We start from the raw sequence: 115,343 nt of genomic DNA on the forward strand, positions 1-115,343 counted from the left end.
TTGGTGAGAGATCCAAGTACAGAAGCGAGTGTATGAATTACAAATGTAGTGGCATATTAGTTGTACTCATTTTTTTGAGTAGTTGTGAATTACTTCCCAAATTGACTCAAGTGGCACCAGAGAGCGACGTTAATGTTATTAATGAGTGGCAATCTTGTGTATGGAAAAAAGTAGACGTAGTAAAAACTCAAGAGTGTGATATTAGGTTTTGGCTTGAATATTGGACTAGCCTAGAGGCCATGGATTGGTCCCAACGCAAGTCAATATTGGCAAGTTTATCTAACCAAAATGTCGATGTACTGCGAAAAATCATTCTTAGCCAAGGTCAAGATACGCCTTATCAAGACCGCTTAAGAGCGCAAATCTGGGCAGAGTCTCTTATGCCCAAGTTATCTAAGGTTATGCACAAGTTTATGTTGGTTGCTATATATCGACCAAGTTTAGAGCGTTTAGAAATGGAGTCAGCTTTAGTGACTATGAGTAAAACCAATAGCCGGTATGTTGCAGACATAGAACAACAAAAACAACTCCTATCTGAACAAGCCGAAAAAATACAACAATTATTAAATATAGAGGCGTCACTCATTCAAGGTGAGCAGGGAGCTAGTCAATGAATCTTATGTCTAAATCTGATCCAAGTATATTGTTAGTCGATGATGATGAAAGTCTATTACGTTTAATGGCGATTCGATTAACTGGAGAAGGTTATCAAGTACAAAGTGCCTCAGGTGGTAAAGATGCACTTAAATTATTAGCCACAAAAAATTATGACGTGGTGTTAAGCGACTTACGTATGCCTGGTTTAGATGGCTTAAGTTTGTTTGAAGAAATCATGTCCCTTAAAAAGGATGTGCCAGTTATCTTAATGACGGCCCACGGTACTATTCAAGATGCGGTAGAAGCGACACAAAGAGGGGTATTTGGTTTTTTAACTAAGCCAATAGATCACGCTGAATTAAGGCAATTATTAGCTAAAGCTGCTGAACAAAATCAAGGTGCACAACAAGCCAAGTGGTGTGAAAACATTATCACCCGTTCGAACCAAATGGAGCAATTGCTAGACCAAGCTTACCGGGTTGCACAGCGCAATGTCAGTGTGCTGATTAGCGGTGCAAGTGGTACGGGTAAAGAACTGTTAGCCAATGGTATTCATAAAGCCAGTAAAAGAGCGGATAAGTCCTTTGTGGCAATTAATTGTGGTGCACTACCCGAAAACCTACTCGAATCAGAACTATTTGGACACAGTAAAGGTGCCTTTACCGGTGCGATCAATGAACACCAGGGGTTATTTAGAGAAGCAGACGGCGGTACCCTATTTTTGGATGAAATAGGTGATATGCCAGTGTCGCTGCAAGTTAAATTGTTGCGGGCGTTGCAAGAGCAAATGATAAGGCCAGTTGGTAGCAGTAAACAAGTGCCAATCGATGTGCGGATTATTTCAGCCACCCATAAAGATCTAACCAAAGAAATGCAGGACGGCAATTTTAGAGAAGATTTATATTATCGCTTAAATGTAGTGAACATCACCTTGCCATCACTACGGGAGCGATCTGAAGATATCCCGCTATTAGCTAGGCATTTACTGAAAAGTAGCGCCAAGAAACATGAAGTAAAAGTCAGTCGTTTTTCGGATGATGCCATGCAGTTATTAACTACCTGTGTATGGCCTGGCAACGTTCGTCAACTGGTCAATGTGGTAGAGCAATGTGTGGCACTCACGCAAACACCAGTGATCGCCTCTCATTTAGTTGAACAAGCATTATCTGCATCTGAACAAAAATGGCCAACCTTAACCGAAGCAAGAGATGCATTTGAACATCAATATTTATTAAAACTGTTAAAAATGACAGACGGAAATGTAACACGAGCAGCTGAGATGGCAGGCAGAAACCGTACAGATATGCATAAATTAATGAAAAAACATGCAGTGTACTCAGCTGATTTTAAATAGTTTTTTAGAAGGATTGATATTACAATAGCGCCAAATTTTGGCAGGGTGTAAGTGTTTTAATGCGATTGGCTTTAGGAATTGAGTATGACGGTGCAAGTTATCATGGATGGCAGCGTCAACAAACGGTAGTTAGTGTTCAACAGCATGTTGAAGAAGCTCTTTCTGAAATAGCCAATGAATCTATTAAAGTAGTATGTGCCGGTAGAACCGATGCCGGCGTACATGCTACCTGCCAAGTGGTGCATTTTGATACCCAAAGCCAAAGGCCTGACAAAGCCTGGACTATTGGTATCAATCGTTATTTACCTGATAGCATAGCCGCCAAGTGGGTGACAAACTTGGGTGAAGATTTTCATGCTCGATTCTCAGCAACGGCTAGACGTTATCGCTATGTGATTTATAATAATCGCATGCGTAACAGCATATTAGCTAAAGGTGTGACGCATGTTCATGATCAAGTCGATCATGAATTAATGCACCAGGGGGCTCAATTTTTAGTTGGTCGCCATGACTTTAGCGCATTTCGGGCGGTAAATTGCCAGGCCAATACCCCTACCCGAGATTTACAACATATTAGAGTTGAACGGTATGGCGATTACATTGTCATTGATGTCAAAGCGAACGCCTTTTTACACCATATGGTGCGTAACATTGTCGGCTCGTTACTAGTCATAGGTAAAAAAGAACAAACACCTGATTGGATGGATACTTTACTGGTGGGAAAAGATCGTACCAAGGCAGCTGCCACGGCTAAACCCCATGGTTTATATTTAGTTGATGTGACTTATCCAGATGAGTTTGCATTGCCTGAACATCCAATAGGACCGTTGTTTTTGCCAGATTAGTGGTTTTATTGCTTGAATATGACTTCTAAGACCAGTTTTACTTTCGTGAAACAAAGGGTATGTGCTTTAATAGCGCTTCTTTTAACCATTAGGTTATGGGCACACTTGAATAATTGTATTAAGTGACAAGTTGCCATTGAAATTGTCAGTTTGGAATGAATTTTTTAGTTTGTATGAAATTTGATAACAAACTGCAGAACAGGATTTTGAAATGAGTTGGATAGAAAAAATACTGCCGCGTACTAAGTCATCAACAAAAAGTAATGTACCGGAAGGCATTTGGACTAAGTGCCCTGAATGCACCTCAGTCTTATATAAAACAGAACTAGAAAAGCAGTTAGGTGTGTGTCCTAAGTGTGATCATCATATGCGTATTAGTGCACGCGTTCGAGTGAATCACTTTTTAGATCAAGGTGATCGTAAAGAGTTAGGCGCAAATCTAGAGCCTCAAGATTTACTTAAATTTAAAGATTCGAAAAAGTACAAAGATAGACTTAGCGCCGCGCAAAAAGCCACCAACGAAAAAGATGCGTTAGTTGTAGTGCAAGGTAAATTAAGAGGTATGCCTGTAGCTGTAGCAGCATTTGAATTTGCCTTTATGGGTGGGTCAATGGCGTCTGTCGTAGGGGCTCGGTTTGTTAAAGCTGTTGAGGCTTGTTTAGAGCATAATATGCCACTTATTTGTTTTTCTACTAGTGGTGGAGCCAGGATGCAAGAGGCGCTTATGTCTTTGATGCAAATGGCTAAAACCAGTGCTGCTTTGGCAAAAATGAGTGAGAAAGGCCTACCTTACATTTCAGTTTTGACCGATCCAACTATGGGTGGAGTGTCAGCCAGTTTAGCTATGTTAGGTGACGTAAACGTAGCTGAACCCAAAGCACTAATTGGTTTTGCTGGACCAAGAGTGATAGAACAAACTGTACGTGAAACCTTACCAGAGGGATTTCAGCGCAGTGAGTTTTTATTAGAAAAAGGCGCAATTGATTTAATTGTTGATCGTCGAGAAATGCGCGACAAGATCTATAGTCTATTGTCAAAGCTACATCATCAACATCATTAATTGATGGCAGAATCAGCTATTAACCAAGTCTCGAATAAAGAGGCTTGGTCACTTCAACAATGGTTATCTTATCTTAACGACATTCACCCTAGTAATATTGAGCTAGGTTTGGATCGTGTTGCTAAAGTATATCAAAATTTAGATATTTCATTTACCAATAAAACAGTCATTACTGTTGCCGGAACCAATGGTAAAGGCACCACTTGCGCCTTGGTCGAACAAATTTTATTAGCTCAAGATAAAACGGTTGGAGTATTTAGCTCACCCCATTTAATCGACTATCGTGAGCGAGTACGAGTGGCTGGTAGTATGTTAACGACCGAGGCACATTGCCAAGCTTTTCTTAAAGTGGATAGTGCACGTAGCGATACCTCCTTAACTTATTTTGAGTTTGGCACACTAGCTGCGTTAGTGCTGTTACATGAAGCTAACGCGGATTATGTGTTACTAGAAGTCGGGTTAGGCGGACGACTCGACGCTGTGAATATCCTTGACCCAAATATCGCTGTGATCACAGGAATTGATTTAGATCATCAAGATTGGTTAGGGGATACTAAAGAACAAATTGCTAAGGAAAAGGCAGGGATATTTAGAGCGGGTATACCAGCTATTATTGGTGATCCAAATCCACCGCTATCCCTAAAAAAAGCGGCAATAGATTATAAAGTTAAGCCCAAATGGCAAGATGTTGATTTTGGTTATCAAGTTAATGAAGATGGTTTTAGTTGGCATAGCCAAACTTGTCAATACCAAGGGTTGCCAGTACCTAATATTCCAGCACAAAATGCATCCACAGCATTACAAGTTATTGAAACCTTAGGGCTAGAGGTGCCAGAACTATTATTAACTCAAGTGTTTGCTTCAGTTCATTTGCCAGGTAGAAGGCAAGTATTACAAACCCAGCCAACTGTAATGTTGGATGTGGCTCACAATCCTCAAGCAACGGGGTTATTGGCATCAGACTTAAAACAACTAGGTTCGAACAAAATTTTTGGTGTTATCGCTATGTTGCAAGATAAAGATGTAGCAGCGAGTTTGGCACCAATGCTTGATATAGTGGATACTTGGCATTGTGCAACGTTGCACATGCCAAGAGGTGGACAGGCGCAGAAATTGGTTTCAGTTATTAATTCGACTAACTCAGCCGGATTAGTTAAAAAAGTGATAGAATTTGAACAAGTAACACAGGCCTACGAAGCAGCATTAGAGCAAGCTGAAGAAAATGATTGTATTATTGTGTTTGGCTCTTTTTTTACTATTGCTGAAGTTTTAAATTTACATAATGAAAATTCAATAGCTGAGGATATTTAGTTTGTCTCCTGCATTAAAAAACCGCCTAGTTGGAACCGTTATTATTGTGGCTATTGCCGTGATATTTCTGCCTGACTTGTTAGATGGTAAAAAAGAAACCAAACGTAACTTGTTTGTAGATTTGCCAGAAAAGCCACAAATGAAGCAAGTTAAAGCGCCCAGTGAATTTAATACCGATAAAATTAAGCAAGCGAGCACACGTAAAATTGAAGTCTTAACTGAACAGGCAGTGGATGAAGAACCTAAAGCAGTTTCTGAAGGGGATACTGAAACTGTGCTTGATGTTAAAATTCCGGATAACGTTGAGCAAGATCGCCAGATTGAAGACCCATCTAGTCAACTTTCCCTTGATGAAACAGTTACAGAGTCAGGTGCTAAAACAGCGACTAAATCAACTAGCTTAGCGGCCCAAACCGTTGTACACCATGATCAAGACAAGTTATTAGCTGGCGCGGGTTGGGTGGTACAATTAGGTAGCTTTCGCCACCAAAAAAACGTCAAAGAGTTATTGGCTAAGTTAGAAAAAGCCGGATATCGCGCTTTTAGTCGCCCAGTAAAAACCAGCTCAGGTAACTTAACCAAAGTATTTGTTGGTCCAGATTTAGATAAACAAAAACTAACCACAGCACTTTCTCATTTAAAACAACTGACAAACCTACAGGGACGAGTCACGCCCTTTACTGTGCAATAATTTATATCAGTTAATAATCTTAGCTAAAAATTGTAGGATTTTCTGTAGGTGTTTTGATAGAATGCGCGCGATTTTAATTGTTTGCCAATTTCTTTTGTCAAACCTTTTGAGTAGTTTGAAACATATCTTATGAATTGGATAGACTACGCCATAATTGGTGTGATTTTGTTTTCCGCTGTGATCAGCTTAATCCGAGGATTTGTTAAAGAAGCTATTTCTTTAACTATTTGGATCAGTGCCTTTTTTATCGCCAGCCAATTCTATTCAGAGCTCGCCGCTCATTTTACCCAAATAGAAGATTTAATGATCCGTAATGGTGTGGCCATTGCTATTTTATTTGTGTGTACGTTGATTTTAGGCGGCTTAGTTAATTATTTAATTGCTCAGTTAGTTCAATTTACCGGACTAACCGGTACTGATAGGGCGCTAGGTTTAATTTTTGGTGCTTTGCGTGGCGTGTTAATCGTTAGTGCACTATTGTTTTTCTTAGATACATTTACACCCTTTTCAAATTCAAATTTATGGGAAACATCGATTTTGGTTCCCGAATTCAGTTTAGTAATTGAGTGGTTTTTCGAGTATTTGCAAAACAACTCTAGTTTTATACAGCCCGTTTAAAAAGGTAAATCGCATGTGTGGTATTGTTGGAATTGTGGGGAAAGTCCCAGTTAATCAAGCTTTGTATGATGCTTTAACTGTTCTCCAACATAGAGGTCAAGATGCCGCTGGTATAGTGACAGTTGACAAAGGTGTGTTTAATCTTAGAAAAGATAACGGCTTAGTCAGAGATGTGTTTCATACTCGCCATATGAAAAAGCTAACTGGCCAATTAGGCATAGGTCATGCCCGTTATCCTACAGCAGGGAGTTCTAGTTCAGCAGAAGCGCAACCGTTTTATGTAAATTCACCCTACGGTATTGCATTTGCTCATAATGGAAACTTAACTAATGCCCATGAGCTTAAAGATGAAGTATCTAAAGTGGCTCGTCGTCATATCAATACCACTTCAGACTCCGAATTGTTATTAAATATTATTGCCCACGAATTACAAACCTTTGAAGGCTTAGAGTTAACCCCAGCTGAGGTGTTTCAAGCCGTTTCAAATGTGCATAAAAAAATTCGTGGCGCCTATGCCGTAGTGGCCGCTATTATTGGTCATGGCATGTTGGCCTTTAGAGACCCATTTGGTATTCGCCCTTTAGCTTTAGGTAAACGTAAAACTGAGTTTGGCGACGAATACATGGTTGCCTCTGAAAGTGTTGCTTTAGATGCCGTTGGTTTTACTTTTGTGCGTGATGTTGCGCCAGGTGAAGCTATATATGTAACAGAAGCAGGCGTATTACACACACAGCAATGTGCAGAAAAGCCTATTAACGCTCCTTGTATTTTTGAATTTGTGTATTTTGCCCGTCCTGATTCGTTTATTGATGGAATTTCTGTTTACGCGTCTCGAGTTAATATGGGTCGTAAGTTGGGCCAAAAAATTGCGAGGGAATGGGCTGATTTAGATATTGATGTCGTTATCCCTATCCCAGAAACCTCTTCAGATGTGGCATTGCAAATTGCGATTGAACTAGATAAGCCTTATAGACAAGGGTTTGTTAAAAACCGTTATATTGGTCGTACGTTTATTATGCCAGGGCAAACTATGAGGCGTAAGTCAGTTCGTCGTAAGTTGAATGCCATACCTTCAGAGTTCAAAGGTAAAAATGTATTACTGGTTGATGACTCAATTGTGCGTGGTACGACTTCAGAGCAGATTATTGAAATGGCCCGTGAGTCTGGAGCAAATAAAGTATATTTTGCTTCTGCAGCACCAGAGATTCGTTTTCCTAATGTATATGGTATCGATATGCCATCAGCCAACGAGCTCATTGCCTATGGCCGTGAAATTGAGCAAATTAGTGAATTGATTCGAGCTGACGGGTTAATTTTTCAAGATATCCAGGATTTAGTCGATGCTGTGCGCGAGCTTAATCCAGAAATCAGTCGATTTGAAACCTCAGTGTTCGACGGTAATTATATAACCGGAGACGTTGATCATTCTTATTTAGAAAGAATTGATAACATGCGTAACGAAGGGGCAAAAAACGACGGTATTCAAACAGAGTTGAGTAATCTCGAAATGCATAACATGAGTCAAGGCTCCAACCAGTAACAAACTTTGTAAAAACTACAAACATAAAAAAGCCGCTGAGGATAATTCCGCAGCGGCTTTTTTGTATGTCTTTTTAAGGACTAATACAAAGGGTTAGGCGGTATAAACCGGTCCCATTCCCATACTCCATAAAATGATTGATGAAGCCATTAATATCGCTAGTAAAACTAAACCACATGTCACTACTGAACTTGCGTAAATAAATCCTTTTTCTTCAGGTATATGCATCAAAATTGGTGTACCTGAATAAAGTAAGTAAATTGAATATGCTAACCCTACTAAACCAATTGCCATGACAAACCAAAGTACTGGATAAAATGCAGCAAACCCGACCATAAATAAAGGAGTGGCTGTGTAGGCGGCAAGCTCTAAAGATTGGGTATAACTAGGTGAAGCATCAAATGCTTTAGCTAATTCGTGAATTAGAATAGCTAAGGCAACTACGCCCGTCATTAAACCAAAATACATGCCAATACTCATCATGAGCGCGCTACTTTCTGTCAGTTTAATCACATCACCAACACCAATGCTCCATCCTAAGTGTGCAGCTGAGTAATAACTCATAATACAAGGGATCAAGGAAATAATTGCGATGTGACTCAAACTATAAAAATAACTTTCGTGACGCACGTCTATGGTATGCCATTCTTCTTTAGGGTGAGTGTAAAGACCAAATAAGTGATTTAATATCATGATACTACTCCGCTGAAGCTTATTTTTAGTTACATTGAGTTAACATTTATTTAACCTAAGTGTCTTTGAATGTACAAATTTCGTCAACTGTTTTTGTTGATTACTTGTAATTAAATTATAGAATTTTGTTTATTTGAATGATTGCTACCGGTGGCATTGTTTTGTAGGATAGGTTGGAAAATGAACTTTTTAGTACGTTTAAAAATTAAGATTTCAAACACAAGCCTGTAAAAGAAGTGTTAGGGATCAACTGTGTTAGCTAAAATTACAATAGGAAAGTATATGAACCATAGACATTTAAGTCAGTTTGACCAAGTTAGACGATTACAGCTTTTTGTTCCGGTCTCACTATTGCTTATTTTAATTTTGCTAGGTGGTTTCATCTCTGACGTTAAAGCCGCTGATTGGTCTGATGTTGAAAAGATTGTTGCAACTATTGAGTTGCCAAAAATCCCTACAGGTGAAGCTGATATCCGCAACTTTGGTGCCTCACCAGGTGCAGCCAAGAATATATTACCTGCAATTAATAAGGCGATTGCGCATTTAGTGAAAAGCGGCGGAGGTAAAGTTGTTATTCCAGCGGGGCTTTGGCACGTTAAAGGACCCATTCATCTAAAAAGTAAAATTAATTTACATTTGCAAGACGGAGCCCGAATACTGTTTGTAGGTGAAGTATCTGATTATTTGCCTGTGGTGAAACAGCGATGGGAGGGTACTGAAGTGTATAGTTATTCTCCAATGATTTATGCATCCAATGTTGAAGATGTTGCCATTACTGGAAAAGGCGAAATAGATGGTAATGTGAATAGTCCTTTTCATGCTTGGCATAAACTCCAAAATGAAGATATTAGTAAACTTCGAAAAATGGGCTTTTCAGGTGTACCGGTAGCTCAAAGAGTGTTTGCAGAAGGGACATATTTACGCCCTGGGTTAATCCAAATATTTGGCGGAAAACGTATTTTATTAGAGGGTTTTACTGCTTTAAACTCGCCATTTTGGGTTAATCATGTCGTTGCGGCTTCTCATGTTACAGTACGTAACATACTAGTGGACAGCCACTTTCCAAATAATGATGGTATTGATATTGAGTCTAGTGAATATGTATTAGTTGAAAATAACGTATTTAAAACTGGTGATGATTCGGTAGTAATTAAATCCGGCCGAGACCTCGATGGTCGGACAATTGGTTTGCCTAGTCGTAAGATAGTTGTGCGAAATAACGAAATGGGCGGAGAAGATGGTATTGGTATGGGTAGTGAAATGTCTGGAGGCATTAGTGATGTATTTATCACCGATAACATTATGCATAGTGGAGATTCAGCCTTTCGTTTTAAAGCGAATCTTGATAGGGGAGGCACAGTTGAACGTATCTATGTGAGAAACTTTGTCATTGATCGCTTTAAACATCTATTTTGGTTTCAGCTTAACTATCCAAGCGAACATGGTGGAGAGTTTGAAACAATATATAAGAATATTGAGTTTTCAAATATTGCGGCTAAAAAAGTTGAGACAGCCTTTTTTATTCGAGGAACTCATCAGTTTCCATTGAAGAATGTACTTTTTAAAAATATTAATATTTCAGAAACTGAAAACACATTTGATATCCAAAATGCGTTAGATCTTGAGTTTGAAGACGTCACAATTGAAGGCCAGCGGATAAAGGGGATTATGAGTTGGTTGGATGAAAGTGCAAGTCATTAGGGGCTGTCAATCTTTGGTGTATGAATACCACACAGGCCGCAGCAAAAAAACATATAGCAAAGATCAACAGACCCTAATACACCTATGATAAAATGTGGGTTAAATATTGACGTTTGTAATTAAGAATTAGCATCCATGCCACATAAAGCGTTATTAGTACCCATACAGTCATTTCTTATATGTGAAACTCCGCAAAGTTGGCTTGAGCATGCCACTAAACCTGAAAACTTGCCAAACTTATTAGTCGATCACGCTAACTGTGAGCTCAAAGCCGCGCAAACTGCTATGTTATTGCTGCGCCGCTATGCAGTCGATAAAGATAGTGGTGAGGCGCTTTTAGCCTGGCTTAAACCTTTTGAAGATTTTGTGTACCGTAAAGTAGGCGATGGTAACTTTAGCCAGCATGTAAATTTGTCTAAGAAGTTGATCAGTAAATCTAATTTTGAGCATGGTGACGAACTCATTGCCAAAATGGTGTTGTTAATCAAGGAAGAGTTACATCACTTCCAACAAGTATTAGAAATAATGCAATCTCGCAACATAGAATACGGGAATCTGACCGCCTCTCGATATGCTAGGGGATTGATGAAACATGTTAGAACTCACGACCCTGCTAAACTACCAGACACGCTAATTTGTGGTGCATATATTGAAGCCCGCAGTTGTGAGCGTTTTGCTAAATTAGCCCCGTATTTAGACGACGAATTAAATAAGTTTTATGTGTCCTTACTTCGCTCAGAAGCACGGCATTTTGAAGACTATTTATCGTTAGCTCAGACAATTTCTAAGCAAGATATCAGTGACAGAATTCAGCTGATTGGTGAAAAAGAAGCAGAGTTAATACAAAGTCCTGACGTTGAGTTTAGGTTTCATAGTGGGGTACCTAATTGTTGAAAACTTAGTAGGCTGATTATGCCTAATAATTATATGGAAACGATTTGTATGTTATTATTTTGTTAATTTAAATTGGTCGTGAGTGTTAACCTTTGTCTACATTAGGAATAAAAGATATTGCGAAATTAGCTGGCGTGTCTCCAGCAACCGTTTCTAGAGTTTTAAACACCCCTGAGTTAATTTCTGCTAAAACTTTAGTTCGTGTGCAAAACATTATTGACGAACATGGCTACATCCCTAATCGTTTAGGTACCAGTTTACGTACAAAAAAAAGTGGCAACATAGTTGCTATCATTCCCCATATTACTAAACCTGTAAATGCCGGTATCATCAAATCAATCGAACAAGAAGCGCAAAAATTTGGGTACTCAGTTTTATTAGGTGATACCCAAGGATTAAGAGAGCGAGAGTTACATTACGGCAGTATGGTACGTAATGGTCAAGCCGATGGCATTTTATTGTTTGGTAGTCATTTACCCTTTGCTATTAAGACAGATATTCCTTTAGAAAAGCAGTTACCTCCGATAGTGAATGCTAATGAAATGGTGCCCGAAGTTAATATCAATAAAATATTTATTGATAATGAAGCGGCCGCCATGGAGGCAATGCAGCATTTATTTGATTTAGGCCATACTAGAATCGCTGCTGTTGCCGGCCCTAGTGATATACCTAGCTCTGATGAACGAATTTCCGGTTACAAAAAAGCCTTAGTAAGACAAGGGATTGAACTTGATGAAAACCTTATTGTACAAGGTGACTACACTTTGCATTCAGGTGTAGATATGGCTTATTATTTATTGTCGTTAGAGAGTAAACCTACTGCTATTTTTGCATTTAGTGATGATATGGCAATCGGTATTATGCAAGTGCTGCATAAAAATGGGGTGGTAGTGCCTGATGATATTTCTGTGATGGGATTTGATGATATTAATTATGCAGAGTTTGTTCGCCCCTCGTTAACTACTGTACATCAACCTTTAGAAGAAATTGGTCAAGCCTGTGCAAATCTATTGATCAGAAAGATAAAAAACCCTGACTTACCTGCTGAAAAAATTCAACTCGACTATACCTTAAGAATTCGTGAAAGTACTGGGCCTGCTGCAAAATAACCCTGCAAATTGGCTGATGTTAAAATGAAAGGCTTTCATTCGGGTAGAATAACCACTCTTAAATTTGCCTAACTCTCTAATTTAGTGGCTTTAGATGATATGAAAACGTTTCATTTATGTTAATCTAATTTAAGAATTATTGTATTAGGAATTTAAATTTGGCTAACTTAGGTATTAAAGACATTGCTGCTTTGGCAAAGGTGTCGCCAGCAACTGTATCTAGGGTGTTTAGTTCGCCTGATCTAGTGTCTAAAAAAACCTTAGACAAAGTTAAAAAAGTGGTAGATGAAGTGGGTTACCGTCCTAATAGAATGGGCGCTAGTTTACGTACCCGCAAAAGCGGAAATATAGTCGCCATTATTCCTGATATCACTAAGCCCGTAAACGCGGGGATAATTCGAGCTATTGAGCAAGGGGCGCAAAGTGCCGGTTATTCAGTTTTGCTTGGAGATACTCAAGGTTTAGAAGAGCGGGAACAACATTACGCAGATTTAGTTAGTCATGGCCAGGCAGATGGTGTGTTGTTGTTTGGTTCACGAATTCCTTTTAAAGTTGATGAAAGCTTACCTTTAGGTCCACAGTTACCCCCTTTGGTTAATGGCAACGAAGGTATTGAGTCTGATGAAATTGTCAAAGTCGCAGTCGATAATGAAGCTGCTGCGAAAGCTGCGGTAAACTATTTAATTTCAATTGGTCACAAACGCATAGCGGCGATTACCGGTCCTAGTGATGTTCCCAGTTCTCGTAAACGGACAAAAGGTTATAAAAGTGCGCTTATCGAAGCTGGAATTGAAGTCGAAGACGTTTTACAGATTGAAGGTGAATACGACGTTAAATCTGGGGTAGATTGCGCTCAAAAGTTATTATTGTTACGCCAAAGACCAACCGCTATTTTTTGTTTTAACGATGATATGGCGATTGGTGCCATGCAATTTTTACAGCAGCAAGGATTTAAAATCCCGGAAGATATTTCAGTGATGGGATTTGATGATATTAACTACGCAGAATATGTCACCCCGTCATTATCAACCGTGCATCAACCGTTGCAAGAAATTGGTACAGCTTGCATCAATTTATTGTTGAAGCAGTTAAATGGTGAAAAGGTTGAGCCTGGGTCGCAATACCTGCCATTCAGTCTAAAAATCCGCAATAGTACTGGTGTAGCGCCGAAGTAATACCATATATGGTTTGAGTTTTAGCTACGAGTAGCGAGTTAAAGTTAATAAAACGGCGTCATTTTAGCAAATGACGCCGTTTCTGTAGGTTAGGATATTTTATACCCGAAAATATTTACGAAACTGCGAAACTCGCAGTTATTCATGCTTCAACATTTCTTTCTTGAAAAACGCCCCTTGTTGGGTAGGAGTAAAGTTCCAATCGCTGATCATGGTTGGTGACCAATCTGGATCAAATACCCATGCTACCCAAGATATGCCTCTTTGTTGCATAAACTCTATAATTTGAGGGCCGTAAGAGCCGTCATTAATTACCGGAATATGTGCGCCTTTTCCATCTGCTTTTACCCAGCCTAACTCTGTAGCTATGACGGGGTAGTCTTTGGCCGCAAACCCCCATACTTCTTCCCATAATTTAAAGAAGTTTTCTTTAGATTTAACGGTTGGTTTAGCTTTTTGTGGATAGGGGTGGGCTGCGTAGGCGATACCTTTACGATCTACTGGATTCTGCTGAATAGGGCGCAAATCATAAGCCCAGTTAAAACCGGCAACTAAAGGCACTACTTTTTTATCATGGGCATAAATGATATCGATCAATTCTTCGTTAAAGGCTTTCCATTCAAGCCAGTTTGCTTTTCCAGCTCGGCCACCTTGATCAGTTGGCTCGTTAAATAACTCATACACTGCCACTGTGGATACACCTGAATAACGAAACGCAATGTCCTTCCAGAACGTACGGGTTTCTTTCATGGTGGTGTCATACATAGGATGTTGAAACAACTCAGAAGGCAAATACCCAATAGAATGCCAATCAATGATGATATACATTTCTTGGGCATTAGCCCAAATGATGGCTTGGTCAATTAACTTAAAGTAGGCTTCTTTGCCATGACCTTGCCAAGATATAGGGTGAATGGGTAAACGAACAATGTTGGCACCCCAAGCTTTGACTTCTTTAAATAATTTTTCAGACCATTGACCTTCACGAAGTAATTTATCTGGATCGGCAATGTTCATTCCCTTAAAAATTACTTGTTGTCCTGAACCATCGACTAATTGGTTACCCTGCACTGATATAAAGTCTAATTGTTTTGTTAATTGACTAGTATCAAATTGACTAGGGTAGGGTTGCCCCCACCATCCCTCTGGTTCTGTTTTTTTGTCCGCCGCGAAAATATTTGCGCTGACTAATAGCGTAAATAAAGCAATGGCTATGGATTTGAAATTCATAATATACCTTTATACAGTAATGAGTCGGTTGGATTATTGCAAAGTCGCAATGATGGTATGTTTACCAGAATAGGTAGATGCATCAATCACACTACCCTTAACGGCTTGTCCATCTATATTTAATTGTATCGTTCCTTTACTTAAACCATTCGGGTTACGCAGCTCAATATCGTATTGGGCACCGCGAAATTCCCGTTTGATGGATACCTTGTCCCAACTTGGCAAAATACAAGGATCAATTTCTAAGCCTTGATACACAGGACGAATACCTAAAATATATTGGGTAGCAGCGTAATAGTTCCATGCAGCAGTGCCGGTTAACCAAGAGTTTTTCGCCTCTCCTGGGTTCGCAGAGTCATTACCCGCTACCATTTGGCTATAGACGTACGGTTCGGTTTTATGCAGGCTTTGTACTTCTTGTAAGTAAGCTGGAGTGATCTTTGAATAATATTCATAAGCCTTTTCGCCACGTCCAATCATGGCTTCAGAAATCGTGATCCAAGGGTTGTTGTGGCAGAAAATTCCCGCGTTTTCTTTGTAGCCTGGCGGATAGGAAGTGATTTCGCCTAAATACTTGTTATAACTGCTAAAGGCTGGTTGATTTAACATGATGCCGTAATCAGTAGATAGATGTTTTTCAACAGAATCAAGGGCTTGTTTTACTTTACCATCATCAATGCCAACGCCCGCCATGGCGCAGAAACCTTGAGACTCAATAAAGATTTTGCCTTCTTCATTTTCGTGACTTCCGACTTTCTCACCGCGAGAATCATAGGCTCTTAGGTACCACTGCCCATCCCAAGCATGCTGTTCGATGGTGCTACGCATAGTGTCCACGTGAGCTAAACAAGAAGCCGCTAACTCGTCTTTACCAAGTTGCTTACATAAGTCGACAAACTCTTGACCGTACAATACAAATTGTCCGGCAATCATCACTGACTCAGCTACATCTGATGCACCACGTTGAGTTGTTTGATATGACTCATTAGGATTTTCAGAGAAGCAGTTCAGGTTTAAACAGTCATTCCAATCTGCACGGCCAATTAAAGGTAAACCATGAGGGCCAAGGTTATTCACTACATGATTAAAGGCCCGTACTAAATGGTCAAAATGGTCATGAGTGGCTACTTCTTGATCATCGTAAATCACCATTTCATCTAAAATACTAAAATCACCGGTTTCTTTGATGTAGTTAGTGGTGGATAAAACCATCCACATTGGGTCATCATTAAAGTTACCACCAATATTAGCGTTGCCTTTTTTAGTTAAAGGTTGATACTGGTGATAAGCAGAACCGTCTGGTTTTTGGGTGGCCGACAAATCTAAGATACGTTCTTTCACTTTATCTGGCACCATGTGCGCAAAGCCTATGGTATCTTGATTTGAGTCTCTAAAGCCCATACCACGACCAATACCCGATTCATAAAATGAGGCACTACGTGACAAGTTAAAGGTCACCATGTTTTGATATTGGTTCCAAATATTAATTGCACGATTAAATTTGTCGTCTGGGGTATTTACACTGAATTTATTCAGTAAATTATGCCAGTAAGCGTTTAATTTAGCTAATTCTGCCTTGACTTTATCGTGGGTGTCAAAACGGGCAGCCATTTCGTTTGCGGGGGTTTTATTTATAACATTTTTAGATTCCCATTTTTCATCAGTTTCAACTTCTATGTAACCTAAAACAAATTCTAAACTTTGGGTTTCGCCGGGAGCTAATTTAAGTTTAAGATGCTGTGAAGCAATGGGCGACCAGCCTCTAGCAAAAGAGTTAGTCGATTTTCCGTTTTCAACCACTTGTGGGCGATCAAACCCTCGGTATTGGCCTAAGAAGCTTTCTCTGTTGGTATCATAACCATCCAGCTCACGGTTTACTGAATAAAAAGCGTAATGGTTACGACGCTCTCGATATTCCGTTTTGTGATAAATAGTACTGCCCGCTACCTCAACTTCACCTGTTGATAAATTGCGTTGAAAGTTTGCACCATCATCTTCGGCATTCCAAAGGCACCATTCTATAAATGAAAATACATCTACAGTTTTACTGGTGTCGTTATTATTAGTGACTTGTAAAGAATGTACTTCTGCTTTGGTATCTAAAGGAATAAAACTGGTTACTTGAGTCGCTATGCCATTTTTACTGGCATTAAAGCGGCTGTAACCCATACCATGACGACAGCTATATTCGTCTAATTCAGTGTTGACTGGACGACCGGTTGCAGACCAGAAATCGTTTTCATCACGAATGTAAAAATAACGTCCGCCATTGTCTAAAGGCACACTATTGTAGCGATAGCGAGTTAGTCTGCGAAACTTTGGGTCTCGATCAAAACAATAACCTCCGGCTGTATTTGAAATAAGCCCATAAAACCCGTCATTACCTAGGTAATTTATCCAAGGAGTAGGTGTGTATGGTGTGGTGATCACATATTCGTAATTTGCGTCATCGAAATAACCAAATTTTTCGTTTGTTTTATTAGTTTGCATAGTTAAAGTCTCATTTGGGTAATCTATCCCAATCAAAAATGTATTGATTATTCGGTTACTAAGTTTGCTTCGCTTCTACGAGCAATTAAGTCGGCTGTCATTTGGGTTTGCATTTTGTCTGTAATGGGATAACACATCATTAATGCCGCACCAGCAAAGCCAAAAGCCGCTGGAATAAAGCTCATTAATAAGGTCATACCTGGCAAAGATGCTTCTACGGTACTAGGATCCATACCGTCATAACCATAACTGGCTAATACCACTAACATCAGCGCCCCAGCAAAGCCATTTCCCGTTTTTTGTACAAAGGTGCCGGCTGAATAAATGAGTCCAGTAGCACGTCGACCGTTTAGCCACTCGTTATAATCAGCTGAATCTCCTAACATGGAGAAAAATAGGGTAGGCATCATGGCTGCAAAAAACTCTGCGCTACAACCAAGGATAAAGATTGTATTTACATCACTACCAGGCACCCAATAAAAGCCGCAAGTGAGCAGACTGCTGATAACAAGTGATAAGATAAATAGGGATTTTCTACCAATTCTTTTAGCGATAAAGCTGGTACATAAAGCCCCCAAAATAGACACCACTAACAAAGCTACAAAGTATTTACCGGCCAATAATTCATCGCCAACGTAATATTTAAAATAGTAAGCTACAACGCTGATTTTAATACCGTTGAACATCATGGTTAAAAAACCTAAACCAAGTAATATCAGCCAAGGCTTGTTGGTGATTAGGTCCAGCATATCTTGTTGCACACCGGAACCTTGTTGTTCTTTATTTTGTTCGCCTTGTTTTATAAGACGTTTTACAAACCACACCATTGCACTCATGACCACTACAAACAACAAGCCGGTTTGCCAATTTCTGTAATAGAAAAATAAAGTAATAGCAATTAAGGGCAGCAGAATAAATGGCAGCTGTTTGCTTAAATCGCCTAGTTCACTGGCTAAACTATTGTTTTGTTTAACCACAGGTGTAATACGCTCTTTGGTTGTGGCTACCGAAATAACCATTAATGCCATTAACAAGCCTGCAAATACATACATAGTATATTGATAACCTTGCGCATCGTTACCTTCACCAAAGTAAGCCACTAAATTAGGTAGAAACCCCATTACAAATAGGCCTCCGATAAAAGCGCCGGCAAATCTAAAGCCAGACAGACTGGTACGTTCGTTATCGTTTTCGGTCATGACTCCCATTAATGCAGAGTAGGGCACGTTATTGACGGTATAAGCTAGAGTTAGGCCAATATAGGTCACATAGGCGTATACAAGTTTGCCACTATCACTTAAGTCTGGTGTGGTAAAACACAACACCATAAACAAACATAGGAAAGGGGTAGACCAGAATATCCATGGACGGAACTTACCCCAAGAGGTATTAGTTCGGTCGGCAATCATGCCCATGATAATGTCAGTTACGCCATCTGATAGCCTTACCACTAAAAATAGTATGGCTGCTGCAGAAGCTGCTATTCCAAAGGTATCAGTATAAAATACTGCTAGGTATGCCAAAGCGCCTCGCCAAACTAGATTTGCTGCGGCATCACCCATGGCATAGCCTACTTTTTCATACATAGGTAATCGAGTCATAAGGAATTCACCTTAGTGCATGTAACATGTGTTATTACCAACATTTGAATTTCCTATTGTTGTTTATTTTATTTTTTAGATGTGAATAAATTAACTTTCCCACGCTATCTAAAAACTTAATCAAAATTCAGATGATATAAAATAAGTCATTATGTAAACGTTTTCAAGTTAGATCTTTGCTGTTTTGTTAAATATATGTGGTATTTATGGTGGTTGCTAAGTGTTGTAATTTAGCGTTTTAGCTATGGATTACCTTATTTATGTTAATTAAGTGTTGGTTTATTAGGTCTGTAAGTTTATTTGGAAATAAAGTTTACAATATATATTTGAAATCGATTCCATGTTTGGTGTGTCAGTTTTTCTTAGGTTTCATTTTGTTGGACGTGTTAAAAAGTCATATTTTAAAAAGTCATATATAGGGGCACATCTAGACAGGTATATGCGTTTAACTAAAATCCATAAAGTTACTAATCGTCAGACGTGTGTTGCTTGTATGACTATTTTTAATCAAGTTCTTAGGGATTGAACCTGAGTGTAATGAGTTACGTCTGTAAAAAATAATTCTATTGTATTTAGCCTGTTGTTCGCCAATTCGCTCGAAAAGAGGCGTATTACCGTTTATATAACCATCTGATTTTTTTGGCATATTTGGACCATCATTTTCAGATTCAAGTGAGCGTAGATAATCAATTTTTCTTGACTGATTTATCATTTCATAGCCAGTTTTTCTATGTCGATAAAATGACGTTCCACCTAAATCATCTTTAAACAAGTAATGCACTGCAGCTAATCCATTTTTATCGAGTGAATCAAAATGAGGGATTTTTTGTAATAAATTTAGTTTTTCAGCTGGTGTGTTCACAATTGAATAATGACTTACTGGAAAAGTTAACTGTGAATTGGGTAATTCAAAGAATTCAACTAGTGTTTTCCTCAGTGAATTGACAATGAGTTCTTGATAATCCGTGGGTGTGGCTGCTCTTATTCCAGGATAAAAAGGGGAGTTGCGTTCAAATTTCAAATTTTTACTAAATTCGGTAAGTTGTTCTATTTGCTCAACAAAATTATCTACTATAAGAATTGGTATGTTTTCATTACCAAAGTACTGTTTAGTAATTTTCATTTGAGGGTGAGTGGATAGCTGCATAGAAATTAGTGACTTTTTTGTTTTTATAACTAACGTCTATTAAAACAAATTTTGAAAAGGTGTGGCGATAAATTTGACGTTATTTACTTAAAAAACGTATAAAAAAGGCCACAAAAAGTGGCCTTAGAGATAATGTATTATCTTAGCTGTTAGAAAGTGTATCTAGCACCTAATTGGTAACGAGCACCTAAGTCATACAAGTCCCAAATTTGACGTTCTGAACGTGCATGGCTACGGCTGTTTTCTTCAGTTAAGTTTAACCCTTCGAAAGATACAGTTAGTTCGTCGCTTACAGCATAACTAATGTTAAAGTCTAATTGGGCGTAAGCTTCGATGTAACGAGGGTTTCTTGAACTACCACGAGAAGTTTCATTCAAGTACTCATCACGCCAGTTATAAGCTAAACGAGCTTGTATGCCATCTTTTTCATACATAGCAACTATGTTCGCTGTATCACTTAAACCAGTAAGAGCAAACTGAGAAACGCTTGGGCTACCAGTATCATCAAAACCAATATCACCACGTACGGTTGTATAGTTAGCCGCTAAACCAAATCCAGAGTCACCAAAGAAATGTTGACCAGCTAATTCAAAACCGTAAATTTTAGCTTCTTTATTATTAACCGGTTTACTGGTTAAGAACATCATGACTGGGTCGTCAGAGTTCGGCGTTATATCGTATTTAGCTGCAATTCCTTCAGCAAAAGATATACCTTCTTGGAAATCCGCCGCACCATTCGGAAAGTCCTGAGGATTATCAATGATGGCTGTCATGGTGAACAATGACGTTTCATCAACCTGAACACCTAAAGCGTTTAATGCTGCTGTAGCGGCAAGTGCTCGAGGACCAGCTGTGACATCACGTAAATCAAAGTGTGATTCTTCAACTTGTTCTGTACCTATGAAGTTTTTAACACGTTTTTCATAGAAACCAGCTGATACATAACTTGAATCATCGAAGTAATATTCTAAAGATAAATCAAAGTTACTAGATTGTAATGGTACTAGGCCTGGGTTAGAGGCAGATGCTACAGCTGAACCACCAGTTGCCTTAGGACCATTAGTACCAATGCCTGTTACCGCAGCACGCATTTGGCTATATCCAGCACGAGCAATAGTTTGACTAAATGAGGCACGAGCTTTTAAATCTTCAGAAATGGCTAAGTCAAAGTCTAAGCTAGGTAATAAATGGTCGTAACTTGCTTCACCACTTACCGCTTGAACATCTGCTGAACGTTCGTAGAAATAATCATTGTTATCACCCCAAACAATAGCTGTTTCTGGGCGAGAGAATGAAATAGAGTTTACGTCAGTGTTTTCATAACGTACACCAGCTAATACATTTGCTTCCATGCCACCTAATTCACCGCTTAATGCTACTTGGAAATATACAGCTGTGGTATCTTCTTCAACTAAGTGATCTTGGGAAAAGTTAGGGTTATAACTATAGTCATGACCATAAGCGCCTTCAGCCCAGTTTGCTAAAGCAACTGTATTTGAAGTCCAACCAAACTGATCATTACCAGAGGTATCATAATCATCAAACTCAGCCATGTAGTTATAATCTTGAACTAAACCAGCTGGCACATCTTGTGGGTTAGCAACACCCCAATCACCTAATGCCATGTAGTTTTCAGAGAAAGTTTGCTTCATTTCCATTGAACGTGTTTCGATACCAAAATCGAATCGACCTTCATCAAATTGATAAGTGGCATCAAATTTAGCTTGTTGGATATCTGTTTCTTGAGCAGTCCAGTAACTGCGCATTACCTGGCTACCTACATCACCGATATCAGCTACGCCATTGCCGTTACCTTTAGTAGTGTCATGGATAACTAAATCGATACCAGGTAATTCAGTGCTAAAATCTAGAGTTTGATAAAAACCAATTGGCGTGGCGGTAGCAACGTTAATTGAGCTACCAAATTTACCACCGTTTGGTGCACTATCCATATTTGAGTCATGGAAGTCTAAGCTGACTGCAAAGTCATCATTCACTTGGTATTCAAGATTTAAACCAATTGAACTTAGGGTGTTTTCTTGAGTATTAAAAACCGAATCAGCATTATTATCTTTGGTACCAATTGGGTTTCCATCCGGATCAAAACCACTTACATCTTCTGATATTAATATGGCTGTGGCAACAGGTTGGTCTGTGTCAAATGTAACGTTATGAGTGTTACGAGTAAACCACATGTTCTTACTATTAATTTGTTCTTGAATATCGTTATTTGCGTAGGTGTAATCCACAGTGGCAGTGAAATCATCTGTCGGTGCATATTGCACAGTTAGTTGAGCATTGTCACGTACGCGTTCAGTGTTAAATGTGTTGTATGAAGCGTTGTTAGGCATAGCAAATAGCTGACCAACAGCAGGTGCGTTGGTTATAGTACCATTTTCACCAGAGCGGTTACCAAGTGAGCTTTCACCTTCCCATGTAGCGACACGCCAATCATTTTCCAAAAATGCAGTTGATCCACTGTCACGTTCTTGGTGACTGACAGTTAAACCTACACCCCAAATTGCGTCGTCACTTTTAAAGCTAAAGATACCCGATATTTCAGGAGTAACATCATCACCAGTACGGTTAGTGGTATCCATTACTGCTTTAGCACCAACATTAGCAGTAAACCCTTCTTTACCCGCTAGTGGTTTAGCAGTGATTACGTTGATGGTTGCACCAATACCACCAGTGGCGATATCTGCTTTACTTGTTTTGTATACTTCTACAGCTCGCACACTTTCTGAAGCTAAGTTTGCAAAGTTAAAAGCACGTGAATTACCTTCACCACCACCAAAAGCGTTGGCTGCTGGCATCATACGACCATTTAAGGTAATCATGTTTTTGTCAGCGCCAAAACCACGAACTGTTACTTCTGCACCTTCGCCATTGTTGCGACTGATAGATACACCGGTAATACGTTGTAAAGATTCAGCTAAGTTAGTGTCTGGGAACTTACCAATGTCTTCTGCAGATATGGCATCTACCACACCAAGTGATTCTTTTTTGGTGTTCATTGATTCAGCCATACTTGAACGTAAGCCGCGAACTTCGATTACTTCATCTGCGTCTTGTGCTATGGCTGGCGCTATAACTGCAGAACCAAGCATTAAGCCAATGCTTTTTGCTAGTATTGAGTGTTTAAATTGAGTGTGTGATCTCATGTCTTAAATACCTTTAGTTGTTTTTTTGTGGTTGTGTATGGTTTACGAAATCTTTTGCAAGAGTATTAATACTCTTTCTGTAAACGTTTTCAAACGGTAAATTGTTGGTTAATTATTGTCAATTACTTTGTTAATCTTTTTGTACATTTTTTTAACATGGTTTATTGTTTTCCTTTATTTTTAAAGGCTGTGGCTTAGCTACTATTTAAAAATAATTCACCCGTAAATTAACTAAAAGAATTCATTACGTTTTTTTCTTTTATTATTATGTGTAATAAGCTTTTGATATTAACCAAATTTATTTTGTGGTTTAATTTTTACTCTGTCTATTGTTATATAGTTAATTAATTAGAGCATAATTACCAATCATTTCGTTTACATATTTTTAACAAGGTATTATTTTTTTTAGTTTTAATCGCTGCATTAGATTAGAATTTGGGCCAGGCTAGTGACAACATGCTCTAGCCATAGTTAACGAGAAAAAAAGAAAACTAACTTTGGAATTAAGTAACTTGGATTTAATAGAAATTTTATTGGGAAAAGGAGAGTTTTTAGCTCTGAGCCGTAATTCAGCCTATTTATTTAGCCAACCTTTTCGATTTGATATTGGTCAACATACAGTTGTGAAAGTCGTGGCTGCTGGTGTGATAAGTTTTGAGCCCAAACAGGCCAGTAACAAAGATATTATTTTGTCTTGTGGTATTCATGGCAATGAAACTGCACCCATAGAGATATGTGATGCTTTGGTGCAAGATATATTGTTACAAAAAATACTGGTGACGCAACGTGTCCTAGTTATTTTTGGTAACTTAAGATCTATGGATGTAGCCCAACGTTTTGTTGAAGAAAACATGAATAGGTTGTTTAGTTTAGGCCATGACAATAAATGCAATAATTATGAAAGAAGTCGAGCGAGGTTACTTGAGCAGGCAGTAGAGAATTTCTACTTATCAGCAGAACCAGATCGAGAGCGGCTTCATTACGATTTACACACTGCTATCAGAACTTCAAAAAATGATAAATTTGCAGTTTATCCATTTTTACACGGCAAACCTTGGTCAAAGGCTCAATTACAAATTTTACTTGCCTGTGGAGTGAATACCATTTTATTGTCAGGTAACCCGACTACAACTTTTAGCTATTTTTCTTCAATAAAATTTGCTGCCCATGCATTTACCATTGAGTTGGGGAAAGTGAAACCTTTTGGCGAAAATGATATGGGTCAATTTCAACAAGTTGTCAGTACGTTAAGGTTATTGGTTTCGTCACATAATCTAAAGTGTAAAGAATTTGCTGAAGAAGATTTTTTTATTTTTAAGGTCAACCAAGTCATTAACAAAGGTCAAAGTGACTTTACGCTTAATTTTCCAGATGATTTAGCTAACTTTAGTGATTTTCCTAAAGGGCATTTACTTGCTTTTGAGTCAGGTTGTGAATATCGGGCCCAATATGATGGGGAAGCGATAGTGTTTCCCAATGCTCAGGTTGAAATTGGGCAAAGAGCTTTATTAACTGTTATCCCAACTAAAATTTAAGCGTGATAATAAATATAATCACAATTGTTTACATCTTAATAGTTGAATACTTGGGTAGCGGCCACTAGTTTATCGATTAAAATGATAATGGAATAAAGGAAGCAAGTTTATGATCATGAGCACAACAAGCCAATTAGAAGGCAAAAAGATTGAACAGTACCTTGGGGTAGTTGTAGGAGAGGCTGTTATGGGAACTAATGTATTCAAAGACATATTCGCTTCAGTAAGAGATATAGTTGGCGGGCGCTCTGGTTCTTACGAAGATGAGCTAACTAAAGCCCGTAAAATTGGTTTTCAAGAGCTTGAAGAGGAAGCGCATTCTATAGGGGCTAACGCTGTAATTGGGATTGATATCGATTATGAAGTGGTAGGAAGTGGTGGTTCAATGTTAATGGTCAGTATTAGCGGGACTGCGGTGAGGTATTCTGATAAATAGTCATTATCTTAAATATGGTCCATAAAAAAACGCCAAAGATTTCTCTTTGGCGTTTTGGGTTAAACCTTTAGGTTTACATTAGAAAGTGTATTGCACACCAAACTGGAATCGACGATCAAACATAAAGCTTGAACGTTGGAAGGTTTGTCCCCCATCGTTCAATATATCTTTTGATGTTTGCAATTCATCGGTCAAGTTAGTTCCTTGTAAACTCACTTGCAGATTGTCATTTATTTGATATTTAACTGACGCGTCTATAGAAAAGTTTGCATCTTGGATATTGGGGTTACCTGTGATAAATGTCTCGTAAGAGTTTAAGAATTCGTCACGATATTGATAGGCAAGACGTACTTCTAGTTTATCGTCTTGATACATACCTACCAAGTTAGCAAAGTTTTCAGATTGTCCAATAACACCATTTAGATTTTCAACCCGCACAATCCCTTCAAAAGCATCCGGGTTACCATCTCCATCTGCATCAAGTGAGCGTTGTGGTGAATCTGCATCCACATCAAGCATGGTATAGTTGGCTTGTACCCCAAAGTTAGACCAAATACCTTCTAACTCATCAAAGAAGTATTGACCTGCAATCTCAAAACCAGTCACAGTAGCATCAGATTGATTGACCGCGCCTTGGTAGAATATGGGGACATTAGTTCCGTCTAAAGTGACAGAGTCAACCTGAACTATCGTACCTGTTTGCACTATGTCTTTGATGTCTTTATTAAAGAATGCAAGACTGAAATAATTACCTCCGTCTCCATACCATTCTAAGGCTAAGTCTAAATTAACCGATAAAGTTGGTTGCACACTAAAAATAGTGGCAATACAGCTGCCCTTGAAGACTACAGCATTTGTTCTATTGCGGCTAAACAGGCTAAATTTATATTGCCCGATAATAATCCTAAATCTGTACTATCTCACTTACGCTACGCTTATCATTTTGACGCCACCGCATATGCTGCTTTTTTGCGAAAATATGCACAGCAGCGGGGGGTTATGCGAATAGAGGGTAAGATTGAAAATGTGCTGACTCATCAAGACTCAGGCAATATTCAAAGTGTGACCTTAGAAAACGGCCAATCAATTGATGCCGATTTCTTTTTTGATTGCAGCGGATTTAAAGCCCTGTTACTCGAAAAAACACTGGGTGTTAAGTTTACCGATTGGAGTCACTGGTTACCTTGTAATCGGGCGCAGGCGGTGGCTAGCGAGCGAACTGAACCTTTGTTACCTTTTACCATTTCGACGGCTAAAACTGCCGGTTGGCAATGGCGTATCCCAACTCAACATCGAACGGGTAATGGGCATATTTATTGTCGTGATTTTATGTCTGATGATGAAGCTAATCAAATATTACTTAAAGGTTTAGATGCTAAACCTTTGGGTGATGCTCGTACCATAGATTTTCAAACCGGATGTCGTGAGCATTTTTGGTTTAAAAATTGTATTGGTTTAGGTTTATCAAGTGGCTTTTTGGAGCCTTTAGAGTCCACTTCTATTTTTCTAATTCAACAAGGTATTGTCAGGTTTATTTCACTCTATCCAGATGGTCAATTATCTAATGTTTTACAAAATGAATATAACCGTCTGATGAGCAGAGAATTTTCTCAAGTGCGGGATTTTATTATTTTGCATTATCACGCTACACAAAGAGACGACAGTCCGTTCTGGAACTATTGCCGTAATATGTCCATTCCCCATAGCTTACAACACAAGATTGACTTGTTTAGAGCCGGAGGACGGGTATTTCGTGATGACCAAGAGCTATTTTCAAAACCAAGCTGGATAGCTGTTATGTTAGGCCAACATATTGTGCCAGAAGTTTACGATCCTATTTTATCTGACATTCCAAAAAGTGACATACAGCGAAGCCTTGATTCTATGAATATTGCCATGAAACAAGCTGTCAGTCGTTTACCTTCCCACGCTGAATTTATTAACAAATATGCAAATGGAGTAAGAACTTGAATCACAACAATATAAAAAATGTCGTTATTGTTGGCGGCGGCACTGCTGGTTGGATGGTCGCTGCAGCATTATCTAAATCACTAGGAAGCCAACATATTAGTATTCGATTGGTTGAGTCTGAAGCCATAGGTACAGTAGGCGTGGGTGAGGCCACCATACCGCATATTAAATATTTCAATCGCTTAGCTGGAATAGATGAAAATGAGTTTCTGCGCAATACCAGTGCGACTTTCAAACTTGGTATTGAGTTTGTTAATTGGAGAAATATTGGTGATAGTTATGTGCACCCATTTGGTCCTTATGGCATTGATATGCAAGGGGTGCACTTTCATCACACTTGGTTACGTCAGAAACAAAAAGGCACAGCTAAACCAGTAGACGAATTTAGCTTACCTGGGCTTGCGGCAAAAGCAGGTAAATTTCAACATCCGCGACCTGATTTGAAATCATCACCTATGGCAACTATGGATTATGCTTATCAATTTGATGCAGCTTTGTATGGTCAGTTGATGCGTAAGGTCGCCCAAGAACGTGGGGTAAAACGAACCGAAGGTAAAATTGTCAAGGTAAAACAAAATACTGAAAATCAAAATATTGAGAGTATTGAGCTTGAAAACGGCGCACTTATTAGTGGTGACCTGTTTATTGATTGCTCGGGTTTTAAAGGTTTGTTAATTGAACAAACATTAAAAACCGGTTATGAAGACTGGAGTCATTATTTACCATGTGACAGAGCCGTCACCAGACTCAGTGAACGTTTAGAAGAGCTCCCTCCATATACTCGTGCCACAGCTAAGGAAGCTGGCTGGCAGTGGCGTATTCCTCTGCAATCACGCACTGGAAACGGTTATGTATATAGCAGTCAATTTTTAAGTGATGACGAAGCCCTTGCTAGTTTAAATAAGGATCTTGATACACCCGCTATCGCTGAAGCAAAATTATTACGTTTTAAAACCGGCATTCGTAAAAAAACGTGGAATAAAAACGTAGTCGCTATTGGTCTAGCAGCTGGGTTTTTAGAACCATTAGAATCTACGTCAATTCATTTGATCCAATCTGCCATAGCCCGCTTGATGACTAATTGGCCTGATAAATCCTTTAATCAACCAGATATCGATTATTTTAATAGAAAAACTCAAACAGAATATGAGCAAGTTAGAGATTTTCTAATATTGCATTATTGCGCTACCAAGCGAAACGACAGCCCATTTTGGGATTATTGTCGAACCATGGATATTCCAAAATCCCTTGAAGAACGTATTGCTATTTATAAAGAAAATGCGCGTTTATATCGAGAAGACTTGGAGTTGTTCAGTTCGGTAAGTTGGTTTGCGGTTTTTAATGGACAAAATATTGAGCCCAAACGATATCATCCACTCGCTGATATTTTAGATGATGAAAAGTTAGAAATAAGAATGGCTGAATTGCTTCGTGCAACCAAAAGGTGTGTGGAAGTGATGCCTTCTCACGAACAATATCTAAAAGATCTGTGTGCTTCAAAGTAATCTTGAGGCATTTAACACGTGCTTAAATTTCAGTTAAAGTGCACTTAAAACGTAAAAACTGAGCAACATAAATCATCAATATGTTGCTCAATATTAATACTTACTATTTGCTAGGAATTTTACAATATTGATCGATAAACGCCTGATGAGTGGGGAGTTTTTCTACCACTTGCTGTATCTGTTTTCGATAATTAGTCAAAAATGCAGATAACTCTTTGGCACTCATGGCATGCACAATTGGATGATAACTTTCAGGAATAACGCCCTGTCCAAACATAACTTGTGTCCAAGAATCAACTCTGAACATTTCTCCATCGATTTGCATGGCTTGGGCATTTTGTTTAAATAAATCAATACGATGTGCCAGGGTTTCAGGAATTTGCATATTTTTACAATGATTCCAAAATGCTGAATCTTGACGATTAGTCACATTGTAATGTAAAACAATGAAATCTCGTAATTGTTCAATTTCTAATTTAGTCTGCCTATTAAACTCATCTACAGTGGAGTCTATGATCCCAGCTTGAGGAAACATGCGAATAAATCGGATTATGCCAGTGGTGATCAAGTGAATACTGGTTGACTCTAAAGGTTCAATAAAACCACTGGATAAACCAAGGGCAACACAGTTTTTGTTCCACGCTTTTAAACGTCTACCGGTACGAAAGTTGATCAATCTTGGTTCGGTGATCATCTCACCTTCAATACTATCGACTAATAGCTTTTTAGCCTCGTCATGTCCAAGGTATTGACTACAATAAACCAGTCCATTGCCCATTCTATGTTGCAAAGGAATATTCCATCGCCATCCAGCCTGATGGGCAATAGATCGGGTATAGGGAAGGACTTCGCCTGTCGATTTAGTCTGCACCACATAGGCGCTGTCACATGGTAACCAGTGAGACCAGTCTTCATAGCCTGTATGTAAACTTTGTTCGATCAACAAACCTTTAAAACCAGTACAATCGATGAAAAAGTCACCAGTAATTGTTTTGCCTGATCCCAACTCGAGGGAAGTGATGTTGCCGGTTTTCATATCTTTATTAACTTTAGATATTTTACCTTCGGTACGTTTTATACCTCGTTCTTCGCTATATTTACGCAGAAATTTTGCATAGGCGGTTGCATCTAAATGGTAGGCATAATTGATTTCAGGGTTTTTAGATTTGACAAATTTCCCTGCTTTGGCTGCTTGCAGTTCCAAGCTATATTCAGAAAAATCGGCGGTATGTCCTTCTTGTAAACCTCTTAGCCAAAAATGATGGAAGTCAGCAAAAAAACTTTCTTGCCCGGTTTTACCAAAGGAGTGAATATAATCTTGGTTTTGATCTTTCCAGTTTTCGAAAGAGATACCTAGCTTAAAGGTAGCAGAGGTTTCACGCATAAACTCCTGTTCGTCTATGCCTAACAAATGGTGAAAGGTACGCATAGGAGGAATAGTAGCTTCGCCCACTGCGATAGTGCCAATTTGATCTGATTCTACAAGTTCAACATCTACCACTCTGCCAAGCTGCTTGGCTATAGCTGCTGCAGCAATCCAACCGGCCGTGCCGCCGCCTGCAATAACTATTTTTTGTTTTTTTGATTGCTGCAAATTGAGCCTCTATTTTGATTTAAGTAATTTTTAGATTGATTAATTTAAACATAATCAAAACAAAAGCATAAGTAATAGTTGATAACATATTAGAAATTTTGATTACGTTTTATTTTTCAATATTTATGTATAATAATTTATCAGGAACAGGCTGTTGATGTATGATGGAAGCACTTAAAAATATACATTGATTGTGAATTATATTGAACTAATCAATTGATATTTGTCAGGAATTTAATAATTCATCCAACTAATAAATTAGAAGAAAGCCCTATGAGGAAAACTGATTTTCGTACGTTACTTGGCAACGACTCATTTGAAGAGCCTCAACCTGCACCAAGCTTAAATGGTCATGAACTTGACGAGCTTTTAGATCCAGTTACTCGCCACGAATTTGTGACTACTCATTTCGCAAAAAACTCTTTATACACCAAAGGATCCGCTAAAAAGATAGAACATATTTTTAGTTGGGAAAAACTAAGGTTAGCCCTTAAACGCGGCGAAAGTATTACTGATAAGCTTTACAATATAAAGGCTTCATTTGCGGAAGGTGAAGACTCAGGTGATCCTCATGGCGCAAACGAGATAAGCCATGATCAAGTTATTGAGGTATTAAATGACGGTGGAACAATCTGTATTTCAAACATTCAAATGGCCGATCCCTTTCTGGCTAAATGGGCCCTTGCCATCAGTGCCCAACTTAATTTTACTGGCACTGTGGGCATCAATTGTTATGTCTCTCAAGACGGTTCTGGGTTTCCTATGCATTATGATGCGAGAGTCGCTACTACCATCCAAATAGCCGGGCAAAAACGTTGGAAATATTCTACTAAAGCAGCAAAAATATGGCCTAAAACTAATGCGGTTTATCAGGCTGGAAAAACCAATAAGAGTGTCGGAACACTACCTGAGGAAATGGAAATGAAGGAGGTGGTGTTAAAGCCTGGTGATATTCTTTGTTTGCCTGCGGGTGCTTGGCACTCAGCTTGTGGTATTGGATGTTCTATGGCCTTGAATCTTTCTTTTTCTCCTCAAAATTACCTTGAGCATATTATGCCTGCACTTAAGGACTTAGCCGATTCTAATCCAGATTGGCGAGGTGGTCCTCCTGCAACAGTTGAAAAGGTTGCAGGAAGAGTACCTGCTGAGGTGTCAGATTATTTAAGTGCTCGGTTAGCTGACTTTCAAGCTTTAGTTAATACAGATTCTCTGGTGGAACCTTGGCTACGATCATTAACACGGGCAGGGTATGCTGGCAAAACTCAAATTAGAGCTTTGCCTAATGTTGGTCCTGAACGCTTGTTTACGGTGACAGCGCCACCATTACGTTACATTGAGTTTCAAGAATTATTATTAATTTCCTTTAACAATGAAATACATAAATTCCCAATTACTCTTACGCCTATTTTACAAAGGTTGTGTGCGCAGCCTGCTAATTTTACTATTCCAGAAATCATGGCAATACAACAACAAGCCAAAGGCTTAACCCCAAATGAAGCCATACATTATCTACAGATATTGTATAAATTTGGCATCATTAGTTTGGCCTAGAGCCTGTTGATCTTTGCTGTATGTTTTTGCAGTGAGTTGTGCGGTATTTATACAATGAAGCACGATTGCAGTGTAGTCGTTCTACATAAATGAGTGCTGAAGCAGTAGAAATACCGCACAAACACTGTCCGTAGGATTCGTCGTAAAGGCTTTTTACTCTTTACTCGCTACATCCTTGTAGCTCACCTGCAAGCTGGCCAGCTAAAGCTGTTCAAAAATATTCCAGATATTTTTTGTGTTGCAGTATTTCGACTTATATTAATAGGCCTTCAACACTGCGCCTCGATTAAAAAGCCTTTACTTAGAACAAAATCCATACAGCAAAGATCAACAGGCTCTCATGATTAGACAAAAGAAAACTTGGGCAAAAGAATGAGTGAAAAAATAAAGCCGCTAATCGAAAGATAGCGGCTTTATAGTGTGTTAAATGAGTTTCTATTACCATTGGTAATAGAAACTATTTATTTGTTATTAGAAGTTGTAACGAGCACCTAAGGTATAACGAGCGCCTAAGTCGGTTACGTCATAAGTTGCTCTGATAGACCGCCCGTAAACACGTTGATTTTCGTCAGTTATGTTAAGGCCCGCAAATGTCACGGTTAGGTCTTCCATTACGTCATAACTTACAGTGAAGTCCCATTGTGAGTATGCTTCTATGTATCTAGGTTGAGTTCCTGCTTCATTTAAGAAGTCATCACGCCAGTTGTAAGCTAAACGAGCTTGCCAACCGTCTTTTTCATACATGGCAACAACGTTAGCTGTATCACTTAAGCCCGTTAATGCAAACTGGGATACAGTGGGTGCAGCAGTATTGTCATATTTTACGTCACCACGTACTAAAGTGTAGTTAGCTTGTAAACCAAAACCTGTATCAGCAAAGAAATGTTGCGCTGCAATTTCAGCACCGTAAATATTGGCATCTTTGTTGTTTACTGGTCGTGAAGTTAAGAACTGGTAGAGTGGGTCGTCACCATTTGGCAAGATGTTATACTTCTCCATGTAGAACTCGAAAGCAGATTCGTCGGCAAATTCAGCCTCTTTGGTCAAGTAATCTGCCGCGCCATTCGGGAAATCCTGCGGGTTATCTAAAATAGCGACCATAGTAAACAAGTGAGTTTCGTCTAAGCCTTTACCTATTGATGCTAATGCATCAGCTGCAGCTTGTGCTCTTGGCCCACCCGTCGCATCACGTAAATCAAACTGAGGTAGCCTGACTTGTTCATTACCGATAAAGTTACTTACACGTTTATCGAAATAACCTACAGATACGTAACTGGTATCATCAAAATAGTATTCTAATGAAATGTCAGTATTGGTTGATAATAGTGGTACTAAACCAGGGTTAGATGAAGTTGCATCAGGTATTCCGCCTAACAGAGTCGCTGAGTTGTAACCGCCTATGGATACAGAAGCGCGTAGGTTGTTATAACTTGCTCGAGCCATAGTTTGACCAAATGACATGCGCGCTTTAAGATCGTCGGTAATAGATACGTCAATATCCAAACTGGGTAACACGTGGTTGTAGCTGTGGTTTTCGGTTACATGGCTACTTTCTGGGCCCGTGACTGTTGTAAAGTCATTATTAGCTTCCCAGCGCGCAGCAATCGGTATAGTTTGCACAGATGTTGACATCAATTCTGTGCTTTCATAACGAACACCCGCTAATATATTGGTTTCCATACCACCAATTTCGCCATTTAATGAATATTGAAAATAAGCTGAAAACACATCTTCTTCTACAAGGTGATCATTTTCGCTTGCTGCTGTTGCATTGGGTCTGTTGCTAGGCGCAACTGAGTAATCGAAATCATATGTTTGACTCGCCCATTGTATGAGGTCTATGGCATTACCGCGGAAAGAAGTAATACCGTGGTTACCCATATTGAAGTCTTCAAAACGACCCATTAAATCAAATTCTTCTAATGAACCTGGAGGAAGTTCCCCTGGTCTGTTGATGCCCCAACTGCCAGTGTTGAATCTAAGATTAACATTTTGCTGGTGCATTTCTATACTTCGGGTTTCGATACCAAAGTCAAATTGACCTTCGTCAAATTGGTAACTTCCGTCTAGTTTTATCTGAGAAATATCAGTAACTTGTGATGATCCACCAAATTGTGGTTGGTTCGTACCTACGTCTGTCGCGTCCCATACACCGTTAGGTGCTGGTAAGTCAGATGCTCTTGGTTTAACACTATCATCTATGGTGACTGCTAAAGTTTGAATATCGCCAGAAAAATCATAGTTTTGAGTTAAACCAATTGGTGCTGCCATACCCATTGTTATTCTACCAACTCCAGCTGCTTCCATATCGTCTGGTAAACTTTCCGCTTTTGAATCATGAACATCTAGCGTCAAGGCAAAGTTATCATTTACCACATACTCAAGGTTAAGACCTATAGAATCAATTGAGTTAACTTGATGGTTCCAAATTTGTGTCGCAGTATTATCTTTTGCACCACCCAAATATTCATTGATTTGTACCATAGTGGCTACAGGTTGATCCGTGTCAAATGTCACTGAGTCGTAACTACGGTTTGCCCAGAAACCAGATTGAGCTTCATGTTGTTGAACTTTGTTGTTTACATAGGTGTAATCGAGGGTCGCAGTTAAATCGTCTGTAGGTGCTAATTGTAAGGTTACCTGTGCATTAGTGCGGTCACGTTCAAAATCATTGTGAAAAAAGCGTAAATCATTTGGACGAGCAAACAATTGTCCATCTGCTGGCGCATTGGTGATTCTGCTATCGGTATAAGCTGGGTCTGTTTCACCGTTTGGCCCTTCAACAATAGCAAACGATTGATATTGCATAACATCATTTGCCGCATCATAGCTAGGATCCCAATTAGCGTAGTTCCAGCCACTAACACCAGCACGAGCTGAGCCACTATGACGAACTTGCTTACTGAAGGAAACACCTACACCCCAAGTTGCATCGTCATTTGTGAAACTGAATATACCTGATAATTCTGGCGTTATGCTATCACCTTGGTCAACTGTTGTATCACCAACAAGTTTACCACCTACACTAGCGTGCATGCCGGGATTATCTAAAGGTTTAGCCGTGACTATATTAACAGTAGAACCTATGCCGCCTGCCGTGATATTTGCTTTACCTGTTTTATATACTTCAACAGCACGAACGCTTTCAGAGGCTAGGTTAGCAAAACTAAATGCACGTCCAGAACCGCCACCATTTCCATAGGCATCAGCTGCCGGCATTAAACGACCGTTTAGCGTCACCATGTTGTTATCGCCGCCAAAACCACGAACAGTAATTTTATCACCTTCACCGTTGTTACGGTCTATTGATACACCTGTGATTCGTTGTAGTGACTCTGCCAAATTTGAATCAGGGAATTTACCTATGTCTTCTGCGGATATTGCATCAACGATACCTTTAGATTCACGCTTGATGCTCATTGATTCTTGTAAGCTTCCTCTTATCCCTCGAACCTGAATAACTTCAGTGTCATCAGTTTCTTGCGCTAGGGCGGAAGTCATGGCAACTGTTCCCAGCATAATACCTATGCTGGTAGCGAGTATTGATTTTTGAAATTGACTCGGTGATCTCATTGTACTTGTTCCTTTAGTTATTCTAATCAAAGTGTGGTGTGTACATGATCTTCTGGAAAACATATCTCGTTTTCTGAAATCGGGTTTAACGTTAAGATTATGGTTAATAAATGTCAATAAGTTGTAATTGTTATTATTATTATGTGTAATATATTTTGTATAGTGTGATATGTAAGGTTTGGGGTTTAAGTTTATGATTTTACTGGTGATTTGGTTTTTGTAAATATGCTTTTTGCGAGTTGATTTTATTTTTTATGAAATGTAGTTTTGTTTTTATGTAATTTGTTTTTTGTGGTTTTTAGGTAATAGTAACACATGGTTCTAGCGGTTTAACTATGTATCTTAATCTTCATCTTTGTCGTATGACGCATTGTTGTCTTTACTCACTTTAGGAAATTTGGTTTTAGCGGTTTGTTGTAGCAACAATATATTACCAATAATAAATCCCAAAACTAGTACAATAATTCCAACTACCCACCATATATTCATGATTTTCCTCGGTTTAATACAAATTGATTAAAGATAATCTCTAGGTTTTCGATAATAAGTTTTGGCTCTTCTATACCAGAATTGATAAGTGTTTGCTTTAATAAGCTAATGTCTAGTTGAGCCTCAATTTTTTGAGCGATAGGCATAAAACTTAAATGCCATGGCTCGGCTGCTACACCACCTTTATAAGTATGGTATGGGCGATTAAAGTTAAAATCTTGTGCATATTTACTTAACCAAGTATTTAGTGCCGCACAGGGCCCTTCAGCTTCATATTCGCTACAAACCAATTGAAAGTTATGCCCACTTTCAACTACTGATTTTTTGTCATATACATCTAAATCAGTGCCCCAATGGTGACGACTAGCACCAGGTAGTGCAGACCAAGTTAAAATAGCAAACAACTTTTGTTGGTTGGTAATGGTAGAAATATCAATTGCTTGTTCATTGATATCTAAAATGGCCGTTTTACCCGTCCATTTTTTTTGCCAAATATGTAGTTGACGTGCAAAACTGCGATAGCTACTGACAATTTGAATATCGATTTGATCTTTAGCAGCCGCTAATTGCATTTGTTTAAATGCAGCGCACACTTTAGGTAACAACTTAAAACCCTGTTGGCATTCTACCAACAAGCTTTCGTCTTGGCCTAAAATGTGCGCGCTTGAAATCACCCTAGTAGTCGCTTTAACATGTCTTCATAAATATCAGTTAGCGTGTCTAAATCCGACATTTTCACACATTCATCAATTTTATGAATAGTAGCATTCACTGGTCCTAGTTCAATTACCTGAGCTCCAGTAGGTGCAATAAATCGACCGTCTGAGGTACCGCCAGCGGTTGATAATAGTGTATCGCGACCAGTACAGTGTTTGATGGCTTGCTGAGTAGCTTCGACTAAATCCCCAGAGTCGGTTAGAAAAGGTTGGCCATTGAAGGTCCACTCAATATCATATTGTAAATTGTGAGCATCTAATATTTTTGTGGTTCGTTCAATTAACTCTTGATCGGTCACTTCAGTAGAAAACCTAAAGTTAAAACAAATTTTTAGTTCGCCCGGTATAACGTTTCCGGCACCCGTTCCGCCATTAATGTTCGATATTTGAAAACTCGTTGGTGGAAATGAGTCATTGCCGTCATCCCATTTCGTTTTAGCTAAGTCTGCTAAAGCCAAAGCAGATTCGTGAATAGGGTTTTGGGCTAGATGAGGGTACGCCACATGCCCTTGAATTCCTTTTACTACTAAGTCACCAGTTAAGGAGCCGCGGCGGCCATTTTTAACGATATCACCTACTTCATCAGTGCTTGATGGTTCGCCAACTAAGCACCAAGTGATTTTTTCATTTCTGGCTTCGAGTGTGTCAATTACCCGAGTGGTGCCATTGATAAACGGGCCCTCTTCGTCGCTCGTGATTAAATAGGCAATCGAACCTTTGTGGTCTGGATTATTTTTTACAAACTTTTCGGTGGCAACTAACATAGCGGCTAAGCTACCTTTCATGTCTGCAGCCCCTCTACCATGTAAATAACCATCTTTTTCGGTCGCTTCAAATGGTGGAGTTTGCCATGCTTCTGCTGGCCCTGAAGGCACCACATCTGTGTGCCCGGCAAAACAAAAAACCGGATCTTCGGTGCCTTTTCTAGCCCAAATGTTTTTGGTGTCATCAAAGGTTAGATCTTCAATTTTGAAACCTAACGGTTCAAGAATATCAGCCATTAAATCTTGGCAGCCCGCATCTTCTGGTGTGACTGATTTTCGGTTGATTAGGTCTTTTGTCAGACCAATAGTTGTGTGTGTCATGAAAAAATCTCTTGGTATTGCGGCGCTTTAAATCCGATAAAGTATTGCCCTTTATAGATAAGTACAGGGCGTTTAATCATAGCGGGTTGCTCAAGCATTAATTGAATGGCTGATTCTTTATCAAGTTGTTGTTTTTGCACTTCAGATAATTGGCGAAATGTAGTACCACGTTTATTGAGTAGTACTTCCCAGCCTAACTTTTGTTCAGTTGTTGTCAACCAGTCTAGCTCTAAGCCGTCTTGACGGTAATCATGAAAATTAAAATCAATATTATTATCGTTTAACCATGCTTTGGCTTTTTTAATGGTGTCGCAATTTTTAATGCCGTAAAGAGTTGTCATATTGTCCTGTGTCATATTTCCCAGTGTTATTGAAAAGATAAATTATTTTACTCAAGACTATAACGATAAAGGGTTAGTTTGGTAAAGGTTCAAATAGCTATTAATTATGGCTTTGGTTATAAAAGAAGGCTTAAATTAAAATACTCATTATGGTGTCTTCGCCTGCGATTACAGAATAGTAATGGGGTAAAATAGCTGTTACTTTTTCGCTGTTGAGTAGAGTAACAGGACATAAAATGCTGGGTAATTGTTTTTTCATTTTAATCAGTGAGAATTCGGCAATTATGTCCCCCTGTATAAAGCTATCACCTGGTTTTTTTATGCGCTTAAATCCTTCTGCCATTAAAAGGTGTGAATCAATTCCTAGTTGAATTTGTATTTGTAATCCATTTTTAGCTTTTAATCTTATTTGATTGGCTAATTCTGGAAACTCCATGATATGGCCATTAAATGGCGCAATAACTTGATAACCTGAAGGTTTGATGGCAACTCCTTCACCAAATAACCTATGCTTGAATAAATCATGTGGAACCTCATCTAAGGGCACAACGGCGCCACTTAGCGGACTAGATATGGCTAACTTTTTGCTATGTTTGGGAAGGTTATCCGCCTTGACGAGTTTTCCGAGTAAAGTCATGCTTGCTTTGTATTCCATTTGCCTTTGCTAAAAAAAAGAGTCTAAGTTGTACTAATTAATTGCTTAAGAGATAAACAGGCCAGTTAATTTATGTCAAGTTAGCTTTATCCACTGTATCTGTGGATAACTCTGTTGAGTACTGTTTATATGTAGTTTAATTTATTGATATGTATAATGTTTTATCTGTTGTTCGTAAATTGTGCTATGGGTGTTTTTTAGCACTAATTAAGCTAATTAGTATGGAAAAATATGAGATTGTTAGATATTTATGCGGGAAAAAAAGCATTTATGAGAATTCAACAAGAAGGCTTTAGTGCTGATTTGTTTGACACTATATTAGGTGCTTCTGGTGGACCTAAGTGGTTCGTACTTGCAGGGCTTGACCGTTATATTTTTCCAGAATTTTTTGCAGGGCGAGCTAAGCCTATACATGCAATTGGCTCTTCGGCAGGAGCATTTCGAATGGCTTGTTTTGCTCAACAAGATCCCTTAGCGGCGATTAATCGTTTGGCCGATAGATATTCGCATACGGTTTATTCAGATAAACCAACTGCCAAAGAAATAACCCAAAAAGGTGTGGCTTTACTTGACTATGTATTAGGTGAAAATGGCCCAGAGCAGATTATTAATAACCCCTTGATTAAAGCGCATTTTATAGTGGCTAAATGTAAAGGCTTAACAAAGCATGAAAACAAACTCATACAAATGGCTGGTTTAGGATTAAGTGCCGGGGCTAATTTTATTAACCGACGTTGGTTGGACAAATTTTATCAAAGGTATGTTTTTTCTGTTCCAAATACAAAGTTAAAATTTAACGATCCTTATAGTCTTTCGTCTTTTTCTGCTGAGCTTTCTAAGCAAAATTTATCACAAGCCTTGATGGCTTCAGGCTCTATCCCCGTTGTGATTGAAGGTGTGCAAGATATTCAAGGAGTGCCAAAAGGAGTTTATCGAGATGGTGGTATAATTGATTACCATTTTGACCTTAAATTTGCTCCTGTAGACGGTTTAGTTTTATATCCCCATTTTTATTCCAAGGCAGTCCCCGGTTGGTTTGATAAATCTATTAAAAACCGCACTCCACATAGCAGTAGTTACGATAATGTGGTGATGTTAGTGCCCTCTGATGAATTTATAGCAAATTTGCCTTATGGCAAAATACCAGACCGAAAAGACTTTGAAACTATGCCCGCAGAACAAAGAATTAATTATTGGCAAGCAGTGATTTCTCAAAGTGATCAACTAGGTCAAACATTTAAAGATTTGTTTGATAAGCAGCAAGTTGTACAGCAAATTAAACCTATTGAGTTTTGCTTTTAAAAAAAATAATTTATATTTTAACTTTACCGTGTTTTAAGATTTTTTATCGATTACTTCTAAATTAAGCTTAGTGGTAAATTAAAAGTGCATATTTAGATCTATTTATTTGTCAGTGATTCTTGTTGTGGCATAATTTATCACTTCCTTTGGTTAATAATGATACCTTGGCTTTGTAATAATACTGGATGAGTTAACAAGCTGTTTAATTATGGCTTTACAAAGACCTGTATATTGGTGTAGATTGTTAACAATAAACTGTAACTGCTTGGTTTAGTTAAGAATGAATATAAATAAAATTAAAGCAATAGAAATAGAATTATACAACATCCCTTTAGCTGAAGTGTTATCTGATGCCAAGCACGGAGACCATACTCATTTTGAATTGATATTGTCTCGTGTAACCTGTGAAGACGGCGCTCAAGGTGTAGGCTATACCTACACCGGCGGCAAAGGGGGCAGAGCAATATACTCATTGCTGCATGATGAAATGCGTCCTTTGTTAACCGGTAAAGATGCATCGCAAATCGATGAGATTTGGGATAAGTTACAGTGGGAATATCACTATGTAGGCAGAGGGGGGATTTTAAGTTTTGCTATTTCAGCTATGGATATCGCCCTTTGGGACATTAAGTGTAAACGACTTGGCCAGCCTTTGTGGCAAGTAGCAGGCGGTGCAAGTAATAAAACTAATTGTTATGCTGGTGGTATCGATCTCAACTTCTCAGAAGAAAAGTTACTAAACAATATTCAAGGGTACTTGGATAGAGGGTTTGAAGCAGTAAAAATCAAAGTTGGTAAAGAAGATTACCTCGAAGATGTTAGCCGTGTGGCTGCTGTACGCAAAACGATTGGTCCAGACCGTGTGTTTATGGTTGACGCAAATTATTCATTAAGCGTAGATGAAGCCATTCGGTTTGGTAACGCAATTGAGCAATATAATATTACTTGGTTTGAAGAGCCTACCATTCCTGATAATTACCTAGGTTTTGGTGAAATTTCTGAGGCGATTAACATTCCACTTGCCATGGGCGAAAACTTACATACTTTCCATGAGTTTGAATATGCTGTAGCTCAAGCTAAACTTGGTTATTTACAACCAGATGCTTCTAATATTGGTGGTATTACTGGCTTCTTACAAGTTGCTGATTTAGCTGCAAAACATAATTTGCCGTTATGTAGCCATGGTATGCATGAATTGCATGTTTCGCTGTTGGCATCTCAACCTCATTCTGGTTATTTAGAAGTGCATTCATTCCCGATTGATGAATATACTCATTATCCGATAAAAATCGATGAAAATGGCTATGCAGTAGCTCCAGATGTTCCCGGTACTGGGGTAGTGTTTGATGATGCGTTGTTAGCTCCACATTTAGTTAAAAAGTCTTAAGGTAAAATTATGCAAGCAGCACAATATATTGGTAATAAATCATTCACTGTAGTTGAAGGGACTTCAATTGCGCCTCAAGCGGGTGAAGTTCGTTTAAACGTTGGATATGTAGGGATCTGTGGAACAGATATGCATATTTATCATGGTGTAATGGATGCACGTGTTAATCCTCCTGCTACTATCGGCCACGAAATTTCAGGTGTGGTGGCTGAATTAGGTGATGGCGTTACAGGTTTTGCCATTGGTGAAAAAGTGGTAGTTCGTCCTCTTGATTGGTGTGGCGAATGTCCAACTTGTTTAGCTGGACACACTCACATTTGTCAAAACCTTAAATTTATGGGTATTGACACTCCTGGTGCTTTCCAATCAAGTTGGACAGTGAAAGCTCGTACCTTACATAAATTGCCTTTAGGTGTTGATCTCAAACAAGGTGCCTTAGTAGAGCCTTTATCTGTTGCATGTCACGATGTACGTCGTTCACGTTTAAAAGCAGGTGAAAAAGCTGTGGTACTCGGGGGAGGCCCAATTGGCCAGTTAGTGGCTGCTGTTGCTAAGAGTGTCGGTGCTGAAGTGTTGGTGTCTGAACCAAACGAAAGCCGACGTGCATTTGCTGATGAGTTAGGAGTTAAATCAGTTAATCCAATTGAACAAGATTTAGCTGCTTATGTTGATGATTGGACAGGCACTAAAGGTGCTGATGTAGTATTTGAAGTATCTGGTGTATTACCAGCCATTGAAGCCATGACTCAAGTGGCTGGTCGTCGTGGTCGTATTGTTATGGTCGCTATTCACTCAACTGCGCCACCGATTGATTTGTTTCAGTTTTTCTGGAAAGAACTAGAATTATTAGGTGCTCGCGTTTATGAAGCCGCCGATTTTGATTGGGCGATTGAATTAATCTCGTCTGGTGAGATTGACCTAAAACCATTTATAAGCTCGGTAAACCCTCTAGCTGATATTGGCAATGCCTTTGCGAGCATGGATAACAATCCACAAGGTATGAAAGCATTGGTTGAATGTAACGCAGAATAATTGATATCAAAAAGAGCTTTATAAAAAGGTTTGGTATCAGAGCTTTAAATAAGAGATTTTAAAAATGAATAGTATGTTTGAAAAATTTAGCCTTGAAGGCAAAGTGGCTTTAGTTACAGGTTGTAAACGTGGTATTGGTAAGGGTATCGCACTAGGTTTAGCTGAAGCAGGCGCTGACATAATTGGTGTATCTGCTAGTTTAGAGCTTGAAGGTTCTGCAGTAGAAAAAGAAGTAAAAGCGTTAGGTCGTAACTTTAAAGCGTATCAATGTGATTTTTCAGATCGTAAAGCTTTATATGCTTTTATCGAACAGGTCAAAGCTGACTATCCACAAATTGATGTGTTGATTAACAACGCCGGTACAATTTTACGTGCACCAGCTGCTGAGCACGGTGATGACTTATGGGACAACGTAATTGACGTTAACCTTAATTCACAATTCATTCTAAGCCGTGAAATCGGTAAAGACATGGTTGAGCGTGGCGCAGGTAAAATTATCTTTACTGCTTCATTATTAACTTTCCAAGGCGGTATCACAGTTCCAGGGTATGCAGCCAGTAAAGGTGCGATTGGTCAATTGGTGATGGCTTTATCTAACGAATGGGCTGGTAAAGGCGTGAACGTAAACGGTATTGCTCCAGGTTACATCGATACCGACAACACCGAAGCGCTACGTAATGATCCAGAGCGTTCTGCTGCTATTTTAGGTCGTATTCCACAAGGCCGTTGGGGTAACCCAGAAGACTTTAAGGGCCCTGCAGTATTTTTGGCCTCTGAAGCGGCAAGTTATGTTAACGGCGCTATCTTATTGGTAGACGGCGGTTGGATGGGGAGATAATCCTGATGAGCTCATTAAATTTCCAATTTAAGAACAATGTAAACTTTATCGATGGTGAATACGTCGCATCTAAAGCTGATGGCATCATTGAAGTATTGAGCCCATCTACCGGTGAAAAAATCGGTGAAATTCCAGAAGGCTGTGCACAAGATGCACAACTGGCTCTGGAATCAGCAGCCGCTGGGCAAAAGAAGTGGGCGAAACTTACGGCGCGTGCTCGTCAAAATATCTTGCGTGTTTTCGCTAATAAAATTCGCGAAAATAGATCGCTTCTAGCGCCTATGCTAGTGGCAGAGCAAGGTAAATTGTTATCAGTTGCTGAGATGGAAGTAGACGTAACCGCTACTTTTATCGACTACGCTGCAGACAATGCTTTGACTATCGAAGGTGACATTTTACCTTCTGATAACGAAAACGAAAAAATTTATATTCATAAAGTACCACGTGGTGTTGTGGTAGGTATTACTGCTTGGAATTTCCCACTAGCTTTAGCTGGTCGTAAAATTGGCCCAGCTTTGGTTACAGGTAACTCAATTGTATTAAAGCCTACTCAAGAAACACCACTAGCCACTACTGAATTAGGCCGTATCGCTAACGAAGCGGGTATTCCAGCAGGTGTGTTAAATGTAATTAATGGTTCAGGTTCAGTTGTCGGTCAAGCCCTTTGCGAAAGCCCAATTACTAAAATGATCACCATGACAGGTTCAACTGTTGCCGGTAAACAAATCTATAAAACCTCGGCAGAATACATGACACCAGTTATGTTAGAGCTAGGTGGTAAAGCCCCTATGGTGGTGATGAACGATGCTGACGTTGACCAAGCGGTAGAAGGTGCCTTATGGGGACGTTTTGCTAACTGTGGTCAGGTATGTACCTGTGTTGAACGTTTATACGTGCAAGAAGGTATTTACGACGAATTCATGGCAAAGTTTGTACCAGCAGTTAAAGCTTTGAAAGTTGGCGACCCAATGAACCCAGATACACAAATGGGTCCTAAGTGTAACCAGCGTGAAATCGATAATATCGACCACATAGTGCAAGAAAGCATTAAGCAAGGTGCAACGGTTGCAACCGGTGCTAAAGTAGCTGATGTAACTGGTTTTGAAGGCGGCTGTTGGTACGAGCCAACCTTACTTGTAGATGTAAAGCAGGATAATATTGCGGTACACGAAGAAACTTTTGGTCCGGTATTACCGATTGTTAAAATCAAAGATATTGATCAAGCTATTGAGTACTGTAACGACAGCGTCTATGGGTTAAGTGCGTATATCTTTACTAAAGATTTCTTTGGTATTAACCGCTTTATTGAAGAACTAGAAGTAGGTGAAGTGTACCTTAACCGTGGAATGGGTGAGCAACATCAAGGTTTCCATAACGGTTGGAAACAATCAGGTTTTGGTGGCGAAGACGGTAAGTTTGGTCTTGAGCAATACCTAGAGAAGAAAACGGTTTATTTAAAAGAGGTATAAAACCCTCTTTTAAAAACGGTACGTAAAAAGCTTTATTTAATAAGTTTTATGTAAAGTTTAAAACTATACAAAAGACCAAGGTGAAAACCTTGGTCTTTTTTTATGCACAACGTTTGGTGAAGCGCTACGAGCATGAAGCATTCGCAAGCTAATTAAGATTATTCACTTCGTTCACCGTCATCTCGGTAACTGCTCCATGCGTTACTCTACCTTCCGCCGTCCATGGCGGTTGCATGCGTTTTTGATACAACATCCTTGTTGCACCAGTTACTTTTAAAAAGACTCAAAAGTAACCACAAATTCATCGGGAATGAATTTGAACATCCTTAGGATGACCCGAAGGGTGAAATGCAAGGATGCATTTCATAAAACGTCTATTGGTCCACAAACTTCCCTAATCTAAAAATATCTATCCTTAAATGTCGAAACGGGCATAAGCCGCCTCCCTGCTATGAAAGATGCCTTAAAGCAATTTACCTAAAGTTAGTCAGAAGCACATCCATGATAATATGCACCCAGTCTTGCCCTCCATGGCAAGCCGTTTAACAGGACGAAGCTTCGCTTCTAAAGAAACCTGCTTCACCCAGGATAGATATTTTTAGGAGAAGTTTCAGTCGCGTGAAAATCAAAAGCATGTGCTTCGCACATTGGGTTTTAAATAATGGAACTTTAAATACCTGTAATGGCGAAGTCTATTGCGTTGATAATTTATTCTCTTAGGGATCTCATTGAGCCTATTGGATTTTGTAAGAACTGTGGTGGCATTGAAGTTAGTTGAGGTGTGAGTATAAGGTAGGTGTTTCCTTCGTAATCTAGGGTGGGGGTTAACTTGTTGAGTGTTTTATTTTGGAAAGCCCTAGCGTTTCCTAAGGGGATCACTAAGCGTGTGGATAAATCATCTAAAATGGGATGTTGAATATCGACTATATACGGAATGCCTGACGCGTTTTAATACTCGGGTTGGTATAGACGTCAAACTGAGTCATTAAAATTCTCGATACTCTTCACTAAAACAGCGGCTGTCTTCAACAAATTGGTTATACACTGAAATAGCCTGTTTGTTTTCCTGCTTCCATTTTTCAGCCTCAACCAATTTAAGTTTATCCTTAAGTGCCTGTTCTAAACTAGCAGACAAATTAATATTTAACTCTCTAGTTTTTTGCAGCAAGTCACTGTTAATACTTAAATTAGTCGTTTTTTAGGGGCAGTGGAATTATAGAGTGAACTCATGGAATAGCTCCAAAATTTGTCTTAAATTCCTTAAGCGCATTGTAAAGTTTTCGGTGTTAAAGGTATTCGCTTTGTTTATAGCCATCTCGGTAACTGCTCCTGTGTTACTCTACCTTTCGCCCTCTGCAAGGTGGCTCTTTTTGTCCTTATAGGCGTTGCTCTAAATGGGTTTAGAATGACTAGACAAGATTCAGAGTACCTTTCTTTATAGGAACAAAAATTTACTGCTCTTGCCCTTACTTTGATCTCCTGCATAGTTGATATTCCGGTTAACCTATTGAATAAAAGGGGAAACTATATTTTTACGACATTTTATCCAGTACTGAGGTTAAGTAATCAAGCCATCCTTTAAAAACAAAAACACCTTCTTATTGAAGGTGTTTATCGATTATCGACTGACGGGTAACAACTTGAATCAAGAGCCAAATATCACCACTAATAATGCGAATAGAAATCCGAGTCCTGCTATTTTGATGCCGTTTTTAAATATCGCATTTTTCGGCATAAACATCAGAAAAGAGGAAATGACAAAAAATAGTAAGCCTAGGCCAAAACTAATGTTTAAAATAAACAACGGGCTGCCATGGGTGGCTTTGTGTAGTTTTACCATTTTAGCTAAAGGGGCAGGGTAGTCCTTTTTATTGACAAAGGCTAAACCGGTATTTTTTTCATAATAACCTTGTTCGAAGGTGATTTTGTCTGGTGACTCTTCTAATACTTTTAAGTTTTTAATGTTTAACGCACTGTTAAGTGAGTTTTCATCCAGTTCTACAGAAAGTTGTTTTTCAATGCTGTAGTTGTACTTTAAAAAATCTGTTTTACGGAAAATAAGTAAAATCCCGCTGATTGAATAAACAGCCATGATCCCTGCTAAAAAGTAGCCTAACCATCTGTGGTATTTTCTAAAGTCATTGTGTAATTTAGCTGAAGCCATGTTTTTCTCGTTTATGGTAAAAAATTAAAAAGGTTTATACTTAAAAAGTGAAGTCATAAAAAAGCCACCCAAAAAAGATGGCTATTAGTTTTGTATTTAATACTTAGTCACTAGTAATTTGCATTGCCCGGTGTACGTGGAAATGCAATTACGTCTCTGACGTTTTGCATACCTGTCACATAAGCTACCAAACGCTCAAAACCTAAACCGAACCCTGCATGGGGAACTGTGCCATAACGGCGTAGATCACGATACCAGCTGTAGTCTTCTTTATTTAAGTTCATTTCTTCTAGGCGCTGGTCAAATACATCTAGGCGTTCTTCACGTTGTGAACCACCTATGATTTCGCCAATACCTGGTGCTAAGACGTCCATAGCGGCTACGGTTTTTCCGTCGTCATTAATGCGCATGTAGAAAGCTTTAATGTCTTTCGGGTAGTTTTGCATAATAATTGGTGCGCCAACATGTTCTTCAGCTAAGTAACGTTCGTGCTCAGAAGATAAATCAACTCCCCAATCAACTGGGAATTCGAACTCTTTCCCACAGTTTTGTAATATCTTTATGGCGTCTGTGTAGTCCATACGCACAAAGTCTTGGTCTATGACTTTTTCTAAACGGGTGATGGCTTCTTTATTGATCCGCTGAGCAAAAAAGGCCATGTCATCAGCTCGTTCTGTTAATACAGCTTTGAATACGTATTTCAGCATGTCTTCAGATAGTTGCGCTATGTCGGCTAAATCTGCAAAGGCCACTTCTGGTTCTATCATCCAAAATTCAGCCAAATGACGGCTGGTATTTGAGTTTTCTGCTCGAAAAGTGGGACCAAAGGTGTATATTTTTGACATGGCTGAAGCATACGTTTCGCCGTTCAATTGGCCAGATACGGTTAAGAATGTTTCTTTTCCAAAGAAGTCTTTAGAGTAATCTATATCACCTGTGTCGGTTTTAGGTAAGTTCATCATATCTAAGGTGGATACACGGAACATTTCACCGGCCCCTTCGGTGTCGCTGCCGGTTAGGATAGGCGTACTTATCCAGCAATATCCTTGCTCGTGGAAAAAGCGATGGATAGCCTGAGATAAACAGTTTCTAACACGAGTAACTGCGCCAATCACGTTAGTACGTGGGCGCAGATGGGCGTGTTCACGTAAATATTCAATACTATGACGTTTGGCCGACATAGGGTAGGTATCTGGGTTTTCTACCCAACCCACAATAGTAATCTTTTGCGCATCGATTTCTAACGACTGGCCTTGGCCTTCAGATGCTTTTAATAGGCCAGTAGCTTCGATGGAACAACTGGCAGTAAGTTTTTGAATGTCGGCATAATTTTTTAGAGTATTAAGGGCAATAACCTGAATGGGATCAAAACAACTACCGTCGTGTAATGCCACAAAGGATAAACCTGCTTTTGAATCGCGGCGAGTTCTAACCCACCCTTTAACGGTGACTTGGTCACCAACTGAATAATTACCGGCAAAAATGTCTGCCACCGGAGCATGCGCCATGTACTTCTCTCCATATATCTGGGTTATTGTGGCCTATTAGCCTAGTTTATTTTAATCTTTAGGTCTTTTATTAAAAGGCGGTAATTTAGCTGAACTTCATTGTAAATTACATCTTCAAGGTATCAAGATAAAACAATGCCAAGACGATTTAGCCTAATGAAAATTTGGGGTTAGCCGAAAACAATATTAATATAACAACAATCTCTGGGTTGTTAACTTAGCTATTTACACAAGATGTGTGATATTACGCAGGTGACACCTAGACTCAAGAAAAATCATAAATTTAATATGAAAACACAAGCAGCTTTAGTTCAACCCAATCGATATTATATGAAAATGAATGAACCATCAGACAAATCGTTTAAAAATAGACGTAAGACGCCACGAGAAAATGATAGGTTTTTTCAGATAATGGTGGGAGTGAATGTATTAGGTTGGTTCGTGTTTATCGCCGCTCTGTTGGTCTTTCATGATGCTAGACCTGAATTTGTTTCTGGGGTGCAAGCATTTTGGGGTGTTGAAGGACGAGAGGAATGGTCTGAAACCCTAAGTATTTATTTGGTGGGATTGCTTTGTTGCTGTGTCGCAATTAGTGCCGCTGTGTTACTAATGAAACGTAAACGCAATAGACGAGAAAAAGATCAATACGGCATAAACGGTTATGTCTTGATGTTTATTGCTATCTCTAGCTTAATTATTTTATATTTTGAATTTAATCCATAGAGCCTGCTTGGCATTGGAATTCTTTATGTTAAAACAGGACCTAATTTGAACTTGTCGATTAACCCCAATTTTCGTCATCAAATGCTCGAAGTGGGGGCTAAGAAATCTCGGGTTTTTGTGATTGACGATTTCTTAAATGATCTTAAAGCATGCACATCATGATGCTAGTTTTCAACTTGAACGGTTAACCTCATATCCAGGAATTAGAGCTAAATTACCTACGAGTTACACCGAACTGGTAGCTGAATTTTTATTACCTCTTTTTCAAAGAGTAAACAAGTTCCAACAGGGGTAAATTTAACTGTCAAAGCGGGTAAATACTCGCAAATTTCTTTAATAGAAGATGAGTTAGAAGAGCGACATTGCTTACCTCATTATGACAATACCAACCCTTATTATTTTGCTGTTTTGCATTATATTAATCCAGGGGTGTTTGGTGGTACGTCATTTTTTCATCATAAACCTACCGGGTTTGAAAGGATTAATCAATCACGAAAACCTCAGTATTTGCAGTCGGTAACTGAATTTTTGCAAGCCCATCCGGGCACTTTTTATCAACAATATTTTACCAAAGCAGATCTTCAGTTTGATTGCTCAACAACGATTGGTTACCAACAAAATCGACTGTTAGTTTACCCAGGGAGTTTGTTACATTCTCCAGCCGTTCATCCTACTAAGGATATTAACAGCGATGTAAAAGTGGGGCGTTTGACAGCAAATATGTTTATTGACTTTGAATAATCCCAAAAAGTAATTCTATACCTTTGGCAAATTTATCTTCGTGCATACCCGCATAACCAATACGTATATAACGATCTTGGTTATTTTCGGCTATTAATTGATATTGGCTTTCATGTTGAATACGGATATTACATTTTTTGGCTTGCTCACTAAGTTGGCTGGCGCTTATCTTGCTATCCGTAACAGTGTTCTGTTTGAGGTTAACCTGCTTAAGTTTAACCCAAAGAGCCATACCACCATCGGGGATTTCAAATTCAAAACAGCCATAGCTGTGTAATAGACTGATAGCATGATCTCTACGATGTAAATTGGTCCGAGTGATCCGCCTCAAGTGACGTTCAAATCCTCCGTCCTGCATCCACTTAGCTAAAGCAGATTGCATTAATACGTTACTTTTGTGGCAAATTAATAACCTGTATTCAGTGATGGCCTTAGCTAATTTTTTATTAACAGCGACTAAGCCGATTCTAGCCCCTGGAAACATAATTTTTGAAAAGGTAGACATATAGATAACCAGTTGTTGCGGATCTTCAGATGCCATTGGTGGCAACGGTTGGCATCGATAATGAAATTCATGATCGTAATCGTCTTCGATAATAGGGATCTTATGTTGACAGGCTAGTTGATATATTTTCATTCGACGGGAGACTGATAATGTAACTGCAGTGGGGTATTGGTGCAGTGGGGTTAGATAGATTAACCGAATATTACCTTGGCTAATTTTTACAGCTAAGTCTTCTGGTAACAAGCCTTGTTCATCTTGTTGAATGCAAACTAATTCAGCACCTGCGTTTTTAAAAATTGACATGGCCGGAGGATAATTAATACCTTCAACAGCTACTTTGTCCCCTGGTTTTAGTAACAGTTGAGCAAGGATATACATGGCTTCTTGTGAGCCATTGGTAACAACCACTTCTCGATTGGTTATGGCTCTAGATTTTCGTAAATATATTTTTATTTGTTCAATTAGCTCTGGTGTACCTGCACTTTCGCCATAAGACAATTGTGATGTTTGCGGGCGAGCTAACACGGCAGACATATGCCGTTTGAATTCATTAAATGGAAATAACGATAGGTCCGGCTGGCCACCTGAAAAATTATAAGTGAATTGTTCCGCTGGATAGTCCGTAAGCTTGATCCCATTCCTAACTAATCTAAAATCAAAAGATCTTTGCCGAGTTGTAACATTTGAACTGGATTGGCTTTGTTCAATTGGCAGATTAGCCACCACTGTATAACCCACTCTTTGTTTAGACTCTATCCAGCCCTCGGCAATTAACTCGGCAAAGGCTTTCATCACTGTATGGCGGTTAATGTGCATATCTTGGCTAATAGACTTTACCGAAGGGAGATTATCTTTAGCCAATAACTTGCCGTTTCTTATGGTATTTCTAATCGCCTCTGCCAACTGCAAATATTTTGGTATATCTGAGTTTGTATTATTTGATTCAAATATAGTCACTGGTCTATCATTATATTTAAATGTGGTTGTTTACGTTAGACCATAAAATACAGATAGTAAACCTACTTATTGATTTGTTACAACAGTTAAGTAGGGGAAAACAATGAATGATTTAAGAGAAGTTGCTTTAGAAGAAGTTGCTTTAGAAGAAGGTGTCTTAGAAGAAATTACTTTAGAAGACGGCTATGTGGCTTTAGAACCTATGACACAAGGTAGAACAAAAGATCTGTATGAGGCCGGAAGAGATCTAGCTATCTGGAAGTGGACCACCTCAAATTATTGTTCGTCTATGGCTGCCACTGAAACTTGGGTAAATACTTGTTTGCGTAATTTTGCAAACGCAGAGCAGCAACCATTTGTTATTGTAGATAAAAGGTTAAACAAGGTTGTTGGCTCAACGAGTTACCTGAATATTGCATTGCAACATAAAGTCATTGAAGTGGGTTATACCTTTTTAAATCCGAGGGCTCAACGTACTTATATAAACAGGCGATGCAAACTTCTATTGTTAACTCATGCTTTTGAAACATTAAAGTTAAATAGGGTTGCATTACAAACCCATGAAAAAAACCAGCAATCTAGGCGGGCCATATTAGGTATTGGTGCCAAGTTTGAAGGCATCCATCGTTATGCCCGTATTCAACATGATGGAAGCATTCGAAACAGTGCGTTTTATTCTATTATTAAATCCGAATGGCCCGCAGTGAAACAGGCCCTAAAGCAAAAGGTAAACAAACCTTAGGAAGTGAGTCATATTTGTATCGAAACAATATAGCTAAATATGAATCTGAGTTGTTAAATCAAGACAGTATCGTGGCTCCTGATCATATCGATAAACTTTCAGCAGCTATTGTTGGATTCAAAATTGAGTTAACTGATTGGCAAGGCGATGAAAAGTGAGGACAGTATAAAAGTATCTTAGCGCAAAAGTAGGTGTATGCTAAGTTGAGTCAATCTAACACTGCTGATGAAAACTTATTGGCTAAATATATGTTAAAGCGTAATCTTGGAGTTGGCACAAATAGTTGATATCGATTTTGCTGGTAACATGAGAAAAAGGTAGGCTTATGGATCAAAAATTCAGACTGTTAATTGAGTTAGGGGCCGGAGAGTTTGAACATGCCCAAACATATTTAATTGAGTACCTTGAAAGTACTCGGTGTATGTTGAAGTCATGGATCGCATCAGAAATAATGCAGGACGCAGGTTTATATCATCTAGCTTATGATATTAATGCTACTGATAGTAAATTGTTTGATGAGGCTAGACGCAAACAAGTGGCGGCAATTGTAGGGGCTAAGGCTGAGTCTATCATTTATCACTACTGCGCATGTGATTGGGGAGGTTTTTTAACCCATACAAGCCAAGAGCAAGAGCCTATTTTTTATGATCGATATACTGCACGCCATTTCAAGATTGACTCTGAGCTTGTACACAACTTGTGTGAACTGAAGGCTGCAATTGAAATTAATAGGGTTTTACATCACCCGAGTTCGATACAAAAGAATAGTGAAAGATTAAAAATATTGTTTGGTCAGATACAGGAGCAGCTTAGTGCCCCCGCGCAAAGAAAAATTAACCAAGTATTGAGTGATAATTAGGGCAAGGGGCTCTATGTATTTTCACCAATTGTATTGTTAGTAGTAAGACTTTTAAAACGGCCTTCCATCACAAATAATGTGATTAAATAAATGCCAACAATAATGAAAGGAATAGTTACAAATCTGTTATCTGGGAAGGAAAACCAAAAGGTTAAAACCAAGACGGTGCGTGAGATTGTATGGAAGTATCCAACCCAATGTTGCACCGCCCAAGACCATGGCATCCACATTAACCCGGTTAAAATACCAACGGTAAGTGGTATCGAAGTGTAATCTTGTAGTGAAAATGGGATGGCAATAGCAAATACCAACATTGACATGACAAGACCTACCGTAAAAACGTGACTAAAAGCGTTGTTGGGTGTTTTCTTATTGAAAAAATCCTCTCCGGTTAGCTTTGAAATGGCCATTCCCAAATAAACTATGCTGCCACACCCAATCCACACCGACCAAATTTGCCACTCAATTGGCATTGTTAAACCTATTAGGCCAATTAAAGCCCAAATGATTGTGCCGGCGATAGGCATAGCAATAAATCGTTTTTGGGCAAAAGCAACACGTTGTTGTTCAAGTGTAAGTATTGAATTATTCATTTTAACCTCAGTTGATTGTTAACTTGGGATTATCTTATTCAATACTTCTTGAATATCTCAGTGCATTAGGTCATTAATTTGAGGTGACAATTGTCACCAATTACCTTCACCACTTATCTATTGTAGGATATCGATTGCTCGTCAGAATCAATTTTCAAACAACTCAGTACTAAAATAACGTTCGGCAGAATCCGCAAATATAGTCACGATATTTTTATCTTTGTTTTCTAATCGTCTGCCTACTTGAATCGCTGCATAAGCAGCAGCGCCTGAGGAAATCCCCACGGGGAGAGCTTCTACAAGGGCTAAGTTTCTAGCGTGATTAACAGCTTCAACGTCATCAACTGTGATGATTTCGTCGATTAAATCTAAGCTGAGTACCTCTGGTATATGACCAGAACTTAGTCCCTGTATTTTGTGTACACCGGCTTCTCCTTTACTTAATACAGGACAAGATGCCGGTTCAACAGCGATTATTTTTATATTTGGGTTTCTAACTTTTAAGGCTTTGGCTATACCAGTAATAGTGCCGCCTGTCCCGACACCTGCAATGAAAATATCTATATTGCCATTGGTATCACGCCAAATTTCTTGAGCGGTACTATTAAAATGCATATCCGGATTAGCTTGGTTGGCGAACTGATCAAGCATAACCGCATTGGGGTTTTGGCTGACTAATTCAGCTGCTTTGTCTATCGCCCCTTTGGTGCCTAGTTCTTTAGGTGTGATGACGACATTCGCGCCATAATGTTTAATTAGCTTTTGTCTTTCAATAGACATATGTTCTGGGATCACTATTGTCAGCTTGATGTTTTTCATGGCGCAGATCCACGCGCAAGCTACCCCATTGTTACCAGACGTGGGTTCTATTATTTCTGTTTTATCATTAAATTTCTTAGAGTTAACTAAAGCTTCAATCATAGCCAGAGCTGGGCGATCTTTGATTGAACCCGCAGGATTAAAATATTCTATTTTAGCTAAAATATTGGCTTGAACAGCAAAGCTACGTTTTAGTAGACTGAGTCGAACCAAAGGCGTGTTACCAACCGTTTGTAAGATGTTGTCGTAAATTTTTGTTGGTGGTTTACCAACAAACTTTAGGTCGCAGTCTTGGTTTCTAGGTTCTAATACTGGATCTTGCTTGTTTATCAGCTCGTTCATCTGTTTGTTTGCTCTAGATAATTTATATGGGTAACAGTGTGACAAAACGGTTAGGAAATATTTTTTGAAATACACTCTATTTTGTCGGTATGCTAGAATTTATTTCTAATATAGTTAAATTATTGGAAATAATTACCATGGATAGATTGGACGTTGAAATTCTTCGGTTATTACAACAAGATTCCACACAATCTGTTGCTGAAATAGCAGAGAAAGTCGGATTGAGCACAACGCCGTGTTGGCGGCGAATTCAAACCTTAGAAAAGCAGCAAGTGATTGATAAGCGGGTAGCGCTTTTAAACGCCGACAAATTGGGTTTAAACTTGACTGTGTTTGTACAAGTTAAAGCGGCCAAACATGATGTGGTTTGGTTAAATCAATTTGCGGAACATGCAAAAAATATTGAACAAATTGTCGAATTTTATCGAATGAGTGGCGAATATGACTATATGTTGAAAGTAGTGGTAGCAGACATGCAAGCCTTTGATGTATTTTATAAAAGGTTAGTGACAGGGATTGATTTATCAGATGTCACCTCAAGCTTCGCGATGGAACAAATTAAATATACAACGGCCTTGCCCGTTATTAGTTAGTGTTACAATTTAAGGGTTTTCATGCATTGGTATTCAATATTACCTCCTCTTATCGCCATAGTAGTGGTTTTTTGGCGCAAAGAAGTGATCCTAGCTTTAGTGCTGGCTATTTTTTCTTCAGAATTATTATTGGCTTTTCAAAATGAAACTGAAGTTTTATTTACTGCCTCAATTGGTTCAATTGAACGGGTGATTAGCATAGTCACTTCTGCCGGCAATAGTCGCATTCTCATTTTCAGTGTGTTAATTGGTGCCTTATTAGCTTACATGCGCCATTCTGGTGGGGTAACCGCAACAGTTGAAATGTTAATCAATAAAGGCATTGCTAATTCTAAAAAACGAGTAGGTTTACTCACCATGTTTACCGGCGTTGTGGTTTTTATTGAATCCAATTTAAGTGTGTTGGCTTCGGGGATTTTAGCCCGTGGATTATTTGATAAATTCAAAATGAGCCGAGCTCGTTTAGCTTATGTGATTGACAGTACTAGTGCGCCTATCTGTATTTTAATTTTATTAAATGGATGGGGCGCATTTATATTAGCTTTATTGAGTCAATATGACCTAGAACAAAGTGCGGTGTCGGTGTTGTGGGGAACCGTGCCTCTTAATTTTTATGCGATTATTGCCTTGTTGCTTGTGCTTTACACTATATTTAGTGACAAATTACATGGGCCAATGAAACAAGTTGAACTTGATTTACCTTTGTTAGAATCTGAACAAACTGCTGTAAAAGGCACGAAAGCCCGTTTTATGTTACTGCCGTTAGCCAGTATGATTTTCGGTATGATAGGGTTTATGTTTTACACTGGCAATGGCGACCTAACTAAAGGCAGTGGTAGTCAGTCGGTATTGTATGCCACTTTATTAGCCTTATTTGTGGCCTATATTTTATTGCTTTTGTCTAAGCGTTTTTCACACCAAGAACTGGTTGATACTGGTTTTAAGGGAATGGGCGAGATATTACCTTTAGTCACTATCGTGTTGTTTTCGTTAACATTAGGCGCAAGTTTAAAGGAGTTGGGTACAGGTGTGTTTGTTGCCAATATTGTAGGTGCTTATTTGCCATTGGTATTAGTCGTTCCTACCTTATTTCTGGCTGGGGCGGTTATGTCTTTTACCACAGGTACATCTTGGGGGACTTTTGCTATTTTGATCCCCATAGGTGTGCCTTTAATTCAAGCTCTAGGTTTACCTCCTTCTTTAGTTTTAGCGGCTATTTTAGGTGGGGGCATATTTGGTGATCATTGTTCGCCAATCTCCGACACTACTGCTGTGTCGTCTATTGCGTCTGGTTGTGACTTATTGACTCACGTCAGGACTCAAATGCCCTATGCACTAGTGGGTGGAGCGATAGCGTTTGTTTGTTATTTTGTTGCTAGTTTATTAATGATTTAGTTTTTTAATTGGTTTAGCTTTTTAACTAAATACGGATGTAGAATGAAGTTGTGTGATTTAACCTTAAAAAAAGTGTTCGTTTGGTTTAGCTTAAGTGTGGTTAGTCTTGTATTTACTGGTTGTAGTGAGTCGAGTTCTATTCAATCATCCCTTGGTCAATCAAGTAGTATTCAATCAAATGAGACATCTGTTAAACAGGCGGTTTCTAGTCAAAAAAACATTATACAAGAAAAACTAACACAAGCGGCCGTTGCCATGCCTGATAGTTTTAGTGCTGATATAGCTCAAAATATTTTGCAAAAAGGCGGGAATGCGGTAGATGCGGCTATCGCCGCGCAATTTGTGTTAGCAGTGACCTTACCTGAAGCAGGTAACATTGGTGGTGGTGGCTTTATGTTGATCCATAAAGATCAGCAAAATGATTTTATTGATTATCGTGAACAAGCGCCATTAGCCGCTCATAGAGATATGTATTTAGATGAAAATGGGGATGTTATTCCGTATCAATCCTTGATTGGGGTATTGTCGTCTGGGGTACCTGGTACAGTTGCAGGTATGTGGTTAGCTCATCAAAAATATGGCAGTTTACCATGGAAGGAATTAGTGCAACCGGCTGTGGATTTTGCTGAACATGGATTTAAAGTTCATCCCAAATTAGCTTCCTCAATTAAGCGACATACAGAGCGTTTGGCTGAACGTGGTTTTGAGGTCAATTTTGCCGATTATTTTGCTCAAGCCCAAGTAGATGAGACCTTTGTGCAAAGCGAATTGGCTGAAACCCTGAAACGAATTAGAGATGAAGGAAGAGACGGCTTTTATAAAGGTACAACAGCAAAAATTATTAGTGATTTTATGCGTAAAGAAAAGGGGTTAATCACCGAGCAGGACTTGTTATCTTATCAAGCTATTTCTCGAAAGCCTTTAAAAGCAAAATGGCGTGAATACGAGTTGTTGTCTGCTCCTCCACCTAGTTCTGGGGGCATTGCGATTATTCAATGGCTTAAAATGTATGACTTGATAAGTAACCAAGCATTTAACCAAGAAATAAAACACAATTCTGTTGAATATTTACATTTGTTAGCCGAGATAGGTAAGCGTGTATTTGCCGACAGAGCTGAATATTTGGGGGATCCGGATTTTGTAGATGTGCCGGTACAAGCTTTAATTGCTGATGATTACATTAAACAACGAAGTGTTGGCATTCAACTGGATAAAATTTCAGAAACGGACTCAATTAAGCCAGGACTGAAAGAAAGTGAACAAACTACCCACTTTTCTATTGTAGATAAGTGGGGGAATGCCGTATCCAATACCACCACTATTAATTTAGGTTATGGCAGTAGTGTAGTGGTGGAAGGTGCTGGTTTTTTGTTAAATGATGAAATGGATGATTTTAGTGCAAAACCTGGAGTGGCCAATGTATTTGGTGCTGTAGGTGGTAAAGCTAATGAAATTCAAGCGAAAAAACGTATGCTATCTTCTATGACACCCAGTATGGTATTAAAAGATGGTGAGGTTAATGTGGTGACTGGATCTCCAGGTGGCACAACTATTATTAGTTCTGTGTATTTGTCTATTCTCAGTGCCTTAGAATTTGATATGAGCGCTGAAGAGACAGTGAACAACCCTAGGTTTCATCATCAATTACTACCAAAAGATACTATCAGACACCACCCTGGTTTGAGTCAAGACGTGATTCAGACGTTACAGACTATGGGGTACAAATTGAGCGAAAGGCGATTTGGAGATATGCAGGTTATTATCAATCATAATGGTAAGCTTGACGCAGCGTCTGAAAACAGTGGTAGGGGGAAAGCTATTGTCTTTTAGACGGTTATTGTAAACTGGGTTAAAGATTGTCTGTTAGATTGTTTAGTGAGCCTTAATTAAGTGTTCAAAGAGAATATTTTGAAACTGTATATATTACACATCTTTAAAATAGTGGGATTGTTAGTATTTGCTTCATTGGCAAATGCTAATGATGCAGTGGATTTCTTAAAACAAGAAAACGTCAGAACTTACGATTGTCCCGATGATAAGGCGATCCCTCAGTTAGAAAACTTTTTGAACGATCCTAATATTGATGAAAATATACGTATAGATTTGCAAGTTTTTAAAGCCCACTGGTTAATCTGTGTAGGCAAAAATACGCCAGCTAAAGCCTTGTTAAATAGTATTGTAGAACAAGGTGTAATTGATAAAACATCCAGAAGTTATGCAAGTTTAACTTATCAGTTAGGCTTTATATTAGATGTGAATTCTGATCCGGCTAGATGTCAGTATTACCGAAAGTCTGAAAATTTAGCTAAAGGCAAGTTTAGTGATATTCATTTAAGCTCACAATTGGGATTAATGACTGTTTGTGACACCGAAAAACAGGATATAGGTATAAAACTGGGGCGCATGTTTTCGCTAGTTAAAAAATATTCGGAAACTAAGGATATTGCCTCTTTAGCCCACATTCACAACAATATCGGGCTTTTATATAGCTCCATAGGTCAAATGGGATTAGCAGCTGAGCAATATGAAAAATCATATCGATTAGGTTTAGGTGTGTATGAAGCTAAAAATAGTCTTGCTCCCATAATCAGCGTGATCAGTGCTTATACCGGCAGTGGAGACTTTGATAAAGCTGCGGAAATGATTGAAGAGTTACGCCAAGGTAATCTTAAAGTTAATACACCACTGACCAATAATTGGTATCACTATGCACAAAGTCGCCATAATTATCGCATTGGTGATTATGAAGCTATGCGCAAAAGTATGGCAAGTTGGCAGGTGTTTTTGCAGCAAATTTCCAATCAAACTTTATTGAAATTATATAATTGGTACAAAGCGGCACTTTGTTTAGAAGATAAAAACAAGCAATGTGTGCAAAAATTTTTAACTGACTTAGACAATCAAGATTCAAGTTATCCTTCTAGGATCACTAAACATATTCATTTCATTAGCTTTTTAGTAAAAGCGCATTTGTTTTTAGGCGACATTGAAGCTGCACAGAAAAGTTTTGAAATTTATGCAGACACAGTGAGTAAAAAGGAAAAAGCTCAGCAAGATTCAGCCAAAGTGTTAGGCGTGGCCAATTTACACAATGAAATTTTCTCCTTAGAAGAAAATTTAATTACAGCAGAACAAAAACGAGTTCAGTCGATAGTGGCTATTCTTGCTCTAATTGGATTTGTCATAGCCCTTACTTATTTAACTGTTGGTAGAAGTTATTTAAAATCTTTAACTACAGATAAATTAACAGGTTTGCAAAACGAACAAGCGGTTCTGTCTAACATTAAACGAGTAAAGACGCCGGTAAAAGGTAAAGTAAATGCTTTGGCTATATTTGATGTTACCAACTTTACTGAGGTTAATAGTCAGTTTGGAGACGCGGCAGGCGAAGCGCTTTTGATAAAAGTGGCTAAATGTTTAACTGATGTTACACGAGATCAAGATATAGTGGGTAGAATCAGAGCAGATCAATTTATTGTTTGCCTGAAAAGTGTGGAAGAACGTACGGCTAATGATTTTTTTCAGCGAATATTAGGCGCGTTAACGAGGTTAGCTGTCAATCAAGGTCGTGGCAATACTGTAAATATCCAGTCCAGTATGCATATTTATAGCACCGAGGGACGTTTTTCCGATTTAGATGATGTGTTGACTGAAATCAGAGATATGTTGCGTAGAAATAAAGGCGCGTAAAAATAATAGCGTGTAAAAACAATAGCGCGTAAAAATCACCTGAGATTAGCCCCCAAACCTGCATTTTGTAGTAAGTCCTGGTTACCAATGAAAATACTCTTACCTTTAAAATATTATGACGAAGCTGGCAAAGTAAAACCACCCACAGCCTTGTATTGGTGTGCATTATTTTTATGTCGAAGCATTATTATAATGATAGGTGCTGTGTCGTCCAAACAATATGGAAATGAAATACTCTCGTTGTTTTATACTGAAAAATATTATCTATATGTTCATTTAGTGATTGCTATTCCCACACTCGTTTCTGTTATTCTGATTGGGTTTAGGGAAAAAAGTGGTTTAACCAATCGGCCATGGATATATGATCTTATCCGTCCTTTGATAATTTTTTCTGTAATGGCTGATTTTGTCTTTCAAGTGTTTTTTGCCAACCTGCATCATTGGCAATTTTCATGGGTCATAGCTGTTACTTTACTGTTGGATAGCCTTTGTTTTTATTATTTAGCCAAAGATAAGCATTTAATTTATATGATCAAGGATTGGCGCTCAGTAACGACTTAAGCGCTAAACTTAATAAGGCCAGTAGCATATTATTGCAGGTTGTTGCTTAAGGCTTGTTCGTAATAGTTTTTAATACTGACTTGGCTGTCATTAACTAAACGTTGGTAAACTACCCCAGCAAAGGCGTAAGAGTTGCTTGCGTAATTTAATACCACGTATGGTGCATCGGGATTAGACTGATCATAATTCCATTCGCCTCCTACTTTTTTACGAAAAATTTCACCTACGTAAGCACCGTAAATATTACAAATAGTGAAAACAGCATCAGATTCTAACGCTTGGCTTTTGTATTTACCTAACCAGCTTAAAATAACGTCATCCACTAATTCTATGCTTTGTTCTGAGCCATCTAGCTCTAACTGGAACTCTTGGGATGTAGTGGTGATAGCATTTTCTGCACAATCTGCCATTAGCTCAGCTAGTTCACTTGAGGTCATTTGCATATGTAGTTCCTTGTTTTTTAAGGTTTTATCTATCTAGATTGGAATTATTGTGTCTTGTATTCATTGTATTGTCGATAAATATTCTACTTAGTGATTCCTAGTTAGGTAGATTATGTTTAAGCAATATCTTTTCGATCACTCGGGCAACGGCTACAAAACCAAATGTAGCAGTGACTGCGACAGCCGCACCAAAGCCGGTGTTACAGTCTAATTTTACACTGCCATCGGTTAAGGTTTTTTTATTACACACGCTACCATCTGCTTGAGGGTAACGTAATTGCTCCGTGGAATATACGCAATCAACGGCAAACCGCCGTTTAGGGTTAGTGGTAAAGTTATAAAAACGTCTTAATTCAGAGCGTAGTTTAGAGGCTAGCGGGTCTTGTATGGTTTTGGTTAAATCCGTGACAGCTATTTGTGTCGGGTCAATTTGGCCACCTGCGCCACCTATGGTGATGACAGGGATTTTATTGCGTTTACAATGCGCCACTATAGCCGCTTTAGCTTTAATACTATCAGTGGCATCCACAACATAATCAAATTGGTTATTGATTAATTCAAATACGTTTTCTGGAGTGACAAAGTCTTCAATTGTATTAACTTCGCAATCGGGATTAATTAATTTTATCCGCTGCGCCATAACATCCACTTTGGCTTCGCCGATAGTCGTTGCCAAAGCATGAATTTGACGGTTAGTATTAGTCACGCATAAATCGTCTAAATCTATTAGCGTTATCTTACCAATAGCTGTGCGAGCCAAACCTTCAGCCACCCATGAACCGACTCCACCGATCCCCACAATACATACATGAGATTGTTGTAAAACCTGGGTTTCATTGTGTCCATATAGACGTTTGGTTCCACCAAATCTTTGTTTCGTGTTGGGCATCTCGCTCATAAAAGTATTAGGACTCGTATTGCTGGTTATTAATTTCTCTACTTAGAATTATATCAGTGGCAGTAAGTGAACCCAATCAAGAACTCCATATTTATAAAATTCAAATGAAAGTATTAATTTATATGACTTTAATTGTAACTCTATGTTGAATATCGGTCTGAGCTTTAATACTATTCTGTGCAAATAATTTAATCGCTGTTAACGAAAGTCATTTGTTAACCTTGGTTCTGCGAAAAAACTAATATATGAAAAGGATAGTGAATGAAACCTGTTGTTTTAGCTGGTGGAAGTGGAAGTCGATTGTGGCCTAAATCTAGGGCTGCATTACCAAAACAGTTTTTAAGTTTGACCAGTGATTTGACCATGTTGCAAGATACTATTGCTAGGTTAGACGGTGCTAAGGCTGAACAGCCTATTGTGATTTGCAATGAAGCCCATCGCTTTTTAGTGGCAGAACAATTGCGTCAACAAGATGTTGCACACGGTGGTATTTTATTAGAGCCAATGGGCCGAAATACCGCGCCAGCTATTGCTTTAGCTGCTTTGCATGCGTCTTTAGATGGTGAAGATCCTACCTTACTTATTCTAGCGGCAGATCACTTAATTAGTGATGCACCTGCTTTTCATGCTGCAATCGAACATGCTGAAGTGTTAGCAGAGCAGGGTAAGTTAGTCACTTTTGGCATAGTGCCTGATTCAGCCCATACAGGTTATGGATATATTCAACGTGGAAGCAATGTTTCAGGCGTTGATATAGGTTTTGATGTAGCAAGTTTCGTAGAAAAACCAAATTTAGCTACCGCACAAAACTATGTTGATTCTGGTAAATATTACTGGAACAGCGGTATGTTCATGTTTAAGGCCAGTCGTTATCTGCAAGAGTTAGAAAAATACAATCCTGAAATGTTAGTTATCTGTAAAAAAGCCATTGCTTCTGAATCAAAAGATTTGGAATTTGTGCGCGTAGATGCAGATACTTTTGTACATTGCCCTGATGATTCTATCGATTATGCTGTGATGGAAAAAACAGATTCTGCCTGTGTTGTGCCGCTAGATGCAGGATGGAGCGATGTAGGTAGTTGGTCTTCTTTATGGGAAACGGCCAAGCAAAAAGATGCAAATAATAACGTGATAATAGGTGATGCGATTTTAGATGGCGTTAGCAATAGTTATATCAATTCAGAACAACGTTTGATCTCAGTAGTGGGGTTGGACGACGTAGTTGTGGTTGAAACCAAAGATGCAGTTTTGGTGGCCAGCAAAGATAAAGTTCAAGACATCAAAAATGTGGTGAATAAGCTTAAAGCTGAAAAACGCCCAGAGTGGGAATTCCATCGTGAAGTATTCCGTCCTTGGGGAAGTTACGATTCGATCGACAATGGCGAACGTTTCCAAGTGAAACGTATTACGGTTAAACCAGGTGAAAAGTTATCAGTGCAAATGCATCACCACAGAGCTGAACATTGGATTGTAGTAGCCGGTACCGCTAAAGTGACTAACGGTGAAGAAACTTTATTACTCTCTGAAAACCAATCAACTTATATTCCTATTGGTGTGGTCCATGCTCTAGAAAATCCAGGTAAAATTCCCCTAGAGTTAATAGAAGTGCAATCTGGTACTTACCTTGGTGAAGATGACATCGTCAGATTTTCAGACCGCTATGGTAGAGTTGAGTCTAAGTAGCTGATAAACATAGCAACAAATTACTAAATTAGGGTAATCAATAAATTGAATAAAATTACATGTTTTAAAGCTTACGATATTCGAGGCAAGTTGATTGAACAACTTGATGAACAAGTTGCCTATCGAATAGGCAGAGCTTTTACTGAATACATGCAGGCTAAGACAGTAGTGGTAGGCGGTGACGTACGCTTAACCTCCGAACCTTTAAAACTAGCCTTAACCGCTGGTTTGATTGATGGCGGGGCAACCGTTACCGACTTAGGCATGACAGGTACCGAAGAGATCTACTTTGCTACTAAACATTTAGGTGTTGATGGTGGCATAGAAGTGACTGCTAGCCATAACCCAATCGATTATAACGGTATGAAGTTAGTCAAAACTGACTCTAAGCCGGTAAGTGGAGATACTGGCTTATTTGCTATTCGCGATTTAGCCGAAACCTATGCTCAAGAATTAGTGCAAACACGACTTGAATTTTATTCAAACAGCTTAGTATCAACAGGTGATTTTATTGCCGGACAAGCGTCTGTGCTCGTAGAAAAACTTTCTGCCAGTGGTTTGTATCATCCATTGAACAATATGCCTGACTATGTTGAGCATATGTTGTCGTATATTAAAACTGACAATATCACGCCACTTAAACTCGTGGTAAATGCAGGTAATGGCGCAGCAGGCAGTGCTCTTGATGCAATTGAAGCTGCACTAAAAAAACAAAATGTGCCGATTGAATTTATTAAAATTCATCATACACCAGATGGCAGTTTTCCTAATGGTATTCCTAACCCTTTGTTACCTGAAAGTCGAGCAGATACAGCCAATGCGGTAATTGAGCATAAAGCCGATATGGGCATAGCGTGGGACGGAGATTTTGATCGTTGTTTTTTATTCGATGAAAATGGTGATTTTGTTGAAGGTTATTATATCGTTGGTTTATTAGCCAAAGCCTTCTTGGATAAAGATCCGGGTTCTAAAATCATTTACGATCCAAGAGTGTATTGGAATACTGAAGATATAGTGACATCTGCAGGTGGTGTGCCAATTAAAAGTAAAACCGGTCATGCGTTTATCAAAGAACGTATGCGTGCAGATGACGCGGTTTATGGTGGCGAAATGAGTGCCCATCATTACTTCCGTGATTTTGCTTATTGCGATTCTGGCATGATCCCTTGGTTGTTGGTTGCAGAGTTATTATGTACAACCAAAAAACCTTTATCTCAGTTAGTTAAAGAGCGTATTGCAGCGTTCCCGTCTTCTGGCGAAATTAACAGTACATTGGTTGATCCTGATGCGTCGATTAAGTCTGTGTTAGATAAATATGAAGCGCAAGCAACCGTGGTCGATTATACAGATGGTATTGGCCTAGAGTTCGGCACATGGCGCTTTAACCTACGTAAATCAAACACCGAGCCGGTAGTGCGACTAAACGTAGAATCCAAAGGTGACATCGCCCTGATGGAAGAAAAAACCAAAGAGTTATTAGCGCTGTTGAAGTAGGCGAGTGACTATTGTTAACTCATAGCCCAGCTATTTAGCTGGGCTTTTTGTTATCTCTATATACAATATAAATATGACGGTAAATCACGTAACTATGTATAAGTATAAACATGGAAAGTTATCACATTGAATTTAAACAGGTTTAATCACAAGTCTAAAAAATATTACAGGTACGATGCAATTGCTGGAGGAAAATCGTAATTGTAAATGTCCGAAATCTCAGTTGAGCCAACATACATTATATTTTAATCAATGGCGCAGCCATGCTTTTGATTTACTCGCGACTGAAACTTTCCCTAAAAATACCGATTCTTGTCGAATGTCCAAATATGGACATCTGCGACAAGGGCATCCTTTATAGAATTGAGGCGGCTTATGCCCGTTTCGACATTTAAGAATAGGTCTTTTTAGATTAGGAAAGTTTGTGGAGCAAATGACCTTTTGGTTACTTTTGAGTCTTTTTAAAAGTAACTGGTGCGGCATGGACGCCGTATCAAAAACCTCAGGAAGACGGTGAATGAAGTGAATAATCTTAGTTCGCGTAGCGTATACCCAGCGGCACAGCCGTTCATTGTTCACGAAGTGAATGTTTTATCGCCAAAAAAATGCCCAACTACTAGCTGGGCATTTTTGTTTTATTAGTATGCAATTTCAATTAGATTTTTGCATTAATAAGTAAAGGTTAAGGAATAAACTTACCCACATCTTCGCCAGCTGCCTGTTTGTCTGCATGATAGCTTGAACGCACCATAGGCCCACAAGCGGCATGGCTAAAGCCAAGCTCTTTTGCAACAAGTTCGAGTTCGTTAAACTCATCTGGGTGTACATAACGTTTAAGGGGGTAATGGTGTTTACTCGGTTGTAAATATTGCCCTAAGGTTAACATTTCTACATCGTGTGCACGCAAGTCTTTTAACACTTCGGCGATTTCTTGTTTGTTTTCACCCATGCCCATCATTAAACCAGATTTGGTTGGAATACCTGGGTGTTGTGCTTTGAATTTTTTCAATAAATCTAAAGACCATTGATAGTTAGCACCAGGTCTACATTCACGATACAAGCTAGGTATGGTTTCTAAATTATGGTTGAACACGTCTGGTGGGCTTTGTTTTAGTATTTCTAAAGCTCTGTCCATACGGCCTCTAAAATCGGGTACTAATACTTCAATTTTAGTGCTTGGGCTATGTTCACGAATAGCGGATATACAATCCACAAAGTGTTGTGCGCCACCGTCTCTTAAATCGTCACGATCCACTGAAGTGATCACCACATATTTAAGTTTCATTTCGGCTATGGTTTTACCTAATTTTTCAGGCTCTTCTGCACTAGGTGGTAAAGGTTTCCCGTGGGCAACATCACAAAATGGGCAGCGACGTGTACATATGTCACCTAAAATCATAAAGGTGGCGGTGCCGTGATTAAAACATTCTGCTAAGTTAGGGCAGCTTGCTTCTTCACAAACAGAATGTAAGTTATTTTTGCGTAGTGTTTTTTTTATATGATCGATACGATCTGTGGAACTGGGTAACCTAATTTTAATCCATTCAGGCTTACGTAACATTTCCGCCTTTTCGGTGGGAATAATGGTTACTGGAATGTGTTTAACTTTTTCGTCATCTCGAAGTTTTACTCCGGCTTGAGTACGTGAATTAGTCATTAAAGCCTTCTTTAAATTCTGTCTGGGTGATACCTATTGAGGTACATAAAAACTGCGTTATTTTAGCGCTTGCTTCAATTAAGGTTTTTGGGCCATTTAATTGAGCGCAATCTACCATTTCTAAACCGGCATAACCACAAGGATTAATTCGTTGAAACGGTTTTAAATCCATATTGACGTTGAGGGCCAATCCATGAAACGAACAGCCCTTACGAATTCGTAAGCCGATGGAACATATTTTTTTTTGCTCCACATACACGCCAGGGGCATCAGCCTTTGGATAAGCATCGATATCATAATCGGCTAACATACTAACAATAGATTGTTCTAGGGCTGTGACGAGTGTTCTGACCCCTAATTTGTGCCGTTTAAGGTTGAGTAAAACGTACATCATTTGTTGTCCTGGGCCGTGATAAGTCACTTGGCCGCCACGGTCAACTTGTACCACAGGGATATCACCTGGCATTAATACATGTTCTGCTTTGCCGGCTTGGCCTTGAGTAAACACAGGTTCATGTTCAACTAACCAAATCTCGTCTGGTGTATCAGCAGTTCTATGGTTAGTGAAATCCTGCATTTTTTGCCAAATAGGCAAATAGGCTTGTAAACCTAGTTGTCTAATAATCAGTGGTGGTATCAAAAGTTGTCCAAAAAAGCCTGTAAAAGTAGTTTAAAAAATAATTAAAGTACTACTTTTACCAATTCGAGTTTTGCTAGTTCAACGTACAAGGTTTCCATATGTTCTTTGCTAGTAACTTGTACACTGACCGACAAAGAGTGGTAGTTACCTTTAGAGCTAGGTTTTAATGTCGGCGCATAATCACCGGGTGCATGGCTTTGAATACATGTCACCACAACATCTGTAAGATCTTCATGGGCTAGGCCAAGCACCTTAAACGTTTGGTGGCAGGGAAAATCTAAAAGTTCGTCAAAATGTGTTTTCATATTTCTATATCAATTCCAAGTAAATTACAGATTAAAGCCAAGCTTTAATTTAATGTAATCTGTCATGCGGTCTATCAGTCCACCTTCTTTAACTTCTTGTAATGCCACAAGAGGGTACTCAGCTATGTCTTCACCTTCAATTTGCAAATACAGTTTGCCGACCACTTCACCTTTGGCAATGGGGGCTTCAAGGTTTTTATCTAGCTTAAAGTTGGCTTCTAAATTTTTGCTTTGACCTCTTGGAATATTAATTGGGGTATCTTGTAAAATACCTAAATCAACGGTTTCTTTGTCGCCCATATAAATTCGGTGAGATACAAAACTATCACCGGCTTTGTATGGGGTAATGGTTTCATAAAAACGAAAACCATATTTAAGCAGTTTTTTATTTTCAACCTTACGGGCTCTTTCGCTATCTGTGCCCATAACAACTGAAACTAAACGCATGTCCCCTTGTGTTGCAGAGGTTATTAAGCTGTAGCCAGCATCAGATGTATGGCCAGTTTTTATTCCGTCAACATTTAAGCTTTTATCCCATAACAAACCATTACGATTGTATTGTTTAATGTTGTTAAAGGTGAATTCTTTTTCTGCGTAAATGGCATATTCTTCAGGTACATCTTTTATTAATGCTTTCGCCAAAATCGCCATGTCTCTTGGGGTAGTGTAGTGATCTCCATCGTGTAATCCATGACTGTTTACAAAATGAGTGGAAGTCATACCCAGCTTTTCAGCATGCATATTCATCATGCTGGCAAACGCATCTTCACTACCTGCAATATGTTCAGCCATAGCCACACACGCATCGTTACCTGATTGGATGATGATCCCGCGGTTAAGGTCTGCAACTGATACTTTCTTACCTACTTCGATAAACATCTTAGAAGAATCAGGGAAGTTCTTACTCCAAGCGTTTTCAGAAATAGTCACTAAGTCGGTTTCTTTAATATTGCCCGCTAAAATCTCTTGACCAATTACATAACTGGTCATCATTTTAGTCAAACTCGCAGGGGGAATTTGCATGTCAGCATTTTGTTCTGCGATCACATTACCAGTTTGGAAGTCTAAAAGGATAAAACCTTTTGCTGTTACACTTGGGGCGGGTGGAATAACCACAGCTGCTGATGCGGAAAAGATTATAGCGCTGAGTGTGACACTAGTTAAAATTACTTTGAAATATTTTTTTGGGTTAAACATTAAACTACCATTTTGAAAAGTTCTTAGAAATTAGGAATAAATGGGTAACTAAGCGTTACGAAAATCTAGCTGCAATATAGCACTTTGAGTGATAAATTACTGCCTTCAACATAAAAAAAATACTTGTATTTGGGGCTGTTGATCTTTGGTGCATAAATATTGTTCAAACTAAACGCTTTTTAATTGAGGCGCTGACTTACAGGCTTTACTCACTTAAAAAGCGGCGGATTAAGTCAAAAGTCAGAAACAAAAAGTAAAAAGCGTTTAGGCAGACCTACTTTCTTAAAACAAATGACGCAGCGTTTGTGCAATATTTCTACTGCTTCAGCACTCACTCATGTAAAACAACTACACCACTCTCGTGCTTCGTTGTATAAATACCTCACAATTCGCTGCAAAAATATACACCAACGTTCAACAGCCCCTTCACAAGATATTTTTCATTATGACTTGTTAATATGACTCTAGGATACTGGAAAAGTTTAATTGACATCAATGGGGTAAGCACTTGGAAATTCTTTACGTTTAAGTTTTTCTAATATCTTAGGTAAATTTATATGTTCACCAAGTGGCCCTAACTGCAATTTGTATATGCTTCCTGTATACAAAATTCTGTAGGGAAGCTGATATTGGGCAGATATTTTCTTGGCCAAATGCTCAATACTTTGTTTGTTTTTTAATGCCACGACTTGGATATATCTAGATTGCTTTTGGTGGTTTAGATTTTTGATAGGTGTTTGTTTACCTATGGTAATTTTTCCCTCAGGTGAAACATGGATCACATCCAATTTTACATTGCCGACACCGGTTTTGAGTATATCTAGCTTTAGGGCCGCTGCGTATGATAAGTCGACAATCCGATTGAAATGAAATGGCCCGCGGTCATTCACTCTAACCACCACTTGTTTGCCATTATCTAAATTAGTTATTCGGGCATAGGAAGGAAGAGGTAAAGTTTTATGGGCGGCAGACATTTGATACATATCATAAATTTCGCCGTTAGATGTTTTATGACCATGAAATTTTTGCCCATACCAACTGGCTTGGCCTGTGTCCGTATATCCTAAACCTGACAAAAGCGGTTGGTAATTCACACCCCTAACATTATAAGGTCTCAAGTTTGCAGGGGCGTATGGTTCATATCTTGGGATAGCATCTTTTGTTGTGACATATTCAGGCACAATTTTAGGTGCAGAGTCTTGATGCTGGTAGTAGCGGCCTTTGGGGGCGCAGGCACCAATACTCAGGCACAAAATTATACACAGTAATTTACGACTTAGTTGCAGCATTTTTGAATCAATTAACGTTATGCATGGCTAGTTTTAATTGCTCACTAAATTGGAATACAGCCATGGCATAAAGTGGGCTGTGGTTATATCGAGTGATGGTATAAAAATTAGGTAAACCTACCCAGTATTCGTTTTTTGTAGGTTGTTTGAACTTAAGTAATTTCACTTTCTGTTTAGCATTAAGCTGAGTTCCATTGAGCATCACGCCATTTGATTCCAGTTGTTGCCAAGTGTGTTTGAACTTTAGAGATTTAGATAAATAATCAGTATAATTACTACCTGAAACTTCAGCCTTAAAAGCGATATCTTGGTTCTTTTTCCAACCATGCTTTTTGAAATAATTAGCTACACTGCCAATGGCATCAACTGGATTGTTAAGTAAATCCCGAATTCCATCTCCATCAAAATCAACGGCGTAATGGCGATAACTAGAAGAAATAAATTGTCCCCAGCCCATAGCACCAGCGTATGAGCCCTTTAATTGAGTGATGTCAAACTTCTCTTCTTGAGCCAACAAAAATAGTTGGGCTAATTCACTTCTAAAAAATGTGGCTCTGGGCGGGTAGTAAAAGCCAAGTGTGGTCAATGCATCCAGTACAGAGTATTTACCCATGTAACTGCCGTAAAAGGTTTCGATACCGATTATCGCGACAATGATTTGGGCAGGCACACCCGTTTGTTGTTCTGCTCTTTGTAATGAGTGTTGGTGTTCTTGCCAAAACGCTAAGCCTTTGGCTAAACGTTTTTCAGTTAAAAATATAGGGTAGTACTGGTGCCAAGGTTTAGCTTCCCAGGGTTTAGCAATGGATTCTAATATTTTGGTATTTTTACTTGATTTGGCCAAGGTCGCTTCAATATAATTTCGCTCAAATTTGTGCTCCTTGACCATAGTGTCAATAAACTGGAGTTGAAGTACTTCGGGGGAGGCTGAAATAGCGGATACTGAATAAGATAAAACAATAAGTAAACCAAACTGCAAAACTTTCATACTTTTCCTTTTATACGTACAGCAGATGAATACGTTAACGCAAGGTCATAAAATGGGTGTATTTAGACTCTAGACATAATTCGTTTTTGTGTGCTGATGGCCATTAAAATTCCAAAACCAGCTAGCAGGGTTACCATAGATGTTCCACCATAACTGACAAGCGGCAGTGGCACGCCAACTACTGGCAATATTCCCGACACCATGCCCATATTAACAAACACATATACAAAAAACGTTAAGGTAATGCTGCCTCCTAAAATTTTGCTAAAGGCATCTTGAGCGCGAATTGAAATTAACATGCCGCGGATAACAATAAATGCATATATGGCGAGTAATCCGGCTACTCCCCAAAGTCCAAACTCTTCACTAAACACCGCAAATATAAAATCTGTATGGCGCTCTGGTAAAAATTCTAATTGGGATTGAGTACCTTGCAACCAGCCTTTGCCTTGTGTGCCGCCAGAGCCAATGGCTATTTGAGATTGAATTATGTGGTAGCCAGAGCCCAGCGGATCGCTTTCTGGGTTGAGGAAAGTTAGCACACGCTGTTTTTGATAATCCTGCATTAGAAAATACCACATAATGGGCGTGAAGCCAGAAGCCGCCACTGCGATAAATGAAATAAGTTTCCAACTCATACCCGCTAAAAATAAGGCAAATACTCCTGAACTGGCAATTAGTAAAGATGTGCCAAGATCCGGTTGTTTAGCTATTAACAAGGTTGGCACAGCCACTAGGCCAAAACCGGCTAATATATGGATTAATTTGGGGGGTAAGTTGAAACGACTGACATACCAAGCCACCATCATAGGTACAGCTAATTTCATGATTTCTGACGGTTGGAAACGGGTAATGCCTAAATCCAACCAACGTTGTGCGCCTTTACTGGATACCCCAACCACTAGCACTGCAATTAACATTGCTATACCTACAATATAAAAATAAATGGATACTTTTTGGTAGGTAATAGTTGGAATTTGCGCGACCACTATCATCACGCCCAATGCAACAGCTAATCGAATTAATTGCCGTTGGATCAAATTAATGTCTTGCCCGCCAGCCGAATAAATAGTGAATAAACCTACTACCATCAATACTACTAAGCCCATTAATAATGGTCCGTCACAATGGATTTTGTTAAAAAATGAGCGGTTATTTGGCTCTAATTTTGTTCTAAGCATGGCTATTCATCCTCTTCCTTGGTGTAAATGGGGCTACCGTCAGGACCTAAGGATTGTATGACTTGGTGCTCTGGGAAGGTTTGATCTTTAAAAAAGTTATCCATAATTTTACGTGCGATAGGGGCTGCTTGAGCTCCCCCATGGCCAGCATTTTCTAATACTATTGTAATGGTAATTTGAGGATTATCGTAAGGGGCATAACCCACATACATAGCGTTGTCGTGATTTTCTTTGGATAATTTAGATGCATCGTATTTTTCATCTTGAGCAATGGTCACAAGTTGAGCTGTACCGGTTTTCCCAGCAGAAATATAGTGCGCGCCAGTAAAGGCTTTTCGAGCTGACCCTTTTCGGTTAACTGTGCCATACATAGCATCTAAGATTACATCCCAATTGTGTTCATTTTTGATTTCAAGTGGGCGTCGTTCTTTTATTGGCTCTTCTATTATTTGCTTGTCCAGCATTTTTCCACGGATAACCTGAGGAATAATACGTTTTCCCTTGTTTATCAAGGTCCCTAGTGCTTGAACCTGCTGTACTGGCGTGACAGTCCAATAACTTTGACCTATGCCTAGGTTGATTGTGTCACCGTGATACCAAGCTCTGTTATATTGGGCTCGAACAGAGCCTCGGCTAGGCATAAAGCCATCAGCCTCTTCATGTAAGTCAATGCCTGTGTAATCACCAAAGCCAAATTTGTACATGCCTTCGCTGATTTTATCTATGCCTAATTTATAGGCCATGTCATAGAAAAATATATCACAGGATACTTCAATAGACTTGGTTACATCGACCCACCCGTGACCCCATAAGTTATGATCGCGCCAAATACGTTTGACGTTTTTGAGTTTGTATTTTCCATTATCATACAGGCGGCTTTCTGGTGTTATGACACCTTCTTCTAGGCCGACTAGGGCTAATAATGGTTTAACGGTTGATGCAGGGGGGTATTGCCCTTGGGTTGCACGATTAAATAATGGTCTTGAGTTAATAAGCAACTTCTTGTAATTTTTACTACTAATGCCATGTACAAATAAATTTGGGTCATAACTCGGACTACTATACAAAGCGAGTATGCCCCCGTCTTTGGGATCCATAGCCACTACTGTGCCTTTTTGTCCAGCAAATTGTTTTTCGGCTTCTAGTTGTAACTCTACATCTAAATTTAAAACAATATCCTGTCCTGGAGTCGGTGGACTAAAGTTTAATACACGTATAATTCGGCCTTGATTGTTTACCTCTACTTCCTGATAACCAACCTTACCGTGCAATAGCTCTTCATGATATTTTTCGATGCCACGTTTACCAATATCGTAGGTTGCAGCATAATTTGCCTCAAACCCTGCTTCAGTTAGCTTTTGTAAATCTTTCTTATCAATTTTCGCTACATAACCCAAGACATGGGTTAATGCCCCTTTATATGGGTAATGCCGACCTAATCTTGCCTCTACAGAGACACCCGGATATTTATGCTGGCTGGCTGAAAATATAGCGACTTGTTCTTGGTTTAATCTGTTTAGAAGTGTCACAGGTTTAAAACGTCGAATACGTTTTCTGTCTTTATGAAAGTCTTCAATGTCTTCGTTATCAATGGATAACAGGGTTTGTAAGCCTTTTAAGGTTTGGTCCAAGTCCTTCGATTCTTCGGGGATAACTTGCAAGCTAAATACAGGTTTATTTTGCGCTAGTAAAACGCCATTTCTATCATAAATTAGCCCTCGGTTAGGCGCCACAGGTAGTATTTTAATACGATTGCCATTAGAGCGTGTTTGGTAGTCTTCAAATCGAGTGACTTGTAAGTAATACAAGTTACTTATCACCATACCAATCATAATGAATACACCCAGTAAACCTATTACCGCTCGTCGTGCAAATAGGTTAGCTTCAGCAGTGTGATCTTTGATGGTAACTCTATGGGACGGCAAGATTATTCTCTGTGGTATGGGTGATTATTATTAATAGACCAAGCTCGATACAAACTTTCTGCCACTATTACACGTACTAATGGATGAGGTAAAGTTAGATTGGATAAAGACCACTTTTGTTCAGATTTTTCTATGCATCGTGGGGCTAATCCCTCTGGCCCGCCAATTAATAGACTGATATCTCGACCATCCATTTGCCAGCTTTGCATATTTTTGGCCAATTTGGGGGTATCCCAAGGTGCACCTGTGACTTCCAAAGTTACAATGCGATTACCTTTAGGAATGGCGCCTAAGGTTAATTCACCTTCTTTTTGTAGAATGCGTTTAATATCAGCGTTTTTGCCCCGTTTGCCGGCAGGAACTTCTGTTAAAGATAAAGGCATATCATTGGGGAAGCGACGACAATATTCGTTAAAACCCTGCTCGACCCAAGCAGGCATTTTGACGCCGACGGCGATAAGTTGAATTTTCACAGAAGTTGAATCTTCACTGAATAATAGAGTTTACAAATTAGGCCCAGAGTTTTTCTAACTGATAGAAGTCTCTAGCTTCGTCTTGCATGACGTGCACAACTACATTGCCTAAATCAACTAGTACCCAATCTCCGGCATCTTTACCTTCAATACTTAATGGTGCTGAGTCAGCCTTTTTAGCTTCCACTACTAGGTTTTCAGCAATGGATATAACGTGACGTTTTGAGTTGCCCGAGCAAATGATCATAGTATCAGTGACTGATGATTTACCAGATACGTCTAAGTCAATGATATCACGACCTTTAAGGTCTTCTATTTTTTCTACTACGAAAGCTTTTAACTGTTGCTGGTCCAAAGATTTTCCTTATGCAATAAAATTAAATTTAAAATTTGAATATAGTTTAGCAGATATCTGCCTCTAGCTGATAGAGCTTATGCTGACGAATATAAGCTAATACCAATTCAGGCATAAAATCATTTACTTTTTGTGGGTATTTAACTTGGTTTTTCAGTCTGTTTCTTAATTCAGTTGAAGAAATATCCACAGCGTTTGTATTAGCAAGGTATATGTGACCAGCTAACTTTTGATGCAAATCCTTAGGGTTTTGAGTTTGGGTTTGGCTTAAAACCTCTTTTATATTGGTTGGTAATTGGGTTGGGTTTGCCCCTCCTTGACTTCTATTGCAAACTACAAAATGGCATAGAGTTAAAATCTTTTGCCATTGATACCACGAAGTGAGAGTAATTAGAGAGTCTGTGCCAATAAAAAAACACAAGGGGGTGTTTGGGTAGTCGGCCCGCAAAGATTGTAAAGAGTCCACACTATAAGTAGGTTTTCCTCGGTTGATGTCTCTAGGCTCTGGATAAAAAAGTGGTTGTTGTTGGCAAACAAGCTTGATCATATTGAGTCTATGCTCACTTGATACAGTCGCCTTATCTTTATGACTGGGAATATAACAGGGCATCATAGCCACTTTGTCAATTTGGGTTATTTTTGCCGCGTCTATTATGGGTTGAATATGCCCATTATGAACTGGATCAAAGGTTCCACCAAAAATACCCAGAGGGGCAGTCAATTTCATTGCTCTTAGCCTTAATTTTGCCTTAATCCAACACTGCGTAATCCAGTGGCAGTTTGTCCAAAGAGTAGGGCATAAACAATAAACACAAGTGACACAGTTCTACATAAGGTCTTAAAATTTGTGATTGTTTGATAGCGCTATCAAACTCACTGAGTTTAGTTTGAATAGTTTTAAGATCACCCAAAGATAACCGGTTTAAAGCAGATTGGTAAAACCCTTGACGACTTTTCCAGATCCTATGCTGATTCCAGTTGATACTTTTACCTTGTTGTCTATCAAATAGTAAAGCGTTTAAGGTTTGCCATTCGCGAGTTAATGCCCACAAAATAATATTTGGCTCAACTCCTTCACTTTCTAGCCGGTACAACATTTTTACGGTTTTTTGACCGTCGCCAGATAAAAGCACATCCACTAAATGAAACACAGTAAATCTAGATTGATCTACCACTGCTTGTTCTACTTGTTCTAAACTAGGATTACCTTCGGGGTAAAGTAATTTTAGTTTTTGGATTTCTTGTTTTGCCGCCAGTAAATTACCTTCGCAATAATCCACTAACAATTGGCATACTTGCGGTGATGCTTGCATACCCGCTAACAGCATTTGTTGGTTAAGCCATTGATGCAGAACATTACCTTCAAGGGGATAACAAGGAATATAAATAGCATTTTTATCTAATGCTTTAAACCACTTGGTATTCTGTACATCTTTACCTATTTTCCCACCGTGCAATACTAATAAAACATCAGGATTATTTTGTTGTGCAATAGCACTCAAAATCTTACTACCTTCAGCGCCAGGTTTTCCGGTAGGAAGTTCTAATTCTATTATTTGACGACTTGAAAACAGCGATAGGGTTTGTGTAGCTTCAACTAAGGAATCCCAACTAAATTGGTTATCTACCACTAGAGATTGACGTTCATCAAACCCTTGTTTAGCCGCGGTTTTACGGATCATCTCTAAACATTCTAGTTTTTGTTGTGGCTCATCTCCAAATACCAAATAAAAAGGTTTAAGGGGAGAGTCATCTTGTAAACTAAAACGGTTAGGATAAACCTGCATTAATAACCTGTAGTCAGTTGTTGATTTTGATAAGAGTTCGCTAACTGGCGAATAATTCGATTGGCAGCTTGTTGGCGCATTTCTTTTAGTACCAGATCTAATTCTCTAGATTTTGCTAAAACCGCTTCGGGGTCATCTTGATATTCACGGGTGATATCGAACTCTATGGGGATGGCATCTTTACCAGCAAATTGAATATAATAATTAATGGTATAAACCAATTCATATTCAGCCACTTGGCCAGTAGAGAATAAAGATAATAATCGTCTATCTAATTTATCAGACTGGATAAACACCTGAGCATCCAATTCTTGTGTATGGTTAGAATCAGTGAAGACTTTTATTTTGTAGCCTTTTAACTGTTTGATTAAGGTTCGTTGCAGCGGAGCGTTTTGTAATGAGGACGACACTTGCAGATGTTGTAAACCTTGGGGCAAACTGAAATCCCCCCGTAGTTTAAAACCACAACTTGCCATCATCAATGTGATGACAAGTATGCAGAGTGATTTCACTAGTGTTTTTTGCACCTTAGTTGGCCACTATATTTAATAAGCGACCTGGCACATAAATCACCTTGCGGATAGTTTTGCCGTCAGTGTGTTGCTGAACATTGTTTTCGCTCAAGCCAAGTGCTTCAACATGCTCTTTTGTCGCATCAGCAGCAACAGTTATTTTTGCTCTCACTTTACCATTCACTTGCACTATGATGAGTTTTTCATCTTCTACCATAGCATCGGCTTCAGCCACTGGCCAAGGAGCGGTTTCTACTTCATTGTTATGACCTAAGTCTTTCCACATTACGTGACAAATATGCGGCGCAATCGGCGTTAACAATAACACTATGGTATTAATGCCTTCTCGTAATACGGCTAAGTCTTGGGCATCTTTAGTAGGAGCCTTTTGCAAATGGTTAAGTAGCTCCATAGTGGCCGCAATAGCTGTGTTAAATGTTTGACGACGGCCTATGTCATCACTAACTTTTTCAATAGTTTTGTGGATCACTCTGCGTAAGGATTTTTGCGAGCCAGATAAGGCGCTCTTATTCAATGGCGCGACTTCACCCGCTTCGATGTGCTCTTGCACCAAAGTCCAAAGGCGTTTAACAAACCTGTGTGCACCTTCAACACCAGAATCAATCCACTCTAGAGTTTGTTCAGGTGGCGCAGCAAACATAGTAAACACACGTATGGTGTCAGCACCATAAATATCAATGACTTTTTGTGGGTCAATGCCGTTATTTTTTGACTTAGACATCTTAGTCATGCCGCCATGGATCACTTCTTGGCCATCAGCAACTAGCACAGACTTTAAGATACGGCCTTTTTCGTCTTTTTCACTTTCTACATCTGATGGTGAATACCATGTCTGTTTACCCGATTTATCTTCACGATAAAACGAATCGGCTAATACCATGCCTTGACATAAAAGACGTTTGTACGGCTCGTCAGATTTAACTAAACCTTCATCACGTAATAATTTATGGAAAAAACGTGAATAAAGTAAATGTAAAATAGCGTGTTCGATACCACCTACGTATTGATCAACTGGTAACCAATAATTAGCTTGTTCTGGATCTAACATGGCTTGGTTATTTTGTGCGCTACAGTAACGAGCGTAATACCAAGATGATTCCATGAAGGTATCAAATGTGTCGGTTTCTCTTAAGGCTGCTTGACCATTAAATTCGGTTTTTGCCCATTCTGGATCGGCTTTAATCGGCGAGATAACCCCATTCATTTGCACGTCTTCAGGTAGCTCAACGGGGAGTTGCTCACTTGGCACTGGAACTGATTCACCATTTTCTAGATTTAGCATTGGGATAGGTGTTCCCCAATAGCGTTGGCGCGATACGCCCCAATCTCGTAAACGGTAGTTGACTTTTTTCTGGCCTTTACCCATTGATGTTAGCTTTTCAGCAATTGCATCAAACGCAGCAAAGAACGATAAACCGTCGTATTCACCAGAGTTAACTAATATGCCTTTTTCGGTATAAGCAGCTTGGGTTAAATCTACTTCAACTGCAGGGTCTTCTGACTCAACAACTTGTTTGATCTCTAAGCCGTACTTAGTAGCAAATTCCCAATCACGTTGATCATGACCAGGTACCGACATTACCGCACCTGAGCCGTAACCCATTAATACAAAGTTAGCTACCCAAACTGGTACCTTGTCGCCGGTTAATGGATGAATAGCGTAATAGCCAGTGGCGCAACCTTTCTTTTCCATTGTTGCCAGCTCTGCTTCAGCTACCTTGGTATTTTTGCACTCTTCGACAAATTCTGCGAGCTCAGAGTTAGATTTGGCGGCTTCTAAGGCAATAGGGTGCTGAGCGGCAACGGCAACATAAGTCACACCTAATAAAGTGTCAGGACGAGTGGTATAAACATCAAAGTCTTTTTGACCAGCAACTATTTGTTCTAGATCAAAGGTAATTTCTACACCTTCTGAACGGCCAATCCAGTTTTTTTGCATGGCGCGTACTTGTTCTGGCCATTCTTCAAGTTGTTCTAAATCAGTAACAAGTTCTTCAGCGTAATCGGTAATTTTGATAAACCATTGAGGAATTTCTTTTTGTTCTACCAATGCGCCTGAACGCCAACCTCTGCCGTCAATGACTTGTTCGTTAGCTAACACTGTGTGATCTACTGGATCCCAGTTAACTGTGGCATTTTTTTTGTACACTAAGCCTTTTTCGTAAAGACGTGTGAAAAACCATTGCTCCCAGCGGTAATATTCCTTTTTACAAGTGGCAACTTCACGATCCCAATCATAACCAAAACCTAAAGTTTTTAACTGGTTTTTCATGTAATCAATATTGGAATAAGTCCAGTTGGCAGGTGCAGTGTTGTTGTTAATGGCTGCGTTTTCAGCAGGTAACCCAAAAGCATCCCAACCCATAGGTTGTAAAACGTTTTTACCTAACATACGTTGATAGCGGCTAATTACATCACCTATGGTGTAATTGCGCACATGTCCCATATGCAATCGCCCACTTGGATAGGGAAACATAGATAAACAATAGAACTTCTCTTTATCTGCTTGTTCAGTTGCTTTAAAAGTTTGTTGAGTTTCCCAATGAGCTTGAACCTCTTTTTCGATTTGTTGAGGTTGGTATTGTTTTTCGGCCATTAAAAAAGGTTTCCGTGACGTGGTCAAACAGGTCGCAAGACACTGAATATTTATATAAAAATTAGCTCGTTAGAATACCTTAGGCTATGACTTTCAAACAATAGCAAATGTGGTATTTCTGGCCCATATTCAAAAGTTTTTTGTTATCACTAATAATTTTGTTCTGCTTTGCTGGAAAATTAGTCGATCGGCTCGCTTACAGCACTATCTGTTTGACAGTATCTAGATTTAAGGTTTCACTGTATTTATCAGCCTAAATTCGATTATTCCTTATGCACAGCAAATATGCGTTACACCTGCAACAACTTACAGCCAAACCTAGTAGAAGGTCGATAAATCATGCGTTAAAAGATGATGCTGCATTAGATGCGACTTTTATTGGCCAAGATCGTGCTCGTGATGCTTTGGCATTTGGATTAGGCATCAAGGCTAAAGGATATAACTTGTATGTTATGGGTGAACAAGCCACTGGGCGTTTTACCTTAGTGCATGAATTTATTGATAAATATGTAAATAAAACCGTTACGCCAGACGACTGGTGTTACATCAATAATTTTGATGACGAGCGTGAACCATACTCTTTACGATTATTGGCTGGCGAGAGTAAAAAATTATCTAAAGATCTCGGGTTATTAATTGATGAGTTATTGGATACTTTTCCTGCCGCATTTGATAATCCAGGTTATCAACGTAAAAAAGCGGCTATCACCCGAGAGTTTGACCAAAAATATGATCAAGCCATCGAGAATGTTGAACTTCAGGCGCAAAGAAATAATGTGGCCTTGTATGAAGATGGTGGCACCATTTCGTTTTCGCCCATAGTGGATGGAAAAACCATTAATGACGAAGAGTTTGCCCAATTCCCTGAAGATAAACGTCAAGAATATTATTTAATTATTGATCAACTGGAAAATGTGTTGAGCGAAGCCTTAATTGAATTACCCACGTGGAAACGAGCTACCGCCGAAAAATTAAGAAAACTTAAACGAGACACAGCAGAGCAGGGCATTAAACCTTTATTAAAAGATTTAGAGCATGAATATTCGGCAGATTTGGCCATATTGAAATTTTTTCGCCAACTTAAGCCTCATCTGATCGAAACCGTTGTAGAAATCTTAGCCGAAGATAAAAAAGACAATAAAGAAGATGAGTATGACAAACGCTCGATATTAGAAGAGCAATATTTGCCTAATATTTTAGTGTCACATGCTGTTAATAGTGGGTCACCCGTAGTATATGAGCCCAATCCAAGTCATCAAAATTTGTTTGGCCGAGTGGAATATACCAATATTCAAGGGTCTGTTTTTACTAATTATCGAATGATTAGACCTGGCGCTGTGCATAAAGCAAATGGTGGGTATTTACTGCTGGACATGGACAAGGTGATTGAACAGCCATACGTATGGGAAACCTTAAAATTGGTACTCAAATTTGGCACCTTAAAAATGGATTTACCGCAACATGATGTGGGTATGGTGAACTCTATTACGCTCAATCCACAACAAATTCCTATAGACGTAAAAGTAGTCTTGTTAGGCTCTAGAGATTTGTATTACACCTTACAAGATTATGACGATGAGTTTTACGAGTTATTTAGAGTGTTAGTGGATTTTGATCATGAAATTCCCCTAGATAAAAAAACCTTATTTGATTTTGTTGGTCGCGTCAGAAGTCAGGTTAAACGTTTAGGTTTACACAGTATTTCAGCCAAAGCCATGTACCGCTTGGTTGAACACAGTTTACGATTAGCTGAGCATCAACAAAGGTTGTCGGCAAGATTTGCCGACGTCATTGAGCTGTTAAACGAAGCGGATTACTTTTGTAAAATGCAGCAAAAAGTGGAACTAGACGTAGGTCATATCGAAAGTGCTTTAGAGTCTAAAACTCATAGAACTGGCCGTGTTAGCGAAGCCGTATTAGATGATATCAAACAAGGGCAAATTCTGATTGCTACAGAAGGTGTCGATATTGGCAAGGTTAACGGGCTCACAGTTTTAGAAGTGGGCGATTGTATGTTTGGCACTCCTGCTCGTATTACCTCTACGGTTTATGCCGGCGCTAATGGAGTAGTAGATATCGAGCGAGAAGTAGAACTAGGCCAGCCGATCCACTCTAAAGGAGTCATGTTATTAACCGGCTATTTAGGCTACAAATACGCCCAATTATTTCCACTGACGTTATCAGCCAATATTGCCATTGAACAATCTTATGGGCACATAGACGGTGATAGTGCTTCACTCGCAGAGTTAATTGCGCTTATTTCTGCTCTGACTAGATTACCGGCCAGACAAGATCTAGCCATTACAGGCTCTATTAACCAATATGGTCAAGTTCAGTCGGTGGGTGGGGTAAATGAAAAAATTGAAGGTTTCTTCAAACTTTGTCAACACAGGGGATTAACCGGAACACAAGGGGTGATAATTCCAAAATCAAACCAAGTAAATTTGATGTTAGACAAAGAAGTGTTAGCCGCCGTTAAAGCTGGCAAGTTTCATATTTGTGTAGTTGAAACGGTTGATCAAGCTTTAGAGTTGTTAATGGATAGAGATGTGGGTGAAATGAATAGTAAAGGGCGTTACCCAAAAAATTCGATTAACTATATCGCTGTGACTAGCTTATTAAATATTGCCAATATTGTGGCTGGAGCGGACGACGAATAGCGGATGACGAATACACACGTTATCTGTATCATGCTGAAAAATTTTATTAATTAAGAAAAATATTATGCAAATTTCAAAAGGCACAGTGGTGCAGTTTCATTACAAAATTAGTGATCTTGAAGGTCAAGAACTAGAGTCAAACTTTGGTCATGAGGCTGTCGCCTACTTGCACGGATATAACAATATGATGCCGGGTATCGAAAAGTCATTAGAGTCTATGGCTAAAGGCAACGAGATAGAGGTTGAGCTTGAAGCAGCAGAAACTTATGGTGAAATTCAGCCAAATAGCGAACAAAGAGTGTCGGTTAAACACCTAGCCAGTGCTGATAAAAAAGTGAAGTGGAAAGCGGGAATGACGGCCGTGGTTAATACTGAACAAGGGCAACGAGAAGTTACCATAATAAAGGTCGGTAAGTTTATGGCTACTATTGACACCAATCACCCTTTGGCAGGCAAAACATTAAAGTTCGAACTAAAAGTTGAAGACGTAAGAGCTGCAACTGATGAAGAAATTGAACACGGACATGCCCATGGAGTGGGTGGCCATCATCACTAAAAAAGCAGCCAGCCGGATGTTTTACGGACTGGCTCATTTTTTACCTGCTGTAAATATATTAGCGTCTAGGTAACTCTATTTTTTTCTCATCACTTGGTTTAAAAAGTATTAATGTATGACCAATACTTTGAATTTTAGTGGCTTGAGTTTCTCTGACAATTGCATCCATGATCAAAGATTTTTCTTCTTTGTCATCAGTAGGTATTTTAACTTTTATTAATTCATGAAAATTAATAGCAGATTCGATTTCGGCTAATACGCCCTCAGTTAAACCGTTGCCGCCTAATTGAACGACTGGTTTTAAAGAGTGGGCTAAGCCTTTAAGATGTTGCTTTTGTTTATTTGATAAGGTCATTGTGTAATTATTCTTACAATTTATTTAATTTAATATGGTTGAAAACCGCTATTCTACCGCCATCTAACTGTTATTCATACTTTCATTGTTGTGCAATGAATCTAAATGAATAATTTGCAATTAGATAAATACGCTGAAAATAGCATAATTCAGAAATTATAGTTGGATTGTAATGGCAAATTGGATTGCGCTTATAGTTTTTAAAGTAAAGATATTTAAAAAATTGTTTGAACAAAATTTGTAGTAAAGACGTACATAACATAAGTACGGTTACAAGGAAATGAACAAAAAATGGGTTATGTTGGTCCTGCTTGAAAAATATGCAAAGTAGATTGGACAGGGGGCTTAGCATAATCAATACCAAGGAATTGATACTTTTATCTAGTAGCGACGGGATATAAATTATAGTAGTCTGGCTTTAATGAACAAAGAAGCGCAAGACGCAATTTTAAGAGTCTATAGACTCCTAGTAACAACAGAGGTTTAACAACTTGAGCGACATGGCAAAAAATTTAATCTTATGGCTAGTAATAGCTGTTGTATTGATGTCAGTTTTCCAAAATTTTTCTGGTGGTGACTCTAATCAAGACAATATGAGTTACAGTGTATTTTTGAAAAATGTTGATAATGGCATGGTAAGCAGTGCCAATTTTGACAAAGAAGGTGTCATTGTTGGTTCAATGCGAAACGGTGAAAAGTTTACTACCGTAGTACCATATCTTGACATGAAGCTAATGGATCAATTAATTGAACAGGGTGTGGATACTTCAGGTGTACAGCCGGAAGAGTCTTCATTACTTACTTCAATCTTTATTTCTTGGTTCCCCATGTTGTTACTTATTGGTGTATGGATATTCTTCATGCGTCAAATGCAAGGCGGTGGCGGTAAAGGCGCTATGTCCTTTGGTAAAAGTAAAGCTCGTTTGTTAGGCGAAGACCAAATCAAAACTACGTTTTCTGATGTGGCGGGTTGTGACGAAGCCAAAGAAGATGTAACCGAATTAGTTGATTTTTTACGTGACCCAAGCAAATTCCAAAAACTAGGCGGCAAAATACCTAAAGGTGTGTTGATGGTTGGGCCTCCTGGTACAGGTAAAACCTTGTTAGCTAAAGCGATTGCAGGCGAAGCTAAAGTGCCCTTCTTTAGTATTTCAGGCTCTGATTTTGTAGAAATGTTTGTAGGTGTGGGTGCATCTCGAGTTAGAGATATGTTCGACCAAGCTAAAAAGTCGGCACCTTGTATTATCTTTATTGATGAAATTGATGCGGTAGGCCGTAAACGTGGCGCAGGCCATGGTGGTGGACACGATGAACGTGAGCAAACATTAAACCAAATGTTGGTTGAAATGGATGGATTTGAAGGTCATGAAGGTATAATCGTAATTGCTGCGACTAACCGTCCTGACGTGTTAGACCCAGCCTTGTTACGTCCTGGTCGTTTTGACCGTCAAGTGATGGTGGGTTTACCGGATATTCGTGGTCGTGAACAAATCCTTAAAGTACATATGCGTAAAGTACCTTTAGGCGACAACGTAGAAGCCTCTTTGATCGCTCGTGGTACACCTGGATTTTCAGGTGCTGATCTAGCTAACTTAGTCAACGAAGCTGCATTATTTGCTGCGCGTAATGATAAACGTGTGGTGAGTATGGATGAGTTTGATAAAGCCAAAGACAAGATCATGATGGGCTCCGAGCGTAAAACCATGGTGATGTCAGAGGAAGAAAAAACCAATACGGCTTATCACGAAGCAGGTCACGCTATTGTGGGCCGTTTGGTTCCAAAACATGATCCAGTTTATAAAGTATCTATTATTCCTCGTGGTCGTGCTTTAGGTGTGACTATGTATTTACCTGAGCAAGATAAATATAGCTCGTCACGTGAAGAATTAGAGTCGCGCATTGCTACCTTGTTTGGTGGTCGTATTGCCGAAGAAATTACCTTAGGTGAAGCAGGAGTGACCACAGGTGCGTCAAACGATATTGAACGAGCGACTGATATAGCCCGCAAAATGGTCACCCAATGGGGATTGTCTCCAAAAATGGGTCCTATCAATTATAAAGATGATGAAAATGAAATGTTTATGGGAGCTGCGCCTTCACACATGTCTGCAGAAACGTCTCGAGATATTGATGCAGAAATCAGATTGTTGATCGATAGAAACTACGCCTTGGCTGAAAAACTGTTAAAAGAGAATATGGATATTCTTGAGGCGATGAAAGACGCCTTAATGAAATATGAAACCATAGACGCTAAACAGATCGATGATTTAATGAATCGGGTTGAGGTTCGCCTGCCGGCTGACTGGGTAAGAGATGGTAAAACTGATGATTCAGACAAGCCATCAGGTGGTGCTACCACAGCAGATAAAGACGCCGCAGCCGATAAAAAAGACAGCAAAAAAGAAGTGAGTAAAGATACGCCTAAACCCGATGTAGGTAATCCAGAAGACGCACCTAGCTAATTGTAGTGAAACATCGTTAAACGCTTTGTTGATTCATCAACAAGGCGTTTTTTGTTTACAAAGGTTAAAAAATTAAAACTATCTCCTTGATGTATGCAATTTAAAAATAAATTTATAGATTTAACTTATCCCAAAATCATGGGCATATTAAATGTGACACCTGACTCTTTTTCTGACGGTGGAAGTTTTAATAAGTTAGACAATGCTTTAACCCACGCAGAATTAATGATAGCGCAAGGCGCCGACTTTATTGATGTCGGTGGCGAGTCAACTCGGCCTGGTGCCCGAGAAGTGTCTACCCAGCAAGAACTGGATAGAGTCATTCCTATTATTGAGGCCATTCAGCAGCGTTTTGATACCGTGGTTTCAATTGACACCAGTAAAGCCCAAGTGATGCAAGATGCTGTGAAAGCTGGCGCAGGTTTAATCAATGATGTTAGAGCCTTGCAGTTGGAAGGAGCATTAACTGCCGCAGCAAATGCTAAGGTGCCAGTATGCTTAATGCATATGCAAGGGCAACCTAAAGGCATGCAAAATAATCCAAACTACCAAGACGTGATGGGTGAAGTGAATGGCTTTTTACAATCTAGAATAGAAGCCTGTAATCAGGCCGGTATAGCGACCGAACACATAATAGTCGATCCAGGTTTTGGTTTTGGTAAATCACTTGAACACAATTACCAATTGTTGGCTCAATTAAATGAGTTAAGCAGCCTAGGCTGCGCCATATTATCAGGCACGTCTCGTAAATCCATGTTGGGTAACTTGCTCAATCGAGGTGTAGAACAAAGGCTAGCTGGCAGTATCGTGACAGCAGGTTTAGCGGTGCAAATGGGCGCAAAAATTTTGCGTGTGCACGATGTAAAAGAAACATTAGATGCGATTAAAATAACCACTTTAGTCGAAGCTTACAGGAAAAAATAATGAGCGATAGAAAGTATTTTGGTACAGATGGTATCCGTGGAAAAGTTGGCGAGACTAAAATTAACCCAGAGTTTGTGATGAAACTTGGCTGGGCTGCAGGAAAGGTACTAGCGGGGACTGGCACTAATAAGGTGTTAATCGGTAAAGACACGCGAATTTCAGGGTATATGCTCGAATCAGCTTTAGAAGCGGGTTTATCTGCTGCTGGAATTAATATCGGCTTATTAGGTCCAATGCCCACTCCTGCCATTGCTTATTTAACCAAAACTTTCCGTTCGGAGGCGGGCATTGTCATCAGTGCGTCTCATAACCCCTATTATGATAACGGCATTAAATTTTTCTCAGCTGATGGGATGAAATTAGATGATGACATAGAGATTGCCATTGAGCAGCAAATGGATCGCCCGATGGAATGTGTAGCATCTGACAGACTTGGAAAAGCGGTGCGAATTGAAGATGCAGCAGGGCGTTATATCGAATTTTGTAAAGCTAATTTCCCTTCAGATTTATCCCTTAAAGGTTTAAAAATAGTGGTAGATTGTGCCCATGGCGCAACCTACCACATTGCTCCTAATGTACTGACTGAGCTGGGTGCAGAAGTAATTGAAATAGGTACAAAGCCGAATGGTTTAAATATTAATCATAAGGTGGGTGCCACGTCTATGAAAGCTGTTACTGACAGCGTATTAGAAAACAAAGCTGATTTAGGGTTTGCCTTAGACGGTGATGGTGACCGTATCATGTTAGTGGATCACAAAGGCAACGTAATTGATGGCGATCAAATTGTCTACATAATTGCCCGAGACGCTCTCAAGTCAGGCAACCTCAAAGGTGGCGTGGTAGGTACAGTAATGAGTAACTTAGGTCTAGAAGTCGCTTTAGCCACTTTAGGTGTGCCATTTGCACGTAGTGCGGTGGGAGATCGATATGTGATGGAATTACTCAAACAAAAAGATTGGTCAATTGGTGGTGAAGGTTCAGGACATGTGTTGAATCTAGCCGCGGCGTCTACCGGTGACGGCATTGTAGCTGGCTTACAAGTGTTAGCTGCTATGTTACATGCTGAAATGACCTTAAACGAATTGAGCCAAGGTATGGTTAAATATCCACAAACCTTAATCAATGTTAGGTTTACCGATGGTAAACAACCGTTAGATGATGCTGGGGTAAAACAAGCCGTTGTTGACGCAGAAAAAGCCTTAGAAAATAAAGGCCGTGTGTTGTTACGTAAAAGTGGCACCGAGCCATTAATTCGAGTCATGGTGGAAGCCAATGATGCCCAAGATTCTAGTACATGGGCAGAATATATTGCTGATGCTGTGCGTAAAGTGAACGAATAACACATTCAAGGGCCAATATTAAGCTACGGCCCTTGTATAATTAAGTCGGGTTAGTTAATATCTCGCGCGCTTTTTTATTGCTATGAATAGGAAAACCTTGTGCCAACAAATACTCGACGCCCATTAGTGGCTGGAAACTGGAAAATGAACGGCGATAAGTCGTTAGTTGAAAAAGTACAGTCACACCTAGCACAAGCCGAACTGTCAAATATGGATTGGGTAATATGTCCCCCCGCACCATATTTAGGTTTGTTTGATGCCGGTACTAAGTTAGGTGTTCAAAACGTTAGCCAGTTTGATTCAGGTGCTCACACAGGTGAAGTGTCGGTTTCTATGCTTAAAGAATTCGGCTGTGGTTACGCCATAGTGGGGCATTCTGAGCGCAGAGAAGATAATTTCGAATCTGATGATGTTGTGGCACAAAAAGTAGCAAAAGTATTGGACGCAGGTTTAACACCTATCTTATGTGTAGGTGAGCCAGAAGAAGTGCGTGAAGCGGGTACCTTGTTTGATTATATTGCTAATCAACTAGATGCAGTATTAGCTGAAGTGGGTATTGCCGCATTTACAAACATAGTATTGGCTTACGAGCCTATCTGGGCAATAGGCACAGGTAAAACAGCTAGTCCAGAACAAGCGCAAGAAGTACATGCATTTATTCGTGGACATTTAGCCAAACAAGATTCGAACATTGCGGCGGGTACAGTGATTTTGTATGGCGGTAGTGTGAAAGGTAGTAATGCGAAAGAATTATTTTCTCAAGCAGACGTAGATGGTGGTTTAATTGGCGGTGCCAGTTTAAATCCAGAAGATTTTTTAAGTATTTGCTTAGCAGCAAATCAATAGAGGCAGCACATGTTTTACGAAGTATTAATTATTGTTTATTTGATTGTAGCCATTATGTTGATTGGTTTTATATTAATCCAACAAGGTAAAGGCGCAGATATGGGCGCATCTTTTGGTGGCGGCGGTTCAAATACTGTTTTTGGTTCAGGTGGTTCGGGTAACTTCTTAACCAGAACAACCGCTATTTTAGCGACTTTGTTTTTTGTTATTAGTTTAATACTAGGTAACCAAACTGCTGATAAAGAAAAAGGCGCTGACGAGTGGATGAACCTTGAAGTGCCAGTTGTTGAACAGCCAGTTGAAACAGATGTTCCTGTTAGCGAAGCAGACGTTTCTGTAAGTGAATCAGATGTTCCAGCGTCAGAGTCAGCTGAAGAAGAAAGCGACGTACCTAACTAATTTATTGTTAAATACCTCAATTACGCGGATGTGGTGGAATTGGTAGACACGCAGCCTTGAGGGGGCTGTGGCTTAGGCCGTGGGAGTTCGAGTCTCCCCATCCGCACCACTTATAGCTCGAAAGAGCAGGTTCTTAAAAAACCAGTTGAAGCCATTTGCTTGCAAATGGTTTTTTCGTTTAAGAGCTTTTTTATGAGCTGGGCAAGCATAGCACCGCCTCGCGACTAAGCATTCGCCAAGCTCACATAGCTAAAAGCATGAACTTCGTTCATCGCAATCCATTGCGTTTTTCAAACCTCATCCCTGAGGAATGACTGACTTTTCTTCAACAGCCAAGAAAAGTAAGCAAAAGAGACCGCGCTCCGGACAAATTCCTAATCCATTAAATAATTGGCTGCAATGTCGAAACGGCAATAAGTCGCTCCCAGCTATAAAAGATTGCCATGTCCAGATGTCCATATCTGTCCATCCGACAAGCCAATCATTTAATGGGTAATTTGTATTCACGGGTAAATCAAAAGCGGATGTTACCAATATCCGCAGTAAACATCCCAACCATACCTACCTATTTCAATCCTATCGTAACCCACAATCTAAATGTCATGAACCTAGGCCATTAACACGTAGAGCCGTCAGTAAAGCGTTTGAAGGAGTAGGGCAGGAACTAAACTTATCTCTAGGCACACATTCAATGAGAAAGACTAGAGGTTATCACCTGTATTTCAATACTAAGGATATTGGTAGAGTAATGAAAATGCTACGGCATAACTCAGCAGGCGTAACACTTAGATATATTGGCATTACTCAGGAGGATATTGATACTGATTTTGAGGAGTTAGTTTTATAAGAAGCTTCGGCTTCTTTTTTGAACAGAGATTGGTATTTAGTGGTTGTTAAACGCACTGAATTAGGCTCTGTTTGGTGTAATTTATTATATACAACCTACTAATAAATATTCCAATGTAGTAAAAAAAGAATGCAAATTTATTAATAATTCACTTCTAAAATTAAATGAGTTAATTAAAAACGGGTTAACATGAACTATTAGTTATTTGTTGAATAAATGTTACAGTATTGTCAATATAGTTTGTGTGAATTGTAATCTATATTGCACTAAAAACCACGGATAAGGGTAGGGAATAATTAGTGAAAATAAAAACTAGGAAAGCTACATCTTTATATGGAAAGTTATTGGAAAAGGCGATTGAACGTGAAGAGCCATGGCTACAAAGCCAAGATTTGCCAAACTACCTTGACTTTTATGTAGATAGGGGACAAATTTCTGGGATTCGAAATAACTCTTCTGAGCTAATCGTTGGGAGGCGTGGAACTGGGAAAACCCATCTTCTTGGCTCACTTAAAGAATTAGTTGTGAGTAGCAACAACGAAATCGCTGTTTTTATTTCAATTTTTGAATGTGCACAAACTCCTCCTGCTTTAGGTTCCGAAACAACAGAATTTGCGGCAAACAGAATATCCAAGGAAATGTTTGTTAGTTTCCTACGAGAGTTTTTATATCAATTTAGCGATGCTGCTGATGCATTTATGGTTAAAAAAAAGGGAACGTTACCAAAATCTGAAATTAAGTTGTTAGATGTAAAATTAAATGATTTATTTGGTAAGTTACTGGAAGCTATCGAGGTCGGTCGTAAATACTCGTTAGGAAGAACTTCGCGTGAAACGATCAAGGAACTCAGGCTAGAAAAATCTAATGCGGTGGGTGACGTATCATTTAAATTATCTGAAAGAGGTATCAAAGCTACGTTAGGTGTGGGCTTAGGGGCGGGGCGTTCTGGGAACATAGAAACCAAGGAAGAGGTTGAGGTCGAGAATACTTTTCATATCGATTTGAAAGATGTAAGGAATATTACCGAAGATATTTTAAGCATATTAAGAATCGATACCCTGTATATACTAGCGGATGAATGGATGGAGCTTGAAAAGGCAACTCCATCAGCTATTCAACCTCTATTTGCTCAAATGCTTAAAATCACATTTTTTAACTCAAAGCATATTGCTGTAAAAATTGCTTCAATCTGGTCGCAAACCACACTTTATGATCGCAAAGATATGGGGAAATCTAAAGGTATTCAATTGGGACACGATCTAATTCGTGGCCCAGATTTAGATATCGATTTCATTAAGGATGAGTTAGAGGTACATGAATTTTGTAAAGAGATGCTTTTTAGAAGGTTAAAGTTTGTGTGTCCAGAGTTACAACGGCTAGAAGACCGAGAAGGAAATATTGACGATATTTTTATTACTGAGTTATTCGACAATACTAGAAACTTTAATGCTTTTATTGCTGCAACACATGGTATCCCTCGCCAATTAATGCACTTATTTATAAAGTGTGCTGCAAAAATTAAAGGAGATTTTACTAATCATGTTATAGATTACAAATTAGTATCTTCTATATCTACAATGCTTTATAGAGAGCAAAAACGAAAAGCTATTGATCCTGCATCATCAGCTCAGAAACTACTTAATACAATTAATAACTATATGGAATCCAATGACCGCAGAACTTTTTTAGTTGAAAGTGGAGGAGTTTCTAAATCCACTGCTCTACGAAAGTTGGTTGACGAAGAACACATCCACCAAATTCCGTCTGCATCAACCCCGAGAGTTATTAGGGAAAAATATAAAGCTTTTCATATTGATTTTGGGAACTACGCAGATTGGGTTGAATCTAAGCAGGAAGATATTTCATCATTACTATCAATATCAATTCTCCCTATATTTGGGAAAAGCGTACTTGATAATTTAAATGACTACGTAATTGATATATCGGAATATGACGAAGGAATTGTTGATTGTAGGTCTTGTGGTTTTTCATTTACAGATAGAAACCCTGTTTATCTTAAATTTGGTTCGTGCCCAAAGTGTGCGGAGGATATTAAAGCCCCCGTAAACGCAATTGAATGAGAAGCTATACAATAGTTTTCCTAAACCATCCTGGCTAATAGTGGATAGGCACTAATAGCTACGGGTATAGAGTAAAGTTAGTATATTTTCTCAGACTCGTTTGTGCTTAAACCAGCTTTATAGTGAAGTGGACTAGACTAGTTTGATCGTAATATAGGTAAAAATATCGAAAGTGTGATTAATTTTTGAGTGACCTTTACCATAGTGGTATTGATAGTGGTACTCAATTTATTTTGCAATGGATATCTAACTATTTAACAATGCTTTGTGTTAAGTAATCGAGTCTCCCCATCGCACCAACTCTCTGTTTTATAAGAGCAGGTTCTATAAGAACCAAATAAGACCCGAAAGGCCAACAAAAATAAGCCTCTCGGGTTTTTTTTATGTCAAAAATAATTATTCAGAGTTAGGGGGAATTGATAAAAAGTACAGTGGTAAACAAGCATTAACCTAAATACCCTACATGATATAATTGGGTATATTATAACTCCTTTTTTCATAATAATTTCTATTTAATGTCTTTTTTGGAATAAATTATTTATTGTAATTGTCTAAGTGGTACAGTCGTATATTAAATTATTTATAACGATACTGTTGAACATTTAAAATCTGCATGATTATTTAAGTCAGAATAACGTTTAATCTCATGAATCATTTGATCCCAAGTCACAAAAATATTAAATTAACTAAAATATTGGAGTTATTGTGAATAAAATATTACTAATGTTGTTGCTTGCCTCTTGGAATGTTTACGCTAATTCAGAAAGGCCTGGTCAATTCGTTACCCTTAATCATGTGTTACCGAGTGCTTCTTTTGATATTCGTTATGCAACGCAAAACAACTTTGTTGGTGAGCGGGTAGATGGCTACATACAACCTTTGTGTATTATTTCAAAGATAGCGGCAGAGGCTTTGGTTGCAGTAAATCAAGATTTAGCCGCAAAGAATATGCGCCTTAAAATATTTGATTGTTACCGTCCTGCAAAAGCAGTGGATCATTTTATGCGTTGGGTAAAAAACAAAGATGATCAAAAAACTAAAACCGATTATTACCCAAATTTAAATAAAGAATCCTTGCTTGGTGGATATATTGCCGAACGTTCGGGTCATAGTCGTGGTTACACAGTCGACCTAAGTATTGAATATAAAAATGAGCAGGGTAGTTATAGTGAGTTAGATATGGGCTCTGCTTATGATCTTTTTGATTCAATTTCAAATACTGCTTCGCCACTTATCACTCAGACTCAAATGGAAAATCGTTTGTTATTAAAAAACCTGATGTCAGAACATGGGTTTGCAGATTACTCCATGGAGTGGTGGCATTTTACCCATCGCTCTGATCCTAGGGATAGTTATTGGAATTTTGACGTTAAATAATAGTTAGGACCTTATACATGATTAAATGTGTATCCAAACCCTTTTGTACATTAGTTGTCATGCTTTGTGTTGTGCAAAGTGGTTTTAGTAGTGCTGATAACATTAATAACTCAGATAAATCGTCTATGGATGTGGATTATCAAGGTATTGCCTTAGAGTCATTTTACAAAAATGTAATGACAGCAGAGCCAGTATTACCAGCTGACCTGTCTGATAACTTTGTGAGTTGCCCAGTTGGGCAAGGCGTTCAGAATGCTCAGTTTAAAACTTCGAAACAAGTAGATTATCAAAAGCAGAATTGGGAGCAGAGGATCGCCAGTGATTGGGATTATTTTACGGCACCGAAGTCAACAGGCCGCGTATTGGCAATTGACTTTGCTCAGAAAAAACAGGGCTTAGGGTATCGTTATTTGGCGAATGAGCATAGTTATGATGAGCTTTATGAGCCTTGGAGTTCGTCTAAGATTATGGCCTTTACTGCTGCTGTTGCTAAAGCTCGTACCCAAGGTATTGGGGCGCTAAGTTTAGCTGGTGATATACCTCTTGCCGATCTCATTACGAGTATTAATAGTTACGAGGCGTTTGGTAAAGCCGATGGCAACTCTAACGCTATTGCTACGTATTTCTTGAATATGGTGGGCCGTGATGAGGCTAGCGCTTTGTTTCATGATAAATGGTTAAAGTTAGCTAATGCTGATGTGCGTTTTAGAGGCGCATACGCCTTAAAAGTTTTTTCACCCTCTAGCCCTTATTGGTTTGATATGAATAGCGCTCAAAAAATAGCGGTTGCTGAGTTAGCCAAAGGTAGCGATGATAAAGGGTATCAAGCATATCGATGTGATTCCTGTGGGCTAACAGGAAATAAGCCCATGACAACACTTGCTCAAGCTGAATGGTTGAAACGCCTAGCTAGTCACGAGCGCGTTGCAAGTACTCGGCAACCAAACTTAACCAGCCAAGATGTTGAAGTGTTGTTTTATGGCACTGGACATAGTGATCTTCAACATAAAGTAGGGGGCATGACACAAGGTATTAGTCGTATGTTAATCGATGCTATTGCTAAAGCCCTGAGCAATCAAGACGTAACCAATAGTAAAAAGGTATTAGATGACGCCACAGATGGAAAATGGCGAATTTGGCAAAAAATAGGTTGGGGTCCAAGTGAAACCAGAGGAGCAGGAGAGAATGTGGTTCTCGCCCATGTTTGTTTACCCACATATCAGGGGGGACGAGAGTTCACTATTGCTGCGCAGACTGCTTATCCAGGTGAAGGCGAAATGACCGTACGTTATGCGGGGTTGAAAATGCAATCACTACTTGATAGTTCCATGCAGCAATTATTAACGGCTAAATTAAAAGCTAACTAACGCCATTTGGCTTATTTTAATGATTCATTTATAAGGTTGTAAACATGATCACCAGTGCCTTTGCTTATGTAACTGTATTACTTTTTCTGGCCGCAGGTTTGAAGGTTTTAGTTGCCAATAGCAAATTCAAAATTTTTGAATTTTTACCGGCTATTGTGTTGTTGTATTTCAGTGTCATGGTCTTGTCTACTTTAGGTTTTTGGCAACAAACAGAGTCGATCAACCAAGCCTATTCATTATTAAAAACTAATTTATTGCCAGCGATGATATTTTTAATGTTATTGCAAAGTGACATTGGCCAAATTAAAAAGTTAGGTGGCAAGATCATTTTTGCATTTTTCGCTGCGGCCATCAGTATCGGTATTGCCTTTGTTATCGGTTTTACCTTGTTTCAACCATGGCTTGTGGAAGGCTCATGGAAAACTTTAGCAGCCTTAAGCGGTAGCTGGATGGGCGGAACAGGCAATATGGCCGCCATCCAAATGGCATTAGATGTACCTCCAGCAAGCATGGGTTATACCTTACTCATAGACTCAATTGATTATGCCTTATGGGTGATGTTGTTGTTAGCACTTGTGCCTTATGCAAAACGATTTGCGCAGTGGACCGGTGCAGACACCCGTTTATTGGAAAATATAGGCTCATCGTTAGCTGATGCTAAAACATCAGAAGAGTCAGTGGTTAACAATAACGAAACTGACAAAACCACCCCGTTTCTGTTGTTATTAAGTCTGTCTTTACTGGTGTCCGTTGGCTCCCAGGCATTAGCTAGTTTAATGCCAACTACAGCGTTTTTTACTCAAACAACTTGGGTGGTTTCCATTGTTACCGTTTTAGGTGTGGTGGCTGCACAAACCCGCTTAAAAAGAGTAGAAGGCTCAATTGAATTGTCGAATATTATGTTGTATTTGATTATTGGTTTAATTGCTTCTCGTGCTGATTTTGCTGAGTTAACTCAAGCACCAACCTATATTTTATTGGGGCTGGTTATTTTGTTTTTTCATGGCTTGATGATGGTCATTTTTGCCAAGGTGTTTAAATTTGATTTGTTTACCTGCGGTATTGCCTCTCTAGCCAATATTGGCGGCGTGGCATCAGCGCCAATTTTAGCCGCAGCTTATTCTCGCGCGTTAATCCCAGTTGGTGTGTTAATGGCTATGCTTGGTTATATTGTGGGCACTGGCGGGGGCCTGTTAGTTGGCAAGTTATTGTCGATGATTGCAGTTTAAATTTTTTTAGGAGTGATAGATGAGGTTTTATTTTGCAACGATTAAGTATCAGACTTGTTTGTTGGCTGGTTTTATTTTGCTTAGCACAAACATGTCAGCAATAGCCAAAAAGAGCGAAGTGACTATGTGGCAATCAGATGTGATTGATGTGCGTTATGAACATTTAGAGCCTAGCTATTGGATCGAAAAATTAAACACTGCTGATAATGTGTTGATGTCGCAAAAGCAAATACAAACATTTAATCAAGACTTACTAGCGAATAATCAATACGTCGTAGATCCGTTAGCCGTAGAGCCTTCTTTCTCAAAAACACAACTACTCAAAAAGATTAACTCAGTGAGCAGCCAACCTAAAAGTGCTCGATATTATGCTGATGGACGACAGTTAACCGATGCTGATTTTGCTAAGTATTTTAAAAACTTAAATAAAGTGGCAGTTAAAGAAAGTAACCTAGTGCAATATGGCATGGTGGTGTCTAGGGCGATAATGCGCGCTTTTCCAACTCACGATCGTGTATTTAATAAATATATGGATACAGACCTAGATCGGATGCAAGAAACCGGTGTGTTTCCCGGTGATACCTTGGCTGTATTACATGAAAGTACTGACGGTCTTTGGGTTTTAGCACAGCACTATCATTATTTAGCCTGGGTGCCTAAGCAGGCAATTGCTATTGGTGACAAATCAGCCATTCGAGCCTATAAAAATGCCGATTCATTTGTTGTGGTAACAGGTGGTAAAGTTGAAACCAACTTTGTACCCAATCAGCCCCAAGTATCAGAAATACAGCTGGATATGGGCACACGATTACCTTTGTTAGATCATAAAAAGGTTGGCAATCAAGTCTATGGTCAAAATCCTTATGCGTCCTATGTGGTGGAACTACCAATACGCAATAAAAATGGCTCGCTAGCATTCAAAACTGCTTTAATTGCCCGTCATCACGATATGCACCTTGGTTATTTACCCATGACTAAACGTCATATTATTCAACAAGCGTTTAAATTTTTAGGTGAGCGTTATGGCTGGGGGCATGATTACAATGGTCGAGATTGCACGGGCTTTGTAGGCGAAATATATAAAAGTTTTGGACTAGTTATGCCACGCAATTCAGGGCAACAAGGAGCTGGAAAATATGGGCTGAATACGCGCTTTAGCAAAGCTGATTTAGCGCCAATAAAAATGGATGCGGTCAAGCAGCTACAAGTCGGAGATCTAATTTATATTCCAGGACATGTGATGATGGCCATTGGTGATGATGATGGTAAAGCCTACGTAATTCATGACGTGAAAGGGTTGGGATACACTCAAGCAGATGGCAGTTTTTACAAAGGCACCTTAAACGGTGTATCGGTTACGCCTTTATTGCCTTTAAGTTTGTCTAAAAATAAGAGTTATTTAGATACAGTGTACAACTTCAAACGAATTCACCAGAGCCAATAATCCCAAGAATATAAAAGTTGATATGAAAGCTAATATGAAGATCACAAAAATAAGTTTTGCAAAACTCGCGGTACCTTTAATTACGCCATTTAAAACGGCTATGCGTACTGTAAATCATATTGAAGATGTGGTGGTGCTAGTGGAAACGGATGATGGCCAAGTCGGTTATGGTGCGGCACCCTCTACGCCGGTTATTACAGGAGACACCCATGGGTCGATTATTCATGCCATTAAGACTGTTATCGCTCCCCAACTAATTGGTTTATCTATCACTGATTTTAATCAAATATTATTACGTATTCAGCAATCTATGGTGGGCAACAACAGTGCTAAAGCGGCCCTTGAAATCGCCATATATGACCTGTGGGCCAAATGGTTAAATCTGCCTTTGTATAAAGCTTTGGGCGGCGGAAAACCACAATTAACAACCGATGTCACCATAAGTGTAAATGACGTTGAACAAATGTTAGAAGATGCCCATCGGGCGATTAACCAAGGTTTTGACGTATTAAAAATTAAAATAGGCAACGATATTCATTTGGATATTGAACGGGTGAAGGCGATTTACCAAGCGGTTGGTGACAAAGCCTTGATACGTTTAGACGTTAATCAAGGTTGGACGGCAAAACAAACGGTATTTGCTGTAGAGCAACTAGATAAAGCGGGTGTGCAATTAGAGCTTATTGAACAACCGGTACAGTTAAATGATATTGAAGGCATGCGGTATGTCACCCAAAGGGTGTCAACACCGATCATGGCTGATGAAAGTGCATTTTCGCCTAAACAAGTTTTATCTCTAATTCAATCAGGCGCTGCCGATATTATTAATATCAAGCTAATGAAAACCGCTGGTATTAGTCAGGCTTTACAAATTGCTGATATCTGCCAAATGTACAAAGTGGAATGTATGATAGGTTGTATGCTTGAAGGGAGTATAGGTGTGGCTGCAGCAGCTCACCTAGCTAGTGCAAGAGCTGATGTCATCTGCAAAATTGATCTCGATGGACCTGTGTTAGGTCAATACGATCCGGTAAAAGGTGGCGTGAACTTCAATCGGGCTCAAATTTTATTATCAGACGGTGCCGGCCTAGGAATTGAATCGATACAAGGCCTAGAATATTTAACCAATGGAGTGTGGAAATGAGCAAACGTGCGCTAGCAGTTTTCACTAGCTTGCTCTTATCTGTGGCAGGGCTAAACCTAACTAGTGCGAAAAATAATGTGGAAAATAGTCATGAGAATAGTGTAAAGCCTGTGCCAGCATCATTATTAAATTCAAGTGTGCAGCAGCTTGTGTTAGTGGTTTCAGAAGATTGGGAAGCAGATGTAGCTTCTATGTATCGCTATCAAAAACATCAAGGTCAATGGCAGCTTGTAGGTGACACCACTGCTGTTAATTTAGGTCGTACTGGCTTGGCATGGGGGATTGGACTGCACCCTAAACAAACTGGATATTATAAAAAAGAAGGGGATGGTAAGGCTCCTGCGGGGATCTTTGAATTCGGAACCGCCTTTGGATATCTGCCTACAGTGACAACAGACATGCCTTACAGCCAAATGTTAGAAACGAGTTATTGTATTGATGTGAATGGTTCAGCTTTTTACAATCAAATAGTGGATCAAAAACAAGTTGGAATAGAAGCAACCAAAGGTTCAACTGAAGCTATGCGTCGAGACATTCATAGCAATGACCATTTGTATAAAAAAGGTTTAGTCATCCAACATAACCCACAGAACATCTCTACCGCAGGTAGTTGTATTTTTATGCACTTATGGCGTGGTGAAGGCAAACCTACCGCTGGTTGTACTGCTATGCAAGAAAGTCACATGGATACTTTGCTGGCGTGGATAAATGAAAAATCCAAACCACTTTACGTAGCACTGCCAAAACATGAATATTTGGCGAAAAAATCAGCGTGGGGTTTACCAGCGATACCATAAAATTATTGGGTAAAGCTCCAAACTTTCATTTCCGGGCCCATTTACATCTCATCCCTTAGGGTAAAAAAAAGCGTGCCTCATTAACGAGACACGCTTTTTGCTATACGTCATATTTCTGTCATTAATCTGACCAATTAGTTTCAAATTACTGTCACCTTTTTATCACTAAACTGTCAACGAAACTATTCACTATATTGGCCACTTTCAGTACTTCTTCTATTTGCCTGTATTAGAAGACTGTTTGCTAAAAGGTATCAAAATTCTCAAACACATAAAAAATTGGAAAAACCATGTCAAAAAGAGTAATGGAAACATTTAAGTTATCAGCTATCGCATTGTCGTTAGTAATTGGATTATCGGCTTGTGAAGGCGATGATGGAGCTACAGGTTCTGCAGGAGCGCAAGGTCCAGCTGGTGAACAAGGACCGGCTGGTGCAGACGGTTCTGATGGCGCTAACGGCACAGATGGTGCTAACGGCGCAGATGGCGTTAACGGCGCAGATGGTCAAGCTGGCGCTGACGGCGCAAACGGTATGAATGGTCAAGATGGCCAATCAGCTCCTGTTCTAACTCGTTTAGCTACTGTGCCAACTGGTGCAGAAGTAACAGGTGCATTTTTGACAGATGAAGGTGATTTATTCTTTAACGTACAACACCCATCAGACGCTAACTCTTTAACTGAAAGCGTAAACAACAAACCTTTCAATAAAGGTACGGTTGGTGTGTTACGTGGTGTTAACTTTAACAATTTGCCAAAAACGATTGTTAACTCTCCAGTACCAGAGACTCAAGAAGAGCGCCAAGTGGTGGTTTCTGCTTTAGGTGAGTATCAAATCATTGGCCAGACTAATGATACCTTTGCTGAGCTAGGTGACGCTGGTTTAGCCGGTGGTTTAGGTGTGCATTATGGCATTATTTCCGGTGAAAAAATTATCGAAAACAACGCGCCAGATTTTAATGGTTATGTATCAACAGGTGAGGGTGAAGGGTATTTATTCACTAACTGGGAAGCATACCCAGGTGGTGTAAGTCGCATGAAAGTCGAAAAAGACGAATTTGGTAGCTGGTCTGTATCTGAAGCTATGATGGTTAACTTTGACAGTGTTGGCGGTACTGCGGCTAACTGTTTCGGCTCAGTATCTCCTTGGGGTACACCTCTTAGTTCTGAAGAGTGGATTGTTAACTCAACAGTGAACTCAACTACTAATGCCAGTTGGAATGATCCTGCAAATACTAGCACTGATAATCTAGAAAAACTGACAGCTCCAGATTTCCCAAATCCTTACAGATACGGGTATACAGTTGAAATTACAGATGCTACATCCGCTGCTCCTGTGCCGGTTAAACACTTTACTCTTGGTCGTTACGAGCATGAAAACTCAACGGTTATGCCAGATCGTCGTACAGTTTATTCATCACAAGATGATACGGGTGGGGTGTTGTTTAAATTTGTAGCTGACGCAGCTGAAGATTTAAGCTCGGGTACTATTTACGGCGCTAAATTAACCCAAGATGCAGGCAGTACTGAGCCTGCCACCACAGGTTTTGATGTGACTTGGGTTGAGTTGGCTTCAGGTAACAATGCCACTATTGAAGCTTGGATTGCTGAATATGACGGGATTGATACTTCTGATTATGTAGACGGTCTAACTAGCTACATGAGTTTGGCAGATGTTCAAGCTTGGGCTAACGGCGATGCTAACTATCCATCTGTAGCCGATGGCGGTAGTGCGGTAACGGCTGGTCAACCAATGGATGACAGAGCGGCTTTCTTAGAATCTCGTCAAGCAGCTAAGATGAAAGGCGCTACTGCTGAGTGGCGAAAACTTGAAGGTATTAGCATCAATCATGATCGTGCTCTAGAGGCCGTTGGTGGAGTTGAATCAATCGAAGGTGAAGACGTTAAAGCTGCCTATATTTACATGGGTATTGCTGATCTAGATAACACTTTGACTGATGATGAAGGTGATATTCAATTATCAGCTCGGGTTAAAGACTGTGGTGGAGTTTACCGCGCTAAGCTTGAAGAAAACTATGACCTAGCTCGTATCGAGCCTGTGGTTATGGGTGGTACCTATCGTTCAAGTTTAACTGGCGCTGAACGCTGCGATGTTGAGCAACTGTCTCAACCAGACAACGTCATCGTTATGCGCGATGGTCGTATTATTATTGGTGAAGACGGTTTCCAAGAGAATAATACCTTATGGATGTACGATCCAAAATCTCTTTAATCTTGGAGTAAGTTAAAGGTTCTTTAAAAAGGATTTTTGATAAAACTTTTATAAGAAGCTTTAAAGAGAAAAAACTAAAAACAGCGGGACGTTTGTCCCGCTTTTACCACTTTAAAAAATGATAAAAATATGTACCTTTTAACTAAAAAAACAATAATTTTTGCACTAGTTTTTATTTTTGTTGCCTGTTCTGAACAACAAAATCAAGTAGCTGAAACTGGCCAAACACTGGAACAGACAGTTCACACACCATATTCTGAGGGCGACGCTATTCCAGCGACAGCCTATATTGAACACAACGAAGTTTACAATGCTGAGTCTGTTATCCCGCCTCAGTGTTATACCAAAACCCAGGGCAACAATAATCCCTGTTACGCCTGTCATCAAACTTATAAAGACAGTCCCAATCGCCCTAACACTATGAATGATGCTGATTTACAGGGTGAATACCAATTTTCTGATTTAGGTACAACCAATCATTGGAAAAACCTTTTTGTGGATAGAACTAAGTTAATTGAAGGGATTTCAGATGAAGAAATTAAAGACTGGATATCCCAAGATAATTACTCAGAATTTGTAAACAAGTTTAGTCAAGATCCTAACTGGCAAGGTGAAGTGACCCCAATCAAAAACTTAGCTAAACCCAGTTTAGCCTTTGATGACAAAGGATTGGCCACAGACGGCAGTCATTGGGTGGCCTTTAATTACAAACCTTTCCCAAGTACCTTTTGGCCAACCAATGGCTCAACGGGTGATGCCATGATCCGTTTACCTAAGGCGTTTAGAGAGATAGACGGACAATTTTCAACGGACGTGTATTTCGCTAATTTAGCCTTAGTGGAAATGACCATGAAAGAGACTCAAAGTATTTCCACAATACCTTTATCTGAACAGGCGCTGGGTGAAGATGTTAACGGTGACGGAGAACTAACAACTAAGGTGGAAAACATTCGTTTGCGCTCTCATTATTTAGGTGATGCCAAAAACATAGCCTTAAGTCATTTACTTTATCCAGAAAATACTGAGTTTTTACACACCGTTAGATACATAGGTGTAAATGATGACGGTACTATTTATAACGCCCAGCGTATGAAAGAAGTGCGTTATATGAAAAAACACAGCTTTAAAGATAAGGCTGAATTAGCCTCAGAATATTATTTAGAAGCTAAAGAAAAACATTTTGAAAACCTACCCCAAGTTCACTTACTTGGTGACAAAGGTGTTAACAGTAATATGGGCTGGACGTTAAACGCCTATATCGAAGACGCCAAAGGCGATTTACGCCATCAAAACTCTCAAGAGTTAGCATTTTGTGCGGGCTGTCATAAAACCATTGGCTCTACGCTGGATCAAACTTTTTCTTTTCCTCGCAAAGTTGAAGGAGCCAGAGGTTGGGGGTATATCAATTTAGCCAAGCAACAAGATGCGCCAAATGTTGGTGAAGAGCAGGGCGAAATTTTGACTTATTTTCAACGTGTGGGGGGGGGCGATGAGTTTCGTCAAAACAAAGAAATGTTACAACGCTGGTTTAACCAAGACGGTTCAGTTAATTCAAAAAAGGTGACCCAGGCACAATCGGTTTACCAGCTAATTACGCCATCTGCACAAAGAGCCATTAAGTTAAACAAAGCCTATTTGTCTATCGTGCGCGAGCAAAGCTTTATATTTGGCCGTGACGCTAATATTACGGCTGCAACTAATGTTTTACAGCAAGTAGATGAAAGCCAATCACCGCTAGCTCCTGAGCATAGATACAAATGGGATATGCGTTTGGATTGGAATAAAGGTTTGACGTCATCACAAGTTAAGGTGGATTAAGTTTATGGAATTTGCGCTATTTGATTTTGTTTTGGCTAGTTTACTTATGGGGTTAGGCATTGGTTCAGACGTTGCTATAGCCACTTTTGCTAGAGCAAATCAATTAGCCGGTATTCGTACTGCTTTGATATGGATAGTAGGAGTGTCAGTTACTCATACTGTCTTTCCTATGTTGGGTTATTTGTTGACCTATTTTAGTTTGCAGCTTCAACCCAATATTGAACCTATAGTGGGGTTAATCGCTTTTGCTTTTATTTTCTTTTATTTAAAAGGCGAGTTAGCTGATTTTATTAGATCAAAAGACGGCAGCCAAAACGACGACCATGACAGGCAGATACTGGTGACCTTAGGGCTGATTTTAGCCGTGAGTTGGGATGCTTTATGGTCAGGCCCAGCTAAATCGGCCCAAGTTATTGGATGGCCAGAGTTGTTTGTATGGTTATCATTTATTGTGGTGGGAATATTTGTATCCACACTGGCAATTGTCAGTTTGAGTTGTGCATTACGAGTTAAAAAAGTGGTGAAACACAAGGTAAGCTCTCGTTGGTTTGCGTTTTGGTTACAATACACAGTTGTAGGCTATTTTGGGTTGCTGGCCTTGTTTAATTATACTTTAGGATTGCAGCTAACTTGGTGGCAAACTTTAATGACGTCAGGTGTAGTAATCGCTTTGTTTATGAGTCAAACATTTCAAAAGTTGTCTTTTCGACAAATTGAAATTTAAAAACCTAATGACTGCAAATCAATACCGTCTGCAGATACTTTTAGAATACTACCTTGATCGTACCAATCACCTAATACTATGCGTTGTGCTGGTTGTTCATTCACGCTTAAATCGTGAATAGCTGGCCTGTGGGTATGACCATGGATCAGCCTCTTCACATTGTGATTCTGCATACTTAGCACTACGTCTTCTGGTGTCACGTCCATGATCTCAGCGGTTAACTTAGTGTGATTTTTTTGACTGGTTTTTCGGCCTTTTTCTGCGATTTTTCGGCGCATAAATAAAGGTAAACTTAACATTAACCTAGGCCACCACCAACCACGGGCTTTTTTACGAAATTTTTGATACACCACGTCTTTAGTACATAGCTCATCACCATGCATAATTAGGGTAGGGGTGCCATATAAGTCGACGACAGCTTGCTCTGGTAATAATGTCATACCAGATAATTTGGCGAACTTATCTCGAATTAAAAAATCACGATTTCCGTGTATAAAGTAAACTGGAATGCCACTATCACTTAACTTTTTAAATGCTGCGGCAATACTTAAATTAAAATCACTTAAATCATCATCACCGATCCACATTTCAAATAAATCACCCAGTACGTATAAAGCTTCTGCTTGTGGTGCTTGCTCAGCAAGAAACTTAAATAAACATTGGTTTATGTCATCTCTTTGAGCAGATAAATGTAAATCAGAAATAAAGTAAGTAAATGGCAACATGGATTGGGTGAGTTTTATTTGGGACGTAAATTAAGCGCCTAACATGTTAGGCGCTAATGATATGTAACCGATGAATTAGTCGATTATCTCAGCTTTTTGGATCACCACATCATCTACAGGTACATCTTGGTGATAACCAGAATTACCGGTTTTAACCGCTTTAATTTTTTCAACTACGTCCATGCCTTCAGACACTTCAGCAAATACACAATAACCCCAACCGTCAGACGTTTCGCTGCGGAAATTTAAGAAGGCATTATCACCAACATTAATAAAAAACTGTGCCGTAGCAGAGTGTGGTTCGTTAGTACGCGCCATAGCAACAGTACCAATATTGTTAGCTACACCATTGTTTGCTTCGTTTTGAATGGTCGCTTTAGTATCTTTTTGTTCCATTCCTGGTTCAAATCCACCGCCTTGGATCATGAAGCCATCAATGACACGGTGAAAAATAGTATTGTCGTAAAAACCTTCTTTCACATAATCTAAAAAGTTAGCTACTGTGATAGGTGCTTTATCGGCAAAAAGTGCCAGTGTGATCACACCGTAATTTGTATGGATTTTAACCATTGAGAATGTCCTCAGTTTGCAAAGTACTACATGGAGGGCGCATTCTAGCCTAAACATCAGCCATTTTTAAAGCTTTTAGTGGAATTGACTCACCTTGAGCACTGTTTTAAAGCATATCTCGGTGGTAGAATTCCGCCTTTAAAATACTGACTCACAACTTCTAACCGATAGGATCTCTAATAAATGCTACATATTTACAACACCTTAACTCGCCAAAAAGAGCAGTTTACACCGTTACAGCCCGGTAAGGTGGGGATATATGTGTGTGGTATTACCGTTTACGACTTATGTCATGTTGGACATGCCCGTACCTATTTAAGTTTTGATTTAATGGTGCGTTACATGCGCTCCCGTGGATTAGAAGTGAACTACGTACGTAACATTACCGACGTAGATGACAAAATTATCGCCAGGGCCAATGAGCGGGGCATTTCGCCTGAACAAGTCACTGAACAAACTATTGCCCAAATGCATGAAGATTTTGCTGCTATAGGTTTAATAGAGCCAGATATTGAACCAAGAGTGACCACTCATATTCCGGAGATTATTAATGTAATCCAACGTTTAGTAGACAAAGGTTATGCTTATCAGGCCGAAAGTGGCGATGTGCTGTTTGAAGTTAAAACCTTTGAAGATTATGGCAAGTTAGGCCGTCAAGACCTAGAGCAACTTAACGCAGGTGCTCGCGTAGATGTGGCAGGTGAAAAACGAGATCCCATGGACTTTGTGTTATGGAAGTCGGTCAAACCAGGCGAACCGTTTTGGCAGTCACCTTGGGGAAATGGCCGACCTGGTTGGCACATTGAATGTTCAGCAATGAACCATAAACACTTAGGCGAACATTTTGATATTCATGGCGGTGGCTCGGATTTGATCTTCCCACACCATGAAAACGAAGTAGCCCAGTCTTGCTGTGCATTCGATACACCTTATGTGAATTATTGGATGCACACAGGTATGGTGCAGGTAAACCAAGAAAAGATGTCTAAATCTCTTGGTAACTTTTTTACTTTGCGTGATGTGCTGGATTTGTATGACGCAGAAACCGTGCGTTTCTTTTTAATGTCTGCCCAATACCGTAGCCAACTCAGCTATTCGGACAGCTTTATTCAACAAGCCCGTGCTTCGTTAGAACGTTTGTATACCGCGCTTAGAAATGTAGAGCCAAACAAAACGGTAGATATGAGCTTAAGTGGATATCAAGCACGTTTTAACCAAGCCATGGATGATGACTTTAACACCCCTGAAGCCTTTGCTGTGTTGTTTGAACTAGCTAAAGAAGTGAATAAAGCTGATGGCCAACAAAAAGCAGACTTAGCCGGCGTGATGGTTAACCTAGCTGACATATTGGGTATATTGCAACAAAATCCAAGTGACTTTTTGCAAGCAGGTGCTAAGGCAGGTGGCGAAGATGACGTGGCTGAAATCGAAGCGCTAATATTAGCTCGTAAAAATGCTAGAGCTGCCAAAGATTGGGCAGCAGCCGATGAGGCACGTGATGCACTTAATGCTTTAAACATAGTGTTAGAAGACAATGGTGGTGAAACCACATGGCGACGTGGCTAGTTAAAAGGGCTAGGCCCTTTAATTCACTACGTTCACTTATTCGCTATGCTCACAGAGCATCGCTTCGCGACAGTGCAATCGCGAAGCTCACAAAGCTAAAGCATTCACTCCGTTCACCGTCATCCATGACGTTTTTGATATGGCATCCTTGCCACACCAGTTACTTTTAAAAAGACTCAAAAGTAACCAAAACGTCTCTTGCTCCAACCAAGTTCCAAGACCTGCGCGACTTGTCAAATAGAGGCCGCAATGATCTGTTCCCTACAGGCATTGCTCAAATTACATCCTTGTAATTTGCCCTCTATTTGCCAGCGTTGCTCGGCGAACTTGGATTCGCGATAAAATCAAAAGCATCGGCTTCGCCGACTTTTATAAATTAAACAAGGAAGAATCAATATTAATGAAACAAAATACCTCAAAACTAGTGATAAAAGTTATCCCTCTAAACCTTCCTAAAAGATACAAATTCCGATAGCATCAATGCTAATAATTTTACGGACAAGAGAAAACCCCCACCGTCCAACAAGGTATTTAATCGTCATTGAATGACACGACGTTAAAATACTAAGATGTTATGCTTTACCAATTGTTCACAAGGAAGGAGTCTTAAATAGTGTTTTATAAAAATATAAATTCAAGTAATTTTCGTTGGTTGCTGTTTTTTTCGAAGCTCATTGCTCTAAGCGGCTATCTCTCTTTTGGTGTTGTCTTAATAGTCATTATTATTCAAACAGTGAGAGAAGGTATGGCAACCCAAGTAGGCATTGTTGCAGCTTTAGTTACACCAATCATATTAATTTCAATTTCTGGTATTCTAGCCATACTTATATCTATGGAGGAAAACTCCAGAATAACCAAAGAGCGCTTTGTAAGTGAGCAAAAAACATAAGAAAAGCTCAAAACAGAAAACCACTCGCAGGGCTTCGCCAAAGAACTCATGTTTTAAAGGTTAAATTAGTGTCATTTATATCGTTCTTCTCTTAGTGGCAACGCCATGCTTTTGATTTTTTAGCGACTGAAACTTTCCCTAAAATACCTATTCTGGGTGAAACTGGTTTCTTTAGAAGCATAGCTTCGCCCAGTTGAACGGTTTGCCATGGACGGCAAGACTGGGTGCATATCATCACGGATGTGTATTCTAGTAATTTGAAGAAGAATAGACATCAGTGACATGGGCATATCTTTATGGTGAACATAATGAATGCTGCTGGCATTGTTCGATAATCCAGCAATTTGATTGGAAATGTGATATAAACCACCCCATGTTATGTAAAAGTATCATGTAATAAAGTACGGTAAGTCAAACGGAAAAGTAAACGGAAAAAGTTGAAGTTCATACATTGAACTTCTTCAAAAAAGTAATTTCATTTACTAGGGAGTTAATTATGTCTGTTAAAGTTAATCATTACGCTCGTCCCATTAGTACTAATGTAAAAACCTTTATTGAAAGCTCTTTTATTGAGTTTTTTATTGGTGTGATTTGTGCTGTTTTTGCATATTTTACTTATGACTATATGATTGTTTTATTCCTCTCTACAGCGTTGATTGCCGTTATCTGTTTGGGCCTGACTATTTATAATATCTATATTATTTTTCAAAGTGTCAGTACAACTCCTGTAAACCAAACTATAGATTAGTTCTATTAACTCATATCGATATGATCCACTCCACATGGATATTGAGAATATGCATCATTTATACCATTTTTACATAAATTAACTGAGTTAATTTCCTATCTTTCTAACGTTTCTTTTTTATAAATTTTTGCGAATATCAGAGCTAGAATAGTAAAACTAAAGGTTTTATAGTTCACTCAAAGCAAGAACAAAACTTCCAAATAAAAGGTAATTGGTGACATATGCGGTATCAAGGAAAGATTTTTAATTGGAATGATGAAAAAGGCTTTGGTTTTGTTGAGCCAAATGGTGGTGGAACGAGAGCGTTTGTGCATATTAAGGCCTTTAAGTCTGGCTCCCGCCGTCCGGTTAATGGTGAGATTATTGTTTATGAATTGGTTAAAGAAAATAACCGAGGTTTTAAAGCTCAAAACATTGAATATTCACGTGATGTAAAACAATCAAGCTCCTCAAAAAAAGTGAAAAGTAAACTTAGTATCACTAATTTTTTTATTTTTGTATTTTGTGTAGGGCTAATATTTTCTGTATGGAGTGGTAATTTACCTGTCATCATTCTTGGTTGGTATGTGGTGATGAGCTTAATTACTTTCATTGTGTATGCATGGGATAAATCGGCAGCCCAAAGGGGAGGATGGCGAACGAAAGAAAGTACCTTACACTTACTTTCTTTAATCGGAGGTTGGCTAGGAGCCCGCTTAGCACAAGCTAAATTGCGCCATAAGTCGAGTAAAAAAGAATTTAAGCGTATTTATTGGGTGACAGTGATGTTGAATGTTGCGGGCGTCTTTTGGTTGTACACAGACAATGGTGTAAACTTTTTGAATAAGGTTATTGTTCCATTGACGGATTGGTATTCTTAGTTGGTTTCAAATTATAAGGTGTTTAGTTATGTTGATGCAAAATGAGCTGAGCCCCTTTATTGTTTTAATCCGTCCATATTAACCAAAAATTTAGACAACGAGTGAGTATTAAATATGCAATTTTGGGATGATTTTACTGCACTTCTATTGGTGTTCATACCTACTTTGATTGTGCTAGTTATCTCTATTGGGCTACTGGCTATGAGTCATTGGTATCTCATTAGTACACGACCAGAGCTGGGCAATGAAGGTAAGTTTTCCCGTCAACTTATATTATTATTTTTGACTATTATCTGTATTTTGGCTGTGGTTATTGTATTGCCAATTGAGGCTAGTTTTCGTAATCAAATCATTGGTTTAATCGGTATTTTACTGTCAGGGATGATTGCATTTTCATCTACCAGTATTATTGCTAATTTAATGGCCGGAGTTTTATTAAGAATTACCAAGCCTTTTAGAACAGGCGACTTTGTTAAGGTTGGTGAGTTTTTTGGGAGAGTGTCTGAGCGAGGGTTATTTGAAACTGAGATACAAAATGAAAGCCGAGAACTGATTGCTATCCCAAATACCTATTTAGTAAATAACCCAGTTTCTACTGTTCGAAGTTCTGGCGCAATTGTATCGGCAAGCTTGTCATTGGGTTACGACGTACATCATTCTGAGGTAGAAACTATACTCATCAAAGCCGCTGGAGAAAGTGGACTTGAGGATCCTTTTGTTAATATTTTAGAGTTAGGCAACTACTCTATTACTTATCGAGTGTCAGGTGTATTGAACGAAGTTAAAGGCTTGATTACGGCTCGTTCAAATTTATTCCGAGCGATTTTAGATGAATTGCACGGTCAGGATATTGAAATTATGTCACCGACTTTCATGAGTCAACGCCGTGTCGCGGAAGATGAAAAGATGATCCCCACCTCTTCAAAAGTAAAAACAAATAAGGTCACTGTGGTTGCTGAGGAGATTATTTTCGATAAAGCGGAACAAGCAGCACAAACGGAGGGTGCAAAACAGGAATTATCAGATGACATCAAAGATTTAGAAATCCAGCTAAAAGATGCCTCTGGCGATGAAAAAGTTCAAGTGAAAGAACAAGTAAAAAATAAACGGTCAGATTTAAAAAGTATTGAACAAGCCGAAGTATTAACAAATATTGAGACGAATACCAGCCAACTCGATACTCCCATTGATTTAAACAAACCCCATAACTAAGCGATAATTACTTTTTTGTTCATGCTAAATAAATACTCGCCGAACAACTTAAAATGGTTTGTACGTGGTCAGTAAAGCTTGTATTCTGCGCTACAAATTAGCCTGTGGGTAATGAATAGTGAAAACATTTAAATGTAGTTGTAAAGATCGTCAAATTTTATTTTTTGAAAGTAGTCATTGTTTAGCCTGTAACAGAGTTGTTGGGTTAGACGACAATTTCAACCAAGTTGAACCTTACGAATTCGATCAAAAAAGTAATCAGTATTTTAAAGCTGAGCAACCTAAAACTCGCTATCAAAAATGTGATAATCATGCCGATTATAAAGTGTGTAATGGTATGGTTAATTTAAATACGTTTGTGCCAATTGAGGGGAAAGACGAGGTATTATGTTTTGCTTGTCGATTTAATGAGACGGTTCCAGATTTAAGCATTGCTGAACATATTCCTTTGTGGAAAAAAATGGAAGAGGCTAAACGTAGAGCCCTGTATACATTAAAAGCATTGTCTTTGCCTTTGCAAAATATTCGTCAAAATGCTGAGGGCGGATTAAGTTTTGATTTCACTGCTGATCGGGATGTAAACGATCATTTTGTGAGCAAATTAAAAGGTCAGGATGCGGTATTTACTGGCCATGACTGTGGCCATATTACGATTAATATAGCAGAGGCGGATGACGTAGCACGCTCCCACACGAAACAAGCGATGAGGGAAAGTTATCGAACTTTGCTTGGACACTTTCGTCATGAGCTTGGGCATTATTATTTTGACAAATTAATCGCGTGTTCGTCAGAAAAGCACCGTTTGTGTAAAACCTATTTTGGTGATGACGAACTCGACTATCAAGAAGCTCTGGATAAACATTATAAAAAAGATAACTCAGAAAATTGGCGAGACGCATACATTAGTGAATATGCCACTATGCATCCATACGAAGATTGGGCTGAAACATGGGCCCATTATATGCATATTATGGATACATTAGAGACCGCCAAAAACTTTTCCATCACAGGTTCGACTTCAGGGGAAGCAACTGACAATGGAGAAGTAAAAGAGTTAACCTTGCCCCAAGGGGCTTACTTTTTTTCTGCACAAACTTCGATCACCAGTATTTTAGACGCTTGGATGGACTTCTCTATTATTCTTAATTCTTTAAATCGCAGCATGGGAATGAATGATGCGTATCCATTTGTATTAACCCAAAAGGTACGTACAAAATTATCATTTATTCATCATGCTATTCATGACAAGTTAGATCGAATGCCAGCATTAGTTGAAGAATAAGATATGAGTTGAAGAAGAAGTGAGTTGAAGAAGAAGATGTGGCAAGGGTTTCATTGAAAGAGGAACAAATTATGGATAAATTTTTACAAGCGGCAATCGATGAAGCCAAAAAAGGATTAGCGGCAGGCGGTATTCCTATTGGTTCAGTGTTGGTCATTGATGGTGAGATATTAGGGCGAGGGCATAATCAGCGAGTGCAAAAAGGCAGTACTGTGTTACATGCCGAAATGGATTGTTTGGAAAATACTGGGCGAATAAAGGCTGCGGACTATAAACGTGCGACTTTGTATTCTACTTTGTCGCCCTGTGATATGTGTAGTGGCACTGTACTACTTTACGGCATCCCTAAAGTAGTCATTGGTGAGAATAAAACATTTTGTGGCCCTGAAGAGTATGTGAAATCTCGTGGTGTTCAGCTTGACGTCGTCGATGATCCTGAATGTTATCAACTCATGCAGTCTTTTATTCAAACTAACCCTGAATTATGGAATGAAGATATTGGTGAATAAACCGCAGTTTGATTTTGCTGGGATATGAGCCATACAGCTATTGAGCGTTAACCCGCTATTGACTACAATGGCGCACTTTTTTAAATAAAGCTCCAATTATGGCAGGTCCAAATTCAATGACAGATACAAACACACGCCCAGATTTACCCGATCGTCTTTCTGGTGATTCTCGTAGTAAATATTTTGTAGAAGAAATTTTTGAACACGAGATTGGTATTAAACTTAATGGCAAAGAGTTAACTAATGTCGAAGAATATTGCATTAGTGAAGGTTGGTTAAAAGTGCCGTCTCCTAAGGCCCTTGATCGCCGAGGCCAGCCGATCTTGATTAAACTAAAAGGCAAGGTTGAAGCGTTTTATAAATAGCCTGCTTATAATCACTGAGGCATAGCCCACCCATGCCTCAGATCTTGATGTTATTTAGCTAAAGTCGTCTTTTCAAATTTTGCTACCCATTCCCCATCTAGCTGTAAAAAGTAGCTTCCTTTTGCTAAGCCTTTAACATCTAAGCTGTTATTGTAAGTAATGCCTTGCATCTGCTGTGTTAGATTTAATTTTTTACCTTGATTGAAAATACTGTAGTGGAATACGCCTTGCTCCATAGGAATAATTAAGCTGTGGTCGTCAGTTAATTCAATGTTTGTCAGGTTATTGAGTTTTGTTTCTAGGTCGTTAATCGTATTAAAGTTTGCCAAGTTAACCCATTGAGAAAATAATACATCGGAATTTTTGTTGGATGTTAAAGGTTTGATACTTGTGTATATAGAGTATTGCTCGTGCTCAGATAACTTTGTCCTAGAGGCCAATTGATAGGGTAAAAAGGCATAACCCGGTTGTACCGTTATGTCGCTTTTGGCAATTACCTGTCCTTGAGCATTTCTCAACTCAATCTGCAGAAGGCGAGCTTGATTGGTTTTGTACTCCATTAGAAATTCAATGTTTTTATTATCAATCAGTGCAACAGATGTAGGATTAATTGTGATTGATTCTGTATAGATAAGTGGATTTGAGCGTGAAATATTTTTGTCAGTTTGCTCATGTTTGGCATCAACTAAAAGATAGGCACGTACCCAATCATAATAGGCGACATTTTTTGCAGGATCGGCCAACTCTTGATCATTCGGCAGCTCTACCCAAGGAAATGGATAAGTTTCAGACACTAGATTCACACCCATAGGTTGATCAAATGGCTTATCTTTCACCTCAGAATAAAAGCGCATAAATTTGGGAGCACTATTGTTGTAATAAAAACTGGCTGAACTTTCGTTATGCCACCAACCACCGTAAGTGTTAAAACTATCAGATGCTAAGTTATCAGATTTAAACGTGACTTTAGGTGAGCGTAAGTCTTGCATTTTTCCATCACAGTCGGCATACCAAAAGTGGCCATTGGCGTGCATACCTTTAGCGAATACTTTACCGTTGAAATCTCCTCCACGACCGATAGACTCTTGAATGTCTAGCTCTAATCCATATCTGTCATTGCAGGGTTTTGGGCCTGGGAAGTCCCAGTTTCGGGTAGCAAGCCAAAACGTGGTAGACATAGTGGTTTTGGCCGCTTTAAATCGACTTTCGTAGTAACCAAAATAGGCCGTTTCTGTTTTAGAAATAACCGCACCGCCAGCAATACTGTAAGTACGTTCGGTGCCTTCTTGGGTCACAATATCTGCACTTGTGATCACTTTATCTTGTTTTAGCTTTTCTCCTTTGATACGCATTAAGCCGTCTTGTACTGATATTTGTGATGGCATGAAAATACCTGGTTCTCGGCCAGCCCAGCTTGGGTGATAATCAAACCATTTGGACTTGTCTAACTCGGTACCGTTAAATTCATCAGAGAAGGTTTCATTTAATATCCACTTTTTGCCTAAAGGAGGGCGAGGGGGCTCAGCTAACACACTTGAGCAAATAGTGGTTAATATTAGTGTGGGTAAGAGTGATGTTGTTATTTTCATGTTTGATAAAACCTTGATGTCATTGTTTAAATATTGTGCTTTTTAGATCTAACATAAGTTTGCTAAGTCGTATTTTTAACGGTTTTGTCATA

Annotated in this window: 100 protein-coding genes, 1 tRNA gene and 2 pseudogenes (1 of these 103 running past the window's edge); 62 read left to right on the forward strand and 41 right to left on the reverse strand. The window is 39.1% G+C overall.

Annotated features, from left to right (window positions below):
• From L0668_RS01235 to purF, 9 genes are all read left to right on the forward strand, one after another.
• Positions 1–36, forward strand: the 3' portion of a protein-coding gene (locus L0668_RS01235) for a sensor histidine kinase (RefSeq protein ID WP_235310241.1). It extends 1,473 nt beyond the left edge of the window; the window shows 36 of its 1,509 coding nt (coding positions 1,474–1,509); the start codon falls outside the window, past its left edge; its stop codon occupies positions 34–36.
• A complete protein-coding gene (locus L0668_RS01240) occupies positions 33–614 on the forward strand; it encodes a hypothetical protein (RefSeq protein WP_235310242.1) in 582 nt (193 codons plus the stop codon). Before L0668_RS01235 ends, L0668_RS01240 begins: the two co-directional genes overlap by 4 nt.
• Positions 611–1,951, forward strand: a complete 1,341-nt coding sequence (locus L0668_RS01245; protein ID WP_370659877.1) for a sigma 54-interacting transcriptional regulator — start codon at positions 611–613, stop codon at positions 1,949–1,951. The genes L0668_RS01240 and L0668_RS01245 overlap by 4 nt, the downstream gene beginning before the upstream one ends.
• Positions 1,952–2,010: 59 nt before the next feature.
• Positions 2,011–2,796, forward strand: coding sequence for a tRNA pseudouridine(38-40) synthase TruA (truA, locus tag L0668_RS01250; protein WP_235310243.1), 786 nt, complete (start codon positions 2,011–2,013; stop codon positions 2,794–2,796).
• Between the two features lie 211 nt (positions 2,797–3,007).
• Positions 3,008–3,856, forward strand: a complete 849-nt coding sequence (gene accD, locus L0668_RS01255) for an acetyl-CoA carboxylase, carboxyltransferase subunit beta (RefSeq protein WP_235310244.1) — start codon at positions 3,008–3,010, stop codon at positions 3,854–3,856.
• A 3-nt stretch (positions 3,857–3,859) separates the two neighbouring features.
• Positions 3,860–5,167, forward strand: a complete 1,308-nt coding sequence (folC, locus tag L0668_RS01260; protein ID WP_235310245.1) for a bifunctional tetrahydrofolate synthase/dihydrofolate synthase — start codon at positions 3,860–3,862, stop codon at positions 5,165–5,167.
• A gap of 1 nt (position 5,168) precedes the next feature.
• Positions 5,169–5,858 carry an SPOR domain-containing protein gene (locus L0668_RS01265; RefSeq protein ID WP_235310246.1) on the forward strand — a complete coding sequence of 230 codons (690 nt, stop codon included), beginning with the start codon at positions 5,169–5,171 and terminating at the stop codon, positions 5,856–5,858.
• A gap of 129 nt (positions 5,859–5,987) precedes the next feature.
• Entirely contained in the window at positions 5,988–6,476 is a 489-nt protein-coding gene (locus L0668_RS01270) for a CvpA family protein (protein WP_235310247.1), read from the forward strand.
• Positions 6,477–6,489: 13 nt separating this feature from the next.
• On the forward strand, positions 6,490–8,016 hold the full coding sequence (gene purF / locus L0668_RS01275; RefSeq protein ID WP_235310248.1) for an amidophosphoribosyltransferase: 1,527 nt from the start codon (positions 6,490–6,492) through the stop codon (positions 8,014–8,016).
• 93 nt (positions 8,017–8,109) lie between these two features.
• On the opposite strand, the gene L0668_RS01280 is transcribed toward purF, so the two are convergent.
• Positions 8,110–8,709 carry a Yip1 family protein gene (locus L0668_RS01280; RefSeq protein ID WP_235310249.1) on the reverse strand — a complete coding sequence of 200 codons (600 nt, stop codon included), beginning with the start codon at positions 8,707–8,709 and terminating at the stop codon, positions 8,110–8,112.
• 282 nt (positions 8,710–8,991) lie between these two features.
• Here L0668_RS01280 and L0668_RS01285 point away from each other — a divergent pair, with 282 nt between their 5' ends.
• The 4 genes from L0668_RS01285 to L0668_RS01300 all read left to right on the forward strand — a co-directional run bounded on the left by L0668_RS01285 (position 8,992) and on the right by L0668_RS01300 (position 13,588).
• Positions 8,992–10,410 carry a glycoside hydrolase family 28 protein gene (locus L0668_RS01285; RefSeq protein WP_235310250.1) on the forward strand — a complete coding sequence of 473 codons (1,419 nt, stop codon included), beginning with the start codon at positions 8,992–8,994 and terminating at the stop codon, positions 10,408–10,410.
• 135 nt (positions 10,411–10,545) lie between these two features.
• Positions 10,546–11,304, forward strand: a complete 759-nt coding sequence (miaE, locus tag L0668_RS01290) for a tRNA isopentenyl-2-thiomethyl-A-37 hydroxylase MiaE (RefSeq protein WP_235310251.1) — start codon at positions 10,546–10,548, stop codon at positions 11,302–11,304.
• Positions 11,305–11,396: 92 nt separating this feature from the next.
• Positions 11,397–12,413 (forward strand): LacI family DNA-binding transcriptional regulator, encoded by a 1,017-nt coding sequence (locus L0668_RS01295; RefSeq protein ID WP_235310252.1) that lies wholly within the window; start codon positions 11,397–11,399, stop codon positions 12,411–12,413.
• A 158-nt stretch (positions 12,414–12,571) separates the two neighbouring features.
• On the forward strand, positions 12,572–13,588 hold the full coding sequence (locus L0668_RS01300) for a LacI family DNA-binding transcriptional regulator (protein ID WP_235310253.1): 1,017 nt from the start codon (positions 12,572–12,574) through the stop codon (positions 13,586–13,588).
• A 138-nt stretch (positions 13,589–13,726) separates the two neighbouring features.
• Here the strand turns inward: L0668_RS01300 and L0668_RS01305 are convergent, their stop codons facing one another.
• From L0668_RS01305 to L0668_RS01325, 5 genes are all read right to left on the reverse strand, one after another.
• Positions 13,727–14,818, reverse strand: coding sequence for a glycoside hydrolase family 5 protein (locus L0668_RS01305; protein WP_235310254.1), 1,092 nt, complete (start codon positions 14,816–14,818; stop codon positions 13,727–13,729).
• 33 nt (positions 14,819–14,851) lie between these two features.
• Positions 14,852–17,308: a glycoside hydrolase family 94 protein gene (locus L0668_RS01310; RefSeq protein WP_235310255.1), complete on the reverse strand. Its 2,457-nt coding sequence runs from the start codon at positions 17,306–17,308 to the stop codon at positions 14,852–14,854.
• Positions 17,309–17,355: 47 nt separating this feature from the next.
• Entirely contained in the window at positions 17,356–18,909 is a 1,554-nt protein-coding gene (locus tag L0668_RS01315; protein ID WP_235310256.1) for an MFS transporter, read from the reverse strand.
• Positions 18,910–19,354: 445 nt separating this feature from the next.
• The gene (locus tag L0668_RS01320; protein ID WP_235310257.1) at positions 19,355–20,032 is read right to left on the reverse strand and encodes a DUF6445 family protein; all 678 of its coding nucleotides are present in this window, start codon (positions 20,030–20,032) and stop codon (positions 19,355–19,357) included.
• A gap of 173 nt (positions 20,033–20,205) precedes the next feature.
• The gene (locus L0668_RS01325; protein WP_235310258.1) at positions 20,206–23,220 is read right to left on the reverse strand and encodes a TonB-dependent receptor; all 3,015 of its coding nucleotides are present in this window, start codon (positions 23,218–23,220) and stop codon (positions 20,206–20,208) included.
• A 497-nt stretch (positions 23,221–23,717) separates the two neighbouring features.
• Here L0668_RS01325 and astE point away from each other — a divergent pair, with 497 nt between their 5' ends.
• Together astE and L0668_RS01335 are read left to right on the forward strand one after the other, a co-directional pair.
• Positions 23,718–24,755: a succinylglutamate desuccinylase gene (gene astE / locus L0668_RS01330; protein ID WP_235310259.1), complete on the forward strand. Its 1,038-nt coding sequence runs from the start codon at positions 23,718–23,720 to the stop codon at positions 24,753–24,755.
• A gap of 109 nt (positions 24,756–24,864) precedes the next feature.
• Entirely contained in the window at positions 24,865–25,191 is a 327-nt protein-coding gene (locus L0668_RS01335; RefSeq protein WP_235310260.1) for a heavy metal-binding domain-containing protein, read from the forward strand.
• A 78-nt stretch (positions 25,192–25,269) separates the two neighbouring features.
• Here L0668_RS01335 and L0668_RS01340 read toward each other — a convergent pair whose 3' ends face one another.
• On the reverse strand, positions 25,270–26,001 hold the full coding sequence (locus tag L0668_RS01340) for a TonB-dependent receptor domain-containing protein (protein ID WP_235310261.1): 732 nt from the start codon (positions 25,999–26,001) through the stop codon (positions 25,270–25,272).
• Here L0668_RS01340 and L0668_RS01345 point away from each other — a divergent pair.
• Positions 25,996–27,162: a tryptophan halogenase family protein gene (locus L0668_RS01345; protein WP_235310262.1), complete on the forward strand. Its 1,167-nt coding sequence runs from the start codon at positions 25,996–25,998 to the stop codon at positions 27,160–27,162. The two genes, L0668_RS01340 and L0668_RS01345, sit on opposite strands and share 6 nt — an antisense overlap.
• Positions 27,159–28,667 (forward strand): tryptophan halogenase family protein, encoded by a 1,509-nt coding sequence (locus tag L0668_RS01350; RefSeq protein ID WP_268820143.1) that lies wholly within the window; start codon positions 27,159–27,161, stop codon positions 28,665–28,667. Before L0668_RS01345 ends, L0668_RS01350 begins: the two co-directional genes overlap by 4 nt.
• Positions 28,668–28,770: 103 nt before the next feature.
• Here L0668_RS01350 and L0668_RS01355 read toward each other — a convergent pair whose 3' ends face one another.
• A complete protein-coding gene (locus L0668_RS01355) occupies positions 28,771–30,261 on the reverse strand; it encodes a tryptophan halogenase family protein (RefSeq protein ID WP_235310263.1) in 1,491 nt (496 codons plus the stop codon).
• Between the two features lie 273 nt (positions 30,262–30,534).
• Here L0668_RS01355 and L0668_RS01360 point away from each other — a divergent pair, with 273 nt between their 5' ends.
• Complete coding sequence (locus tag L0668_RS01360; protein WP_235310264.1) at positions 30,535–31,812, forward strand: JmjC domain-containing protein; 1,278 nt, start codon at positions 30,535–30,537, stop codon at positions 31,810–31,812.
• 471 nt (positions 31,813–32,283) lie between these two features.
• On the opposite strand, the gene L0668_RS01365 is transcribed toward L0668_RS01360, so the two are convergent.
• The 6 genes from L0668_RS01365 to L0668_RS01390 all read right to left on the reverse strand — a co-directional run bounded on the left by L0668_RS01365 (position 32,284) and on the right by L0668_RS01390 (position 38,671).
• Positions 32,284–35,385, reverse strand: coding sequence for a TonB-dependent receptor (locus L0668_RS01365; protein ID WP_235310265.1), 3,102 nt, complete (start codon positions 35,383–35,385; stop codon positions 32,284–32,286).
• 342 nt (positions 35,386–35,727) lie between these two features.
• Positions 35,728–35,874, reverse strand: coding sequence for a DUF2897 family protein (locus L0668_RS01370; protein WP_235310266.1), 147 nt, complete (start codon positions 35,872–35,874; stop codon positions 35,728–35,730).
• Positions 35,871–36,548 carry a M15 family metallopeptidase gene (locus L0668_RS01375; protein ID WP_235310267.1) on the reverse strand — a complete coding sequence of 226 codons (678 nt, stop codon included), beginning with the start codon at positions 36,546–36,548 and terminating at the stop codon, positions 35,871–35,873. The genes L0668_RS01370 and L0668_RS01375 overlap by 4 nt, the downstream gene beginning before the upstream one ends.
• Positions 36,545–37,675: a succinyl-diaminopimelate desuccinylase gene (gene dapE, locus L0668_RS01380; protein WP_235310268.1), complete on the reverse strand. Its 1,131-nt coding sequence runs from the start codon at positions 37,673–37,675 to the stop codon at positions 36,545–36,547. Before dapE ends, L0668_RS01375 begins: the two co-directional genes overlap by 4 nt.
• A complete protein-coding gene (locus tag L0668_RS01385) occupies positions 37,672–38,016 on the reverse strand; it encodes an ArsC family reductase (RefSeq protein ID WP_235310269.1) in 345 nt (114 codons plus the stop codon). Before L0668_RS01385 ends, dapE begins: the two co-directional genes overlap by 4 nt.
• A gap of 130 nt (positions 38,017–38,146) precedes the next feature.
• On the reverse strand, positions 38,147–38,671 hold the full coding sequence (locus tag L0668_RS01390) for a PTS sugar transporter subunit IIA (RefSeq protein ID WP_235310270.1): 525 nt from the start codon (positions 38,669–38,671) through the stop codon (positions 38,147–38,149).
• A 231-nt stretch (positions 38,672–38,902) separates the two neighbouring features.
• Here L0668_RS01390 and L0668_RS01395 point away from each other — a divergent pair, with 231 nt between their 5' ends.
• The 5 genes from L0668_RS01395 to aldA all read left to right on the forward strand — a co-directional run bounded on the left by L0668_RS01395 (position 38,903) and on the right by aldA (position 44,699).
• The gene (locus L0668_RS01395) at positions 38,903–39,973 is read left to right on the forward strand and encodes a patatin-like phospholipase family protein (protein ID WP_235310271.1); all 1,071 of its coding nucleotides are present in this window, start codon (positions 38,903–38,905) and stop codon (positions 39,971–39,973) included.
• A gap of 280 nt (positions 39,974–40,253) precedes the next feature.
• The gene (locus L0668_RS01400; protein ID WP_235310272.1) at positions 40,254–41,360 is read left to right on the forward strand and encodes a mandelate racemase/muconate lactonizing enzyme family protein; all 1,107 of its coding nucleotides are present in this window, start codon (positions 40,254–40,256) and stop codon (positions 41,358–41,360) included.
• 9 nt (positions 41,361–41,369) lie between these two features.
• A complete protein-coding gene (locus L0668_RS01405) occupies positions 41,370–42,392 on the forward strand; it encodes a zinc-dependent alcohol dehydrogenase (protein WP_235310273.1) in 1,023 nt (340 codons plus the stop codon).
• A gap of 73 nt (positions 42,393–42,465) precedes the next feature.
• Entirely contained in the window at positions 42,466–43,230 is a 765-nt protein-coding gene (locus L0668_RS01410; protein ID WP_235310679.1) for a 2,5-didehydro-3-deoxy-L-galactonate 5-reductase, read from the forward strand.
• Positions 43,231–43,235: 5 nt separating this feature from the next.
• A complete protein-coding gene (gene aldA, locus L0668_RS01415; RefSeq protein ID WP_235310274.1) occupies positions 43,236–44,699 on the forward strand; it encodes an aldehyde dehydrogenase in 1,464 nt (487 codons plus the stop codon).
• Between the two features lie 708 nt (positions 44,700–45,407).
• Here aldA and L0668_RS01420 read toward each other — a convergent pair.
• From L0668_RS01420 to asnS, 4 genes are all read right to left on the reverse strand, one after another.
• Complete coding sequence (locus L0668_RS01420; RefSeq protein ID WP_349815624.1) at positions 45,408–45,635, reverse strand: CcdB family protein; 228 nt, start codon at positions 45,633–45,635, stop codon at positions 45,408–45,410.
• A 49-nt stretch (positions 45,636–45,684) separates the two neighbouring features.
• Positions 45,685–45,867, reverse strand: a complete 183-nt coding sequence (locus L0668_RS01425; protein WP_235310276.1) for a type II toxin-antitoxin system CcdA family antitoxin — start codon at positions 45,865–45,867, stop codon at positions 45,685–45,687.
• 477 nt (positions 45,868–46,344) lie between these two features.
• A complete protein-coding gene (locus L0668_RS01430) occupies positions 46,345–46,863 on the reverse strand; it encodes a hypothetical protein (protein WP_235310277.1) in 519 nt (172 codons plus the stop codon).
• Positions 46,864–46,973: 110 nt separating this feature from the next.
• Positions 46,974–48,371, reverse strand: coding sequence for an asparagine--tRNA ligase (gene asnS, locus L0668_RS01435; protein ID WP_235310278.1), 1,398 nt, complete (start codon positions 48,369–48,371; stop codon positions 46,974–46,976).
• Between the two features lie 288 nt (positions 48,372–48,659).
• Between asnS and L0668_RS01440 the strand changes: the two genes are divergently transcribed.
• Together L0668_RS01440 and L0668_RS20820 are read left to right on the forward strand one after the other, a co-directional pair.
• Entirely contained in the window at positions 48,660–49,094 is a 435-nt protein-coding gene (locus tag L0668_RS01440) for a hypothetical protein (protein WP_349815621.1), read from the forward strand.
• Between the two features lie 136 nt (positions 49,095–49,230).
• A pseudogene (locus L0668_RS20820) lies at positions 49,231–49,835 on the forward strand (DUF6445 family protein).
• Here the strand turns inward: L0668_RS20820 and pdxR are convergent.
• Positions 49,819–51,297, reverse strand: coding sequence for a MocR-like pyridoxine biosynthesis transcription factor PdxR (pdxR, locus tag L0668_RS01450; protein ID WP_235310279.1), 1,479 nt, complete (start codon positions 51,295–51,297; stop codon positions 49,819–49,821). The pseudogene L0668_RS20820 and the gene pdxR sit on opposite strands and share 17 nt — an antisense overlap.
• A gap of 103 nt (positions 51,298–51,400) precedes the next feature.
• Here pdxR and L0668_RS01455 point away from each other — a divergent pair, with 103 nt between their 5' ends.
• The 3 genes from L0668_RS01455 to L0668_RS01465 all read left to right on the forward strand — a co-directional run bounded on the left by L0668_RS01455 (position 51,401) and on the right by L0668_RS01465 (position 52,898).
• The gene (locus L0668_RS01455; RefSeq protein WP_235310280.1) at positions 51,401–52,039 is read left to right on the forward strand and encodes a GNAT family N-acetyltransferase; all 639 of its coding nucleotides are present in this window, start codon (positions 51,401–51,403) and stop codon (positions 52,037–52,039) included.
• A gap of 14 nt (positions 52,040–52,053) precedes the next feature.
• The gene (locus L0668_RS01460) at positions 52,054–52,197 is read left to right on the forward strand and encodes a PNPOx family protein (protein ID WP_235310281.1); all 144 of its coding nucleotides are present in this window, start codon (positions 52,054–52,056) and stop codon (positions 52,195–52,197) included.
• Positions 52,198–52,364: 167 nt separating this feature from the next.
• On the forward strand, positions 52,365–52,898 hold the full coding sequence (locus L0668_RS01465; RefSeq protein ID WP_235310282.1) for a DUF6817 domain-containing protein: 534 nt from the start codon (positions 52,365–52,367) through the stop codon (positions 52,896–52,898).
• A gap of 11 nt (positions 52,899–52,909) precedes the next feature.
• Here the strand turns inward: L0668_RS01465 and L0668_RS01470 are convergent, their stop codons facing one another.
• Entirely contained in the window at positions 52,910–53,491 is a 582-nt protein-coding gene (locus L0668_RS01470; RefSeq protein ID WP_235310283.1) for a DUF7010 family protein, read from the reverse strand.
• 147 nt (positions 53,492–53,638) lie between these two features.
• Complete coding sequence (gene cysK, locus L0668_RS01475) at positions 53,639–54,652, reverse strand: cysteine synthase A (RefSeq protein WP_235310284.1); 1,014 nt, start codon at positions 54,650–54,652, stop codon at positions 53,639–53,641.
• Positions 54,653–54,789: 137 nt separating this feature from the next.
• Between cysK and L0668_RS01480 the strand changes: the two genes are divergently transcribed.
• The 5 genes from L0668_RS01480 (at position 54,790) to L0668_RS01500 (ending at position 60,891) form a co-directional block, all read left to right on the forward strand.
• Complete coding sequence (locus L0668_RS01480; protein WP_235310285.1) at positions 54,790–55,245, forward strand: Lrp/AsnC family transcriptional regulator; 456 nt, start codon at positions 54,790–54,792, stop codon at positions 55,243–55,245.
• A gap of 21 nt (positions 55,246–55,266) precedes the next feature.
• Positions 55,267–56,640, forward strand: coding sequence for a Na+/H+ antiporter NhaC family protein (locus L0668_RS01485; protein ID WP_235310286.1), 1,374 nt, complete (start codon positions 55,267–55,269; stop codon positions 56,638–56,640).
• Positions 56,641–56,682: 42 nt separating this feature from the next.
• Positions 56,683–58,470, forward strand: coding sequence for a gamma-glutamyltransferase (gene ggt, locus L0668_RS01490; protein ID WP_235310287.1), 1,788 nt, complete (start codon positions 56,683–56,685; stop codon positions 58,468–58,470).
• Between the two features lie 78 nt (positions 58,471–58,548).
• Positions 58,549–60,330, forward strand: coding sequence for a tetratricopeptide repeat-containing diguanylate cyclase (locus L0668_RS01495; RefSeq protein WP_235310288.1), 1,782 nt, complete (start codon positions 58,549–58,551; stop codon positions 60,328–60,330).
• Positions 60,331–60,417: 87 nt separating this feature from the next.
• Positions 60,418–60,891, forward strand: coding sequence for a DUF2919 domain-containing protein (locus L0668_RS01500; protein ID WP_235310289.1), 474 nt, complete (start codon positions 60,418–60,420; stop codon positions 60,889–60,891).
• Between the two features lie 29 nt (positions 60,892–60,920).
• Here the strand turns inward: L0668_RS01500 and L0668_RS01505 are convergent, their stop codons facing one another.
• On the reverse strand, positions 60,921–61,334 hold the full coding sequence (locus L0668_RS01505) for a hypothetical protein (protein ID WP_235310290.1): 414 nt from the start codon (positions 61,332–61,334) through the stop codon (positions 60,921–60,923).
• A 97-nt stretch (positions 61,335–61,431) separates the two neighbouring features.
• Positions 61,432–62,223: a tRNA cyclic N6-threonylcarbamoyladenosine(37) synthase TcdA gene (gene tcdA / locus L0668_RS01510; RefSeq protein WP_235310291.1), complete on the reverse strand. Its 792-nt coding sequence runs from the start codon at positions 62,221–62,223 to the stop codon at positions 61,432–61,434.
• 270 nt (positions 62,224–62,493) lie between these two features.
• Here tcdA and L0668_RS01515 point away from each other — a divergent pair, with 270 nt between their 5' ends.
• Entirely contained in the window at positions 62,494–63,915 is a 1,422-nt protein-coding gene (locus tag L0668_RS01515) for a mannose-1-phosphate guanylyltransferase/mannose-6-phosphate isomerase (RefSeq protein ID WP_235310292.1), read from the forward strand.
• A 45-nt stretch (positions 63,916–63,960) separates the two neighbouring features.
• Positions 63,961–65,409 carry a phosphohexomutase domain-containing protein gene (locus L0668_RS01520; RefSeq protein ID WP_235310293.1) on the forward strand — a complete coding sequence of 483 codons (1,449 nt, stop codon included), beginning with the start codon at positions 63,961–63,963 and terminating at the stop codon, positions 65,407–65,409.
• Between the two features lie 682 nt (positions 65,410–66,091).
• On the opposite strand, the gene lipA is transcribed toward L0668_RS01520, so the two are convergent.
• The 14 genes from lipA to leuS form a co-directional block, all read right to left on the reverse strand.
• Positions 66,092–67,066, reverse strand: a complete 975-nt coding sequence (gene lipA / locus L0668_RS01525) for a lipoyl synthase (protein ID WP_235310294.1) — start codon at positions 67,064–67,066, stop codon at positions 66,092–66,094.
• Positions 67,059–67,643 (reverse strand): lipoyl(octanoyl) transferase LipB, encoded by a 585-nt coding sequence (lipB, locus tag L0668_RS01530; protein WP_235310681.1) that lies wholly within the window; start codon positions 67,641–67,643, stop codon positions 67,059–67,061. The genes lipA and lipB overlap by 8 nt, the downstream gene beginning before the upstream one ends.
• A gap of 104 nt (positions 67,644–67,747) precedes the next feature.
• Complete coding sequence (gene ybeD / locus L0668_RS01535; protein ID WP_235310295.1) at positions 67,748–68,011, reverse strand: DUF493 family protein YbeD; 264 nt, start codon at positions 68,009–68,011, stop codon at positions 67,748–67,750.
• 24 nt (positions 68,012–68,035) lie between these two features.
• Complete coding sequence (locus tag L0668_RS01540; RefSeq protein ID WP_235310296.1) at positions 68,036–69,208, reverse strand: serine hydrolase; 1,173 nt, start codon at positions 69,206–69,208, stop codon at positions 68,036–68,038.
• A gap of 482 nt (positions 69,209–69,690) precedes the next feature.
• Positions 69,691–70,497: a septal ring lytic transglycosylase RlpA family protein gene (locus L0668_RS01545; RefSeq protein ID WP_235310297.1), complete on the reverse strand. Its 807-nt coding sequence runs from the start codon at positions 70,495–70,497 to the stop codon at positions 69,691–69,693.
• 7 nt (positions 70,498–70,504) lie between these two features.
• Positions 70,505–71,485 carry a lytic murein transglycosylase B gene (gene mltB / locus L0668_RS01550; RefSeq protein WP_235310298.1) on the reverse strand — a complete coding sequence of 327 codons (981 nt, stop codon included), beginning with the start codon at positions 71,483–71,485 and terminating at the stop codon, positions 70,505–70,507.
• A 62-nt stretch (positions 71,486–71,547) separates the two neighbouring features.
• Positions 71,548–72,666 carry a rod shape-determining protein RodA gene (rodA, locus tag L0668_RS01555; protein ID WP_235310299.1) on the reverse strand — a complete coding sequence of 373 codons (1,119 nt, stop codon included), beginning with the start codon at positions 72,664–72,666 and terminating at the stop codon, positions 71,548–71,550.
• 2 nt (positions 72,667–72,668) lie between these two features.
• The gene (mrdA, locus tag L0668_RS01560) at positions 72,669–74,591 is read right to left on the reverse strand and encodes a penicillin-binding protein 2 (protein ID WP_235310300.1); all 1,923 of its coding nucleotides are present in this window, start codon (positions 74,589–74,591) and stop codon (positions 72,669–72,671) included.
• Positions 74,592–74,593: 2 nt separating this feature from the next.
• On the reverse strand, positions 74,594–75,064 hold the full coding sequence (gene rlmH, locus L0668_RS01565) for a 23S rRNA (pseudouridine(1915)-N(3))-methyltransferase RlmH (RefSeq protein WP_235310301.1): 471 nt from the start codon (positions 75,062–75,064) through the stop codon (positions 74,594–74,596).
• A 37-nt stretch (positions 75,065–75,101) separates the two neighbouring features.
• On the reverse strand, positions 75,102–75,419 hold the full coding sequence (rsfS, locus tag L0668_RS01570) for a ribosome silencing factor (protein ID WP_235310302.1): 318 nt from the start codon (positions 75,417–75,419) through the stop codon (positions 75,102–75,104).
• 46 nt (positions 75,420–75,465) lie between these two features.
• On the reverse strand, positions 75,466–76,146 hold the full coding sequence (gene nadD / locus L0668_RS01575; RefSeq protein WP_235310303.1) for a nicotinate-nucleotide adenylyltransferase: 681 nt from the start codon (positions 76,144–76,146) through the stop codon (positions 75,466–75,468).
• Positions 76,147–76,168: 22 nt separating this feature from the next.
• Complete coding sequence (gene holA / locus L0668_RS01580; protein WP_235310304.1) at positions 76,169–77,206, reverse strand: DNA polymerase III subunit delta; 1,038 nt, start codon at positions 77,204–77,206, stop codon at positions 76,169–76,171.
• Positions 77,206–77,733, reverse strand: coding sequence for an LPS-assembly lipoprotein LptE (locus tag L0668_RS01585; protein ID WP_235310305.1), 528 nt, complete (start codon positions 77,731–77,733; stop codon positions 77,206–77,208). Before L0668_RS01585 ends, holA begins: the two co-directional genes overlap by 1 nt.
• Before the next feature lies 1 nt (position 77,734).
• On the reverse strand, positions 77,735–80,335 hold the full coding sequence (gene leuS / locus L0668_RS01590; protein ID WP_235310306.1) for a leucine--tRNA ligase: 2,601 nt from the start codon (positions 80,333–80,335) through the stop codon (positions 77,735–77,737).
• 272 nt (positions 80,336–80,607) lie between these two features.
• Between leuS and L0668_RS01595 the strand changes: the two genes are divergently transcribed.
• Entirely contained in the window at positions 80,608–82,995 is a 2,388-nt protein-coding gene (locus L0668_RS01595) for a Lon protease family protein (protein ID WP_235310307.1), read from the forward strand.
• Positions 82,996–83,059: 64 nt separating this feature from the next.
• Entirely contained in the window at positions 83,060–83,551 is a 492-nt protein-coding gene (locus L0668_RS01600; protein ID WP_235310308.1) for an FKBP-type peptidyl-prolyl cis-trans isomerase, read from the forward strand.
• A gap of 58 nt (positions 83,552–83,609) precedes the next feature.
• On the opposite strand, the gene yhbY is transcribed toward L0668_RS01600, so the two are convergent.
• The gene (gene yhbY / locus L0668_RS01605) at positions 83,610–83,906 is read right to left on the reverse strand and encodes a ribosome assembly RNA-binding protein YhbY (protein WP_235310309.1); all 297 of its coding nucleotides are present in this window, start codon (positions 83,904–83,906) and stop codon (positions 83,610–83,612) included.
• A gap of 491 nt (positions 83,907–84,397) precedes the next feature.
• On the opposite strand from yhbY, the gene ftsH reads away from it, so the two are divergent.
• The 17 genes and pseudogenes from ftsH (at position 84,398) to L0668_RS01690 (ending at position 104,936) form a co-directional block, all read left to right on the forward strand.
• Entirely contained in the window at positions 84,398–86,368 is a 1,971-nt protein-coding gene (ftsH, locus tag L0668_RS01610; protein ID WP_235310310.1) for an ATP-dependent zinc metalloprotease FtsH, read from the forward strand.
• A gap of 93 nt (positions 86,369–86,461) precedes the next feature.
• A complete protein-coding gene (folP, locus tag L0668_RS01615; protein WP_235310311.1) occupies positions 86,462–87,292 on the forward strand; it encodes a dihydropteroate synthase in 831 nt (276 codons plus the stop codon).
• Positions 87,292–88,632 (forward strand): phosphoglucosamine mutase, encoded by a 1,341-nt coding sequence (gene glmM / locus L0668_RS01620; protein WP_235310312.1) that lies wholly within the window; start codon positions 87,292–87,294, stop codon positions 88,630–88,632. The genes folP and glmM overlap by 1 nt, the downstream gene beginning before the upstream one ends.
• Positions 88,633–88,731: 99 nt before the next feature.
• Positions 88,732–89,478 (forward strand): triose-phosphate isomerase, encoded by a 747-nt coding sequence (tpiA, locus tag L0668_RS01625; protein WP_235310313.1) that lies wholly within the window; start codon positions 88,732–88,734, stop codon positions 89,476–89,478.
• A 9-nt stretch (positions 89,479–89,487) separates the two neighbouring features.
• The gene (gene secG / locus L0668_RS01630) at positions 89,488–89,877 is read left to right on the forward strand and encodes a preprotein translocase subunit SecG (RefSeq protein ID WP_235310314.1); all 390 of its coding nucleotides are present in this window, start codon (positions 89,488–89,490) and stop codon (positions 89,875–89,877) included.
• A 24-nt stretch (positions 89,878–89,901) separates the two neighbouring features.
• Positions 89,902–89,986 (forward strand) — tRNA-Leu (locus tag L0668_RS01635).
• Between the two features lie 432 nt (positions 89,987–90,418).
• Positions 90,419–90,724 (forward strand): annotated as a pseudogene (locus tag L0668_RS01640) (tyrosine-type recombinase/integrase); the annotation flags it as partial.
• A gap of 299 nt (positions 90,725–91,023) precedes the next feature.
• On the forward strand, positions 91,024–92,805 hold the full coding sequence (locus L0668_RS01645; protein ID WP_235310315.1) for a hypothetical protein: 1,782 nt from the start codon (positions 91,024–91,026) through the stop codon (positions 92,803–92,805).
• A 705-nt stretch (positions 92,806–93,510) separates the two neighbouring features.
• Entirely contained in the window at positions 93,511–94,182 is a 672-nt protein-coding gene (locus L0668_RS01650) for a M15 family metallopeptidase (protein ID WP_235310316.1), read from the forward strand.
• 17 nt (positions 94,183–94,199) lie between these two features.
• Positions 94,200–95,549 (forward strand): hypothetical protein, encoded by a 1,350-nt coding sequence (locus L0668_RS01655; protein ID WP_235310317.1) that lies wholly within the window; start codon positions 94,200–94,202, stop codon positions 95,547–95,549.
• 44 nt (positions 95,550–95,593) lie between these two features.
• A complete protein-coding gene (locus L0668_RS01660) occupies positions 95,594–96,778 on the forward strand; it encodes a DUF819 family protein (protein ID WP_235310318.1) in 1,185 nt (394 codons plus the stop codon).
• A gap of 19 nt (positions 96,779–96,797) precedes the next feature.
• Complete coding sequence (locus L0668_RS01665; RefSeq protein WP_235310319.1) at positions 96,798–98,222, forward strand: SH3 domain-containing protein; 1,425 nt, start codon at positions 96,798–96,800, stop codon at positions 98,220–98,222.
• Positions 98,223–98,256: 34 nt separating this feature from the next.
• A complete protein-coding gene (locus L0668_RS01670; RefSeq protein WP_235310320.1) occupies positions 98,257–99,366 on the forward strand; it encodes a dipeptide epimerase in 1,110 nt (369 codons plus the stop codon).
• Positions 99,363–100,163: a L,D-transpeptidase family protein gene (locus tag L0668_RS01675; RefSeq protein ID WP_235310321.1), complete on the forward strand. Its 801-nt coding sequence runs from the start codon at positions 99,363–99,365 to the stop codon at positions 100,161–100,163. Before L0668_RS01670 ends, L0668_RS01675 begins: the two co-directional genes overlap by 4 nt.
• A 290-nt stretch (positions 100,164–100,453) precedes the next feature.
• Positions 100,454–102,394, forward strand: a complete 1,941-nt coding sequence (locus L0668_RS01680; RefSeq protein ID WP_235310322.1) for an alkaline phosphatase PhoX — start codon at positions 100,454–100,456, stop codon at positions 102,392–102,394.
• A gap of 129 nt (positions 102,395–102,523) precedes the next feature.
• Complete coding sequence (locus tag L0668_RS01685) at positions 102,524–104,212, forward strand: Aq_1262 family (lipo)protein (RefSeq protein WP_235310323.1); 1,689 nt, start codon at positions 102,524–102,526, stop codon at positions 104,210–104,212.
• 4 nt (positions 104,213–104,216) lie between these two features.
• Positions 104,217–104,936, forward strand: a complete 720-nt coding sequence (locus tag L0668_RS01690) for a hypothetical protein (protein ID WP_235310324.1) — start codon at positions 104,217–104,219, stop codon at positions 104,934–104,936.
• Here L0668_RS01690 and lpxH read toward each other — a convergent pair.
• Positions 104,933–105,658: a UDP-2,3-diacylglucosamine diphosphatase gene (lpxH, locus tag L0668_RS01695; RefSeq protein ID WP_235310682.1), complete on the reverse strand. Its 726-nt coding sequence runs from the start codon at positions 105,656–105,658 to the stop codon at positions 104,933–104,935. The genes L0668_RS01690 and lpxH overlap by 4 nt on opposite strands.
• A 78-nt stretch (positions 105,659–105,736) precedes the next feature.
• Entirely contained in the window at positions 105,737–106,231 is a 495-nt protein-coding gene (locus L0668_RS01700) for a peptidylprolyl isomerase (RefSeq protein WP_235310325.1), read from the reverse strand.
• 183 nt (positions 106,232–106,414) lie between these two features.
• Between L0668_RS01700 and cysS the strand changes: the two genes are divergently transcribed.
• The 8 genes from cysS to L0668_RS01740 all read left to right on the forward strand — a co-directional run bounded on the left by cysS (position 106,415) and on the right by L0668_RS01740 (position 113,662).
• Entirely contained in the window at positions 106,415–107,797 is a 1,383-nt protein-coding gene (gene cysS / locus L0668_RS01705) for a cysteine--tRNA ligase (RefSeq protein WP_235310326.1), read from the forward strand.
• Positions 107,798–108,410: 613 nt separating this feature from the next.
• A complete protein-coding gene (locus L0668_RS01710; protein WP_235310327.1) occupies positions 108,411–108,686 on the forward strand; it encodes a hypothetical protein in 276 nt (91 codons plus the stop codon).
• Positions 108,687–109,182: 496 nt separating this feature from the next.
• The gene (locus tag L0668_RS01715; RefSeq protein WP_235310328.1) at positions 109,183–109,434 is read left to right on the forward strand and encodes a hypothetical protein; all 252 of its coding nucleotides are present in this window, start codon (positions 109,183–109,185) and stop codon (positions 109,432–109,434) included.
• A 221-nt stretch (positions 109,435–109,655) separates the two neighbouring features.
• Entirely contained in the window at positions 109,656–110,294 is a 639-nt protein-coding gene (locus tag L0668_RS01720; RefSeq protein WP_235310329.1) for a DUF1294 domain-containing protein, read from the forward strand.
• 114 nt (positions 110,295–110,408) lie between these two features.
• Complete coding sequence (locus L0668_RS01725) at positions 110,409–111,506, forward strand: mechanosensitive ion channel family protein (RefSeq protein WP_235310330.1); 1,098 nt, start codon at positions 110,409–110,411, stop codon at positions 111,504–111,506.
• 118 nt (positions 111,507–111,624) lie between these two features.
• Complete coding sequence (locus L0668_RS01730; protein WP_235310331.1) at positions 111,625–112,788, forward strand: zinc-binding metallopeptidase family protein; 1,164 nt, start codon at positions 111,625–111,627, stop codon at positions 112,786–112,788.
• Positions 112,789–112,859: 71 nt separating this feature from the next.
• Positions 112,860–113,297: a nucleoside deaminase gene (locus L0668_RS01735; RefSeq protein WP_235310332.1), complete on the forward strand. Its 438-nt coding sequence runs from the start codon at positions 112,860–112,862 to the stop codon at positions 113,295–113,297.
• A gap of 116 nt (positions 113,298–113,413) precedes the next feature.
• Positions 113,414–113,662, forward strand: a complete 249-nt coding sequence (locus L0668_RS01740) for a DUF3297 family protein (RefSeq protein ID WP_235310333.1) — start codon at positions 113,414–113,416, stop codon at positions 113,660–113,662.
• A gap of 50 nt (positions 113,663–113,712) precedes the next feature.
• Here L0668_RS01740 and L0668_RS01745 read toward each other — a convergent pair whose 3' ends face one another.
• Positions 113,713–115,251: a LamG domain-containing protein gene (locus L0668_RS01745; RefSeq protein ID WP_235310334.1), complete on the reverse strand. Its 1,539-nt coding sequence runs from the start codon at positions 115,249–115,251 to the stop codon at positions 113,713–113,715.
• Positions 115,252–115,343 lie beyond the last annotated feature (92 nt).

It is taken from the genome of Paraglaciecola algarum, from assembly GCF_021532655.1.
Classification (GTDB): Bacteria; Pseudomonadota; Gammaproteobacteria; order Enterobacterales; family Alteromonadaceae; genus Paraglaciecola; species Paraglaciecola algarum.

What these genes read in the sequence shown, in the direction of transcription:
- L0668_RS01240 (WP_235310242.1), top strand. Translation starts at nt 33, where the DNA reads ATGAATTACAAATGTAGTGGCATATTAGTTGTACTCATTTTTTTGAGT.
- L0668_RS01245 (WP_370659877.1), top strand. Translation starts at nt 611, where the DNA reads ATGAATCTTATGTCTAAATCTGATCCAAGTATATTGTTAGTCGATGAT.
- truA (WP_235310243.1), top strand. Translation starts at nt 2,011, where the DNA reads ATGCGATTGGCTTTAGGAATTGAGTATGACGGTGCAAGTTATCATGGA.
- accD (WP_235310244.1), top strand. Translation starts at nt 3,008, where the DNA reads ATGAGTTGGATAGAAAAAATACTGCCGCGTACTAAGTCATCAACAAAA.
- folC (WP_235310245.1), top strand. Translation starts at nt 3,860, where the DNA reads ATGGCAGAATCAGCTATTAACCAAGTCTCGAATAAAGAGGCTTGGTCA.
- L0668_RS01270 (WP_235310247.1), top strand. Translation starts at nt 5,988, where the DNA reads ATGAATTGGATAGACTACGCCATAATTGGTGTGATTTTGTTTTCCGCT.
- purF (WP_235310248.1), top strand. Translation starts at nt 6,490, where the DNA reads ATGTGTGGTATTGTTGGAATTGTGGGGAAAGTCCCAGTTAATCAAGCT.
- L0668_RS01280 (WP_235310249.1), bottom strand. Translation starts at nt 8,709, where the DNA reads ATGATATTAAATCACTTATTTGGTCTTTACACTCACCCTAAAGAAGAA.
- L0668_RS01285 (WP_235310250.1), top strand. Translation starts at nt 8,992, where the DNA reads ATGAACCATAGACATTTAAGTCAGTTTGACCAAGTTAGACGATTACAG.
- miaE (WP_235310251.1), top strand. Translation starts at nt 10,546, where the DNA reads ATGCCACATAAAGCGTTATTAGTACCCATACAGTCATTTCTTATATGT.
- L0668_RS01305 (WP_235310254.1), bottom strand. Translation starts at nt 14,818, where the DNA reads ATGAATTTCAAATCCATAGCCATTGCTTTATTTACGCTATTAGTCAGC.
- L0668_RS01310 (WP_235310255.1), bottom strand. Translation starts at nt 17,308, where the DNA reads ATGCAAACTAATAAAACAAACGAAAAATTTGGTTATTTCGATGACGCA.
- L0668_RS01315 (WP_235310256.1), bottom strand. Translation starts at nt 18,909, where the DNA reads ATGACTCGATTACCTATGTATGAAAAAGTAGGCTATGCCATGGGTGAT.
- L0668_RS01320 (WP_235310257.1), bottom strand. Translation starts at nt 20,032, where the DNA reads ATGAAAATTACTAAACAGTACTTTGGTAATGAAAACATACCAATTCTT.
- L0668_RS01325 (WP_235310258.1), bottom strand. Translation starts at nt 23,220, where the DNA reads ATGAGATCACACACTCAATTTAAACACTCAATACTAGCAAAAAGCATT.
- L0668_RS01335 (WP_235310260.1), top strand. Translation starts at nt 24,865, where the DNA reads ATGATCATGAGCACAACAAGCCAATTAGAAGGCAAAAAGATTGAACAG.
- L0668_RS01360 (WP_235310264.1), top strand. Translation starts at nt 30,535, where the DNA reads ATGAGGAAAACTGATTTTCGTACGTTACTTGGCAACGACTCATTTGAA.
- L0668_RS01365 (WP_235310265.1), bottom strand. Translation starts at nt 35,385, where the DNA reads ATGAGATCACCGAGTCAATTTCAAAAATCAATACTCGCTACCAGCATA.
- L0668_RS01370 (WP_235310266.1), bottom strand. Translation starts at nt 35,874, where the DNA reads ATGAATATATGGTGGGTAGTTGGAATTATTGTACTAGTTTTGGGATTT.
- dapE (WP_235310268.1), bottom strand. Translation starts at nt 37,675, where the DNA reads ATGACACACACAACTATTGGTCTGACAAAAGACCTAATCAACCGAAAA.
- L0668_RS01385 (WP_235310269.1), bottom strand. Translation starts at nt 38,016, where the DNA reads ATGACAACTCTTTACGGCATTAAAAATTGCGACACCATTAAAAAAGCC.
- L0668_RS01390 (WP_235310270.1), bottom strand. Translation starts at nt 38,671, where the DNA reads ATGGAATACAAAGCAAGCATGACTTTACTCGGAAAACTCGTCAAGGCG.
- L0668_RS01395 (WP_235310271.1), top strand. Translation starts at nt 38,903, where the DNA reads ATGAGATTGTTAGATATTTATGCGGGAAAAAAAGCATTTATGAGAATT.
- L0668_RS01400 (WP_235310272.1), top strand. Translation starts at nt 40,254, where the DNA reads ATGAATATAAATAAAATTAAAGCAATAGAAATAGAATTATACAACATC.
- L0668_RS01405 (WP_235310273.1), top strand. Translation starts at nt 41,370, where the DNA reads ATGCAAGCAGCACAATATATTGGTAATAAATCATTCACTGTAGTTGAA.
- L0668_RS01410 (WP_235310679.1), top strand. Translation starts at nt 42,466, where the DNA reads ATGTTTGAAAAATTTAGCCTTGAAGGCAAAGTGGCTTTAGTTACAGGT.
- aldA (WP_235310274.1), top strand. Translation starts at nt 43,236, where the DNA reads ATGAGCTCATTAAATTTCCAATTTAAGAACAATGTAAACTTTATCGAT.
- L0668_RS01430 (WP_235310277.1), bottom strand. Translation starts at nt 46,863, where the DNA reads ATGGCTTCAGCTAAATTACACAATGACTTTAGAAAATACCACAGATGG.
- asnS (WP_235310278.1), bottom strand. Translation starts at nt 48,371, where the DNA reads ATGGCGCATGCTCCGGTGGCAGACATTTTTGCCGGTAATTATTCAGTT.
- L0668_RS01440 (WP_349815621.1), top strand. Translation starts at nt 48,660, where the DNA reads ATGAAAACACAAGCAGCTTTAGTTCAACCCAATCGATATTATATGAAA.
- L0668_RS01455 (WP_235310280.1), top strand. Translation starts at nt 51,401, where the DNA reads ATGAATGATTTAAGAGAAGTTGCTTTAGAAGAAGTTGCTTTAGAAGAA.
- L0668_RS01465 (WP_235310282.1), top strand. Translation starts at nt 52,365, where the DNA reads ATGGATCAAAAATTCAGACTGTTAATTGAGTTAGGGGCCGGAGAGTTT.
- L0668_RS01470 (WP_235310283.1), bottom strand. Translation starts at nt 53,491, where the DNA reads ATGAATAATTCAATACTTACACTTGAACAACAACGTGTTGCTTTTGCC.
- cysK (WP_235310284.1), bottom strand. Translation starts at nt 54,652, where the DNA reads ATGAACGAGCTGATAAACAAGCAAGATCCAGTATTAGAACCTAGAAAC.
- L0668_RS01480 (WP_235310285.1), top strand. Translation starts at nt 54,790, where the DNA reads ATGGATAGATTGGACGTTGAAATTCTTCGGTTATTACAACAAGATTCC.
- L0668_RS01485 (WP_235310286.1), top strand. Translation starts at nt 55,267, where the DNA reads ATGCATTGGTATTCAATATTACCTCCTCTTATCGCCATAGTAGTGGTT.
- ggt (WP_235310287.1), top strand. Translation starts at nt 56,683, where the DNA reads ATGAAGTTGTGTGATTTAACCTTAAAAAAAGTGTTCGTTTGGTTTAGC.
- L0668_RS01500 (WP_235310289.1), top strand. Translation starts at nt 60,418, where the DNA reads ATGAAAATACTCTTACCTTTAAAATATTATGACGAAGCTGGCAAAGTA.
- L0668_RS01505 (WP_235310290.1), bottom strand. Translation starts at nt 61,334, where the DNA reads ATGCAAATGACCTCAAGTGAACTAGCTGAGCTAATGGCAGATTGTGCA.
- tcdA (WP_235310291.1), bottom strand. Translation starts at nt 62,223, where the DNA reads ATGCCCAACACGAAACAAAGATTTGGTGGAACCAAACGTCTATATGGA.
- L0668_RS01515 (WP_235310292.1), top strand. Translation starts at nt 62,494, where the DNA reads ATGAAACCTGTTGTTTTAGCTGGTGGAAGTGGAAGTCGATTGTGGCCT.
- lipA (WP_235310294.1), bottom strand. Translation starts at nt 67,066, where the DNA reads ATGACTAATTCACGTACTCAAGCCGGAGTAAAACTTCGAGATGACGAA.
- lipB (WP_235310681.1), bottom strand. Translation starts at nt 67,643, where the DNA reads ATGCAGGATTTCACTAACCATAGAACTGCTGATACACCAGACGAGATT.
- ybeD (WP_235310295.1), bottom strand. Translation starts at nt 68,011, where the DNA reads ATGAAAACACATTTTGACGAACTTTTAGATTTTCCCTGCCACCAAACG.
- L0668_RS01540 (WP_235310296.1), bottom strand. Translation starts at nt 69,208, where the DNA reads ATGTTTAACCCAAAAAAATATTTCAAAGTAATTTTAACTAGTGTCACA.
- L0668_RS01545 (WP_235310297.1), bottom strand. Translation starts at nt 70,497, where the DNA reads ATGCTGCAACTAAGTCGTAAATTACTGTGTATAATTTTGTGCCTGAGT.
- mltB (WP_235310298.1), bottom strand. Translation starts at nt 71,485, where the DNA reads ATGAAAGTTTTGCAGTTTGGTTTACTTATTGTTTTATCTTATTCAGTA.
- rodA (WP_235310299.1), bottom strand. Translation starts at nt 72,666, where the DNA reads ATGCTTAGAACAAAATTAGAGCCAAATAACCGCTCATTTTTTAACAAA.
- nadD (WP_235310303.1), bottom strand. Translation starts at nt 76,146, where the DNA reads ATGAAATTGACTGCCCCTCTGGGTATTTTTGGTGGAACCTTTGATCCA.
- holA (WP_235310304.1), bottom strand. Translation starts at nt 77,206, where the DNA reads ATGCAGGTTTATCCTAACCGTTTTAGTTTACAAGATGACTCTCCCCTT.
- leuS (WP_235310306.1), bottom strand. Translation starts at nt 80,335, where the DNA reads ATGGCCGAAAAACAATACCAACCTCAACAAATCGAAAAAGAGGTTCAA.
- L0668_RS01595 (WP_235310307.1), top strand. Translation starts at nt 80,608, where the DNA reads ATGCACAGCAAATATGCGTTACACCTGCAACAACTTACAGCCAAACCT.
- L0668_RS01600 (WP_235310308.1), top strand. Translation starts at nt 83,060, where the DNA reads ATGCAAATTTCAAAAGGCACAGTGGTGCAGTTTCATTACAAAATTAGT.
- yhbY (WP_235310309.1), bottom strand. Translation starts at nt 83,906, where the DNA reads ATGACCTTATCAAATAAACAAAAGCAACATCTTAAAGGCTTAGCCCAC.
- folP (WP_235310311.1), top strand. Translation starts at nt 86,462, where the DNA reads ATGCAATTTAAAAATAAATTTATAGATTTAACTTATCCCAAAATCATG.
- glmM (WP_235310312.1), top strand. Translation starts at nt 87,292, where the DNA reads ATGAGCGATAGAAAGTATTTTGGTACAGATGGTATCCGTGGAAAAGTT.
- secG (WP_235310314.1), top strand. Translation starts at nt 89,488, where the DNA reads ATGTTTTACGAAGTATTAATTATTGTTTATTTGATTGTAGCCATTATG.
- L0668_RS01655 (WP_235310317.1), top strand. Translation starts at nt 94,200, where the DNA reads ATGATTAAATGTGTATCCAAACCCTTTTGTACATTAGTTGTCATGCTT.
- L0668_RS01660 (WP_235310318.1), top strand. Translation starts at nt 95,594, where the DNA reads ATGATCACCAGTGCCTTTGCTTATGTAACTGTATTACTTTTTCTGGCC.
- L0668_RS01665 (WP_235310319.1), top strand. Translation starts at nt 96,798, where the DNA reads ATGAGGTTTTATTTTGCAACGATTAAGTATCAGACTTGTTTGTTGGCT.
- L0668_RS01670 (WP_235310320.1), top strand. Translation starts at nt 98,257, where the DNA reads ATGAAGATCACAAAAATAAGTTTTGCAAAACTCGCGGTACCTTTAATT.
- L0668_RS01675 (WP_235310321.1), top strand. Translation starts at nt 99,363, where the DNA reads ATGAGCAAACGTGCGCTAGCAGTTTTCACTAGCTTGCTCTTATCTGTG.
- L0668_RS01680 (WP_235310322.1), top strand. Translation starts at nt 100,454, where the DNA reads ATGTCAAAAAGAGTAATGGAAACATTTAAGTTATCAGCTATCGCATTG.
- L0668_RS01685 (WP_235310323.1), top strand. Translation starts at nt 102,524, where the DNA reads ATGTACCTTTTAACTAAAAAAACAATAATTTTTGCACTAGTTTTTATT.
- L0668_RS01690 (WP_235310324.1), top strand. Translation starts at nt 104,217, where the DNA reads ATGGAATTTGCGCTATTTGATTTTGTTTTGGCTAGTTTACTTATGGGG.
- L0668_RS01700 (WP_235310325.1), bottom strand. Translation starts at nt 106,231, where the DNA reads ATGGTTAAAATCCATACAAATTACGGTGTGATCACACTGGCACTTTTT.
- cysS (WP_235310326.1), top strand. Translation starts at nt 106,415, where the DNA reads ATGCTACATATTTACAACACCTTAACTCGCCAAAAAGAGCAGTTTACA.
- L0668_RS01715 (WP_235310328.1), top strand. Translation starts at nt 109,183, where the DNA reads ATGTCTGTTAAAGTTAATCATTACGCTCGTCCCATTAGTACTAATGTA.
- L0668_RS01720 (WP_235310329.1), top strand. Translation starts at nt 109,656, where the DNA reads ATGCGGTATCAAGGAAAGATTTTTAATTGGAATGATGAAAAAGGCTTT.
- L0668_RS01725 (WP_235310330.1), top strand. Translation starts at nt 110,409, where the DNA reads ATGCAATTTTGGGATGATTTTACTGCACTTCTATTGGTGTTCATACCT.
- L0668_RS01735 (WP_235310332.1), top strand. Translation starts at nt 112,860, where the DNA reads ATGGATAAATTTTTACAAGCGGCAATCGATGAAGCCAAAAAAGGATTA.
- L0668_RS01740 (WP_235310333.1), top strand. Translation starts at nt 113,414, where the DNA reads ATGACAGATACAAACACACGCCCAGATTTACCCGATCGTCTTTCTGGT.
- L0668_RS01745 (WP_235310334.1), bottom strand. Translation starts at nt 115,251, where the DNA reads ATGAAAATAACAACATCACTCTTACCCACACTAATATTAACCACTATT.